The following is a 115,343-nucleotide window of genomic DNA, read 5'->3' on the forward strand; positions in this document are numbered from 1 at the left end:
GTTTTCAATAAAGTCCTCACAACCCAAAACCGACAATAACTTTTTAGCACTATAAAAAGCGCTTATTTCTTTATTATTTTCAAATTCAACAAACTGTTTATAAGCAGCATATTTACGCTTTTTGCCTTGCAGCGAAAATATAAAATCTCGAACGAGCCATTTGGGCGTCGCTACCCTTTTAATGAAAGCTGAATAGCTAGACCATTTATACTTAGCAAGGTCTTTTACCAACGGTGTGTTCGTTTCAATTGGGTTACGGTGAATGTACCGACTAACATGCAATAAGTAGTTATCTGCATCCACAAGCACCGCTTTGTAGCGCCCTCTAAACAGCGCACCATCTGTGTTATGTGTTCGATTAAAGTATTGAGTATAAAGGCCATTAATATGCTTCATGGCTCGGCCTAAATTTGCATCTGGGGTTTTGATTAGCAGGTGGTAATGATTGGTCATTAAACAATATGAATGCACTTCAATATTAAAGCGAAGGCTTGCTTGCTCAATGCAATGTAAAAAATACTCAAAGTCGTTATCACTTAAAAAGGTATTTTCGCACCCTCTTCCACGATTCATTACATGATAAAACGCATTTTCATACTCTATTCGCAGCGGTCTAGACATAGTAATTCACTCAATGAGTAGTAAACTATAAATCTAGTCCTTTGATGTCTGAAGTCAAGATTTGACCCCTTTAACCCTCTTAAATCTAGACCTTCGATGTCTGAAGTCAAGATTTGACCCCTTTAACCCTCCTCAATGAGTAGTAAACTATAAATCTAGTCCTTTGATGTCTGAAGTCAAGATTTGACCCCTTTAACCCTCTTAAATCTAGACCTTCGATGTCTGAAGTCAAGATTTGACCCCTTTAACCCTCTTGTGACATTATTCTTCAACTAATGGGTCAATTAACCTTAGCTTTGGATAATAAATAGGCTACCCCAAACCTCAGGTTACTTACACTCTACAGTCTATAATTTAGCCAAATAAATTGAAAAAATAGCGTATTTGTTCTAGAGTGTAAACTTAATGGTAAAAAACCAAAATAAACTCATATAACATTGATTTATATTGTTTTTTACTCACCCAATTGACTAAGGATAGCCAATGACTTTTTTTCAATCACTTTTATTGCCGACAAATCTCATCCAATTAAATCTTATTCGATTTAAACAATTCATCTCTATATTTATTACTTTATTTCTTGTTGCGTGTGGTGGCGGCAGCTCTGACTCTTCTTCGATTAAACAGCCGCCAATTGAAGAACAGCTAAACCCTGTTACTGAAGTGCCAACGAATCCAATATTACATGCGTTTTTTCGTGATCACGATAGTTCTATTGGCAAACTATCTGGCATCGTAACAATTGTCGCCCCTGAAGTTATTGATAGTGACCCCGCTAAAGTTGAGTCTGTGTGGGTTTATTGGGTAGATGAGCAAGGAAATAAACAGGGCGATGCTTGGTTAAAAACTATGAACAAAGCGGTTTATCACCTTGATATTCCAAAGGATACAAGTATACCTGCAAATACTAATGCGCTATTGCTTTTGCCGGTAAACACCATTGGACAGGCCACGAAAGGTACCCTTATTCCCTTTCATGATTTCATAGGTAATGCTGAATTATCGGGGCCTGGGGGGAATAAAATTCACACTTGGGATTATGGCGTAGGTCGCAAGAAAATTTCAATTCAGCGCACAGAAGAGCAAGGTGGATTATGTATCTTTGATAATGGTTTAGTCAGCATTACTCATATGAATAATACTAAGGATGAAGCTGGGGAGAGTAATAATAGCAATAAGTTCCCTAACGACGTTAATGAGAATGCTTTCCCTCCTTATTCATTTTTATGTGATACGCAGCCGACACATTCCGAAGATATGATTTCTGATGAGACTGGGGTCTGGACATATTCAACGCTTAATGACGCCATGTTTTACGGCACATTCGTTTACAATAGCTTTGTTAAATACCTTGGGGAGCCGCCACTGGAAGACAAAATTAGAATCCGTGTTCACTATGGTCAACAATATGAACAAGGCGCCTTTTGGGATGGTGCATATGCCAACTTTGGTGATGCGTATCCGTTATTTTACTCTATGGCTTCACTTGACATCATTGCGCACGAAGTGGGGCATGGGGTTTTAAATAGAGTGTCTGATTTAAATCAATTCGATCATGAAATTAGTACTGATGCTCGTACCTTGCACGAAGCCTTTGGCGATATATCAGGTGTAATGGCAAAATACGAGTTTACGGGACATTCAGATAATTGGATTCACGGCCAAGAGAATGGCGGTTTTATTCGTCATCTCGATCAGATAAAAACTGAAAATGGCGCCATTGATAGTTTTCTTGATTATGAAGAGGCTGGTGATAATGTCTATTTACGCATTGGTATGATCACCTATCCATTTTATTTACTATCAAATAAATGGGGGATAGAGCCTACCTATAAAGTATATTTAAATTCAGCCAAGGTCTGTTGGAGTGCGTTGACCACACTAACTGAAGCTGCAGAATGTATTAAACAACAAGCTGGTGTTGCTGGCTTATCTGAAGAAGACGTCGTTGAAGCTTTTAAGGTGGTAAAAATAAAACTTTATGACCAAGGAGTGCTCAGCCATTTTAATGCAGATAAAATTAAATTAAGCACTCAGTTTACCGATGATAGCCGCTCAACGAGTCAAGTTGTTCAATGGTTATGGGATTTTGGCGATGGTCAAACTTCAACAGAAGCCAGCCCTAAGCATATTTTCGCAGAATCAGGAAGTTACCTAGTTAAGTTGACAGTAACTGATCAATCCGATGATCAGGATACCTTTGAACGGCTTATTCAGGTAACAAATCAGTATTGCTCAATAAACTCAGCTAGCGTCGATAAGCACATCACTCATGTTTCTATTGGTGGCAACGACATTAATTATAACTCAACAGCATGGGACTATACCCAAATGCCGATAGAGCTGATAAATCCCAGTAATACTATCATCAACATTCAAGGAGATACTGAAGTAACAGAGCAATCTACCTCATGGAAAGTCTGGATTGATCTCAACGATAATGGAATTTATGGCGATGAGGTTAATGAGCTTGTCGTCGATAAATTTGTCGAAAAGGGGCAACCTTATGGCCTTAATACTACACTCGATTTATCAACGCTGCCAAATAGTAGTCAGGCTAAATTTATGAGAATTATTGGTGACTATGCCGTTTTTGGCCCTTGTTCTTCGAGTATAGGGGAAGCGCTAGATTTAAGTGTGAGTTGGCAGTAAATTCGGTTAATACATCTTATTGAAGAGAGCTATTTATACTAGAGCGTGCTGAACTTTGCGGTATAAAAAACAAACAGCAAAAAATACGGTGTAATTGAATTCGCTAAAAAACGTTACACCGAATCCTTACGCCAAGATAAATGTTAACAAAGGCGACATGGAATATCTTATCAAAAGTAATGTGCTTAAGTGGTCGAATTTATAATAAGACTGAGCATAGAAGAACGCTCAAAGGCATACTGTATAAGTATGCGCACAGGTATCCCATGGCTAGATCTGCTTTCTTATCTTGGTACATGGAGTACTATCTATAGGCGGTTTAACTTATGGTCCAAAAAAGATATTTTGAGTAAGGTCAATGGGGAAAATCCTAAGGGATCCTCTTGGCTTGCCTTAGTTACTAGGTGCGTAGTCATATTTAAAGTGAATTTAAAAACACTTGGTTTTTTGAATAAAAAGAGAAAGAAAACACAGCTGCCTGCTTAACCGGAACTTTCTAATGGGTGACCCCTTTAGTTTTCTTTATCCAAACCAAGATGCATATTCACATAAATCGACGTCATTACTGGATGCATAGCCATATTTAAATTGAATTTAAAAAGTAATAGCAGTTGGTCTTTTGAATAAAAAGATCAAGAAAACACACCTGCCTGCTTGACCTGAACTTTCTAATGGGTGACACCTTCTTTTCTGAAGAACAATTTTCATGCGAGGAAGGTCTGCCAACTGATTAAATTAATGACTTTGTTTCATTGAATAGATATTCAACTTTATTTGGTACATACAGCCCATTAACCGTCGAAGTCATTCTATAGCCAAAAAATTTGAAAATCCGTTCAAACTCAGCAAATTTACATTCACTAACAGTTAGGTGTGGCTTGTCAGTTTCAAGCCATGACATAGCTTCTATGAAGATCTTCACTCCTAACCCTCTCCCTGAGTATTCAGGAGCAACACGCACAGTACATACCTTTTTCTCATCTCGAGTCTTCTTGGCGATACCGACAGCAACCACTTTACCTTCTCTACGGTGTATAAATAATTTTCTGGTTCCAGACGTCAAACCTGGAACAACACGGTCTTCGTACCAACTTTGGAGATCTGGATAGCTATTAGATATAGGTAATAAAAACTCTAAAGCATCTATTTCATCAGGGCTATATTTAAAAAACTCTTTTTTATTTAACATGTGACTTTCCAGTTTTTACAAAGTAGGTTTTACCCAAGCCGTCCGACCATATTTGGAACTATTCCAAAAAAATCTAACTATTTTCGATATACTAACATTAATATGAGAAACTCAAAAGGATTCTCACTTTTAATCAAGACTCACCGCCAAAGAATGAGTAAACCAAACTTGCCAATAGACTACCAACTCCACCAAGTACAATAACCCACAAAAAATAAAATGCAATTTTCTTGCTTTGGCTTAATCTGATGCGTAGCTTCACAAAAGCTAAAAAATCTTCTATTGGCTTATCTAATTTGGCAACACTTTTCCAATGATATACAACCATTCCAGTTTCAATCGTTTTTCTTATATCTTCGGGACCGTTTTCTAAATATTTTTTCCAAGGGTTAGGCTCTAAATAACGAGATTTGTGAAAACTAGTTCCTGAAATTTTTATATCTGCTCCTGGTGTTGTAGCAAGAAGAAAATCAATTCGATTAACAGGAATGATGTCACGGCCTTGTAAATGTTCAATCTCTTCTTGGACGCTTTGTGGTAATAAACGAGTCTCGTTAATTCTAAAATCTATATACTCTGTAACCTCAAAGCCGCTAACAAAATACTTATCTTTTGGTAAGTCTTTTCTAATAAAGATATCTTTTTTGTCTTTAGAATCGAGAATTACTCTGAGCCTAAAGTAAGCTTTCCCATCGCCATTTTTATCAGGTAGCGCTTTTTCTATAGCTTCTGATTTTATAGATATAATAACACCATCATCTCCAGCAGCACTTCGAAAACCAAACTCTTCTCCATTATTAATATCATTTTTTAGGAAACTACGGAGTGAACAGAAGTACTTATCTCCTTTTAATAACTTATAATGATCTTTAGTTCCATACTGCTGTGAACTTAGGTTTTCATTAAATATTGCTGTTGAGATTTCATTATGCTTTAACAAGCTAGTAATATCTAAAATTTCGTTTTCTTTTAACTTAATTGGTAAATAGAGGCACAACTCCTCTACCGCCTCAATTTTTGGGAGCATTAAACCAATATCGAGTACATCTGATTTTTCAGAATCAACTGAAAAATGCCAATAATTAATATGAAGCGAAATCCCTTTTGTTGCTTCATTCAACGCACTTCTGCTGGGATGTTTTGCTCTTTCTACAGCTTTGTCTTTGAGTTTACATTGATATTCTTCACCAAGAGATTTACCTACTGAATAGTTAAGTATTTTCTGTATATGCTTGCCTAATATGTCACTCTCTAAGTCGATATTTTTTAAGTCTAAACTGTTACTAGCGGCATAGTCTGCAACCTCAAAAAGTTTTTCACTTATTATTTCTTTCGTTGATTGTGCTATTTGAGCTTTATTTGGCTCTATTACATCCTTCCCCCCTCTAACCTTACACCAAAGTGCTATGCTTTTAGCTTCGATTTCCTTTACTTTTTTTCGTCTAAGATTGAGCAATTTAATATACCATCCTGTAAAATACCTTTAACTATAACGATCTAAAAAGTAAGCTTCATTTAATTTAATAAAGAGATAAACTGACTAAACTCCAGCACTGTATCTTGTTTGGAAGGCTGAAGAATAACTAAAGGTAAATCCAGCTCCTTTGAAATATAATTGCAATACTCTAACTGTTCTTCAAGTGACTTAATTACTTGACTCTGAGTTTCAACATTGCGTTTTCTCAACTCATCAATTTCTCTTCTATGTATAATGGTATTTGCTTCTTCATAAATAAATACTATCGCACGTAAGTGCAATTTACGTATAGCAGCAATTGGAACTTTTTTATTTTTAATAAACAGGTGACCATCAATAAGAAAGATTTCATAAGTTGATTCTGCCACTATTTTATTTATTTCTTCAATCAGATTTAATTGATTACTATTAAAATCGGTTTCATTACATCTTTTTTGAACGCTGCTAGCAACTATATGTAAGGTTCTAGAGTTACTAGAACTAACTTTCTTACAAAATGTAGTTTTGCCAACCCCTGATAGACCAGCAACTAGAATTATCATACTCAAAATAAATAACCTTTTAAAAATTCGTACTCAACTTGTTTAAGGTACCGCCATGAAACGGGTGGAAAGAAATTACAGTTCTTCCTCAAGTCACATAAGCTTATGTGCTCAGAGCTTTTTGGATCACTAATACTAAGTGCAACTCCAAACTTTTTATGATTAAAATAATCAAAAAACTCTAACTTTGTCGCGCCAGTCCGAACTCCAAGCCTACTCCACAAACTTTCAACTTCCCCTACTTCTACTGACTTAATTTTTAATGTGCCAATAATAGCAGAGACCGGAGATGATGCGTAAATAACAGCTGTAAAATTTGTTTGTAACTCTTTAGAAAAACTTTTCCTCAACTCTATATCTTTTTTCCCTGAAAGTATTTCTTTAACCCATTTAGGTTTGATACTTATAACGATTATATTGCTTTTATTCATTAACTACACCCGAATTTTCACAAACACTAATTCAACTCACTAGCATTCTTTAATTATTCTTATACAACGAATAATCCCGCTCCAAGGAGCGAGGTAACGATTAATCACTCGAATATCATAAGCTGATTAGAATCATGTAGTTTCATATATTTGGCATCACTACCCTGATTCTTAAAATAATTTCTAATTACTGATTCGTCACCATCTGTAGTGCAATTTTTTCGAGCTAAAGCCAAACCTACAATCACACGCGCCTACAATTATACCTTTTATTCCTGTGTTAAACCATTCGTGGCTGAAGCCATCTCCTACAACAATATTTAACCTCTGTGCAGCGAAGCGCCTCTGTGATCTCTGTGGTGAAGTTCTTTTTCTCGCTTTTTTCTCCCTAAAGAGCGACCTACAAACAATACATATTTATGTACTTTGGAGCTGGTAATGATATTGGAGAATCGTTAGGTGTCGTTGCACTCAACCCAACGTTCATATAATTTATGGCTTATCACCACGCACAAAAAAGCCGCTACATTGCTGCAACGGCTTTTAAAATTTTATAAATTCCCAATCTTTAATTGGAAATTTTAAAAATCATTAATCGCGGTATGTCTCTACCGCTGGGCATGAACACACTAGGTTACGGTCGCCGTATACGTCATCGATGCGCGTTACTGTAGGCCAGAATTTGTTTTTAGCCACTGCTGGTACTGGGAACGCAGCGTAGAAGCGGTCGTATGCTCTGTCCCACTCGTTACCAAGTACGTCGCCTTGTGTATGCGGTGCAAACACAAGCGGGTTGTTTTCGATAGACCATTCGCCAGAGATCACTTTGTCGATTTCGCCTTTGATTGACACCATAGCTTCGATGAAGCGGTCGATCTCAACTTTAGACTCAGACTCAGTAGGCTCAATCATCAAGGTGCCCGCTACAGGGAACGACATAGTTGGTGAATGGAAGCCGTAATCTTGTAAGCGCTTAGCCACGTCCATTTCAGTGATGCCTGAAAGCTCTTTAAGTGGGCGTAAGTCAACAATACATTCGTGAGCAACACGGTTGTTGCGACCACGGTATAAAATTGGGAAGTGCGCGCTTAACTCGTGAGTTAGGTAATTTGCACTTACAATTGCCATTTCAGTGGCTTGTTTAAGGCCTTCGCTACCCATCATGGTGATGTAAGCCCATGAGATAGGTAAAATAGCTGCTGAGCCGTATGGCGCTGCTGATACTGCTCCGTTGCCGATACTCGTACCAGGTACGTTAATTACGCTGTGGTTAGGCATAAATGGCGCTAGGTGTGATTTAACACCGATTGGGCCAACACCTGGGCCACCGCCGCCATGTGGGATACAGAACGTTTTATGCAAGTTTAAGTGCGATACGTCTGAACCGATAAAGCCTGGGCTTGTTACACCTACTTGTGCATTCATGTTCGCGCCGTCCATGTAAACTTGGCCGCCGTGTTGATGAATGATGTCACAAATTTCACGAATTGTTTCTTCGTATACACCGTGCGTAGACGGGTATGTGATCATGATACACGATAGGTTTTCTGCGACTTCTTCAGCTTTCGCTTTAAGGTCTGCCATATCTACATTACCGTTTTTGTCACAATCAACAACTACAATTTTCATGCTCGCCATTTGTGCAGACGCTGGGTTAGTACCGTGCGCTGAACTTGGGATCAAACAAATATTACGGTGCGCATCGCCACGAGACTCGTGGTATTTACGAATCGCGATTAAGCCTGCGTATTCACCTTGTGCGCCAGAGTTTGGCTGTAATGAAACGGCGTCGTAACCGGTGATGTTAACTAACCAATCATGTAGTTCGCCCATCATGATTTGGTAACCTTCTGCTTGGTCTAGCGGGCAGAATGGGTGAAGATTAGCAAACTCAGGCCAAGTGATTGGGATCATCTCTGCGGTCGCGTTTAGTTTCATAGTACATGAACCTAACGAGATCATTGAGTGGTTAAGTGCTAAATCTTTGTTTTCAAGACGTTTGATATAACGCAGCATTTCAGTTTCGCTGTGATACGAATTGAAGTTAGGGTGCGTTAAGATTTCATCATCGCGTTCAAGGTTTGCAGGGATTGAATCGCTACCGTTTGCTTCGATGTCTGCTGCGATTGCATCAACACTTAAGCCGTGGTCTTCGCCAAGAATGATATCGAACAACTGTGCTACGTCTGCGCGCGTTGTGGTCTCAGATACTGAGATTGAGTATTCGCCATCATGGTTAGTAGCAAAGTTTACGCCGTTTGCTACAGCACGTGCTGTTACGTCTTCTTTGTTATCGCTAACAACTGTTAGGGTATCAAACCAGGTGCTGTGCTTAAGGTTTACACCTTTAGCTTTAAGGCCTGCGGCTAAAATATCAGCAAAGCGATGAATACGCTGTGCAATAGTTTTTAAGCCTTGTGGGCCATGGTACACCGCATAAAACGCAGCCATGTTAGCTAGCAATACTTGCGCTGTACAAATGTTTGAGTTGGCTTTGTCGCGGCGAATGTGTTGCTCGCGGGTTTGCATTGCCATACGTAGTGCATCGTTACCCAAACGGTCTTTAGACACACCAATGATACGACCTGGTAATGAACGTTTGTATGCATCACGTGTTGCGAAAAATGCAGCGTGAGGACCGCCGTAACCCATTGGTACACCAAAACGCTGGGCAGAACCAAGTACTACGTCTGCGCCAAGTTTACCTGGTGCTTTTAATAATAATAAGCTCATGATGTCAGCAGCAACACAGGCAATCGCTTTTTTGCTTTGTACGCCAGCGATTAAATCTGTGATATCGACTACTTCACCTGATGTTGATGGGTATTGAAATAACGCACCAAAAATTTCGTGATTTACAGCGTCAGCAGCAGGACCTACAACAACTTCAAAACCAAATTGGTCGGCACGGGTTGCCACAACGTCAATAGTTTGTGTGTGTACGTCATCAGCGATGAAGAAGATGTTGGCTTTTTTAGCTTTAGATACACGCTTTGCAAGGCCCATGGCCTCGGCAGCCGCAGTTGATTCATCAAGTAATGATGCACTTGCTAAATCAAGACCGGTAAGGTCTAAGGTCATAGTTTGGAAATTAAGTAATGACTCTAAACGCCCCTGAGCAATCTCTGGTTGGTATGGAGTGTACGCTGTATACCAGCCTGGGTTCTCAAGCACGTTACGTAAAATCACGTGTGGTACATGAGTTGGGTGGTAGCCTTGACCGATGTAAGATTTAAACACTTTATTTTTGCTTGCTACTGATTTTAAGTAGCTTAGTGTTTCAACTTCAGTGCGGCTTTCGCCCACTGTTAGGCCTTGCTCTAAGCGGATGCTTGCAGGTACAGTTTGACCGATCAGCTCTTCAACACTCGATACTCCAAGAGCACTTAGCATATCGCTTACTTGTGCTGGGCTTGGCCCAATATGGCGGCGAATAAAATCTTGCGTTTGCTCTAATTGTTCAAGAGATTTGGCGTTTGACATTTGTCCAGATTCCTATGATCCAAAAAATAAATGGTTATTACTAATGGGTGACCAGTAATAACTTAAAAGCTTTTGATTTAATAACTTACAGTGTATGGAAAGTAAGCAGTAAAATCATAAAAGCCCCAATTATGTTAGGTATAATGGGGCTTTTAGTACGGCGATAAACTAATTGTTAGTCTTCGTCGATGGTGTTTGCATAGCCTTCAGCGTCAAGCAAGTTTTCTAGCTCAGACTCGTCAGATGCTTTAATGCGGAATAACCAACCGTCGCCGTAAGCGTCGTTGTTAACTGTTTCAGGTGCATCTTCAAGGTCTTCGTTGATTGCAACGATTTCACCGCTGATTGGTGCATAGATGTCTGATGCCGCTTTTACTGACTCTGCTACTGCACAGTCTTCGCCTGCATCTACTTCATCGCCTACTTCTGGTAATTCAACAAATACCATGTCGCCAAGTAGTTCTTGTGCGTGCTCAGAAATACCTACAGTGAAAGTACCGTCACCTTCGTTGCGAACCCACTCGTGTGAAGAGGCATACTTTAACTCGCTAGGGATATTGCTCATTTTATTCATCCTTTGGTTTATATTGGGTGATAACACCAAATCTTTTAATTGATACTTAAAGTACAGACTTACCGTTACGTACAAAGCTTGGTTTAACTACTTTTACGTTAACTAATTTTTTACGCATTTCTACTTGAGCAGTTTCGCCAGTTGAACGTGGTACACGTGCAAGGGCAACACTAAAACCAAGTGTAGGTGAGAAAGTACCAGAGGTAATGACCCCTTCGCCACCATCAACAATTACTTTAGAACCACTACGCAATACGCCTTTTTCTTCCAGTACTAGGCCAACAAGTTTATCAGTGCTTTTGTCAGCGCGTTGCTGTACTAGTACGTCACGACCGATAAAGTCACGATCTTCAGGTTCCCATGCAATGGTCCACGCCATGTTAGCAGCAAGTGGTGATACGCTCTCGTCCATATCTAGGCCGTAAAGGTTCATACCCGCTTCTAAACGTAGTGTGTCACGTGCGCCAAGGCCCGCAGGCGCAACACCAGCATCTAGCAGTTGTTGCCAAAGATCCGCAGCTTGCTCGTTCGGTACAACAATTTCGTAACCGTCTTCGCCAGTATAGCCTGTTGTAGCAATAAATAAATCACCAGTTTGCACACCAAAAAACGGCTTCATATCTGCAACAGCTGCTTGTTGATCAGCCGTTAAGATAGTAGCAGTTTTTGCTTTAGCATTAGGGCCTTGTACTGCAATCATGGCAAACTCTGGGCGCTCTGTTACTGCAACGGCAAAATCAGCTGAAACTTTAGCCATGTGCGCTAAATCTTTTTCACGAGTTGCAGAATTAACCACTAAGCGATAATCAGTATTTGAGAAGAAGTAAATGATAAGGTCATCAATTACGCCACCTTGCTCATTCAGCATGCCAGTGTAAAGCGCTTTACCAGGAACGGTTAATTTAGCAACATCGTTAGCGACTAGTTTACGAAGGAATGCTTGTGCTTGCTCGCCTTTGACATCAACAATAGTCATGTGTGAAACGTCAAACATGCCTGCATCGGTGCGCACTGCGTTGTGCTCTTCGATTTGCGAACCATAGTTGATTGGCATTTCCCAGCCATGAAAATCAACCATTTTTGCTTTTGATTCTAGGTGCTTTGCATGTAAAACTGTTTTAGAAGTCATAATATTCCTTCACTTTATAATTAACCCAAGATTGGGCGTGGCCTCAATTTAATGAGGGGGAATAACATGGGCGGCGATTATACATAAGTTGTAATGCACCTAACACCCAAATTGCGATTTGTTCTTACAAATAAATTACAAAAAGCTGGCAACTAAAAAATACGCTAGCCAGCTTATCTATTTATGTTCAAGCAACGTCTGGTAGTGACATATCAAAACCGCGTTGCTGTAAATATGTTTGCCATTTAGTCAGCTCTGGCGCTTTGGCCACCAGCTGAAAATACTGTATTGATTGTTTATCAATAGCGGTAATAAATACCTCACCACTTTGCGTACCATAACAGCTGTTGGTGTCTGACAAGCGTAGTCCAGGGGTGAGTTTAAATGCTTCGACTAAGGCGTCAAATGCTTGCTCACCAGATAAAGTTAAGGTCGCTAAATCAGTGCGTGTAACAAACTCAATATCGTAGCGCAGTTGCTGTTCACTGATCAGTGCTTGTAATTGAGCCGCTGCATCTGTGAGCAACACGAATCTAAACGCTGTTGCACTAAAGTAATATAACGCAAAGCTATAATTGCTATTTAGGTCGCCATCTAAGGTGCCTTTCACACCTAAACCACTGGCGGTTAGTTTGTTTAAATCTAACCCTAATATAGTGGTTAAAAACGGGATTGCTTCAGTACCGCTAAAATCGATCACTACGATGTTTGTATTGACCTGTAGCGTATTGCTATCAGCTGCTTCAATCTGGCTATGACGAGCAAACATTATCGGACTAAAAGTCATTATCGACACCTATCAATCTTTAATGGCAAAAGTATATTGTGCAAGTCTAGCAACAACAAATTGTAATTATTAATCAATTGATAAATAATACTTATCAATCTACCCCCATAAATTGTAATTTTTAATATGAAAAATATCTCAACAGACAGCTTACGCACGTTAGTTACTGTGGTTGAAGTAGCAGGTTTTGCTAAAGCAGGTGATTTACTTGGCTTATCGCAACCCGCTGTAAGTTTACAAATAAAGCGGTTAGAAGAAATGCTCGGCCATAAGCTATTTAAAAAACAAGGTCAGCGCCAAGTGCTCAATCAATACGGTGAACTGCTGCTGCCGATGGCAAAGCAAATGCTGCTGCAAAACGACACCATTTTGCAATTATTTACTAAAGAGAATGTGACTGGTAAGGTGCGTTTGGGAATACCCAGCGAATTTGCAGCTCGGATCTTACCCGCTATTATCGGTGACTTTGTGGCACTTTACCCTGAAGTGTCGTTAGAGGTTAAATCGCGTTTAAGTAAGCATTTATTGTCGGTTTCACGAGAAGACCAGTTTGATTTAGTACTGGCGTTAAATGAAGATTTAAACTCTGAAAAATTCCCTGTTTTTATGCAAGACCAACTGGTCTGGGTTGGTGATTTATCAATAGCACAAAATGACGTTGTTACGCTTGTGACTGCACCGGAAGGTTGTATTTATCGACGCCGCGCCATCGAGGCATTGCAACTTGCGGGTATTAAGTACCGCATAAGTTATAGTAACGCTGATTTAACAGGCCTTACTGCGGCTTTAAAAGAAGGATTAGGAATCACCGTTTTGGCTAGAAGCACAGTACCTAATGAACTTAATTATGAGTTAAACACCGCTATTTTACCGAGCCTAGGTAAAATAGGTATTAGCTTAACAAAGCATGCAGAACAAGCCGAGCATGCGGTAGATAAACTTGCCGAGTTTATTGCATTACGCTTGACCTAATAGCTAACATAAATCCGCCTTTAGTTACCTTTTGATAATTTAAATTAACGCAATTAATATAGTAATACAATATTAATAAAGGTGGATTTTCATTTTTGTATTCAAAAATTTACTTAACGATCGAGATTGTTACAAATAGGATTGATTCGTATTATTTTACATGTTTAAATTGCGCCAGTTTAAATTAGACATATACAGGATCAACAATGACCCCTAAGTTTATTGTTTCAACACTTTCGATGGCTGTTGCTTTATCACTAAGCGCTAATGCTGTTGCAAAGGATGCAACAAATAAAGAAAAGAACTTTGAGCAAATTACCGTAATTGGCTCGCAAGCTGCTATTAACGATATTCCGGGCTCTGCTACATTTATCTCAGACGAACAATTACAAAAATTCGAATTTACCGATATTTCTCGTGTTTTAGCATCTGTACCAGGTGTTTACGTGCAAGAAGAAGATGGTTATGGCCTGCGCCCTAACATTGGTATGCGCGGAACAGGCACTGGCCGTAACGATAAAATATCTGTAATGGAAGATGGCGTTCTCGTAGCACCCGCTCCTTACTCAGCGCCATCGGCTTACTACTTCCCTACTATGGGCCGTATGGAGTCTATTGAAGTATTAAAAGGCGCAGCCTCTGTTAAGTATGGCCCACGCACTACCGGTGGTGTTTTAAACTTACTTTCGCGCAGCTTACCGACCGAAGGTTCAACGGGTTTAGTAAACGCCGAACTCGGTAGCGATGGTTTTTATAAGGGCCATGCTTACTTCGGTAAAGAAAAAAACAACGCAGCCGGCCTTATTGAAGTTTTCAGCTATGGCGCAGATGGCTTTAAAGAATTACCTGTAGGTAGCGACAACACAGGCTTTGAAAAGAACGACGTTCTACTTAAATTTGGTTATAAGTTTGGTGAAAACAACGCGCATAACCTAGAGATGAAAATTAAGTACTCTGATGAACAATCTGATGAAACTTACATGGGTTTAACAGAAGAAGATTATAAAGCGTCACCAAACCGTCGTTATGCCGCATCACAAAAAGACCAAATGAACACGCAACATAATGCATACCAATTAAATTATGCTTATCGTTTTGGTGATGGTTATGAGTTATTAGCGACAGCTTACCTCAATGATTTTCATCGTAATTGGTACAAAGCGAGCAAAGTAAGTGAAAGCTATTTAGCACAGTACAGTGAATTTGAAGCGGCACCAACAGCTGAAGGTATTGAAGGCATTGGTATTAAAGCAAATAACCGCGACTACCAAGCCAAAGGAGTGCAATCAGAGTTGCACATTCCTGCGGGCGATCACTATGTGACTGTTGGCGTGCGCTACCACGAAGACGAAATGGATCGTTTTCAGTGGGAAGACAAATACACACTTAATCAAGATTTAAGTATGACCTTAACGTCTCAGGGCGTTCCGGGTTCTGACAGCAATCGTGTAGATAGTGCAAAAGCAACAACGTTATTCATTCAAGACCAGTGGTCAATCGATGCATTAGTGATTAATGCAGGCCTTCGTTATGAAGACATCACAATTACCCGCGTAGAGTGGTCAAAGTCTGATCCTAAACGTGAAAATGGCTTAACTAAAGACGTTTCAAACGATACACAAATCTTTGTGCCATCACTGGGGGCAACTTACACTGTGAGCGACAGCCTAACGCTACTTGCAGGTATTCAGCAAGGTTACGCACCTGCTGCACCAGGTAATGCTGACCAAGAAGAAGAGGAAAGCGTAAACATTGAGTTTGGTGGCCGCTATAACGTTGCTGGTTTTAATGGTGAAATCATTGCATTCTTCTCTGATTACAGCAATATGCATGGAAATTGTACTGCATCTGTAGGCTGTAGTGATGAGAACATTGGCGACCAATACAACTACGGCGAAGTAGAAGTATCGGGCTTTGAGTTCTCTGCAGGTCGTATTTTCGAAACTAATAGCGCAACATTCCCTGTACGCTTAACTTACACTTATACGGATTCACAGTTTAAAAATGATTTTGCATCAGATATCTGGGGGCAAGTAAATAAAGGTGATGCAATGCCTTACGTTCCAGAGAATCAAATCGCTCTTTCATTTGGTGCCGTGCTTTCAAGCTTTGCATTTGATACGCAGGTGCGTTATGTATCTGACGCACATGCTGATTTAAGTGCTGACGGCCTGAATGCAATCGACAGCCGTGTTGTGTGGGATTTAGCCGCTAAATATTTAATTGATGACAATCAAAAAGTATATCTAACGGTTGATAACTTGTTTGATAACACTTACATCGCTAACCGCGCAAACGGTGGTATTCAACCAGGTAAACCACGCACAATCCAAATGGGTTACAGCTACGCGTTTTAGGCTAAAGGCTAAAGGCTAAAGGCTAAAGGCTAAAATTATAAAAGTCGTGTTTGTTAAATCAAGCACGGCTTTTTGCTTTGTATTCATTACAGTTCAATTAATACTAGTATTCACACATCAATTTAATTTCAAAATCTAATAGCAAACAACTACCAACTACCAGAAATGGGACGATAAATGGCAGCCTGGTAGGCATGCAATTAAAATAAAAGAAAATAAAAAACGTGCTAATGAATACAGAAAAGCTTATGAAAAGGCTGTAAAGCACAGAGAAGTAAAAAATAAATATCAAAACCAAAGAGAAAAAGAAAAGTCGCAATGTAAAGGTTCTGGTAGAGGAATTGCAAAAGTAATAACAGGCATCGTCTGTAGAATAAAATAACTATATTTTCATGAGCTGCATATTGCAGCTCATTTTCTAGGAGTAGATTTGATGGAAACTGAATTAGACCTTGAGGCTTTATGGGATGAATGCATCACCATGCCCGACGCTTCACCTGACGTAAAGTATGCCAAACAAGACTTTTTTAATCGTACGGAGCAACAGATATTCGTAACGTTTGATATGAGTGTTATTGAGAGCGCCAGTGAGCTAAGGAAAATCACTCCACCACTTTTTAATCTTTATTTTCCACACTTTCAAAATTATATTTTAAAATGTAAACACAATGCTATGGAGGCGAATGATATAGCAAGCTGTTACATTCGTCTTTTAGTAGAGAAGCTGCAGCAAGGAATAGTGAGTAATAAAGAGATTATTGAGAAAGCAGTGCTTGTTAATAAACACTTTAGAGAAAACCTCTGCTTTTACAACGACTGTCCAGAAGTATATGGCGACTTGAAGCTTAAATTAGATGAAGTCGATAAGTTGTTGGCTCAGTATGAAATTAAATAAACACTGATTAAAAAAGAAAAAGCGCGATGTGTTATAAATCGCACTTTTGCTCACTTACAAACTTTCTTAACGAGCTAACTTTACTCTCGCCAACTTTAATCTACTTCCAACTTCTCATTTTATGGCCTTTAAGCGCATAGAATAAGATGAATAAGTAACTTGGGATCATCAAGGCGTAAGCACCTTGCGCACCTAAGCCTGCTACGTTACCTAAACCAATCAGTAATGGGCCTAATGCACCACCTGCAATACCCATAATAAGTAAACCGGATGCAGTGCCAGTTAAACGACCTAAGCCAGTTAATGCTAACGGCCATATTGCCGGCCACACCATGGCATTGGCAAAACCAAGTAGGGCAATACATAACAATGGATCTGGCAGCTCAGGGCCACCAAATGGTACTAATAATATGTTAGCAAGAATAAATGAGTCGTTACTTCCCATTATTACTGCAAGTACAGTTACAATACCTGCAAGCCCAGACATAACGAGCGCATTTTGCTGCGACATAAAACGGGGAATAAGTGCAATACCAATGGCATAACCAACCAACATGCACGCCATGGTGTATGAGGTCATCACTGAGTAATCGGCAATCCCAATCTGTAATGCGTAAGAGCCAATGGTATCTGCGGCAATCACTTCAACAGCAACATATAAGGCAATACCAATTACACCCAGCACTAGGTGAGGATGTTTTAGTGCTTCTTTTACTTCGCCTTTACCATTACCTTCAGACTCTTCAAAAACCAAATCAGGTAGCGATGAAAATTTAGCAAATGCTGCAAACGCAAAGATCAAACCTGCAATTGCCATATAAGGTAAAATAAGACTATTCGCCATCGCATCTTTTTGCTGTTGTGATAATTGCTCACCATCAGCGACTACACCGCTGACAACAACGGCAGCAAAAATAACAGGCACGATAACCCCAGCAAATTTATTCAGTAAGCCCATAATACATACACGAACTGCCGCTGATTTTTCAGATCCCATTTTAACAACATACGGATTTACCGCTGTTTGTAGGATTGTTTGCCCAACACCTATCATTAGCTGTGCGAATAAAAATATTTCAATCATCTGCATTTTAGCGGCAGGAATATACATCAAGGCTGACGCGGCCATTACTGCACAGCCAATTGCCATACCATTTTTGTAACCTACACGCTTAATAAGCATTGCAGATGGGATGCCAGCGACTGTTACGGCAATATAAAATGAGGAAATAATAAACGAGGCTTGCAGTGGCGATAACACCAACATTTGCTGTAAAAACGGTGTAATAGCGCCATTTAGCCAAGTTATACAACCTAGAATGAAAAACATTGAGCCTGCCAATGTCATTGGTAGCCAAATACTATGTTTAGTGTTTGCTTCACACTCGACAGTTGCTTCCATAAATTTATCTCAACAGTTTATTTTAATTAATTATTTTAGCATTACGCCGTGAAAGCTCTATAAACCAAGGCGCTGCAATCCTAAAATCATTTTTATTACATTAAATTAATCATACACCAACAAAAATGACAGCGCTATCATTTTTAAAAAGCAAAAAATCGACCCTGTTTGTTATAAGGCTTTATAATAAGCAACGCTTAAAAGGCTTTTATTTCACCGCCAATGATCGCCCTTTACGGATACCTCTTTGAGAAAGCGTACGAACTTGCTTTACATTAGTGGCTTTATTTTCATCATCATAAATGAGCCAATTGCCAAGACTATTTTGATATTCGATGACAATCCCCGGATACAAAGTAAATGCATCTAAGCCTTCACTTTGTTGTTGTGCAGCTACGCTAGGTAAACGATAAAAGCGCCCTGCTTGCTCTAGCTTTGCAAATTCTTTAAAGCCAACTAACGCCGCAAAACGCTGCCAATCAGCTGCTTTTTGTTGCTTAAGCGTTGTATTAAAATGGCCTGTATTTTGATCATACTTAGCGCCTTGCCCGTTATAATCTAATTCCCATGGCGCTTTATGCCAAGCTCGCTCTGCAAGCGCTAATAACCGCGGATATAACATGTACTCAGCTTGCCTGTCACTGCGAATGAGCTCTGACCATAAATGCCCTTGCAAACCAATAAAAGGTTTTGTGCGCATCGTTTTACGATCATCAGCACTGTAATGATGATTGTTTACCGAACGCCAAATTTCAGCATGCGCAGGCAAATTATCCGGCATAAACTCAAACACTTTTTTACTGTCAATCGCGCGACTCGCCCAGTGATTCCCCGGCTCTTGCGGATGCGACTGATATGGGAAGTCAAAATAAGTTACATCCGGGCTTGATAACACCACATCCCAGCCTTGGTTAGCATGACGATGCGCAACCTTATGCCCACCATCGCTCAGCGTTGCCCACGCATTTGACTGCACATTTGCTGGCATGCTCTTTAGCGTAACGTCGTTCATACCGTCGCTCCATCCGGCCACTTTAAAGCCTTTTTTAGCGACCATGGCACTGACTTTTTCAATAAAATAGCCATTAAATGAATGCAGCGCCGGTTGTTGGTTTTGCAAACGCCGACAGCTTGGAGAGTCAACCCACGCACCAGCCGTCTCATCGGCGCCAATATGGTAAGTTTTAAGAGGCACACCGGCTTGCACATGTAATGCGTTTACTTCATCGAGCACTTTATCGATAAATTGATAAGTCGATTCTAAACAAACATTTAAGGTGTTATCTTGATAATGCTGGATTGAACTGTACTGAGTTTTATCAGCGGGTTCGACTAAACGATACTGAAGCGCCTGTTCGCTTTTGCCTTGGCCTATTAAACGGTTAAACCTTGCCTCCATTGCAACAATTGCCGCGCGCGAATGCCCTGGCATATCAAGTGATGGGATCACTTCAATAAAGTGCGCTTGAGCATATTTTAATATTTCAATATAGTCATTCTGGCTGTAGTAACCATTTACCGCTGATTGACTATCAAGTCCTGCGCCTAGCTGTGGTAACAAACAACGCTGTTCGGTTAAATCTAAGCAACGCTTGGCACCGACTTCCGTAAGCTCTGGTAAGTCGTTAATAGCCAATCGCCAGCCTTCATCATCCGCTAAATGTAAGTGTAATTTATTAAGCTTATAGGCGGCCATTTGCTCTATGGTATTTAAAATAAATGTTTTTGAACGAAAATTGCGTGCTACATCAATGTGCATGCCTCTAAATTCATAACGCGGCGCATCAGTAATATTAAGTGCTGGGATAGTTAAATTATCAAGGCTGACTAACCCTGCGATGCTCTGCAACGCATAAAATACCCCTGCAGAACTCGTTGCGCTAATCGTTATTTGCTCATGTTGAATTTTTAACGTGTAAGCCTCTGGGTTATCAGCTGCTAAATCTAAATTGAGCGTGGTTTTAATCCCTTGGCTATGCTGCTTAATACCAAAACGTGCTAAGCGTGCTATTGCCGCTGTAAGTTGTACTTGATCAATATCATTCGCTAGCTGTAGATTTAGGCCTTGGCTTAAATCTACAGCCTCACCTGATAATAAAGTTAAAGCGACCGGCTTTGGGATCAAACTCAGCGGTGGCGTATTTAATATAGGCCGAGACTCACTTTCATATAAATACTCCGCATCCATCCATGGTGTCGCATCGTCGTTACTCGTTTGTAGTTGTTCATAGGTTAAAAATGGTGCTAAATATGGTTGTAACTCTAGCTTAGTGTCAGGATCAATCGCGGTTTTAGTACTGTTAATAACCCGGCTTGTTAAACCCGCACTTGCCAATATGTAATTAGGCATAAACTCAGCGCGAGTAATTTGCGATTCTTGACTATAAAACTCTATACTTATCGGCGTATTTTCTTTAAATCCGGCAAATGCCGAGGTGGGCTTTATTTGGTGTAAATCGCCATTGATATGCTTAATGGTAAACTGCGACGAGTCAGTGCTATAAATTGGCATTAGCTGACTAAAATAAATTGACCACTGTTGACTGTTTGCATCAAAAGGTGTGCTGAACGTCAAACGCGATAAGTAACACTGCTTTTGATGAGGTGCAGGGCAAGTATCGGGCTTTGCCGAAAGTAACTCATATTTTACCGATAACTGCTGCGCGAGGGTATCTAACTCAGTCTGCGATGGTGCTTTAGCAAAAACTGCAGCCGAACATATGGCAAGCACCAATAATATAATTCTACGCATAGCTAGCTCCCAACGATTGCTCATAAGCCATGTCGTTTATAAATAACGCATGGCTGCCAAATAATGGAGCATCGTCGCCAAGCTCACTAATACGAATATCTAACGACTGCAAAATAACTGGGTTAACTAACTTAGCTAACTGAATATGCAAACTAGGTAAAAAGCACGCTGATGATTGTGCAACAGAGCCACCTAGTACAATAACGTCAGGGTCAAACGCGAGTATCACATGGTTTATTGCATGAGCGAGATGCTTGCCAAACTCATCAAATAAACGTTGTGCGTGTGCGTCATTTGCCAATGCCTCTTGGTAAGCTTGCTTGCCCGTTGTACCTTGATTAATAAAAAACTGCCCAGAGGTAAAGTGCTCAATAATCCCTTGTAAATAACTAAAACTGCCAAACTCTCCTGCGGCTGAGTGCTTACCCGTATATAATCGACCATTAAGCACCAGCCCGGCGCCAAGTCCAGTGCCTAGGCAAATGCCAATTAAATTCGTATCTGATTTAAAATTACCTTGAGTAAATTCTCCCATAGCAAAACAATTTGCATCATTATGCACCCGTACGGGCAGTTTAAAATGTGTGCTTAATAGCTGCTTTAACTGCACATTTTTCCAATTGGGGATATTAACCGTTTCGATCACTTCGCCAGTTTCCATCAGCACCATGCTAGGTACACCTACGACGATACCAATGCAAGTATTATCAACCACTTGCTTGATGATTCGACATAAAAAGTCGTTTGTTTGCTGCTTACTTGCTGAGCCGTCCACATCAAAATAGCGTTTTTCTATTACACCTGTTGCGGTTACTTTTGCGACCAGCGCTTTGGTGCCACCAAGGTCAACACATAATAAAGTTTGTGACATTACAACCTCTTTTGTCATTAGTTACTTTCAGCAAGCTTTGCTGTCTGTGGATTACTTTTAAGCGTGTGATTAGCAACCAGTGGGTTAGCCCAAATACCGACACTAAAAATATAACCAAGCGGCATTAACAGCAGTAATAGTGATATTTGTAAGCTACCTGTAAGCTCACTCACCGCACCAATAATAGGCGAGGCAAATGCACCGCCGACAATCCCTGTGCATAAAATACCAGATACAGTGCCATGCCCTTTTGCAACTGAGTTTAATGCCAACGAAAATATCACCGACCACATAATTGATAAGAAAAACCCAACCGCAGGAAACGCCCATAATGCCAGCTCAGTATGTGCAAATAATGCGGTAAATAGACTGACCACCGCACCAACACTAAAAGTAAGTAACACATGTTTAGCATCAAAGAGTTTTAACAACACGATGCCCAATAAGCAGCCTAATGTCAGTGATAGCCAAAACTGACTCACTATCTGTGCTCCGCCTGTATTTGGGTCAAGTTGGTGATAGGTTTGTAAAAATACTGAAATTGAATTAGCCACTCCTTGCTCAAGCGCCACATAAGCCACGATGGCAAAAAAGAACTTGATCACGGTGGGGTCTTTAAATAATTGTAAGCTTTGTTTGATACTGCCTTGTTGCGGATTTTCTGCTTGGGTGTTGTGTTTTATCGGTAAAAAGCTAATAACCACCAACATCACTGTGCATAACAGTGCAAATAATAAGTACATACTTAGCCAAGTCATATCGGCGGGTACTAATTGCAATAACCAGTTTTGGCTCTGTGCTTGTGAATCTGCTTTAACAAGCGCGCTATATACCAGCGGTGATAAGGTCGCTGCACCACCAAACATTAACTGGGCTGCGACCGAAAAAACCGCAAAATGTTTAGAGCCACCACTGGCTCTAAGTAACGGATTAATTGCCACTTGCAATAGAGCCATGGCGGTCCCGATCAAAAATAATGCTGACATTGCAACAGCAAAAATCGGCAAGCTAACAAATAACACACTGCCAAATAATGCCAGTGAGAATGCTATAAGCATGACCTTTTTTTCACCTAAGCTTTGCACCAACAACCCTGCAGGGATCGACATAACTCCATACGCGATAAAAAATGCAAATGGGAAAAAACCAGCAAGGGTTAAGCCTATATTATAGCTTTGGATCAGAGCCGGAAATATCGGCGCTAATAAGTTCGTTATAAATGAAATAACAAAAAAGGTAACTAGTACTAGTAGCACTATCAAATAATTTCTTTTCATAATTGTTCTACCTGAAAGTCTCATTCTAAAAATAAATAGAGTGGTGATAGCCATCTGTTCGTGGGCATACAAACAAAATGATTCAAGGGAATAATTAATCACCACTCTTAATTAGCTAAGTCTGCCATCATAAAATGAGTTATGCGGCACTACTCTACGGCTTGTTGATACTTTTCAACTCACTTTATGCAGTCTTCATTGCACGTAGTTGCTCTGCATGTGGTTTACAGTGCTTATTACACAGTTCATGCAAATACATTTTTGCGCCATTACAAATTGCAGCGCAAGCGGGTTCAAATGACTGCTGGCACCGCGAGCTTTGGTAGTCCATGCCACCAAGTAAGCAATACCAACTAGGTCTAAAATAAACTTGCTGTTGGGTAAGCTTTGACAAATACGCATCAAAATCATCGCCATTAAGCCATGCTTTTAGTAAAGACTTTAAAGCACTAGAGCTGTGATTCAGTTGCTTGGCTGTAAGCCAGTATTCACTGTCGGTGCGTAAGCTAGTTGCATAATGCGCAACCACATAATCTTTAATGCCATACACTAATTGATGGAGTTGTTGATTGACGTGTTCTGCTACTTTTAATGACTGCTCGTTGTTTTTTAGCTTTGTTAAGGCTTGGCTAAATAACTTAATACTATGTTGAGTAACCATCAAAGATGTCGCTTCGATGGGCTCAATAAAGCTCTGCGCCAACCCTATAGCCATGACATTGCTTTGCCATGCAGACTGCATACAGCCGACTTTCATTTTTAAATGCCGAAACGCGCTATTTTGTGGATTTATGTTTAATTGCAGGGCAAGCTCATACTGGGCTTGCTCATCAGTGATATGTTTTGAGCTATATACATAGCCATTACCGATACGGCTAGTGAGCGGAATTTGCCAACACCAACCGGCACTTAACGCCGTAGATTGAGTGGCACATGGCATCACAGCATCGCTAGAAATTGGCGTCGCCACGGCTACAGCACGGTCGTTAAGTAGTTCATCAGCAAATGAATTAAAAGGTGTACCCAGTGTTTGCTCAATTAACAGTGCATTAAAACCACTGGCATCGATAAACATGTCGCCGTTAATTTGTCGTCCATCAACCAGCGTAATATCAGCTATATTGCCATTGTTGTTTATATGCGCGTGGCTAAACTCACCATCAATGTGTTCAACCCCATTCTCTTGTGCATAGGCTTTTAGCACACCCGCTAATTTTATGGCATCAAAATGATAACCATAAGTTTGCTCTTTGAGCATAGGTGTATGCACTTTTGGACTTAAATTTTGTTTTGCGATATGGCCTGTTAAAAAATACTCATCTGGGGCTTGCCAATCGCCATTACCGCGCCTTCGGGCATTAGCGTTTACAAAATAAACTTCGGCAGTTTTTTCATCCATGTCGCTATAAAATGGATGGAAATAACAACGTTCATCGCCATTCCAATTATTAAAGTAAATGCCTGCTTTGTAGCTTGCATCGCACTTGGGCATCCATTGTTGTTCACTAATACCGAGTGAATCCATAAAGTTTTTTAAGTGTGGTGTTGAACCTTCACCAACGCCAATACTGCCAATTTTACTCGATTCAATAACACTAATAGCTAATTCAGGATGCTGCTTTGATAAATACGCAGCGCACATCCAACCCGCACTACCACCGCCTAAAATTACTAATTTATTTATGATAGCCATAACTAAAAAAGGCCGCCAAGTGGCGGCCTATCTCCATTAGAATTTATAACTTACACCAAGGTAATAACGTGAACCAAACTCGATAGTATTTTGCGTTAAAGCAAAGTTAGTATCGTACGATTGCACCACTTCGTTGGTTAAGTTAACGCCTTCAAGGCTAACATCTAAGTTTTCCATGGCATGCCAGATGATTGACGCATCAATTTGTTGATAGTTATCGTTTTTAACTGCTTGGGCTGCACCAACACCAATCCATTCACTGCGCCAGTTATATGCTAAACGAGTGCTGATAATATCGTTCTCAAAGAACACTGATGCATTAAAACTGTTTTCAGAAACACCTGGTACCATTTCTTTTGAGCCATCTGGCGTGGTTGTTTCACTGTCTACGTACGTATAGTTAGTCACCACCCCAAAACCGTTAGCAAAGCTATGCTGTAGTTGCAGTTCAATACCATTTACAGAGCCTTCGCCGTTACTACGAGGACGAGTAACACGGCATTGCTCATATAGATCTGGACTGGCGCCACAGCCATCTACAAATTCAACCGCTTCAGTCGAAAAAACAACGTTATCAATTTGTTTGCTGAAAAATCCTGCTGATGCCATAGAAGCGCTTGTAAAGTAATACTCTATAGCAATATCGCCCTGGTTAGCTTCATAGGGTTTTAGATCAGGATTTCCCCCTGTGGCGCTACCAAAATTGGCATTAATTGCTAAGCCGGGTTTTAAATCACTGTAGTTTGCGCGAGACATAACTTGTGATGCTGCCGCGCGAATAATAATGTCATCCGATAAATCATAAGCAAAGTTTACGCTAGGGAGTAAGTTATTATAATCGACCGTCTCTTTGAAAACCGCGCCGTCGGCGTAGCCGCTCGATGTTTGCTCAGTCTCAACGTAACGTAAACCAATATTACCTCGGTAGTTTTCGCCACTAAAATCAGCCTTCGCGTAAATGGCGATCATATCTTCATCCACTGAAAAAGTATTACCTAAGTTAGCGACTTCGGTCAGTTCGCCAGCTGCATATTTACCGCTAATGAAATCCCACCATTTGTCTGTATCAAGTGAGGCATATGCATCAAGCGTATGACCGGAGCTTTGTGAATGCAGCCCAGTTAATACGCCATCACTCCAATTTGATAAATTACCATCGGGAACAAAACCAAGTACTTCGTCTGGATTACGGTTAAATGCAATGCGCGAAAATTCGCTACTATTAAATTTAATGCCGGTCTTGATTGCAGTAAAGAAATTACCATCTAACTCAAATTTAACATCAGCTTGAGCATAACTCACATCATGCTCTTGCACTGTGGTATCAAAATTTGCTTCTTGGGCATGTTTAAATTGCGTTGCATCGGTAGCATCTAGCGAAGTTAGCCAAACTTGATAAGGACCAGTAGCATCATAAGTAAAACCACCATCAGTGCTGTTTTGTCCATTAGGAAATGCAGGATCACCTATTTTACCTCCTTCATCTGAGGCTGGGATCCACCATGAAGATGCGCCAAATTGCGTGCCGCCATCTGATGTTGATTTTCCAATTACACCACTGAGTTCAAAGCCATCACCTTGAAACTTACCAGTTAGGTTTAGTACATCAGCTTTCATATTAACGGCATTACGCACTACTGGATTATAAATAATAGAAGCATATGCAGGTAATATAGTTGCTTGCTCGGTACCGCCTAATGCATTGTTGGTTACATTAGTAGAACCCGCACCACGGGCGCCAACCGTCAGAAAGTTATGGTTTACATGCGGGTTATCAAATTCAAAACGAAAATAATCAAGCACAAACTCCATATTATCGGTTGGTGCAAACTGCGCGGTTAATTGCGCGCTGGTCCGCTCACGCTCAGACTTAAATGCTTGCGAACCTAAACTCCATGCACCGACTGTCGATTCTTGTCCTGTTGCTTGGTTTTCTGCAAAGTACTCATAGTAGCCGCCAATAGACTCAAGTACATGGCGCCCTGAAGTTAATTGTTCATAAGAGTACGCAGCTAAAATACCAAATTTTTCATCTTCATTTTTCCAACTAGCAAGAATTGATGCACCAGGATCAGTCTCATCATACAATGAACTTTGTGCCAACTCTGCAGAGAGCAGTAACGTATTTGCATCTAACTCCAGAGGTTTACGAGTCGTTAAGTTAACGGTTCCTCCCAGTGCTCCTTCTTCGATATCTGCTTCCGGTGTTTTATACACTTGCACACCCGACACTTGCTCTGCTGATAACAATTCCATATTAAAAGTACGTGTCGCTGGGCCTAAATCGTACCATGAGGTGCTTGCTACTGTTTGACCATTGAGTAATATTCTTGATTGCTCTGGTGCAGTACCACGAATAGTTACGCCATTTACCTCACCATATTGGCGGTCAACCGTCACTCCTGAAATACGTTGTAGTGCATCACCAATGTTTTTATCCGGAAATTTACCAATATCTTCTGCGGTAATGGCATCTACCACTCCATCTGCAAAACGCTTAGTGTTCATTGACGCTTCTAAAGAGCGACGAATGCCACGCACTTCAATGGTTTCTATATCACTGTCAGCTTGAGTTTGAGCTGCAGCTAATGCCATTGGACTGACGTATAGTGCTGAGATACATATCGCCAATGTCGATAGTTTAAGCGATGCTTTGTTGATGTTTTTCATTCCTAGTCCCCTATTTATTGTTATTGAAAGCGTTACTAGGGTATCGCGCCGCATTCGTGTTAAGCAGTACAATTGACACTTTATCCGGTACTTTCCTATCAAAGGAATGTTAATTTTGATGGCAAAATGTTCAATGTCCTGTTAGCAAAGAATCGCGTGCAATAGATTAATACTAAAAGTGAATTGAAAAGTATTACTTAGACTGCTAAAAATTGTTCAATATAGGGACTAAAATAAATAAGGAGGTCGTCATGCGGGCAATGTGTGAAAAAGTGATTCCTAATACCAATTCATCGTGGCGCTATTGTAAATATACGCTTGATTACATTCCATTTAATTGGCATTACCATCCAGACTTTGAGATTTGCCTTACTTTAAACAGTCAAGGGGTATGCCATATTGGCGATTACATTGCTCCTTATGGCGAACTTGATCTAGTGATCCTTGGTGCTGATTTGCCCCATACTTGGCAATCGTCACCGAATATAGATAACAGTGTACAAGTTGTTCACGTTGCACAAATTCCAAAAAAATGGCTTAGTCAGCAAATTACTAGTCACCCTGAATTTGCCATACTTGAAGAGTTATTAATCGCTGCGCGACAAGGCCTTAAATTCTCGACTAAAACAGCGATGATAGCGAAATCATATTTTGAAAAAATCGAGGTCAGTAACCCTTTTGAGCAATATTTAGGTTTATTTAAATTACTGTATTTAATGAGCCAAGAAGCAGTCCCTCAGCAGCTTTCTAGCGCGAGTTTTTGCTACACTAATGAAACTGATCCCGCAAAAGATAAATTTGATAAAGTGATTGATTATATTTATCGCCATTACACCGAGGGCTTAAGCGCAGAACAATTAGCTAACATGGCGCATATGAGCACTAACCACTTTCACCGCTTTTTTAAAAAGCGTATGGAACGCACTTTAACAGAATTTATTAACCAGTTAAGAATTGGTCAAGCTTGTAAGCTATTGATCAATACTAACCGCGCTATTACGGCTATCAGCGATCAATGTGGGTTTAAAAATACCTCTAACTTTAATCGCCGCTTTTTAACACTAAAAGGGACAACACCAAGCCAATTTAGAAAGCGCTTAAAACAAAAATCATTAGTGTGAAAGAGTAAAAAGGTAGGGCTACCTACCTTTTATAAATACCGTTATTTTTCAAGTAACCACAATGCAGGCGTGTTGGAAGGCTGCCAATTACTTTGGGAATAATGTGCTTGTAACACAGAATAAATTTTATCTTGATAACTTACAAAATTAGTAGCTTCGTATTGCCTATTTTGTTGCCATTGAGGCGCATAATTATCAAGTGTATCAAATCGATAACCTTCTGCTCTTGCGTGCTCAACAAAGCTTTTAATTTTGGGCAAGTTAATCGTCGCACCTAGCCCGCGCGGACCATCTTCAAACAAAAAGTCATGGGTGAGTATCACTACTTTATTCGCTGCTAATCCATCGCTGCAATCTAAGTTTTGCGTGCGGCTATTGACAGGATCCATTGTTTTGCCAGGGCAAGTATTGACGATTTGATTAATGCTTTCGACCATTTGAATACCATCTGCCATTGTTTCTGCAGGGTAATCAACGCCCCAGTTCACTGGGCCCCAATCAAAATCCCAACCATAAACCTTATAGTCTTCGCTTGCTAATTTATCAGATATTTTTACTGCGACTTGTGAGCTATTGGTAGAAACCTGTGGATCACAAGAAAAAGCTGGATCCCAAGGTGGTAAATTATCAGATGTTGCGCATAAACCATCACCTTTAAAAGTTTTCGTAACACGCCACGCATTGGTATACGGCAAGCGTGCCATTGTTCTCATTTTAAAGTTTGGGAAGCTTTCTGCATTAGGTAATAACGCCAAGACCTTTTGAGTATTAAGCTCAAAGTAATCATAATCGATACTTACATCTTGGTAGGATTTAACTGGCCATAAACCAACTTCGTTACAATAAACAGCACCAGAGCGCTCTCCATCCGTGCAATTATGCAACATATGGTCATAACTATGGTTAGCTAAAAGGTGACCGCTATTTAAAAGCTTAGCTAATGCTAATTGTGAGTGTTGTTCATTTTCATCGCCTTCACCATACATGTGAAAAGCATTGATAAAAAATGTCGCTTTTATTTGTGCCTCATCTAAAGCATCAATTAGCCCTGAGGTGGCATTAATCGGGCCATCATCAAACGTTAAATAGATAACCTTGTCGTCATCTGCAAAGCTGTAAGTTGAGCATAAACTTGCACACAATAGCGTTACTGCCGTTTTATTTTTCATTTTGTTCTCCATTAATTAACACCTAATTAATATTGCATGCTATTTAGCCATCGACTGATACGAAGCAATGCAATTTAGGTATTAATCAAACAAAATGAATCTCTGCTACTTCCCTATCGCTTGCTTGGCAAACAGGTGCTTAATTGGGCCTAAGTTATCAACCAAGCTTAAACCCACACCACGTACCAGTTTTTTAAGTGGGTTAGCGCCTGCAAATAATTCTTTTAAGCCTTGCATCATGGCAATATGCTTTTGTGCATCAAGCTTGCGGGTACGCTCGTAATCACGCAATAGTCGATTACTGGCAAACTCTTTATTGTCAGCAGTTAACAGCTCAATAAGGTAAGCGGCATCTTTAAGGCCTAAGTTCATACCAAGTCCTGCTAACGGATGAATGGTATGTGCGGCATCGCCCATTAATACCACTTTACCTGTCACCCATTGCTGCGCGTAACGCATTTTCAAAGGGAACGCTGTGCGCGCACTTTGTACCTCACATAAACCGCATTGGCCATCAAGGGCTGCCATAACTGCTTTATTAAAATCGCTATCATCCATGGCTAGTAACGTTTGGCAATGCGCAGGACTGGTTGACCATACAATTGAGTGCGTATTGGCATCTGGCAGCGGTAAAAACGCCAGTGGTCCAGTAGGTAAAAATACTTGGCGCGCAGTATTATTATGTGGCTCAGTGGTTCTTACCGTCGCAACGATGGCGTTATGATCATAATATTTAAACGTAATGGGCAAATTAAACTGTTTCCGAATCGCTGAATTTGCGCCATCGGCTGCCACTAATAACTTGGCTATAACTGGCTCACCAGAGTCTAAGGTTATAAAGACGTCATTGTCACTTTGGTGTATTTGTTGATAGCGTGTATCAAACATAAGTGTTGCTTGGCTGTGTTGTTCTAATTCATTGATCAGTGCATAACGAATGATGTCGTTTTCAACAATATGACCTAAATGAGGAAGGTCCAGTTCATCGCTGTTAAAAGCAATTTTGCCAAAGCTATCTTGGTCGCGCACATCCATATGGGTATAGGCGCATGCTCTTTGAGCAATGATCTCAGGCCACACTTGCAAAGATTCAAACAAGTGTTGGCTGGCAAGGCTCAGTGCACTTACGCGTAAAGCGTATTCATCGCCCGGCAATACTTGTTTTGCTGCAGCATCAATTACTACTACACTGATATTGGCTTTAACAAGCCCCAGCGCGAGAGTTAAGCCAACACAGCCGCCCCCCACAACACATACTTGTGTCTGTTTCATAGTCGTTTACCTTGTTTAACCTGACCCATTAATTGCTTAGCTAAAGGTGTTTTTAAAGAAGCACACAAATCCATGGAGAATAGACCACAGCTGCGACCAAATGCGAGTATTCGTGATGAGTTTGAAAATAACCGCACTAAAGAATCTGTTAACGTCATTACAGTGGTTATATCTTGGTTACGTTGTTTGGCATATTCACGGGTAAATAGGTAACTGCCAATTGCCAATTCGCTATTTACTAATTCACATAGAAGTTGCACATCGCGCAGGCCTAAATTAAAGCCCTGCCCTGCAATAGGATGAATCGCATGCCCTGCATTGCCAATTAGTACCGTACGGTGAGCACTTAATGACTCTGCACGACCATACACCAGTGGATAGTTTGCACGCATGCCGACTTTAGTAAATTGCCCGCCACGATAACCAAATGCAGTTTGCAAAGCACTTACAAAAGCGCTGTCGTCAAGCTGCATATGCGCGTCAATATCGGCTTTATCCATACACCATACTAACGAGTAACGGTTATTACTCATCGGGAGTAATGCCATTGGTCCATGCTCAGTAAAGCGCTCAAAAGCATGGTTATGATGACCACCTGCCACTTCAATATTGGCAATGATCGCCCCTTGTGAATAAGGCTCAGGAGTAAAATTGATCTTTGCCAGCTGGCGAGTAGCCGATTGCGCACCGTCGGCAATCACCACTAATTGGCCATTAAGTTGAGCACCAGACTGCAAAGTAATACTTGCAAAGTCATGATGATAGGTAATATCTGCAACACTGTCAGGGCAATACATGACCACTTGGGTAGCTGCAAGTTGTTGATGTAAAGCACGACCAAACGGATTTACCTCAACAACATAACCTAGAGCTGACTGTGAAAACTGCGCACAATCGATCTGCGTTTTACCAAAGTGACCGCGATCCGACACGGTCACTTTTTTAATTGCCGCAGCAAATGAGGCATCAATATCAAAGGCATTAATGGTCTGTAAAAATTGCACCGATTGTTGTGCTAAGGCGATACTTCGGTCGTCAAAACTAGGATGGTGTTCAGTGCTTGGTTGATTTGCTTCAACCACCGCAATCGTTAATTGCGGCGCATGTTTCGCAAGACTCAGCGCACAACTGGCACCCGCTAAGCCACCACCGATAATAACAACATCAAACTGCTCTGCCACGTTATGCTCCTAGCGGTTAATTGCTTGCTTTTGCATTAACGCTTCAATCTCGCTGATACTTTTTGGCACACTCAAGGTAAGATTTTCGTGGCCTTGCTCGGTAACTAACAGGTTATCTTCAATACGAATACCAATGCCCTTATATTGCTCAGGTGCTTGCGCATCTAGGCTAACATACAAGCCAGGTTCAATAGTGAGTACCATACCAGCTTCAAATGGGCGTTCTTTTTCGTCTTTTTTATAGTCGCCTACATCATGCACATCAAGGCCAAGCCAATGACCAAGGCCGTGCATATAAAATGCTTTACATGCTTGGTTATCAAGTAACTCTTGTAACTCACCTTGCAAAATACCTAAATCAACTAAGCCTTGGGTGAGCACTGTCATCGCTAATTTATTAGCCTTTGATAAGCTACCACCGGGCTTTACTTCAGTAAACGCTGCTGCTTGCGCCGCTAGAACAATGTTATAAAGCTCAGCTTGAGGTTGACTAAATTGCCCATTAATAGGGAAAGTACGCGTAATATCTGCCGCGTAACCTTGCAGTTCAGCGCCAGAATCAATCAGCACTAAATCACCGTCGGTCAGCACATCACTGTTAGCAGTGTAATGCAATATATTGGCGTTATCGCCACCGCCGACAATGGTGCCATAGGCGGGATGACGCGCACCATGCATAGCGTAATGATGATGAAGCTCGGCTTCTAGCTGATATTCGGTAGCGCCTGGCTTTGCAAACTGCATAGCACGAATATGTCCTTGGGCACTTATTTCACACGCTTGGCGCATAATATTCACCTCAGCAGGTGATTTAAATAAACGCATTTCGTGCACTAAACCACGAATATCTTTAATCGTATGTGGCGCTTTATAACCTTTTTTAGGCGCGCCACGCAGCGTATTTAATAACGCCCACACTTTATCGTCAAACTGTGGATAAGTACCTTGTGCATAAAATAAAATCTGCTGGCCGTTCACCAAATTCAATAATTGTTCAGTTAGTTCACTCAGTGCACATGTTTGGTCGAATAAATAATCTTTTTTAGCTTTTTCAAAACCAATACGACGACCATGCCAAATTTCCGCCAGCTTATCTTTGTTCAAACAAAACAGCGTACTCGGTGTATCGCTGCTTGGGCAAAGCACTAACACTGCATCGGGTTCATTAAAGCCAGTTAGGTAGAAGAAGTCGCTATCTTGGCGAAACGCATATTCAGTATCACGGCTGCGGGTTACTTCACTTGCCGCTGGAATGATAGCCACACTGTTTGGTTCCATCATGGCAAGTAAACGATCTCTGCGTGCTTTAAACTCTGCTTTTTCTATTTTAACTGTTGGCATTATAAACCCTGTTTATACTGTTAATTTTAACTTAGTGAAGTGTTTTTTTAGTGCTTTTTGGCGCTTGCTCTTGACCAAGTTCAGCAAAACACAACAGCGCAGAAACTCGCACATATTCAATTACTTCGTGCAATGCTTGGCTGTCTTCTTCGGTTTCATCAAACATGGTATCTAAACGCGTAATTTCACTAAAATCACTGATCACTTCTTTTACATCAGCTGATAACTTGCCATAGTCTTTTTGCTTTAAGCCAAAACCAAGCATAAATCCAGCGACCCATGACACTAAACCATTCGCTTGATCTACTAAGGTTTCGTCATCACTTGGTAAAAATAAATCAAATTGAAACTCTTCGTTGTTAAAACTTTCTACAACTTGCTTATAAATAATTGCAAAAAATTCTTTCAGATCATGGCTAAATGCTTGGCCATCATTAAACACATCGCTTAATAAGCCTAAGTATTCTTTGGCTTCAATACTCAAGCCGCAGGCTAATAATCCACTGATCACGCCGTGTGCTTCTGAAGGAGTGACAAATATTTCGTTTTTTTCCAATAGTAATTGGGCTTGTTGGTAATCTGGTAATTCGTTCATGCTGAGATCTTCGCTTGGCTAATTAAGTCAATGCTACCACTCGATAAATAGCAACTCCAATGAAAAGTATGATTGAGGTCAAAAAGCAATCCAAAAAGTAAATAGCCAGTTACCAGTGCTGGAAAATTACCCGAACAGTATAATTATTTTGAATTTGGGGTGTAAGGATTGGCTTATGTCTTATATACTGAATTTGTTCCCTAGGGTGTTGGAGCTTGGTTAAGTCCCTGAGCCGATAAATTTTATGTTAGGGTTTCTGTTCGTCTGCTATTGTGCAAGCTCGGCATGTACCGAGAAGCCTACGGCAAACCGCAGATTCCCGCCCTGAGACCTTATGGTTTCAGGACTGACACCGAGTGCCGCATACTTGGGGAACACCTTTCTTACCTTCCTTTATACTATCTGCTGTTGTGCTTTAAACCATTGATAATAATATGAGCCAAATGTATTTAATAGCGTCGCAAATGTTAGTAGTTCTTCAAGTTAGATCATCTATCTTAAAAGAATCAGTTACTGTTAATTTTTAACTCTCAGCGCACCCAATACAATACAGACAACACCACCGACCATTCCAGCCCATGCCTCGATGGGTGTATCACCACTAAAAGTTCGCGTAATTTGCGCACTTGCAGAGTCATAAACGTCATAACCCCAAAAAGCCAGTGCAGCTCCAATACAGATCAGCACAATACCAATTACTTTATTCATTTTAATTCCTATTAAAGCTAAGAGAGGTAATCTCTAAAAATACGCTAAGATATTGATTTAAGCAAAAACTAAAAATAATCTTCACACCGCTATTTAAAAATTACTCATGGTATTTACGGATCACCGCAATCTTACCGTTTTCAATTTCCAGAACATCCATCAACGTTTGGGTGTATTCAATCAGTTGCTTGTTTTGCGGGTGCACACCTTTCGCGTGTTGCGTGTAACGAATCGCAATCGCGGTATTATTAAATATGAAAGTATCAAGTAACTTTGCTTCATATTCAGTGTGGGCACCTAGATAAAAAGTCATACCTTTGCGCATCATGGCCTTACCGTCAGGTGAACGAGAATCATCGCTTTGATAAGGTAGGTGTTGATTAGCAACATCGTCAGTGAGTAACGCTAAAAAAGCTTCTAGTTCTTTACTGCTAGCTTTAGGCGCCTGAGTTGCCGTCATGGTTGAAAAATATTGCTGGGCGAGTCCTTCTAGTTCGTTATTTACGTCTTTTGCATGTAAGTTAAAAGTTGCGATAACAACTAACAATAAAAAAGTAACGTATTTCATTATGCTCTCTTGCATTGTGTTTAATTATCACTCTATCAAAACAGCAACAAACTAAAATGTATAGTCTTTTTATAATAAATCACGCTTCGCCGGATGGTTTTATAAATACTCTTGAACTATAAATACCATCTAAAAGGTTGGCTTGTTCTGGACAATCTCAGTAAGCATGTAGCAAATCTTCTACAACTTAAGACCCATACCTTTTTAATTAAAGCATAATAAAATTAACACACTCAATAACTTATTTAAATAAAAAGTCATTAGACTAACAACCAGCCTATAATTTACTTTAAAATAAATATAAAACTTAATGACCATTTAATATAAAAAAGTGATTGATTTAGGGAGAGGATAAATAATAGGGGTATTACGACTGCTAAGCAGCCGTAATAGAAATGCGTTGAAATAGATAGTAACGAGTTATAGGTGTGAAGAACTACCTGCTGATTCATTGAATGATAAACCTGATACAATGCCTTTAGCATTAAAACGGATTGTTACATTCTTTGTCTCATTTTGAGAACCACCGACATGGCCTGCGTATGGAATAAAGCCTACACCACCGCCTTGACCTTCGCTGTAGCTGTATGTCCATACAACTTCGTCATTACCTATATCATTAACGCCCATAGGGTCGCCAATCGCTTCTTTGACTTGCTCTTGAGTTGTTTCGCCTTTTTTGAAGCCTTTTACAACTTCCATATCAAAATCACGGCCTTGTGAGGTGCTATTACATGCGGCCAAAACAAACGCCATTGCAATTGTTAATAATATCTTTTTCATGTCATTCCTTAATAATTATCTTTTAAATTCCATTTCAACGCGATTAAGCGCGTTAATTATGAACAAAAAAAATAAAATATCAACCCCAAATGGAAACATATTAAAGATAAAAAATTAATCAGTAAAAATGTATAATAAAATAAAAAACAAATACTATAATTATAAATATTTCAATCCCACTTATGATTAGATATTACTTTCCAACCCACTATAGCAACCATTTTATACCATGATTTCATTTGGATAACTTACTCACTAGTAGAGCACAACAATCCACAACTAAAGTAAATTAATGCAACATCAGCAACAATAAATGTCATTATCATTATTTTATTTTTGTAAACTCCAATTTTTAATAATTATTTTATATTTTTTATTTCGTTAAAAAATACAGCTGTAGTAATAATAGGTTAATTCACTGGATAAAATAACCAATCACTTGCCATTGCTCAGCAGATTTTTTTAATGTCACGGTTTCAATCGACTGTGCTTTATTTTCAAAATCAGTTTGAAACTCTAAAATCACATAATCACCGTCGGGCAGTTGCGGTATTGAGGTTAACACTTGACGACTGATACCTTCGCGAGATGTAACAGCACCTAGCGGCGTACGAACTTGCTCTAACTTAGATACCCAAAGCGCTTGCGGTACATTTTTTTGAAAAAACGCCCCAGCCTGCTGCCAACTGTTTGCGTATTTACCACTATCAACAACTTCTAACCAGCTAGTCGCAGGGGCGATTTCTGTTGATACATCAACAACCCTTAGCGTCTGAGACCACGTTAATGTGCTTATAAATAAACATAAAACAACAATTATATTTTTCATGGTGAGTCCTTTTTTCTATCAAGTTATTTTGCCTCAAGCACAAAATCACTGTTCAACTTTGCCATAAATGATTTTCAAAAAACAATCTGCACTGTCGAAGCATCGCTCACTATGTTCTGCTTAAAGCTGGCTTTTATTACAATATGTTGCCTTTTCAAAGTCACTGACATTCATTGCAATATTGTCGATATGTGGGAACATCTGAGTAAGTTTAGTCACTATCGCTTTTGATAATTCAGCTTTTTGCTCAGTCGTTCGCCCCTCCATTATATATCCAAAAACATGAATAAATTCGTGCTGTTTATTACCCACTAAATAACGATTATACGGGTTTACTCTGACTTTAATTTCATGCTCAGCGAACAAATCCGATGCGTTTGCAGTGTGATGAATTTGTTCATTAATGGTATCTTCATCATGATGAGTCAAGATACTCTGCGAGCAATCTATAATAAAGTGTGGCATTAAATAACTCCTTATTTATGCAGTCAATAAGTATTTAACTTACCTTTTTTTAAACTATAAAACACTGCTTAATAGTCAATTTTACTCTTGCTAACTTTGTCCTTGCTAACTCCTTCACATCTTACTTTTAACTTTACTCGTAGCCGCACTGGTGGCGGGGTTATCAGGCCAAAAGTGTTTTGGATAACGACCTTTCATTTCTTTTTGCACCTCCCGATAGCTGGTTTGCCAAAAGCCAGCAAGATCTTGTGTTAGTTGTAAAGGTCGTCTTGCTGGTGAGAGTAGTTCCATTAATAAGGGTAACTTGCCTTGCGCTAATATTGGCGTACTGGTCATGCCGTACACTTCTTGCATACGAACACTGAGTTTTGCAGGGCCGTCGAGTTGATATTCAATACGAATATTTGAGCCACTTGGAACTGACACTCTCAGCGGGAATAAATCATTTAACGCATTTTGTTGTTGCCAATTAAAACAACTTTGCAAGGCATTAAAGTAGTTAAACTTTTTCAACTGTTCGAGGGTTTTTATATCTTCCAGAAAAGCACCTAACCAAAGCTGTGCGTCATCGATTAAGCTTTGTTTAGTGATGACAGGAAATTGCTCCGGCACTAAATTACTGGCTAAACACATACGAATAAGTAACTGCTCACTGTCGCTTTGCTCATTAAATAATTCAAAGCCTTGTTTTTGAAATAAAGTTAACCACGCTTTCGCCCGCTCACTTTTATCAAGCGGATGTTTACTCGGTTGGCTAGTAACTGTAATTGCCCCTAGTTTGACTTCATCTTGATGAATAAAGCGCCCTGTTTTTTCGTCAAATTCACAGCGCGTTTGTGCAGTAAATAAATGTGTCAGTTCATCCTCAATCTCTGCAGGAGTAAACGCAACAGCTGCAAAAATACGACTGCCTTTTTGGCCTCCCATTGAAGCAATTGCAAGGTAGTCCTCGTTATGCCAATGCTCGTTGTTTAGCTCAGCACCTGCGCCATTGGCAAGCAAGTAACCATTGCCACGCTTTTTAGCTAATCGATCAGGAAAAGCAAACGCCACCAGCAAAGCCAAATAAGTGGTTTGTAGTTCGCGTACTTCAGTTAGCTTTAATCGCTTTAACCAAAATTTCAGTTGCTGTTTAAATACCGGATGTGGCCGAGCATGTTGGCTGTGTAATGCTAAGCTTAAATCTGCGGCATGGCTAATCCGACTCTCTAATAACGCAATTAAATACGCCGCTAATGTATAAATACCTGGCATCTGAGGTTCGAGTTGCTGCGCTTTAATTAGCATGTGCGCTAGGCGAATATCCGCGCCAAAACTTAGCATACGTGTACCGAGGGGGGTCAATTTATTGTTATTATCGAGCGCCTCTAACATTTGCAGTAATTTTGTTGCTTGCTGTATTTGTTGTGCTGTTGGACTATCTAACAAGCTTAGATCAGTTAACTCCGCGCCCCAGAATTTTGCCTCCAATAATAATTGGCTAATATCAGCACTTAAAATTTCTGGCGCATCATGCCTATTACGCCGCTCAAAGGTTTGTTTTGAACCAAGCCTATAAACTACACCGGGCTCAATACGCCCAGCCCGCCCAGCTCGTTGAATTGCCGATGAGCGAGAAATACTTTGTGTGGTGAGTTCAGTAACGCCAGTTTTTAAATTAAAACTAGCAGCGCGGCGCTTGCCACTATCAACCACAATACGAATACCTTCAATGGTTAAGCTAGTTTCGGCAACATTGGTGGTCAGCACCACTTTACGAGTACCTTTGGCCGCAGGGGCAATTGCAGCTTGTTGAGATGCTTTATCTTGTTCACCAAACAGAGTAACTACATGGCAATTTGCAGGCAAATCTGACAGCGCTTGTTGTACGCGGTTGATCTCATATTGACCGGGCAAAAAAACTAACGCACTGCCTGTTTGTTCAACTAAAGCTTGTTTGATAATACTGGCCATAGCGTCAAGCCAGCGGCTTTCATCTTTAATGGGTATGTAAATTTCATCGATGGGAAAGCTACGCCCGTGGGAACTAATAATTGAACAATCAAAAAACTGCTGATAGCGTTCGCTATCAAGGGTTGCCGACATCAATAAAATCGTTAAATCATCACGCAGTGCAGCTTGAGATTCTAATGCAAACGCTAATGCGGTATCGGCCGCAATAGAGCGCTCATGAAATTCATCAAATATCAGTAGGTCAACGCCACTGAGCTCTGGGTCGTTTTGTAGCATACGCGTGAGCATGCCCTCAGTAACAATTTCAAGGCGGGTATTAACACTGACTTTGGTTTCCTGCCTGATACGTAAACCAACGCTTTGCCCTACGGTTTCGTTTTGGCACTGTGCTAAATAGTTGGCAATATTACGTGCAGCTAAGCGACGCGGCTCAAGCATGACAATGTGCTTAAAGTGCCCGTCGCGCATCAACTGCAATGGTAACCATGTTGACTTACCCGCACCCGGTGGCGCTTGTAGTAAGGTAATCGGATCACTTTGTAATGTAGTAACGAGTTGTTGATATATGTCTTGAACCGGCAGCACAGCTATTTATCCTAAATTGCTTTGTTAGCATTGTAACAAAAAACAATTGTGTGGCAGCGATTGATACTATTAATATTTAATACACATCGGCGTTTTGTGTTATCAAATTAAATATTATTGAAACAGTAAACCGACTGAGCGCAACTACCTTTATTTATGAAAGACTTAAAAAACTTACAACAACATTTCAAAAAATAGAGCCGCGAGCTCATGCCTGCCAGTTACATCAGCCTTTTTATAAATAGCAGACGATTGATTACTAATGGTTTTTTCTGATTTATTTCGAATGCTAGCAATCTCTGATGTTGATAATCCCTTTACTAAAAATAGTGCAATCTCTTTTTCAGCAGCCGTTAATCCCCACTTTTGGAACTGCCCTTCAATTTCATTAAAAAATGCGACTTTAGAGTCTTCTAATTGCTGATTAAGAAGCCTTATATTTTCTTTCGAGACCTTTAACTGCGCCAAGTTTAACTTTTCATTAATAGTGCGCTTATGAATATCAATCACTAAATAAACGAACAATGCTAACGATAAAGCAATTAGCGTGATTTCTTGCCAAATATGCTTAGGTTCTATATTGCTTGAAATATCAGTTGATAAATCAATCAACTTAAAAATAACGATCATAATCAATGTGAATGAAATTAACTTATCTTTATGCATCATTTTTACCTAGCCATAAAAAAAGCCACAATAATGTGGCTTTATTTATTGTAATACGTTTCTTTACTTTAGCTCAGCTTCAGAAACAAGGATATATTTATTTTCCACCCATTGACCTTCAACTTCAATGGTACGACCCACGGCTAATGCCTCCATAAAAGTTATCAAATTTACATCTCGATCATTTAGCTCTAATTCTGCATTTTCCGATAACTGCACTTCGTAACCATTTAGCATAAAGCTCTTATTTGTTAAAAGCTGAGTAATGGTTCCTTCTAATTCAACATAGCCGACATGCTTATCATCGTTGCCATTGTCATCATCACCATCGTCACCTCGGTCTGCATCGCCTCCATCATCGTCGCTGCCATCATTATCATTGCGGCCAAGTTCAACCTTACCAAGAATAAATAAGTTATTAGTGTCGTATTGCCCTTCGACTTCAACACGATCTCCAACAATTAGTTGACTTAAAAACGTTGTAAAAGAAACTAATGCATCATCTATGATGTATTTTGCATCAGTAACTAACACTATTTCAGCACCGTTAACCGTAATTATATTGTTTGAAATTGCAGTTACTTGCCCTTTCATTTCCCATTCTTGTTGATATTCGTGTTGATCTTCTTTTTCAATTTTTAAAACACTAGGCAGTGGTGATGTTTGCAGGTAGGCAATTTCAACATAATCATTAATATTTAAAGTGGCAAAACTAAAGTACTGCTCATCATCATCTTCAAAACGGCTAAATTCATTAATTACATATACCACAGCATTAACGGTGATAGTTTTGTTTTCACGGTCTATATCTTCTATAACGCCTTTTACTTTACCGTCTGATGAATAAGAAGACTGTTTAAATTCGATAGAAGTGACTAAATTGTTATTAACATAAACCTCAACAAACATACCCACAGTTAAATCATTCAGTGCAGCCCCTTCAATCTCAACATCATTTGCATAGTCAAATATTTGCCCATTAACCCCAATAGATGTTGCGCTTACTTGGGTAATTAACCCCTCTATTTGGTAACGTAATACGCTATCATCATCAATATCAAGTGACTCTTTAACGGTTCTAGCATCAACCTTATTGGCAACCATTACCCCGTCAACTAAATTGCCTTCAACTTTAACATAGGTATTGTTTGCTAATACGCCATCAATTACAGCCGAGCTATAATCAATAACAACGCCATTAATAGTAAACTGTAATGTTGCCTCGTCTAAATTAGATACAATCCCAGCGGTATATTCATGCCCATCATTACTTTCATCGGTGTCGGCTTTAATGTATGACGCTAAAAAAGTACCGTCTGCTTGCGGGTAGCCGCTTATCTCGACCCTTTGCCCAACACCAATCAATGTCTCTGAAGTATCAATAAAGTGCGTTAAATCATTATAAAAAACAACTGTATTCGCAATCCGTATTTGACTATTGTTACGATCAATACTTTGAATTACACCTTCAACTTCAGTGTCGTATGCCACGTCTTGCGCAACCCATTCGTCTAAGTCATTTTGTTGCGCTGAAAAACTAATTTTCATACCAACACTAAGCGCGCTTAATTGAGTGTTTAAGCCATTTTTCCTAATATTACTCGTATCAGTATTATATTTAATACCATCAACATAAATACTCCCAAAGCCAGTGATCGTACCTTGTGTTACAACAAGCTTAGGAGAAATTGAAACGGGAGGGGTTATCGGATTAACAACTATAGAGTCTGGTTGTTCACTTTGATTAGAGCCACCGCAAGCGGTCAATATGGTAAGTGCGCTTAAAGTGAATATATGTTTACTCATTTTTTTCATACTAATAATCCTAGGGTTAATTGTATTTACTGAATACATACTTCAACAACACTATTGACCTAGCTATTGCTTTAGTAAATAGGTAATTTTACCTACGTTTTTAACATGCTGTTTTTTATAAAAGAAAAAGCAAGCTAGGGGTATTAGGATTAAGGTAACCACAATAATGAATAAAAACATCTGCTGTTATGTAATTAACAAAAAACTGAAAACATCGAGTTATGCATAGCCACTATTTAGAAAAAGGGAAGCAAAACTCAAAGTTCGAATAGGTTACTAATTATTCTCAGGCAACTTACATAAGTAATAATATGTAATAGACAACAATATTTGCCACCGGTAGCATTGATATGTAGAATCAACTCAACGTTAACAAAATTGGTAGAGTCAAATGAAAATCGCATTAATGAACGAATTCAGTCAAGCGGCAAAAAACCCTACAGTACTTGAACAGCTTAACACTGTGGCTAATGCCCAAAATCACCAAGTATTTAATGTAGGTATGGATGGCGATAACGATCATCGATTAACCTATATTCACCTTGGGATCATTGCAAGCCTACTGCTCAACTCAAAAGCGGTAGACTTTGTAGTTACCGGTTGTGGTACTGGCCAAGGCGCGTTAATGGCGAGCAATGCATTTCCTGGTGTAACATGTGGCTACTGCATTGACCCATCTGATGCCTACCTGTTTGCGCAAATAAACAATGGCAATGCACTCGCTTTACCCTATGCCAAAGGCTTTGGCTGGGGCGCTGAGCTTAATATTAGATACATATTCGAAAAAGCATTTACCGGCGAAAAAGGCCAAGGGTATCCTGCAGAGCGTAAAGAATCTCAAGTAACAAATGCAGGTATTTTAAATCAACTAAAAGCAGATGTAGCTAAAGATTACTTAAGCGCACTTGAAGCCATTGATCCTGAGCTGATTAAACAAGCCATTGGCGGCCCACGTTTTCAAGAGTGTTTTTTCACACATTGCCAAGACGACGCAATTGCTGCATTTGTTAAAGCGCGTATTTAAATATATCCGGTATTCGTACTGACTCTAATTAATACGCACACGCCAATGTAATATATAAATTTCATTGGCTTTTTTATATGAAATAGTTAAAGGAAAATTCTAAAAAGTGAATTACCCACACAAATATTAATAATCAATCCCTACTTTTCAAGGTCGTAATAATTACACACATTAACGTAATAATTAAGCACACAATCTAAGAGCTACCGAGAGAATAGATCGTAAAGCAATGATTTAAAATGAAATAAAATAAATATCTAGCATGGTATAGAGTTTGCTCTTTAATAACTGAACACGACAAGAAAATCACTTATCTATACAAGGAGTAAATTATGAATAGCGATCGTATTGAAGGTAATTGGAAAGAACTTAAAGGTAAAGCGCAACGTAAATGGGGCGACCTTACCAACGATGATTTAGATAAAATTGAAGGTAGTCGTAAGGAGCTTGTTGGTAAAATTCAACAAGCATACGGTAAATCGAAAGAGGAAGCTGAGCGCGAAGTTGATGAGTTTGAGAAAGGCCATTAACCTAAAGCATAGCAACTGCTTTTATGAAAAAACCGCCACTTGGCGGTTTTTTATCTATAGTAAGTTATTTTCTATAAATTTGTCGACGTCTACCAAGAAGAGAAAACGATAGCAATGCAATTAGATAATAGATGCCACCACCTGAGCTTGAACTAGACTCAGATGAAGGCGCACCTTGCTTACCTTCAACATTCACGGTGACAGTTTGAGTCGCAGAGCTAGCAAACTTATCTTTAGCGATATAGCTAAAAGTAATCGTATGACTTTCTTCTTCAGTTGGAGTTAATTTAAACAACCCAGTATCAGCTTCAAAGCTAAAACTCCCTGAATTAGGCTCAGTTACTAGCTCATATTCAATCGTATCATCGTCATTATCTAGTGCTGAAAAACGGCCATTTACTTCGCTATTATAAGACGTTTTATAGGTTAAATTTTGAGCTTGTGGAGTCGTGTTTTTAAACTCGATAACTACATTATGTATTTGGGTTTCTATTAAAGAATCTCTGACTGTATAGCTTACTGACACTGGCTCAAGTGACTCCCCACTTGGCGAAAATGTAACACTCCCAGATGCAGCATCGATTAACTGAATCTGTCCATGCGCAGGCGTATTTTTAATATCAAATACCAGATTTTCTTCATCTTCATCTAGCCCCTCAAGGTTAAAATTAAGTGGCGTATTCCAATGTGTTTGCAGTGTCATGTTATTTGCAACCGGAGCCGTATTTGTCAAATCTAATGTTAAACTTGCTACAGCCGAACGCGCACGCCCTTTAACGGTGTAGTAGTTAAGCACATCAGTACCGGTTGTAACTCCAGAAGGAACATAAGTCAACAACCCCGCTTTCCTATCACTGAACTCTACTTTGCCTAAGGCTGGTCTTTGATCCAATACAACATAGTCAATATCATCAGCAACAGGTAAATCTATTTGAATACTTGATAACACGTGACCTGAATAGCTAATATTATCTGGTTTAGCTAAAGGTACAGCCGTTTGGTTAGAAAACACTTCTAATGACTTACCTGACAACAGTGTATAGTCAATATTATTGAACGTCGTACTTGCTAACCAACTAGCTTCGTTAGCTCTGTCGATCCTATATGAAATCGTATTATTATCTAAATCGTACTCACCAAATTGATCTGAACACGAATATTGCACAAATCCCGCTCTTACTGATACCAAGTTATTTAAAGTGCCTTGGCACACTTCAGCGATTAATGTTTCTTGACCGTTTAAAGCTACCTTATACAGCGACCCACTAGAGCTAGACGCTACTAAAGATTGTTCTCCGTTAGCAATAACATTAACTAAACCGTTAAAGCTTTGGCTTAGGGTAACCTTCATAATGGTATTGTTAGAATAATCATAACCAACTAGAGAACCATCCACTAAACTAACAATGTCGATATTGTCATTGTTAATAAAGCTTCCAGTTACTATTGAGCTCATTCCACGCCAAGAAAAACCCAAACTAGGCGATATTTTTAACACTTCCCCTGTTTGTCCATTTAAGACCTTGAAAAAATTCCCTTCACTGCCGGTATGTTCAGCACCATTGCCTACAATTATTTCTAGCTTGCCATCATTGTTGATATCAAACGCAGTTAACGCACTGACATAATCACCGCTACCAAGCTTTGTTTGAAATATCTCCTCACCACTATCAGGAGAAAAAACCTGAACATTTGCATCATATATTGCAGAACTACCAGAAATTATATAATTTTTACCGTCATTGAATAAATCAGCGGTAGTAATCAAAGTATTACTATCCCAGTCATTTTTCAGCTCAATATTTGTAAGAATTCTAGTTTTTGTTTTTGTATCAACAACATATAGAGAATTACTATCAGTTAGTGTGTAAAGTACATCTAAACTTCCATTATTATTGATATCAGCAAGCGCTAAAGATTTATTAGAATATTGCTTAATTTTTTTAGACCATTGCTTAGTTTTATCATCCACATTATGGATCTGAAACTCATCTTCACCTGAAGATGAATAACCCGCTCCCCAAGCAATATCCTGTTTGCCGTCACCGTTAAAATCGTCAACGACAATACCTGACACACCATGTCCAGGATTTTTTATACTCCAAAACTCAATACCAGTTGTAAGTGAAAGCGCGTACAACTGACCCCACTGGCCGTCACCGTAAACTAAATCATCGATGCCGTCTTTATTGATGTCTGCAACAATAACTTTATCAATATCTTGGCCACTCTGAGCTGTCCACAAAACTTTTTCTGTACTTGGGCTCAACATCTCTATGCTTTTCCAACTCTGCCCATTAATTACTTCGTCTAAGCCATCGTTATTTATATCCACTGCTATCAGGTGTTCGCCACTAGCATTTAAATTAAGTTGTTTATGCAGCACAAACGTATCATTTTCAAACCGAAAAACCGCACCATCACTAAATAGGATTTCTTTAACGTTAGCTTGAGTAAATGATCCCAGAACAAATTTTTGCTGTGCATTTTTAAGTGCTGCTAACTCAGACAGATCAAGAGCATTGAGCACTAACAGCTCATTGTTTCTATAAACAATAATCTCATCTTTGCCATCATTATTTATATCAAAAGCATCGACTGAATCAGCATTATAATAATCAAAAGTTAGCTCCGTGCTTAGTTCAACCTTTTGAGTGACTAAATTAACCTTTTTTAAAAATTTGCCTTCTAATACATATAAATAATAGGTATCAGTCACATTATCTTTTAACAGTGCTGTATCTTGAATACTGCTGTCAAAATCATAACGAGCTGTTACCTGATACTCATCCTTCGTATATTCAATGATATTAAAGCTGCTCTGTTGGGCAGATATAATATGCATACTATTCAACCCTGTTAGCGCTGTAACATATAAGCCTTTTTGACCCATAGAGTTGTCTAATGAGAAATCACGAAATACACTTGTAAGTTCAATATTTTGGTTGTTAGTAGCAGTTTGAAAAGATGTATTATTTTTTGAAGGTGTAGATAATTTAGCTTTTGTAGTTAAGCTATCGAAGTGTGACTTATCAAAATTTATTTTTTGACCGTTAACTAAAACAGCATCACCATAGGTATTTTCTTGAGTATTTTGTAAGTGTTCTGCATCAGTAGCATTTACTGAATAAGCACTCATCATGAGTAAAGTAAAGCAAGATAATTTAATCAATTCCCTAATCCTTTGTATTTTATTTTTAATTATAATGATCCATTAGCACCAGCATTATATAACCAAACATTTAAAAATAAAGAACCTATTAACAAAATCCAACAAAGGTTAACAAAGGTTAACAAAGTTAAAGAGTGGCTAGCACCGAGTAATGCATAACCATAACTTCGCAAATTTAAAACCAAACTCAATGGCCAATAGGTAACGAACTATTCATATGTATCTTAAATCAACTAAAAGCAGATGTAGCTAAAGATTACTTAAGCGCACTTGAAGCCATTGACCCTGAGCTGATTAAACAAGCCATTGGCGGTGCTCGTTTTCAAGAGTGTTTTTTCACACATTGCCAAGACGATGCAATTGCGGCATTTGTTAAAGCGCGTATTTAATAAAATAGCGCCCTATATTTAAGGGAAGCACACTCCCCTTTTTTGCATCTAAGATAATTAACTTTTAACTTCCAGTGTTTATAATATCCTGAGACAAAATACGCTTATCGTCTTTGTATACTTCAAGCCAACCTGATGGCGAGGTATCACAGCCGATCACTGTAACTTGTAATACATAGCTGTAACGGCCATTGTTAAATGTGTAGCTATGGTTACCACCGCTACCGTCAAACTTTATATCGCCATTAACTAAAACAATATCTGGTTTATCACTGAGTTTTTTATCAATACTCCACGATACATAGCGGAAGTTTCCATCCCCTAAGTCATCGATACGAATACGGAATTTAGCCGTTTGCCAATCTAAAATAGGCTCTGCAAAAGTATTAACACTTGGGTGCAGCGCTTGTTTATCAGCTGCTATTAAACGTTTCGCTAGCAACTGCTCTTTGGCTGTTTGGTAATTTATACCGATAATTTTACCGTTGCTATCAACCCAAACGATGCCACTATTTAGCATAATGCCGCGCCAGCCCACCTTATCCCAGTCAGTATCGATATTTGAATTGGCAATCTGTGCAGTCAGCTGCGGATCAAATACCTGCTCGAAACGTTCGACTAACTCAGCTTGATTATTAATAGCAGGCACTGGATAGCTGCGCTTTAACGGATAACTAACCAGCGCAGCAACCGCCGCTTTATCATCATCTTTAAACACGGCAATAATAGATGAAATATTTTGATGATACTGCTGCTCAAGCGCAAACGTATTTGATGCGAAAAGTAGAGATAAGCACAGTAAAGTGAGATTTAGAAACTTCATGTGTAGCCCTTTAGTTAAAATATTGATTAATAAGGAGACGTAAAGAAACTAGGCGTTAGGTAAAAGTCAAAGACAAGAAACAATCCCCTTATATCTACAGTTATAATTACAGTTTTTAAGTCGTTGCGAATCATTATAAGTTTACGCCTAGATAAATTCATAATGCTATTTTAGTGACTTATCCCCTACCAACATGACTTAAATTGCATCATTGAATAACTCCACCAAACAAAGGTAATAAATCACCAGCTTATACAATTATTATTCATAAAAAAACGAGCCTAATTTGACTCGTTTTTACTTATCACTTACCGCTTAAAGCTGCCCTATTCCGGCTCATACCCCAAATTAGGCGACAGCCACCTTTCGGCCTCTTCCAGCGTCATGTTGGTACGTTTAGCGTAGTCTTCAACCTGATCCTTTTGTACTGCCGCTACGGCGTAGTATTTAGCCTCAGGGTGAGAGAAGTACCAGCCTGATACCGCTGCGCCGGGCCACATGGCGTATGAGCTGGTGAGCTGCATGCCAATGCGCTTTTCAGTGTCGAGTAGTTGCCAGATTTTCTTCTTCTCAGTGTGCTCTGGACACGCTGGGTAACCGGGTGCAGGGCGAATACCTTGATAGTTTTCACGAATAAGATCTTCATTCGCAAGGTTTTCGTCTGGGGCAAAACCCCAATATTCTTTACGCACTTGTTCGTGTAAGTACTCAGCAAAGGCTTCGGCGAGTCTATCTGCCACCGCTTTTACCATTATTTTGTTGTAGTCATCTTGCTGTGCATCGAACGCATCAGCTAAGTCGTCTTCTTCAAGACCGCCTGTTACAGCAAATGCACCAAAGTAATCAGGCGTGCCTTTCGGGGCGATATAATCAGCTAAGCAGTAGTTAGCAAAGTCGGTTTTTTCTGTTTGCTGACGTAAATGGCACGATGTGGTTAATAGTTCAGCGCGAGTTTCGTCTGTGTATATTTCAATATCGTCACCCACGCGATTAGCTGGGAATAAACCAATTACGCCAAGCGGTTGCAAACTGCCTGACTTTTCAAGATCGTCTAACATGTCGTTGGCGTCTTTAAATAAGCTTTGCGCCTGCTCGCCAACCACTTCATCAGTCATGATACGTGGGTATTTACCGGCGATTGACCAGGTCATAAAGTACGGCGTCCAGTCTATGTATTGTCGTAAAGTGGCTATCGAGACATTTTTAAACTCTGTCACGCCCAGCTTTTTCGGCACCGGTGGAGTGTAATTATCCCAATCAAGCTTGGCGGCGTTGTCGCGGGCACGTTGAATAGTAACCGGTTTTGAACGTGGTTTTTTGCGTGCTTGCTGCTCGCGTACTTTGACATATTCAGCGCTGGTTTTTGCTAAAAATTCAGCTTTATGCTCTTTCGACAATAAGTTAGAAACCACGCCTACAGCGCGACTGGCGTTATTTACATAAACCACGCCTTTGTCATATTGTGGCTCGATTTTAACGGCAGTATGCGCTTTTGAGGTAGTCGCGCCACCAATCAATAGCGGTAGTTCAAAACCACGGCGCTTCATTTCTTTGGCAACATGTACCATTTCATCAAGCGATGGTGTAATCAGTCCTGATAAACCAATAATATCGGCTTTTTCATCAATCGCGGTTTGCAGTATTTTATCGGCAGGCACCATTACGCCTAAGTCGATAACTTCATAGTTATTACATTGCAGTACTACGCCAACAATATTTTTACCAATATCATGTACGTCACCTTTAACGGTGGCCATCACGATTTTACCGTTAGTAGCCCCTTCTTCTTTTTCAGCTTCAATGTAAGGGTCTAGGTAGGCCACAGCGCGCTTCATCACTCGCGCTGATTTAACGACTTGCGGTAAGAACATTTTACCTGCGCCAAATAAATCGCCTACCACATTCATGCCGTCCATTAACGGCCCTTCAATCACATGAATAGGTTTATCGGCAGCAGCACGGCATTCTTCGGTGTCTTCATCTATAAAGGTAGTAATGCCTTTAACAAGAGCATGTTCAAGGCGCTTTTCGACCGGCCAAGTACGCCATTCTAAATCCTCTACGCGTTCGGCTTGTGCCATGCCTGAGTATTTAGGTGCCAACTCAACTAAACGTTCACCTGCACCTGGATCGGTATTTAAAATAACGTCTTCAACGGCTTTTCGCAGCTCCGCTGGAATATCATCATACACAGCGAGTTGCCCTGCATTAACAATTCCCATATCCATACCCGCTTGAATTGCGTGATATAAAAATACTGAGTGAATAGCCTCTCGCACGGGGTTATTCCCACGAAACGAGAACGATACATTCGACACCCCACCCGACACTTTACAGTGTGGCAAGTTTTGCTTAATGCGACGTGTACCTTCAATAAATTCAACTGCGTAGTTGTCGTGCTCTTCAATACCGGTTGCTACCGCAAAGATGTTGGGATCGAAAATAATATCTTCTGGCGCAAAGCCAATTTCATCCACCAAAATGCGGTAACTACGCTGACAAATTTCAAACTTGCGATCGGCTGTATCTGCTTGGCCGTCGGTATCAAACGCCATAACCACTGCAGCGGCGCCAAAACGTTTAATAATTTTAGCTTGGCGAATAAATGGCTCTTCACCTTCTTTTAGCGAGATTGAGTTTACAATTGCCTTGCCTTGAATACACTTTAAGCCCGCTTCAATGACTTCCCACTTAGAAGAGTCGACCATAATTGGCACGCGAGAAATATCAGGCTCGGAGGCAATCAAATTTAAAAATTTCACCATGGCGGCTTTTGAGTCCAGCATGGCTTCATCCATGTTGATATCAATAACCTGTGCGCCGTTTTCTACTTGCTCGCGGGCAACATTAAGCGCGGTCTCGTAATCTTCTTCCATGATCAAACGTTTGAACATGGCTGAGCCGGTCACATTGGTACGTTCGCCAACGTTGGTAAATACTGCTATTTTTTGTGTCATCTCGGCTACCTTAGTTTAAATTACACGCTTCAAGGCCTGATAAGCGCATACGCACTTCAAGCTCTGGCAATAGGCGAGGTTTAACACCTTCAAGCCCTTTCGCAAATGCCCTGATGTGTGCAGGTGTGGTACCACAACAACCGCCAACAATATTGATAAAGCCAGACTTGCCCCAATCGATAATTTCTTGAGCCATTTCAGGTGCTTCTAAATCATATTCCCCAAACTCGTTCGGTAAACCAGCATTGGGGTGAACAGAGACAAAGGTTTCGCAAACACGCGATAGTTCTTCTACATATTGGCGCAATAAATCTGGACCTAGCGCGCAGTTCAAGCCAATTGAAATTGGCTTTATATGACGAATAGAATTATAAAATGCTTCGGTGGTTTGCCCTGACAGCGTACGGCCCGAGGCATCGGTTATGGTGCCAGAGATCATCACAGGCAACTTGCGCCCTGCTTGTTCAAACGCTTCTTCAACCGCGAATGAAGCCGCTTTTGCATTAAGCGTATCAAAAATTGTTTCTATCAAAATTAAATCAACACCACCTTCCATTAAAGCAAGGGTTGATTCAACATACGCGGTGACTAACTTATCAAACGTGACATTGCGATAACCGGGGTCGTTCACATCCGGTGAGATTGAACAGGTTTTTGAGGTTGGCCCTAAAACACCCGCAACATAGCGTGGTTTTGCTGGATTTTTAGCAGTAAACTCATCACAAATACTGCGTGCTAATTTAGCTGACTCTAAGTTTACTTCACGGCTGATGCTGGCCATATCGTAATCTTCCATCGAAATTGTAGTCGAATTAAAGGTGTTGGTTTCGATAATATCGGCACCTGCACTTAAAAAGCCACGATGAATATCAGCAATAATTTTTGGTTGTGTAATGCTTAATAAATCATTATTACCTTTAATTAGCACATGCCAGTCTTTAAAGCGCTCGCCACGGTAATCGTGTTCTTCTAATTTGTGTTCTTGGATCATGGTACCCATAGCACCATCAAGAATTAAAATACGCTGTTTTAACGCTTCAATTAACTCGGCGCTTTTGTTTTCTAAATTATTCGGCATAGTTGTTAGTCCTTACGGCTTGGCTAACTAAATTAATATCATAGGGTGTGGTTTGGTACACATAATAATTTAACCAATTCGAAAACAGTAAAAAGGCATGGCTTTGCCAAGTTTTCGACGGTTCGTTATCTGGGTTGTTCTCTGGAAAGTAATTTTCAGGCAATGGCGCATCAGGGCCTTTTTCTAAATCGCGCTGATATTCGCCTTTTAAAGTGTCTGCATCATACTCAGGATGCCCGGTAATATACACTTGGCTGCCGGATTTATTTTTTATTAAGTAAGCGCCTACTTGCTCTGAACCTGCCAGCACAACTAAGTCATCACAAGCGTTAATTTTTTCAATATCAATATGACCATAACGCGAGTGCGGCACTACAAAGGTATCGTCAAAACCACGCGTTAAGGCTCCATGTTCAAAGTAACACTTATGGGTAAACACGCCACAGAGCTTATTTTCTTTTAGTTCACGCTTTAGATTATAATGATGAAATAAACCCGCGTGAGCCGCCCAACACGAAAATAATGTTGAGGTTACATGCTGCTCCGCCCAATCTAAAATTACTTTTAGTTCATCCCAGTAGGCTACATCGTCATATTCTAAATGTGCCAATGGTGCGCCGGTAATGAGTAATGCATCGTAATTGTTGTCTTTCACTTCAGAGAAATAACGGTAAAAAGTGTCTAAATGCTGCTCTGAATTGCTACTGCTGCGATGAGTGTCTAAACGTAGAAGCTCTACATTCACTTGTAAGGGTGAATTAGCGAGCAAACGAATAAATTGCACCTCGGTTTCTACCTTATTAGGCATTAAGTTTAAAATCGCCAAGCGCATCGGACGGATCTCTTGGGTTTTAGCGCGGCTTTTTGGCATTACGAATACGTTTTCTTGACGTAACTTCGCAATTGCGGGCAATTCATCTTTAACGGTAATAGGCATACTCATCTCCAAGGCATAATTAACCAATGGCTAATTATGAACGGATAGCTGGAAATTTCAACCTCTAGATGTTTAGATGTCCAAATGAGTTTATTTTAACTATTCTTTTGCATTCTAAAAACCGCTCGCCATAATGCGCCTGTTGATTTTATTTTAAGGTGGTAAACGTGATTGATTGGCTAGGCTTAGGAGAACTTTTTGCTATATTAGCAGCTATTGTTTGGGCGCTTTCGACCATTTTATATAAAGGTTTTAGCCATCACTTAACGCCTATGCAGCTAAACATCAGTAAAGGCGTGTTAGCAAGTGCCATGATGTTAGTGACTATTGCGATTACTCAAGACGCTGCACTACCACATCATCTGACAAGCTGGCTTTGGCTAATTGCTGGCGGGGTTATTGGGATTGCGATTGGCGATAGCGCCTATTTTACTGCGCTGCGAAATATTGGCCCTGCTCGCACGTTAGTTATTGAGTCCCTTGCTCCAGCCCTTGTGGGGGTTTTTAATATCCTGCTATTAAATCATTATTTATCGCCATTTGCATGGTGCGGTATTGTACTTACAACCATTGGCGTAGTAATAGCAATCAAGCCTGAAAAAACATTGCCACAGGTTGATCATCAACATTATCGCAAAGGTGTTTTATGTGCCCTTGCAGCTGCTATCTGCCAAGCGCTCGGTATGGTGATGTCTAAAGGCGCACTCAATAATGAGCATATGAGTAGCTTATGGGCGGCATTAATTAGATTAGCAGCAGGTACGATGACTGTGGCCTTAGTTGTTGCAGTGTTTAAAAGCAGTGAATTTAAACAAGCACTAACTCTAAGGGGAATTAGCGGCAAACAATGGTTTTTTGCGGCTGTGTTTTTAGGCACTTTCCTTGGTTTATGGCTTCAACTTGGCGCAGTTAAATATACCGATCCAGCCATTGCACAAACGATTTTCGCAACCGCGCCATTAATTGTAATGAGCATTGGTTTTATAAAGCGCGAGCCCGTTACCAATAAAATGTTAATAGGCGGCTTGCTTGCTTTAATCGGTGTAGGAGTATTGCTCGCGAATTAGCACATTGTTATTTGGTTGATTCGTTGACTGTTTCACCTGTGAGCCACTACAATACAACATTGAAATTTTTATTATTATTTGAAGGCTCCTTCCATGGTTTTACCTGATAAGTTTATTTTCTCGATGAGTCGAGTATCTAAGGTTGTGCCACCTAAGCGCACTATCTTAAAAGATATTTCTTTGCATTTTTTCCCGGGCGCAAAAATTGGTGTACTTGGTTTAAACGGTTCTGGTAAATCAACGTTGCTACGTATTATGGCCGGCCTTGATCAAGAGTTTGAAGGTGAGGCATATCCTCAACCGGGCACTAAAATTGGTTACTTACCGCAAGAGCCTATTCTAGATGAAAGCAAAACGGTTCGTGAAACTGTGGAAGAAGCAGTCAGCGAAGTTAAAAACGCGCTTAACCGTCTTGATGAAGTATATAACGAATACGCGATGGAAGATGCTGACTTTGACGCACTAGCCAAAGAGCAAGGTGAGCTTGAAGCAATTATTCAAGCCCACGATGGTCATAACATCGACAACGTATTAGAGCGCGCCGCAGATGCCCTGCGCTTACCTGAGTGGGATGCTAAAATTGAATTCTTGTCAGGTGGTGAGCGTCGCCGAGTGGCTATCTGCCGCTTATTGCTTGAAAAACCAGATATGCTTATCCTCGATGAGCCGACTAACCACTTAGATGCAGAATCTGTAGCATGGCTTGAGCGCTTCTTGCATGATTACGAAGGCACTGTTGTGGCGGTAACCCATGACCGTTACTTCCTCGATAATGTAGCTGGCTGGATATTAGAGCTTGACCGTGGTGAAGGTATTCCATGGGAAGGTAATTATTCTTCTTGGCTTGAGCAAAAAGATGCGCGCCTGCAGCAAGAGCAAAAGTCTGAAAAAGCCCGTCAAAAATCAATTGCACAAGAACTTGAGTGGGTACGTTCAAACCAAAAAGGTCGTCAAGCTAAGTCAAAAGCGCGTATGTCGCAATTTACTGAAATGCAGCAGTCTGATTACCAAAAACGTAATGAAACCAACGAGCTATTTATTCCACCTGGACCACGTTTAGGTGATCAAGTTATTGAAGTTAAAAACTTGAAGAAAAGCTTTGGCGATCGCGTGTTAATTGATGATCTAAGCTTTACTGTGCCTAAAGGCGCAATTGTTGGCATTATCGGTGCCAATGGCGCAGGTAAATCAACGCTGTTTAAAATGCTCAGCGGTGAAGACAAACAAGACAGCGGTGAAATTAACCTAGGTGAAACGGTTGAACTGGCAACCGTTGATCAGTTCCGTGGCAATATGGATGACAGCAATACTGTTTTCCAAGAAATTTCAAACGGCCAAGACGTACTAAAAATTGGTAACTTTGAATTCCAAAGCCGTGCCTATGTTAGTCGCTTTAACTTCAAAGGTAACGATCAGCAAAAATTTGTTAAGGACTTGTCAGGTGGTGAACGCAACCGCTTACACTTAGCTAAGTTATTAAAAGCCGGTGGCAACGTTATCCTGCTGGATGAGCCAACCAATGATTTGGACGTTGAAACATTACGTGCCCTTGAGAACGCTATTTTAGAATTCCCAGGCTGCGTTATGTGTATCTCGCATGACCGTTGGTTCTTAGACCGTATTGCAACACATATTCTTGATTACCGTGACGAAGGCCAAATTAACTTCTTCGATGGTAACTACACTGAATATGAAGAATGGCTTAAAAAGACCTTAGGCACTGCGGCTACGCAACCTAAGCGTATTAAGTACAAAAAGATAGGTTAAGTTCTAGGTTCTAAACATTTTTTAAGCCCCATATTTATGTGGGGCTTTTTTTATTAACCTGGAATATAGATCAGAGATTCACGATCCAGAGTTCAGCTTATACCAATCGTGTTAAGTTACTGACCATTTATAGCGACAGATAAATGGAGTGATAACAAGACATAAATTTTGACATGTAGTTGTTCTACATGAAAAATTTATAACGCAGTTAGCGCTTTATTTAGCTCGCTAGAATGGTTAAATATTTAAGTCGATTGGTATTAATTACACATGCTGACTAAAAAACAGGCTACACTTAATCCTAATACTCCTAAAAGGAATAATGATGGAAAACCGCCGACATTACACGCGCATTTTATTTTCAACTCCCGCGCATTTAACCAATAATACCCATAGTTACCCCTGCCAGTTGCTCGATATATCATTAAATGGCGCTCTAGTTAGTCGCAATAATGACTTTAACTTTACAAAAAACAGTAGTGCTATTCTTGCCTTTAAACTCCCGCAAAGTGAAGTAATCATCGCGATGACTGTCACTATTTGCCATATCGAACAACAACATATAGGTTTAAAATGTACCCATATTGATATAGATAGTATTACCCATTTAAAGCGTTTAATTGAGTTAAACCTCGCTGACGATACACTACTGCACCGTGAACTTGAGAGTTTGATCCACAGTGCGTAAAGCAAGTAACTGGATTGAAATTGCCCTGTAGGTTACCCTAGAGAAAATTCGCAACGCAATCTGACTATGGCTCTTAATCAACACTTACCGCTGGTTTATCACCCTAACTATTCGTTTAACTTTGATCCTAACCATCGTTTTGTAATGAGTAAATTTGCCCATTTATACCAACAAGTAAAAGCACTTGGTTTGGCGAATAGCAACCTAATCACACCTGAACTTGGCAGCCCTGAGGCGCTTGAATTGGTACATTGTGATAATTACATTCAAGATTTATGGCATAACCGCTTAGATGATAAAGCGATGCGTCGTATTGGGCTACCTTGGTCAGAACAATTAATGGCACGAACTTTTACCGCACCTCAAGGCACGTTGCAAACTGCGCGCTTAGCTCTTGAGCACGGCATTGCATGCCATTTAGCCGGCGGTACACACCACGCTCACAGCGATTTTGGCTCTGGCTATTGTATGGTCAACGACTTAGCCTTTACTGCACAAACGCTGATTCAATCAGCTGAAGTGACCAATGTATTGATTTTTGACTTAGATGTACACCAAGGCGATGGCACCGCAGCCATATTACAACACCAACCTTATGCATATACCTGCTCGATTCATTGTGAAAAGAATTTTCCATTTCGCAAATCCGCCAGCGATCTCGACATTGGTTTAGCTAATAATATGCAAGATGATGAATATTTAGGGGTTGTTGATGATACCTTGCGCTTTTTACTCAGAGAACTTAACCCTGATTTAGTGCTGTATGATGCCGGAGTTGATATTTGGCAACAAGATGGCTTAGGTAAGCTTGATGTTAGCTGGCAAGGCATTGAAAAACGTGATCACTTAGTGTTTAAGCGCTGTATTGAGCACAATACGCCAGTGGCAAGCGTGATTGGCGGAGGTTATGACAGAGATCACTTGCGCCTTGCAAAACGCCACGCAATTGTTATAGAGCAAGCTGCGCTGTTTTAAAAGCAGAGTATAAAACTGCTAAAACAGTATTTTTGACTACACTTTAAATTCATACCTTTATTGAGATCATTATGCGACTGTTGTTTATTTTGTTACTTGCATTTATGTCGAGTATTGCCAACGCCGAAGAAGAAGCTGTAAAAGAAGAGCTTCCGCCGATTAACCCAGCTTACAATGCAGAGCATGCTATGGTGCTCGTTAATCAAGGCTCGCGTATTTTTGCAGTTAGCCTACCGACTTATAAATTACCTCACGATGTGCAAGTTGTTTATCAAATTGAAAACCCAGATGTCGCTTTTTTAAGCCTGGTACGTGATGCAGAGCTTATTACTATCAAACCACAACCATTTAATATTCAACGGCTAATGCGTGGCGAAGAACTAACAATTACGGCAGATGTGTATGCCGGACACTACCAGCGCGATGGCAGTTTGGTTTATCAACATAGACCTATTGTAATGAGTAAATTACTTTATGCGCGGGAATTAACTGATTTGAACGAATCATCGCAGTGGCAAGAATACGACATGATCACCCTCAAAAATAATGAGCGAATTTATATCCATAAAATAACCCAAGCACCGAGTTTTAATCACCTTATTTTTGCAGATTTAACTAATGCCTGTCTGCAAAAATTTCGCACATCAAAACGCGTCCCAAATGCTAGCGAATTAACCTATAAATTTGCCAACTGTGGCACCTTAAAGCCGCTCTATTTTGATGTTGAAGGTTTGCAGTCAAAGTGACTAAAAACTCAACGAGATATGTGAAATGTTGTTAATAACATTGAAAAACATGTTTGCTTGTTCATCAGGCATCACTTGCTCTCCCCAGTAGTAAACATAAGAGCGTCCATCACTGCCATGAAATTGTATCCAATGGTTATCCCGTTGAAGGTTTTGCATTATCTACTTCAACACCTTCACAACGCCAATAATCATCAGTCCATTTCATTGCTGCTGAACTAGCAGCGCTGAAAAACACATAATTAGAAAATACTAATTTTAAACATATTAAACTCTCAACAAAGTTATTTTAAATTTTTAATATAAAGCTTTAGTCGCAATAAAATAAAAAGGCAAAAATAAAGACCTGGCACTATTTATTTTTCTCTCCTTTTTTATTCTTCAAAAAAAAATAAAATTAAATTCCATACAGCTATCAACAATTTTATTTTCAGCGACTATACCTTTTATTATTTTTACTGATTCCCTGCTGTAGGGGTGCTTCAAATCACTATACTTATCAATAAGCTCTATTTCCCCTTTCGAATTTATAAAAACAAATAAATTCAACTTCGCTGCTTTAAAATCATTATGAGAGAATACACTTGAGTTAAGGGCCGTTACTTTTATAGAATCAAACAGTTCACTACCACAAAAGTTATAATCAACTCTAATAGAGCAGCCTTTAAAAGAGAGAGCACAATTAGGATCTGTAGCATATACCTCAAACATAAATATTAAGCTAAACATATAAAAAATAAGGCGTTTAATTTTCATACTTCACTCTCAGGGTAACTTTTTCCAACTTCGATAAATATCTTCACCGTTTGTAACAGTCCAATTTTCATTTGGCGATGGGGCGTTTGCAAAATTTGATAAAAAACGGTTGTATGGCCAATTTCATGAGCTAAAAGGGTATCAATAGACTGCATCATTGTAATTTTTCTTGCATTAAAGATATCAACATCTCCGTAATACACATAATTATCACTTGCCTGAAAAGCGGATTCTTCAGGGTCAAAGGGTCAGGTCTTGCATCTTGCATCTTGCATCTTGCCTTTTATTATAAAAGTCAAAAAGAAAGACCTGACCCTATTTATTCTTTTTCACACTCAACTCAAAAATTAGGTTTTCATTTCCTTCTATTAAGTAAGAAATTTTAACAACTCGTCCCTCTTGGATTGTATCTGAATCATGCTTTCTATTCGCAAAAAAGATGCTTTCTGTTCCGTAATCATTATACTTAAAGCGTACTCCACCAACTGTAAAAGTCTCTTCTCTACTATTTCTTTCAACAATTTGAATATCTTCAATAATTCCTTCAACTGTAGAATAACTTCCAGAGTCTATGTCATTAGATTTTGATACTAGGCCATAAAATGAAAGTGACTGCATTACAAAAAAGCCAAATACAAATAAGAAACCAAGCCAGAAGTTAACTTTCTTTTTAAATTGTAGTTTCTTCTCGTACCAGTATTTTATTTTCGGGCAGCACAATAATAGTAGAACAGAACAAACAAGTGTTAAGTAAAAACTAAATTTGGTGCCCATAAAATCGGACTGATAATAGATTTCAAACATAAACTAAATCTCCTCCGATTAATCTATTGGCGCGTCGTTGTCATATGTACCATATTAGCTCCGCTTCCCCAGCCAATATCAAAACCGAAAGACGTATTAGATACCACACCCGGCCCATAAGTTATAGCAACATCCAACCCAAAGGGACTAAATGTGAGCAGTCAAAGGGTCAGGTCTTACATCTTGCCTTTTATTATAAAAGTCAAAAAGAAAGACCTGACCCTACTAATTCTATATTAAACTCTCAACAACGTTATTTTAACTATTACTACAAAACTGTAATCGCAAATAAAATACAAAGGAAAATAGAAAGACCTGACCCCACCATTTCTAATTTATGAGTTTCAGTAACCTACACAGAATGCACTAACAAATCCATCATCTGCATTCAAATCAACTATTTCATCTTCTTTAAAGGGAATAACTAAAATACCATAACCAAATATTCCATCATCAATTTCACCATTACTCTTAAAAGCAAAAATATACTTTTCTACATTTTGATAATGGATTAAAAAGGTCTTACAATTACTTTTATATTCTGACTTACCAACCAGACTAACTTCCACACCTTCTTCAAAAACAGTACTAAATAAAGGAAGTGTAAAATAATTAAGAGAACCCAAATATTTATTAAAAGAAGCTAATTTGTCACTAAATGATTTTTTTGGCTCATTTACAGTGTTAATAAACTGTTCTAAAATAAAGTTGATTTTACTATAAGTAACATTTGTTCTTACATTATTGTAAAAAAGCACATCTTGGACTTCAAAACCAAAAGCGTTACAAGTTTCAAAACTTAAAACCTCAACACCATTAACATTTTGCTTACCATTAAATTTACAAAAATCACTAAAAAGCTCTTGAGAAAAGCTTTTATTGGTAATAAATAATAAAGATAACAAAAAATAATATTTCATAATTTAATCTCCAGCAGAATTCGATGCTCTTTTTCCTAAAGTATAAAAAGCAAGCTGAACTGCATTCTCATTCGCGCGTTATTGTAACTAACCAAAAACTGAGTAGATTGGGAGCCACTGCTCGATATAGACATTAGTGTAGCAAGAGTTTGAAATGCGCCAACTACCTCACCAGCAACACCACCTATCATATTGATATTCAGGCTTGAGTACATATCAAGTGTCCCTCGGTAGATTATATTGATTCCCCCTGACGACATATTACTCCCGATCTTAGTAGCTCCTAATTGAACTTGCCTCTTAGTTAAACCCATTGACTTTGAAAGCTCTTTCCCAGAATACTCCCTGCCCTCAATGATTTCTTCTAAAGTTGCCAACCTTAATCTCGCTTCATCTCTTGTTGATGCGCTTCTATTTAAATACCTTATATTTTGTAACTCATCATTTATCGTATCAACAGTGCCATAATTATTCTTTGCAAATTCAGCGGCCCCTTCCGCATTATACCACCATTGCATTGCTGAGGTGACGGCGCCATTGGCAAACTTTCCACCCGTAAGTTTAGACACTGTGCCACCAACTAAGCCTGCAATCGCTGTTCTTCTAACTGCATCTGCATAAGTTCCGGTTTTCGGATTCATAAATCCTTTCATACTGGCGGTGACTAAGGAGCTGACAAAGCCATGACCAAATTTACCACCTTGCAAGACTGCAGAAACGCCTCCTACCATCGCATGCGATGCCACATTTTGAACAGCAGTCCACCCACCAACATCAAAATCTAAGTTAGCACCAATGTGTTGAGAAATATCTATTGTAACCGACGAAATTACGTAAGCCTTTAAAGCTGCACCAAAACTACCGGTAACCGCATAGGTTTTTAAGCCTTGATATAACGGTAATGCATAAGGTGCCCAAATCCCTATTGCTATACTTACAGCCGCATCGAGTATCGGAATACTGGCAATGGCTTTGAGTATTGATGTAAGCCCCGTTATTTTCATTAGCTTTTTCAAGAAATAACCGCTGGGGTCGTTATAGGTCAGCGGGTTATTTAACACGTAACTATAGCGGTTATGACTTTGCGTTAAATTAGGGAACTGGACAAAGGGATCCGCTTGTAAAAAACGACCAATGTTGGCATCGTAGATGCGGCCATTCATGTGGATGACTTCCAGCTCATCCATTTGTTCGTGGCCAGTGAAGCTGCGCATTTGCGACAATAACATCGCATTGCTGGTGAGCGCTTGGCTTGTATAAACCTGTTGCTGCTTGCCCCACGGATCATAAATGTATTGGCCAATGCCTTTACCTTGGTGATCTGTAATTAGCACTGTAGAGCCAAGCATGTCTTTATGGGCTACTTGTACTTTTTGTGCTTGCCCTTCAATTTGGCTTAGTTCAGAAGAAAAGGGACAGCCATATATTTTTGATTTCCCATAATAGCTATCTGTCGTTAAAGTTACACTCCCACCCGATTAAGCTACTCACTTAACCAAACCATCCAGCTTGTCTCAAATTATCATTTAAAGCGTTATTATAAACCGAGCTAAATAATATAATTACCATTTTAAATTAATATGAAAATCTAATTTCCCCCACTCCAATTCTTAACTAACTTCTCAAACGGAATATCTACCGAAAGCACGCACACTTCTCCATTACCACTTTCATTTGAACGATATTCAAAATTAGCTATTAATTCAGAATATAAATTAGAATCAAACCAAATTGCAGAGACAACGAATTTATTATTTTCTTTATACTCTTCAATTTTAGAGTATAAAGATAATCGACTATCTTTTTTATTAAGTAAAAAAATTACACTTTCAATCTTCAAGCCTGAAAATTATTTAGGATAAAAAACATACAGCTGCGTTGCATCGTTGAAAATAGTTTCTGACTTATAAACATGTTCAATCAAATTTTCTTTTTTTGGACAACCATTCAGCGCTTTATTAATAAAGACTTCATTTGAGGTAATTGCTGCCATCATTACAAAAATTACATTAATCATTTTTTACACTCGACCTATACTCTTTGAAATTACAGATTCAGGTTTATTGCTTCATAACACTACTTATATGCCAGCATCGAAAAACCGTCACTGAGGAATTATGACAAGCTATTATGAAGCAAGTGAGCTGAACCCTATTTGTTCGTGGTTTTTGTGCAGTCAATTTCTTCTTCGTAAAGTTTGTCGCTGTAATACGTGGTGTCATTGGCGTTCACTTACATAAAACGCTGATGTTGCGGGCCACAAGTAAAGTTGAGGGTTTGCACATCTTTTAATATTTACGTGGGTTTACCCATAGCGTTATAGCTCGCGCTGGTGAAGCCGTCACCTCACGTCATGTTTCCACGGAAGTTTTAGCTAAAGGTGCGCCAACTACCGCTACGTACAGGTATTTACTCTAATTCAAGTTCAAATAAGTTGACAGGCAAAAAGAAAGACCTGACACGATTTATTTTTCTTCTAATCAACAATTTCTAAAAAAATTAAAATTCTAAATGCAATTGCAAATACTAAAAGTGATAAACCTAAATAAAAAGCAATTCTAAGTGGCAAAAATACGTCATCTTCATACTTACGTTTTCTATAAAAAAATAAAAAAAGTGTATTTATAATGAAAAGTAGAAGATAAATATAAAAATGACTCTTTAGCGTCATCAATAAAACCACTAATTGGATTATAAGAAAAAACCACGTTAAAGCTATTATAATCATCCCCCCTTAATTTTTTATTCCCGATAAAGCAGGTTTATTTATTAGTTTATTCGAATTGGTTTAAATCCACTGAAGTAATTGATGTTGCTAAGATGAACTGGTTCCTTAAAATAGCATCAAGCAAGTACTCAATTTGAACACTAAATCTCATTGTAAATTTAAGTCCCCCCAATTCAATTTATGCAACTCAACTGTAAGCTGTCTTACTTGTTGTCCATAGCCCCTACTCCCACCACATGTTAGCTCAGTTTTTAATCACATTCTTATATGATTAACCGACTGATTAATAAAATATTTAAAGTTATATATAGATCCAGATTATGAAAAATTAATAACTAAAGCCATAACAAAAGTAATAGCAATAAAGTTATCTATGATTAACTTTCTACTATATTATTTTCGTACACTGGCATACAACTCCTGCATTACAAGCTGTAAACCTTGCTGCATGTTCTCACTCGATTGTCCTGCAAAACCAAGCCGAGCATAGCTATAGTTTATGGGTTTTAAGCTACGTACTGAGTTGGTAAAGTAAAACTCGGCTTGGGTTTGTAAATATATACCTTGCTTTGCTAACTGCGCTTTTAAGTGCTGAGTGTCTTTATTAAAGTTGACCCACATCGCCATGCCGCCGTCGGGCTTTTTATATTCTATAGGATGCCCAAGTGCTTGTAGCTCTATTAAATAGGCATCCATCGCTTCATAGCGCTGTTTATACAGTTTGGTCATACGCTTTAAATGGCGTTCAAAGCCACCTTCTTTCATCCAGTGCGCCACAGCTAATTGCATGATCACATCGTTCTTATGGTTCATCAGCTGCTTCCACGCAATTAATTGCGCTAATACTTCAGGCGCTGCGCAGATATAACCGATACGTGCAGCTGAAAACATAATCTTTGAAAACGTCGATAGGTAAATAACGATGCCCGCGGGGTCATCGGCGGCCATGGGTTGTAATGGCTGACAGCGATAATGAAATTCATGGTCGTAGTCATCTTCGATGATCATAACGTTATGGGCATAACACAGTTGATAAATTTGCAAGCGCCGCGTTGGCGATAAGGTCACGGTAGTTGGATATTGGTGCAGCGGCGTTAAGTACAGCATTTTAATTGGATAACATTCCAGCTGGGCTTTTAAATCATCAACACATAAGCCTTCATCGTCTTGTTTTATATCAACCAATTGCGCGCCACAAGCTGCAAATGCTTGCCTTGCTGGCGGATAACCTAACGTTTCTACTGCGACAAAATCATCTTTTTTTATAAACGCTTTTGCGATTAAAAACAGTGCTTCTTGCGAGCCATTGCAGATCAATACATCGCTTACGTTTAAATTACGCGCTTTGTATAAGTAATCACAAATATGAGCTTTTAATTGCTCGTTACCACTGACCTGCCCATAATGCAGTTGATTGATATCTAAGTGATTACACACATGGCTGACGGAGCGTTTAAATTCTTTTTGTGGGAAACTGGCAAGATCAGGCAAGCCACCAGCAAAGTTATATCTATACGCAGTTAAATCCATTCCAGCAGCAGGCACAGCCAATGTTTTAGCAAATTGATAAGGTTTTGCTTTCAGTATTGGAGTACTTGAGGTACTAACACTACTTTGAATGGGCAATGACTTGGTGATCCGATAACCTGAGCGCTGCTGAGATTCAAGCCAGCCTTCCGCTACTAATAATTGCAATGCATTCATCACTGTATGGCGATTGAGCTGATAAGTGTTTGCCATGACACGCGCCGAGCTGAGTTTTACCCCTGGCGCAAGCTTGCCTTGCATTATGGCATTGCGTATCGCGCTGGCCAGTTGCAAATATTTGGCAGGCTCTGACTCATCAAATTCAATAACTAACGGCTGCATTACGACTCCAAAAACACTCTAAACTGGTCTAGTTAAAAAGCTAAAACTGGTTGTTTATTACTGACCAAAGTAGCGTACCTTTGTTATTCATAAATAGCAAAATATGGGGCTTATCATGTTTACAAAACACATTCATCAAACCAGTAAGCTGGCTTTAGAGCCACTGACACAAAACCACCTCGAGGGGCTATATCAAGCAGGCCAAGATCCACAAATATGGCGTTGGGTTTTAATAAATTACACCCAAACCCGTGCAATTCTCGATGATTGGTTTATCAATACAGCGCAGTTTAATGCCGAACAACAAATAGTCTACGCCATAGTTGATAAAGTAAGTAAGCAGGTGCTTGGTACTACACGTTTATTTAGGTTAGATAAACAAAATCGCAGCGCCGAGATTGGCCACACATTTATTGCTAAAAAGTGGCAACGTAGTTTTGTAAATACCCACGCTAAATACTTGCTACTGCAATATGCGTTCGAAGAATTAGGCTTAGTGCGTATTGCTTTTAATACCCATGAACAAAACCAAAAATCGCGTAATGCTATAGCACGCCTTGGCGCGCGCTTTGAAGGCATTAGTTATAAAGACAGGTTACTTGCTGATGGCTCATACCGAAACACCGCTCAGTTCAGTATTATAGACGAGCAATGGCCGACAATAAAATCTCAGTTAGAAGGAAAACTATAATGTACCCAGCGGCCCATTTTCAACAACATGATAGCAAGCAATTACAACAGTTAGTAAATAGCTATCCACTGGCGACCATTTTAATGCCTAATACACAAAACCAACTCAATGATATATGCCGCGTGCCATTATTATATGACCCAGCTCGCGAGGTTTTTATCGGCCATGTGGCCAAATATAATCCCCTGTCATCATTTGATGGTCAATCAGTGAAGCTATTGTTTAGTGGCGATGATTGCTATTTATCGCCCGCTTACGCACACAATAAAACCCTACCTAGTTGGCTTTATTCGAGTGTTTATGTGACAGCTAAAGTGCGTATTGTTAAAGACCAACAGCACAAAGAACAGATCATGCAACGACTAACCGATCATCTTGAGCAACACTTTACTGAGCATGCTACAGATAAATGGCAAATTAATGAGGTACCCGTACAGCATCGCCATGTAATGTACCAACAATTAAGCTTTATTGAATTTATTCCTAGTCACTGGTGTGGCAATTTTAAACTTAGTCAAAACAAGCCTGCTGAAATACGTGCAGCCATAAAACAAAGCTTAATGTTAGCGGGGAAACTCAGTATTGCTGAGTTAATCAATTAGCGGTGCTATAAAAATGAAAAAAGGCTCCTCGGAGATCTTAGAGCCTTTGGTTAACTTTGAAATAAACTCGGTTTAGTAATTAGTTAAAAGCAAACAGATGCGGGGCAATATTTTGGTAATCAACTGCCATGGCGATACTCAGTGCAGTGATATTCACAATTGAAAACGCAAATACTTGGCGTGCCCAACCACTAATATCAATATTACGACGATAACCTCGCAGCGCCATTAATAACCACCAAAAACTAGTAGTGCAAGCAACAGCTAAAAAAGCCATACCGGTATAACCGCCAATGGTTAATAACATTACCACTAACGCATATACCGCGATATACAACACAATATGATGTTTAGCTTTATCAATACCTTGCGCTACCGGTAATACCGGAATACACGCAGCTTGGTAGTCTTTATAGCGAAAAATAGCAATCGCATAAGAGTGCGGCATTTGCCACAAACTGAACATTACTAATAAGATCAACGCGCCAACATCAAACTGTGCTGAAACAGCGCAGTACCCTACCACTGGTGGTACTGCTCCTGATAAACTACCGATAAACGTGCCATACACTGAGCGACGCTTCATATATAAACTGTAAACACCCACGTATATGACATAACCAAACACAGCAAAAAATACCGCAATCCAGTTAGTAAAAACCATTAGTAAAGCAAAGCCTAGTAAGCCAAGTACTGTGCCATGCAGCAAAGCCGTGGTTGCAGACATTTCACCGGTAACGGTTACCCGTGTTCGCGTGCGCGCCATGCGAATATCAATATCACGGTCGATCACATTATTGATCACGCAACCTGAGGCTACCACCAGCGATAAGCCAACTAATGTAGCAAGCATTAGCCAGCCATCAATATCACCACGCGAGGCGAGTAAAAACCCACCCGCAACCGAGATCAAATTGCCCATGATAATGCCGGGCTTAGTGACCTTTAAATAACGACGAAACATCTGCAGTTCCCCTATTCTTTGCTTTACGAAAACGTACTAGCTGGGGCTAGTACATCATCATGGCGTTCGATTCGTAGATGATCCATACAGACAGGCCAACCACCATAACGATGATCAGCGCACTGAAGATGAACGATAACGAACTGGCTTTACCGTCTTCGGTGGTAAAGTTCAGGTGCAAGAAGTATTTTAAATGCACCCAAATTTGCACAATGGCCATTACGACAACACAGGCAAATGTGGTTGGTTTTGACAATGTACCGCTCATCACCGCCCAAAATGGAATGGCCGTTAGAATGATTGATAAAACAAAACCTATTAAATAGTCTTTAACACTGCCATGTGAAGCATCACTATGGCTTTGTGTATGTAGCTCATTAAATACATGTGATTCACTGTGGCTCATTACATCACTCCCATTAAGTAAACAACGGTAAATACGCAGATCCATACCACATCTAAAAAGTGCCAAAACAAACTTAAGCAACTTAAACGTGTAACGGTTGCTGGGTTTAAACCACGACGTGACACTTCGAACATCATCGTCGCCATCCAAATCAGACCAGCGGTTACGTGCATACCGTGTAAGCCTACTAGAGAGAAGAACGAGGTTAAAAATGCGCTGCGCTGCGGGCCATTACCATGGGCAATTAAATGATGAAATTCATAAATTTCCATACCAATAAACACAGCACCAAAAGCAAAAGTAATTGCCAGCCACGTTAATGTAGCGGCCTTCTTTTGCGCATGAGCTGAGATCATCGCAAAACCAAAAGTGATACTACTTAGTAGCAATGCAGCAGTTTCAACCGCTACAAAGTCCAGTTCAAAAATATCTTTGCCAGATACGCCACCCGCTGTATTCATATAAAGCACAGCGTAGGTTGCAAAAAATGAGGCAAACAATAAGCAGTCGGTCATTAAGTAAAGCCAAAAACCAAATACCGTATCGCCACCAGTATCATGATGCTCGTGAGCATGGGCATCATGATTGATGATATTTATATCTGCAGAGGTAGCACTCATGCGCTGAACTCCTTACCTTGGTTAAATGTTGTTGCACTTTTATTATGTGCACTTTCAATTTCAAGAATTTCTTCTGGTTGCACGTAGTAATCAACATCACTGGTGTAACAGCGCTTAAAGAATACCGTGATGCCAGCAATAACACCGACAATTGCCAACCACCAAATATGCCAAATCATGGCAAAACAGAATGTGGTAAAACACGCACTCATCATCACCCCTGCCGAAGTATTTTTTGGCATATGAATAGGCGCATAGCTTGCTTGTTGTTGATACGCTTGGCCTTTTTCTTTCATATCAGTCCAAGTATCGATATCGTGTACATGCGGTATAGTAGCGAAGTTATAGTATTGTGGTGGTGACGATGTTGACCACTCAAGTGTGTGTCCATTCCACGGATCGCCGGTTGTATCTTTTAATGCTTCGCGATTTTTAAAGCTCACAATAAGCTGTACAACTTGGAACAAAATACCAAACATAATGATCACCGCACCGACAAAGGCAATGTACAACCAGATATTCCAATCTGGGTTATTGGTGTGGTTTAAGCGACGTGTCATACCTAAGAAACCAAGTACGTATAACGGCATAAATGCAACAAAGAAACCAATTAACCAACACCAGAAAGACGCCTTGCCCCAACCTTCGTGAAGTTTAAAGCCCATTGCTTTCGGGAACCAAAATGCGAAACCAGCCAAGTATCCAAATACCGCACCGCCGATGATGGTGTTATGAAAATGTGCAATCAGGAATAGGCTGTTGTGTAATACATAATCAGCACCTGGGATTGCTAGTAGTACCCCTGTCATCCCGCCGATGGTAAAGGTCACCATAAAGCCAAGTGTCCAAAGTACAGGAACTGTGATGCGTAAACGACCACGATAAATAGTAAATAACCAGTTAAACAGTTTCACTCCGGTGGGCACCGCAATGACCATGGTCATTACGCCAAAGAAGGCATTAACATTAGCACTGGACCCCATAGTGAAGAAATGGTGTAACCAAACAATAAAACCTAAGATAGAAATTGCACCGCTGGCATAAACCATAGATTTATAACCAAATAAACGTTTACCAGTAAAGGTCGAGATAACTTCAGAGAAAATACCAAACGCAGGTAAAATCAAGATATACACTTCAGGATGACCCCAAGCCCAGAACAGGTTGATGTACATCATGGCGTTACCGCCAGCTTCATTAGTAAAGAAGTGGAAATCTAAATAACGGTCTAGCGTTAACATAGTCAACACCGCAGTTAAGATTGGGAATGACGCAGCAATTAAGATATTTGCCCATGTACATGTCCAGGTAAAAATTGGCATTTGCATTAAACGCATACCAGGGGCACGCATTTTAAACACTGTTACTAAAAAGTTTACTGCCGTTAATAGTGTACCAATACCTGATATTTGCAGTGCCCAAATATAATAATCGACCCCGACTCCAGGGCTAAAAGACATCTCCGATAGCGGCGGATAAGCCACCCAACCTGTTTTTGCAAATTCACCACAGAACAATGAAATATTAATTAATATTGCACCACCGGCAGTAAGCCAAAAACTTAGATTATTTAAAAACGGAAATGCTACATCGCGCGCACCAATTTGCAGTGGCAATACAATGTTCATTAGACCAATCATAAATGGCATCGCCATAAAGATGATCATGATCACCCCATGCGCGGTGAAGATTTGGTCATAATGCTCTGGCGGCAAATAACCCGTTGCGCCTCCTGTAGCAAGCGCCAATTGTGCCCGCATCATAATGGCATCTGAGAAACCACGAAACAGCATGATCAAGGCAAGGATAATGTACATCACACCTAAGCGTTTATGATCGATTGAGGTGATCCAGTCGTGCCATAGCACCCCCCATTTTTTATATTTTGTGACTAAAGCTGCAATCAATGCCCCTGCAATCACTACTACCGCCATTGTCACCATCAAAATAGGTTCATGAAACGGAATGGCATCTAACGATAATTTTCCAAATAACGACATAATTATTCCTCGCCCTCGCTGTGCATTGTGTGATTTTCATGACCGCTGTGCTCAGGCATTGCACTGTGCATTTTGTTCATATCACCATGTGCTTGCATATATTTCATAATGATGGTGTGGAACAAGCCATCATCAACATCAGCAAAATAAGTCACCGGGTTGTTTTCACTCGGTAATGCCAGTGCATCATAATTCGCTTTAGTGAGCGTATTAGCTTGGCTTTTCACCTTGTTTACCCACGTATCAAAGTCAGCTTGCGTTGGCGTAGCTATGGCATTAAATTTCATACCAGTAAAACCTGCACCGCTGTAGTTAGCAGAAAAGCCTTTAAACGTACCCGGTTCATTAGCAATTAAATGCAACTTAGTTTCCATGCCCGCCATCGAGTAGATTTGGCTACCTAGTTGTGGGATGAAAAATGAGTTCATGGTACTTTCTGAGGTGATTTTATATTCCACCGGTACATTGGCTGGAAATACCAATTCATTAACCGTAGCAATACCTTGCTCAGGATAAATAAACAGCCATTTCCAATTCAGTGATACCACTTCAACTGTTAAGTGTTTGCCTTTACCTTCAAGCGGTTTATAAGGGTCAAGCTGTTGCGTTGATTGCCAAGTAATGACACCCAGTACAATCACTATCACAATAGGAATGGCCCAGACTGCGGCTTCAATTTTTCCTGAGTGTGCCCATTTTGGCGCATAAATTTGCTGCTCTTGGCCATCACGATATTTCCACGCAAAGTACAAGGTCATCACAATCACAGGAATAACCACAATTAACATCAGCACAGTGGCAATGATGATCAGATTTTTTTCATCTATCCCAACTTGCCCTTTTGGATCAAGCACCCCGCCTTTACAGCCAGTCAGTGCGAGCACAGTTGTGCCCAGAGCAATATTACAGAGGTTTCGAATTAACAAAGGACTATCCTACAACCTAAAATTTGATATGTGCTGCCCCTACAACTCTAAATAAAAGCGTAAAAACAACGGTTTGAATATTCCTCAGGTAACTTTTTAGCGCCATAAAAAATACTAAGCATCAAAAAAGCAATAAAGGAATTTGAGGGTGTTGGTTGAATCGCAGGTACACTGCGGCTAAGCGTTATTACAGCGGACAGAATCAGCAGATTAGTTAAAAAGCCAAACTATCTATAACGAGTAGCGTTCAACCATTAACAAGAGGTGGAGCACGACAACCATGAGCGCTGTGTACTACTAAAGATGTTTTTGTTTGACGAAAAGCAAAGGCTGCTTTGCGTAAAATAACCCCAGCACGACGCGCTGGGAAAAAGTGAAAAATCAACCAACATAAACCAATGAGTAACTGGCACGACACAACTGGATATGCCAAAAAGCCCAATACATTAATTAAAGATGACTCATATACAGCCCCTTCAGTTAATAAGCTTTTTAGCTCTGTCGCATCTTCAATACTACCATTTACCAGCATGGCTGAATTAATTAATAAAATAACTAATACAGAAAATAGCTCTCGTCCGGCAAAAAGTGCACGCGCACGCAACTGCCATCTACTAAGCGTAGAGTGCGTTTTTGCTGGCGGACAATTTTGCGAATTCAAACGTATATGGCCTTATTGGTTATATATTACGAAGTAAAGAGATTGGCTTTACGCTATTTTCCACTTCGTTGTTATGATCTTCATCAATAAAGTTTCAGTAATTACTGAAATTTCGGGATGATTATAACAAAGTCAACACAAGCTACAAGTATAAAACAACATAGCGGGCTAACTTTTTATTAATATATTGAATTACAGCTATAAAAAAAGCGCCATACTGGCGCTTTAAAAATAACTTAAATGATAATTGGCGGCTTTTATAAAATAAAAAGCAACTCAAGCTAAGTTATCCCCTAACTTGAGTCGTCTTTTTGACAACATCTTCACACACAATTATAAAGATTCGTTTAATAGCGTATTCGCTATTGAATTTGGTATTGGCTGCTTCGCCATCTAACTGCGTATCGGTTAAAATAAAAAGCAACTCAAGCCAAGTTATCCCCTAACTTGAGTCGTCTTTTTGACAACATCTTCACACACAATTATAAAGATTCGTTTAATAGCGTATTCGCTATTGAATTTGGTATTGGCTGCTTCGCCATCTAACTGCATGTCGGTTAAAATAAAAAGCAACTCAAGCCAAGTTATCCCCTAACTTGAGTCGTCTTTTTGACAACATCTTCACACACAATTATAAAGATTCGGTTCTAATATTTTTCAATACGTATTGTAGATTCACTGATGAACAATAAGTTCATTTAATCGCGTGGCAGTAAATAAAAGCAGTTCAAGCTCAGGTTAACTAAACTTGAACTGTCTTTTTGACAACATCTTCACACACAATTATAAAGATTCAGTTTTAGCGTTGTTCAATAAACACTGTAATTCAGTGACAAACTTTCAGTTCGTCCAATCATGTGGCAGTAAAATAAAAACAGTTCAAGCCCAGTTTGTACTAAACTTGAACCGCCTTTGACAACATCTTCACACACAATTATAAAGATTCTTTGTAAGCGGCTTGTTCATTTCGCTTCCTTGAAACTAAATTTAGTGTAATAGCTCAAAGCTTACAACTGATAAAAATAAATCTGATAGATGAAAAAAATTAACTCATAGACTTTAGTCTAAATTTTAGCCCTAAAATCAACTTAAATGTTCACAAAAAACTTTATCAAAAGATATTATTTTATAATAAACAATCAATTGAAAATAAAGCCCGCTAAGCATCATATATATGGAAAATGATTTCACTTAAAGTGAAGATAATTTTGGACCGATCCAGCTTAATATTATATTCTCAACAAATTGCAGAATAAGAATAACAGGATATTAATATGATTCGCAAAACCATACTAGTTGGCTTACTTAGTTACTCATTTAGCTTAACTGCCGCACCAATCGCAATGCACCAAATTAAAGGATTAAACAAAGCAGCGATTACACACGCTGATCTTGATCCTTTACTAGATACGCTAGCTACTCACCCCAGCATAGAGCGAAAAAATTTAGGTAAATCAATTGATGCATTTTATATTGGCTCGGGGCCAATCAAAGTTATGATGTGGAGCCAAATGCATGGTGATGAAAATACGGCAAGTGCCGCATTAACGGATTTTTTAAGCTATGCAATCGAAACAAAAAATGATGCATAGCGAGAAAATTGGCAAAACAAACTATCACTGATGATCATTCCTATGGTCAATCCCGATGGCGCACAGCTGCAAACCCGTTTTAATGCGCAAGGAATAGATTTAAACCGCGATGCTAAAGCGTGGAGCTAAAGCACACTTTTTACTACGCAACGATAAACACATCGAATACGCCGTATTAGGTAGTCAACTTATAAAACTTTAAATTTAAGTACGTTAGCCCTGTTCTCAGGGCTTGTTATTTTTTGCGATCTTTTTTGGCTGTATTTTTACGTAGATAATAACGATACCAACCTAGCCAAGCCAACCCTAAACTTGCCAACGAGGCGATGATCCATAGCACTTTAAGGCTTAGCCCACCTACACTGCCATTATGCAGTGGATGTAGCCAGTTTTTGATTTGGTTACTTGTTCCTTGCTGCCTAAGATCGAAGACCTTCACTACCTCACCTGAGCGCGGATTAATATCAATATAACTGTTTGGAAAACGTGTCGATTTATCATCACTTACCTGCATGCGCAGTCGATAATAGCCTTGGTTTACGCTGGGAGTTTCTATCCATGCAAGTCGCGCTTTAGGCAGTTGTGTTTGTGCTATTTTCACAGCCTGAGTAACACTAATTTGCGGGTTTGAAAAAGTTAACTGTGGTGCTGGTCTTGCAGCACTTTCGACTTTACCCAGTGCCCAGCCAAGCAAGCCATTGGTCTCTTTGGGCAAGGCTAGCATCGCACCGGTACTAGTAAGAATAAGCAAGGGTAACAACACCACTAAACCGATTGTTTTATGCCAATCGTACATGCGTCCTAATAAAGCAGCGCGGCGCTTAAAACGCAATTGCCTCAACCAAAAACCTGACTTAGGCCACCACGCAACTAAACCTGTGAGTAATAAGAGCGCGCTGCCAATTCCAAGGTAACCGACAATAATTGTCCCTGTACTGCCAAGTAGTAAAGTAAAGTGCAAGTTATACAGCCAAGTTACTAGGTAATCGCCCCAAAATGACTGTCTGAGCAAGGTGCTGCCATCAGCTGACAACCACACCATCATAGGTGCAAAATCCTGCCCTTGAGTCTCTTGAGGGTTATAATAGCGCGCCGGAATGAATTGTTGTTCAGGGGTCACTTCAAACCGCCACGGTCCCAGCTTATCTGGATACTGCATGCGTAATGTTTTTAATGCAGTGTTGTAATCACACGGTTGCTGCGCTGCATTCGCTAATTCCGGATGCAACCAGGTATCTATTTGCGGATAATAAACAAGTGCAGCTCCTGACAAGCAAAGGATTACAAAAAACATGCCAAGGCTTAACCCCAACCATAGATGGAGTCGCCTTGCCAACTTGCGCCACGCGAGTAACTGCTTACTCATTAATACTTAAACTTAATTGCAACAGATATAGCACGACCTTGTGCTGGGCTATGCAGAGTTTACGAGTCATCCCACTATACATATTCATAATACTCATCAGTTAAATTATCAACTTGCGTGCTTAACATCAGTGCCGAATTAACGTCATAAGTTGCTTTAAGCCTAAGTAGTGTAAAGTCACCATATCGTCCTTGGCTATTACTTAGTGCTAATTCGTAATCAAAAAGCGCACGCAGTTTCGCAGCCAAGTTTAATTGCGTTGTTAATTAAGTTGTTAATTGATAATCAATGCCTGCAGTGAATAAACGATTAGAAATACATCATATTATACAGTCCATACGAGCTTCACTGGGTGTGACATATTGTCGCAGTGGTCGATTACTTGACACATTTTAGCCGTAAGTGGGCATTAAAAAAGCGCCTGTTATTAAAGAGGCGCTTTTTAATGTATATTTGCTAGCTATCACGAGCTTATAATATTTGGTTTTCTTTCCAAACTTGCTCTTTTGCCATACGCTTTTTGCGTTTGTCGCATGGGTCATCACAATCACAGGCTTTATCAATGCCTACAGAGCCTAAACCACCACAGCTGCTGGCCATAGATTTCTTTTGCACTATCATGCCCACAGCCATCGCTGCGACAATTAAAAGCAGTAAACCAAACGTAAGAAGAAAAAGTGACATTGCTTAGCCCCTATTGATCAGCAATAAAATAATGCTTGATGATAATCACCAAGCTGTTGCTATTATAAACTGATTTAAACCGCGCTACAAATAGGGTTTAAATGCAGGGCTCGAATAAGTCACTAAGCCATCTTTTGATTTGCCGATCAGATAAACCGGTAAATCATTTTTTTCAGCATAGGCTTTGGCTTTATCCATCCCCATCACAGTCAGTGCTGTTGCAAGGCCGTCAGCTGTCATCGCTGATGGATGCAATACAGTAACCGATACTAGATCATGGCGACTTGGCATACCGGTTGCCGGATCAATTAAATGGCTATAGGTAATACCATCCATCTCATAGTAAATGCGATAATCACCCGATGTCGCAATGCCGTTATTACCCGGCGCTAATACACGGTGCACTTTACGCACACCAGGCTCAGCATCCGGTTGCTCAATAGCGATACGCCAATCTTGATCATTCGGTTTTTTACCTGATACACGTAACTCACCACCAATCTCAACCATATAATCAGTTAAGTCATGGCTTTCTAATAATTCAGCTACTTTATCTATCCCATAACCCTTTGCAGTAGAAGAAAATGATAATTCTAACCCCGCTACTGTTTTCGCCAGGCCTTGCTCAGTCAGTATTAGTTTATCAACCCCAATTTGTGCAACCATGGCTGCGAGTTCTTCATCTGTTGGACGTTTTGTTGGTTTTTTATCAGGACCAAAACCCCATAAATCAATCAGTGGCCCCATAGTCACATCAAGAGTCTTAGTAGACTCTCCTAAGCGGATGGACTCGCTTACAACTGCTCTAAAATCACGGCTAATAGGCATAACTTGACCAGCGGGAAGACGATTAAAAGTGTTGATTTCAGAATCATCAATATAAGTCGACATTGATTGATTTATATCTTTGAGCAACAGAGTTACTTCTGGTAATAAATTTAATGAATCCAGCTTTTGTTGCTTGGCGAAGACCTTAATATGGTAAGTAGTACCCATAGTTTTACCTTCAAGGTATAACTCTTGGGGCTCATCATTTTGGCCACAGCCACTAATGAGTAAAGTGAGGGTAAGAAAAAAGATGGCAATCATGCCTTGTCGGTGAAAAACTCTATTCATAGCAGCCTACTTAAGTAATGGAAATAAAAAAGCCCCGTAACATATATTGCTACGAGGCTGATATTCTAACCAAAACTAAACTGTTTTGATACGGGTGTTAGCCACCGAAATCATCTAGTAAGATATTTTCGTCTTCAACACCTAAGTCTTTCAACATAGTGATAACAGCGGCGTTCATCATTGGAGGACCACACATGTAGAACTCACAATCTTCTGGCGCTTCGTGATCTTTAAGATAGTTCTCAAATAACACGTTATGGATAAAGCCAGTATAGCCTTCCCAGTTATCTTCTGGTTGTGGATCTGAAAGCGCGGTATGCCATACGAAGTTATCATTTTCAGCCGCTAGGCCGTCAAAATCTTCAACATAGAACATTTCACGCTTAGAACGTGCACCATACCAGAAACTCATCTTACGCTTAGAGTTCAAACGCTTAAGTTGGTCAAAGATGTGTGAACGCATAGGTGCCATACCAGCACCACCACCTACAAATACCATTTCAGCATCAGTATCTTTTGCAAAGAACTCACCAAATGGACCAGAGATAGTTACTTTATCACCTTCTTTAAGTGACCAAATGTACGATGACATTTTACCACAAGGTAAGCTTAAATCTCTTGGCGGCGGCGCAGCGATACGCACGTTAAGCATGATGATGCCTTCTTCTTCTGGGTAGTTAGCCATTGAGTAAGCACGAATTGTTTCTTCGTCTACTTTTGACTCCAGCTTGAAGAAACCAAAATGGTTCCAATCGCCACGATACTCTTCTGGTACATCGAAATCAGCATATTTAACGTGATGCGCAGGGGCTTCAATCTGAATATAACCACCGGCACGAAACGGTACTGACTCGCCATCAGGGATCTGTAGTTTAAGCTCTTTAATGAAAGTTGCTTTGTTATCGTTAGAAATAACTTCACAATCCCATTTTTTAACACCGAAAATTGACTCTTCAAGTTCAATTTCCATGTCATTTTTAACATTTACCTGACACGCTAAACGACAGCCTTCACGGGCTTCACCTTTAGAGATGTGATCTAGTTCAGTTGGTAAGATATCGCCGCCACCAGAATGAATGTGTACACGACACTGACCACAAGACCCACCGCCACCACATGCAGATGATACGAAAATACCTGACTCAGATAACGCGCCTAAAAGCTTGGTACCTGCAGATGTTGTAATGGCTTTGTCTGGATCGCCATTTACGCCAATGATGATGTCACCGCTTGCAACTAACTGAGATTTAGCACCAATGATGACTAAAACTAGCAGTACAACGATAGCGATGAAAACACCAACGCCTAAGAAAATCTCATAACTCATGATTTATCCTCGCTACCTATTAAAGTGAAATGCCAGAGAATGACATAAAGCCAAGACCCATCAAGCCAACAGTGATAAAGGTAATACCTAAACCACGTAAGCCGTCTGGCACGTCTGAATATTTCATTTTCTCACGGATACCAGCAAGCAAAGTAATTGCTAGCGCCCAACCCACACCAGAACCGATACCATAAACCACTGATTCAGTGAAGTTATAGTTACGTTCAACCATGAAAGATACCGCACCAAAGATTGCACAGTTAACTGTGATCAATGGTAGGAAGATACCTAACGCGTTATAAAGTGCTGGGAAGAACTTATCTAATGCCATTTCAAGAATTTGTACAAGTGCTGCAATAACACCGATAAACGTCAAGAAACGTAAAAAGCTAAGATCCGCGTCAGGATAACCAAGCCACTCAAGTGCACCAGGTGCAAGAACCGCATGATAAACCAAGTTGTTAACTGGTACTGAGATACCCAATACCACGATAACTGCCACACCTAGACCGATAGACGTTGTAACTTTCTTTGATACTGCAAGGAAAGTACACATACCTAGGAAGAAGGCCAAAGCTAAGTTTTCAATGAAAACTGCTTTTACGAATAAACTAATATAATGTTCCACAGTCTGCCCCTTACCCTTTCGCTTCTACTTGGTCTTTCTTATAAGTACGAAGTACCCAAATGAATAAACCAATGATGAAGAATGCACTAGGCGGTAAAATCAATAGACCCATAGGTTGATACCAACCACCATCTTGTACAAGAGGGATGATTTCAACACCAAATAATGACCCTTTACCAAATAGTTCACGAATAAAGCCAACAGTCAGTAACACTACTGAGTAACCTAAGCCATTACCGATACCATCAAGGAACGACATTACTGGCGGCGACTTCATTGCGTATGCTTCTGCACGACCCATCACGATACAGTTAGTAATGATTAGACCAACGAATACAGACAACTCTTTCGCCGTAGCATAAGAGAAGGCTTGTAATACTTGGTCAACAACGATTACCAATGATGCAATAATGGTCATTTGCACGATAATACGTACAGATGACGGGATCTGGTTACGAATAATTGAGATAAAGAAGCTTGAGAACGCTGTTACCAAGGTCAATGCGATTGACATGATTAAAGCATTTTTTAAGCTCGACGTTACCGCAAGCGCAGAACAAATACCAAGTACTTGTAATGCGATTGGGTTATTTGCCAGTACCGGACCAAATAGGACCGACTTCATTTCTTTAGTATCAGCCATTATTTCAACGCTCCTTCACGTACTCTCGCAAGGAAAGGACCAAAGCCGTTTTCGCCAGTCCAAAAGTCAACTGTGTGATCAACACCATTTGAAGTTAAAGTTGCACCAGATAAACCATCAATTTGATGATCATTTTTAGCGCCGCTTTTTACTACATCAATAGGTAGCTCTTTGCCACCCCATTTAGCAGTCCATTGTGGATTTTGAATTTCCCCACCTAGACCTGGTGTTTCACCGTGCTTATAAAAGTTAATATCTTTAATTGTCTCGCCATCGCTTTCAAGCGCTAAGAAACCATACATAATACCCCAAAGGCCATAACCTTGGATTGGTAAAATGATAGCATCTGTAGAACCGTCTGCTTTTTTCGAGATATATGCAGGAGACTCATGAGTCATACGCTGAATACCAGCGATATCCTTAATGCCCTCTGCTTTTAATGCAAAGCTAATTTTTTGATCAAACTTGCTTTTTTCAAAATCGAAAGCGTCGATTTTAGCCTGAACTGCTTCGCCAGTTTGAGACTCACCTGTTTCCATATTAACTAGGCGAGTTTCGATCTTAGCTTTAAAAGTTTCTGATACAGAACCAGACACATCAATGCCCGCAGCTGCCAAGATATTTTTTTGAATATCTTGCGTTTTGTTAGCTTGCTGTAAAGGGCGAAGCTGAACTGAAGCAAACGATACGATGATTGCACACACTAAACATAGTGCTACAACAACGCTTAGCGTTTTGCCGATTGATTCGTTATTACTAGACATTACGTGCCAACCTCCGCTTGATATTAGCTTGCACTACGAAGTGATCGAACAATGGTGCAAATAAGTTAGCAAATAAGATTGCTAGCATCATACCCTCAGGGAATGCAGGGTTAATTACACGGATCATTACTACCATCACACCAATTAGTGCGCCATATGCGAACTTTGCTTTGTCAGTAAATGCTGCAGACACAGGGTCTGTCGCCATAAAGAACATACCAAAAGCAAAACCACCAAGTACAAAGTGCCAATGCCAAGGCATTGCAAATACTGGGTTAGTATCAGAACCAACAGCGTTTAATAAGAATGCTGTTGCCACCATACCCAAGAACACACCTAGCACGATGCGCCATGAAGCAATACGTACGTAAATGAGGAATAAGCCACCAACTAGCAATGCAAGTGTAGATGTCTCACCTACTGAACCTTGAATGAAACCATAAAACGCATCCCACCAAAGAGCCATGTTGCTGTAATCAAGTGAACCAACAAACGCTTGACCTAGCATAGTTGCACCAGAGAATGAATCTACTGCTGTCCATACTGTGTCACCTGAAATTTGTGCAGGGTATGCGAAGAATAAAAACGCACGACCCGCTAATGCAGGGTTTAAGAAGTTACGACCAGTACCACCAAAGATTTCTTTAGCGATTACTACACCGAATGTAATACCTAGTGCAACTTGCCATAAAGGAATGGTTGCAGGTAGGATAAGCGCGAATAACACAGACGTTACGAAGAAACCTTCGTTAATTTCATGCTTACGCACTGAAGCAAATATAACTTCCCAGAAACCACCTACAGCAAATGTAACTGCGTAAATAGGTAGGAAGAAACATGCGCCATAAAACATTTTAGCGCCCCAGCCGGATTCAGCAGTTAATTCACCACCAAATATCTGGAACAGGCCAACTTGCCAAGAATTTGCTAGTTCAAAACCTTGTGCTAATGCACCAGCGGCCTGATGACCGATATTGAACATACCAAAAAACATTGCAGGGAACGTCGCCATCCACACTAAAATCATCATGCGTTTTAGGTCGATGTTATCACGAACGTGTGTCGCGCCTTTATTTACGTGACCAGGGGTATAAAAAATAGTTGCAGCTGCTTCATACAGCGCATAAAACTTTTCATGTTTACCACCGGCTTCAAAATGCGGCTCGATATCTTCTAGAAATTTCTTTAAACCCATCTCTCTAGCCTTCCTTCTCGATCGTAGTCAAGCAATCGCGTAGGATTGAACCATACTCGTATTTGCCTGGACAAACGAAGGTACATAACGCTAAATCTTCTTCATCAAGTTCAAGCGCCCCTAATGAAATTGCACTATCCAAATCACGGGCAATTAAGTCACGTAATAAAGGCGTTGGCAAAATATCTAAAGGCATAACACGCTCATAGCTACCAAGTGGTACCATGGCACGTTTTGAACCACCTGTTGACGTTGTCATTTTAAATAAACGACTCGGTGTTAGGTGTGATAAGAAAGTACGTGTTACAGAGAATTTATCTGTGCCTGGAGCAATCCAACCAAACAACTCTTTTTCGCGACCTTCAAGTAATACCGATACTTGAATGTGGTAACGACCTAAGAATGCTTGAGGACCTTGTGAAGTAGCGCCCGCTAAAACAGAGCCAGAGATAACACGGTTATCGCCGTCTTCTAATTCGCCTGCAACTAAATCATCTAAAGCAGCACCCAGTTGAGTTTTCACTAAACGTGGGTTTTTAACACGCGGACCAGCAAGAGAAATCACACGGTCTGTGCTAATTTCACCAGTTAGGAATAAGTGACCAAAGGCAATAACGTCTTGGTAACCGATATGCCAAACTTGCTTGCTTACCGATACTGGATCTAAGTGATGGATATGTGTGCCAACAAGGCCAGCCGGATGTACGCCACCAAACTCATGTACTTCTACTTGAGGAATTGATGAGCTAGGTACTTGGCTACCTGCTTGTTTACAAACAAATACCTTACCATCGGTCAGACGTGATACTACAGCTAAACCTGCTTCAAATGCTTGTACATTTTCAGCAATAATCACTGCAGGATCTGCAGCAAGAGGGTTAGTGTCGATAGCCGTCACAAAGATCGAACTAGGATTTGCATCCACAGCCGCTACTTTGCTGAATGGGCGAGCACGTAATGCTGTCCATTGACCTGACTGGATTAGTACTTCTTTGGCTTTTTCACGATCGAGACTCGAAAGTTGCTCAGTCGAGAAAGCGTCAAAGGTGATTTGCTCACTGCCGTTTATTTCAATAACGACAGATTGCAGCACACGTTTTGCACCACGATTAATTTCTTTTACTGTACCAGCAGCTGGAGCAGTAAATAATACACCTGGGTTCTTTTTGTCTTCAAAAAGTACCTGGCCTTTTTTAACTTGGTCATCCACACGAACATGCATGGTTGGACGCATACCAATAAACTCTTCACCTAGCACAGCTACACGTTTGACGGTAGAACCATCATGAATAACTTGCTGAGGCGCGCCCTCTATGGGTAAGTCCAGACCTTTTTTTATGTTGATCATACGCACTTGCACTACATTAACGGAAAGAAACTGAAAAATCGTACCGACCACGTCGCTTTTCTTGATAACCCTAAGCCAAATTCAAGATAACGAAGAACCGCCTGTTTAAATTACAAAACAAGCAACGCAGTAAAATTCCTCACATATATTGCCCGAATTTTAACATCAATCAGGGTCACTATGCGAGTGTAATTATGAAATTTATACGACAGGAGCAGTTATTTAACCTATTAGCCGCATTTGAATAAAATTCAATATAGACCAAAGTGCTATTGCTTGCGAGGTGGGATGGAAATTAATCCGCTAAATAACGATAAAGTAAAATTTATCAATAAAAAAAGTCGCCATAGCGACTTTTCAAATAAACATGGCTGAATTAATCAATCATGTTAGCTATAGCGGCAACTGGATCGACATCTTGTTCATAATCAACAGCATCAATACCAAACCCAAATAAACGTAAAAACTCATTGTGGTAACCCACGTAATCAGTTAATTCGTCTATTGTTTCTGTGGTTACGCTGTCCCACACAGTTTGAATACGCGCTTGTACATCATCTTCCAGCTCTTTGTAGTTTTGGAATAAATGACCGCCGTCATCAAAGCGTGGTGAGTCTCCATAAAGGTTCTCAGTAAATAACGCGTGAATTTGCTCGATTGTGCCTTCATAGGTCCCATCCGCTTTCATTACTTTAAATAGCGCTGAAATATAAAGCGGCATAATAGGAATTGCAGAACTTGCTTGGGTGACCACTGCATTTAATGATGATACATAAGCTTCACCGTTTAATGCTTTAGTTGATTCTTTGATTGCTACGGTTGCGCGATCTAAATCTTCTTTCGCTTTACCAATAGTCGCGTGACCGTAAATTGGCCATGTTAGTTCTTTACCGATATAAGTATAAGCACTGGTTTTAAAGTTATCAGCTAGTACATCAGCCTCTTTTAATGCATCAATCCACATTTCCCAGTCTTCGCCGCCCATCACTTTAATAGTGTTATCAATATCATCTTGGTTTGCAGCTTCTACAGTAATAGCATCAATTTCACGTTTTGAGGTGTTTAAGTTTTTAGTCGTAACTGAGTTACCAATTGGCTTAAGCGTTGATGAGTAAACTTCGCCGGTATTTGGATCAGTTCGACGCGGCGATGCAAGGCTGTATATAACTAGGTCTACTTTGCCTAAATCCGCTTTAATTGTATCAATCGCTTTTTGTTTGATTTCGTTAGAGAACGCATCGCCATTAATATTTTTTGACCATAAACCTTCAGCGTCTGCGGCCGCTTGAAATGCAGCAGTATTATACCAACCTGCAGAACCGGTTTTACGCTCAGTACCTTCTTTTTCGAAAAAAATACCTAAAGTTTTAGCACCGCCACCAAATGCAGCAGTAATACGAGATGCAAGGCCATAGCCAGTTGAAGCACCGATAACTAATACATTTTTAGGGGCATTTTTTAATGCGCCTTGTTGTTTTACATAGTTAATTTGTTCTTGTACGTGCTCTGCACAACCTACTGGGTGGGCGTTAGTACAAATGAAACCGCGAATTTTAGGCTTAATGACCATTGATCATCCTATATTTATCTCAATAAAAATTAGCGCTAGTTTAAAGGCTAATTGTAAAAATACAGGTCTGATGAGTTTTGTGTACTCTCAGACCTTGCCGCTAATCTAATTTAGAGCCACCTAAACAAGTCGGTGAGTCAGCAACCTGACCACTTTGCTCTGTAAATTCATCAGGCGTAAAAGTATGGATAGCCAATGCATGAATATGATTCGCTAACTCATCTTTTAGCACTTCATTAATTTGACGATGGCGTTGCAATAAACGTTTACCGCTAAACTCTTCACTTACTACAATTACTTTAAAGTGTGAATCGCTACCACGACTATGCATATGGCTTTCGTTCACCACATTAAGGTGCTTACACGCAATCGCATCAGCTAACTTGCTTTCAATCTGTTGTTGCATTGACATAAAACACTCATATTTTACTGGTTATTTATGTGCTTACTATATCAAGGCCACTACTATAAAGGCCAACAAATATTCATTTTTGAAAAATTGTTCGAAAAGTTAAGTTGATTCGAGGGTGTGCCAAACGTGTTTGTTTAGGAAGCGCATGTAGATATTGTTGCTGGCTAAGTCCATTCATAACCAAGCAACTCCCGCTGTGTAACGTAAGCGAAGTGACTTCCTTGGTTACTTTATGTTTTATTTTAAATACTCGTTCAGCCCCTAATGAAATCGATACAATAATAGGCTCATGGCCAAGTTCTGCTTCATCATCGGCGTGCCAGCCCATGCAATCATTCCCATCACGGTATAAGTTAACTAATAAGGCATTAAATCCAACATCAAATTGTTTATTTAATCGCTGTCGCATGGCATCTAATACATCAGGCCATGGTTCAACATTTAATGTCGAACCAGAATAACCGTAACGTACACCAGCATCAGCAATAAAACATTGCATACGTGGAATGGGGTTCGTTTTCCCAAACACGGTCGTTTTTGGTTGCTGCCAAGTCAGTGAGTCGCGTAAATAGTAGAATAAATCGAGACTTTTTTGCGCACTTAACGCTTTTGCTTGGTAGTAAAAGCCATTTGGTAACATATGGGGGTTGGCCTTTTGCCGTTGCATGTTAGAATTTACCTATCATTTGATTACTGATCACTAACTATTATGACCACGCAAGCACAGTTCGGCGATAAAACATTTACTCTTGAACGTTTTCCTTTGGATCAAAAAAACCGTAGCTTACAAGCTTGGGATTCAGCAGACGAGTACCTAATTGACTATGTTACTGAACATTATCCTGATTGTCGCTCTTTGCTGATTTTAAATGATAGTTTTGGAGCCTTGTCTTGTTATTTTAGTAAACAACAATTAACGGTTTGTTCAGTAAACGATTCTTATATTAGCCACCAAGCGGCGGCTTACAACTTAGCAGAAAATAAAATACCAACCACCGCATTTAGCCAGCTAGATAGCTTATCGGCTTTGCCTGAACACGTTGATTTAGTTATTTTAAAAGTGCCACGCACATTGGGCTTCTTGCAATATCAATTATCTGAGCTCAGCGAAGTACTCGCACCTGGCACTCCGGTTATTGGCGCAGCAAAAACCAAAGATGTTCATAATTCAACAATTAAAGCTTTCGAGCAATTTATTGGTGAAACTAAAACTAGTTTAGCAGTGAAAAAATCTCGCCTAATTATTAGCCAAGCGGAAGGTGGTTATAAAGCTGCTGATTTTCCTGTTAATTGGCCTCTTGAAGGCACTGATTTTACCATTAGTAATCACGCCAATGTGTTCTCGCGGGATTCTCTGGACATTGGTGCACGGTTCTTTTTTGACTTTTTACCACAAACCAATAAAGCAAAAAGTATTATTGATCTAGGTTGCGGTAATGGTGTGGTGGGTTTGATGACACTCGCACGCTGCCCTAACGCTGAAGTTACCTTTGTGGACGAATCATATATGGCGGTTGAATCAGCACGATTAACTGTAGAGCTCAATATGGAAGATAAGTTTGAGCAATGCCGCTTTATTGAAAATGATTGCTTAACGGGCTTTGAACGTGAAAGTGTCGATGTAGTGTTATGTAATCCGCCTTTTCACCAAGCACAAGCCGTGACAGATCACATTGCATGGCAAATGTTTAAACAAGCCAAAGACACATTAAAAAATGGCGGAGAATTACGTATTATTGGTAACCGCCACCTGGACTACCATGACAAACTAAAACGTATGTTTGGCAATTGTGAATTACTTGGTTCAAATAAAAAGTTTGTAGTATTAAGTGCCACTAAAAATAATGGAATGCTATAGCTATGATGAAATATGTTTTACCTTGTTGTGCTTTATTATCACTGTCGGCTTGCAGTAGTCAGCCTAATCAATTGATCTTAAATCCGCTCTATCAAGGTGGCAAATTAAGCTCAATTAATCAAAGTTTAAGTACCAGTGTTATTGATCTTAGAGGTGACCCAGCAACATTAAAATTAATAACCTCAGACAAAACCCAAACAATTGCCAGCCAAGGCCTTACTGAATCAATTAAAAGTGCCCTTGATAGCGCTCTTAGCCGAAACGGTGCAAGCATTTCAAATCTTGCGACTACTCGTTTTGAAGTTGATATTCATACACTGCAAGCCGTAGTTACTGAAAAAATGATGTCGCATACCAGCAATGCAAAGATTGAATTAGGTGTGCGTGTTATTCGCAGCGATAGTAACTTCAGTAAAATTTACCGTGGTAATGCAAGCCTTGAAGGACCACTAGGTCACGATAGAGCAAAAATTGAAGGACAACTCAATAAGTTGACTGAGCAGTTAATTACCCGCATGGTATCAGACCCTGAATTACTCGCATTTTTAGAAGGTTAACCATGAAACGTCTATTTTTATTATTTATATTAGTGCAACTTAGCCAAACCGCAATGGCAGCGACCGAAGGACGCTTTGTGCAAAAAAACAATATGTTCCCACGAGTTGAAATAACTACCACAATGGGGAAAATCATAGTCGAGATGGATCGCTCAAAAGCCCCTATCACCGTCAATAATTTTTTAACTTATGTGATGGATGGCAGCTATAAAGGCACCGTATTTCATCGTGTTGAACGTGATGTAGAAAACGACCGAGACTTTGTCATTCAAGGCGGTGGCTACGATAAAGAATATGACGGGGTTTATGAAGGCGAACCTATCTTTAATGAAAGCGGTAACGGTTCAAAAAACGATATGTACAGTATCGCCATGGCCTATCAAGATCGTCAACCTCATTCTGGTACTCGTCAGTTTTTCTTTAACATGGACAATAACGACCACCTAAACCCAGGTAAAGACTGGGGCTTTGCCGTGTTCGGTATGGTAATGGAAGGCTACGAAACGCTTGATAAAATCATGCAAGTTGAAACGGGATTTAATGAAAAAATTGGTTATGACTTTGTACCAAAAACCCCGGTTGTTATTTTAAATATAACTGTATTAGAGCCAACCCCACTATAACAATAAAAATAGCGGCCAAACCGCTATTGCCAATGAAGGCGTTATGACTAAAAGCTTGTCGGTATCAGAATATTTTTCGTACTTTAAAGATAAACGACTTATAAATGTGTTTATTTTTGGTATGAGCAGCGGTTTTCCTTGGGTCCTCATAGGCTCCGTGATGTCTGCGTGGCTAAAAGATGAAGGCCTCAGTCGCAGCATGATTGGCTTATTTGGCATTGTATTTGGTGCTTACAGCATTAATTTTTTATGGTCCCCCTTAGTCGATAGAATAAAACTGCCGTTGCTATATAACTGGCTAGGCCAGCGCCGTAGTTGGATACTATTTTGCCAATGCTTTATTTTGCTAGGAGTTATTTTACTGGCAGGATTAGATATCACCGCGCATTTAGCCATCGCAGCTGCGTTGTGCTTATTAATTGCTATCGCCTCAGCGACTCAAGATATTGCTATTGATGCTTTTCGTATCGATACCCTCAGTGAAAACGAAAGCCATAAAGCAACCGCAGCAGCAGCAATGGCTACTTCTGGTTGGTGGAGCGGTTATGCTCTGCTAGGTGCTATTCCGTTTTATATGGCAGATATGCCAAGCATTGACTGGCCACAAGTGTATTACTTTTTAGCTATTGTGATGTTATTACTTATGAGTTGTGTATTTTGGGCAAAAGAACCTGAATCTAACCGCGAAGTTGTACATGCAGAGCTAGAACGTATTTATCGGCAAAAGCTGGCGCTTGGTAAGCAAACACAATTAACTAAAGTTGCAGCATGGTTGGCTGTTACTGTACTTGATCCTTTTAAAACATTCTTCGCGCGTAATGGCGTGAAGACTGCACTTGCGCTGCTCGCTTTTATCTTTTTATTTAAAATTGGTGAAGCATTTCTGGCCCGTATGTCGATTGTGTTTTATAAAGAAGTCGGCTTTTCAAACACTCAAATAGCAAACTATTCAAAGCTCGGCACGGGGCTTATCACCATTGTGTTCGCATTTTTAGGCAGTATTTTTAATCACAAGTACGGCATCGTTAAAGGTTTGTTTATTAGCGGTGTGGCAATGGCTGCTTCTAACTTAATGTTTTCTTGGATCGCTCTCGCAGGCCCGCAAGAACACTTATACGCAATGGCAATTGTCGTCGATGGCTTTACTCAAGCATGGTCATTAGTTGCTATGGTAGCATTTATATCTATGCTATGTGATCGCGCTTTTAGCGCAACACATTATGCTTTATTAGCGTCATTGGGAAATTTAGGACGAACCTTACTTTCAAGTTATAGCGGTGTGGTGATTGATGATTGGTTAGGTGGAAATTGGTCGTTATTTTTTATTTTGACTGCCCTGATGGTAATACCATCACTAATATTCTTATATCTTATTCGGCATAAATTGTATGAATTAGAAAATAGTTATCACGGTAGGAATTAATAAGGGAAAGAAATCATTTCACATCAATGAGAGCGCTTCCCTGCGCTTACAAAAAGAAACTAAATATTAGTCTTCTTTTAATAAGCCTAAACCTTCATACGGGTCGACTTCTAATGCATCACAATAACGTAAAAATTCGATTACGTCTAAACGGCGCTCTTGGTTTTCAATTTTGCCAATAAATGAATGTGGTGTACCAAGTACTTGAGCAAGGCTTCGCATTGTGTGACCTTTCTCGTGACGCTTAGTTTTAAGCCACTTGGTTAGTTTTGAGTTTTCTTCAGAAGAAACTGTTTTACCCATCATAAAAAACATCTCCTACTAGATGATTTAAAGTTAATTAATTAAGAGTGAAATTTGCCCGTCTCACTCTTGGATACATTATATACTATTCAGACTCATGTGAAATAACTAATTTCAGCTGAGTCCCCATTTAAGGAATCAGCTATTATAGATGAGCAGCTTTATTGTCAAAGTCACAACAAAACGCGCGTTCTATAATTAGTTCCTTTTTAATGTAACAAATAATTAATTTAAATAAACCTTTTTTATGATTAATTATTTTTGACTTATAAATTAAATAGTTACATTATTAACTGTCCCTTTATTGTTAGGAGCAAGCGTTTATGTTCAGATTATTGTTTTTACTACCCATTATCCTCTGCTTAGTTTGGTATTTTTTTCTTAAAGCAAATGGCGTTCCGATCAAACAAGGTAAGAAAGGCTTTATATATATTTTAGCGTTTTCTGCAATAGTGTTAGGTTTTTTTATTCTAATGCTCCAAGTCACTCACCCTACATAAATGAGTGACTTAGCCTAAAGCAAGCCAATTTGACGTTCAATTAGCATCTATAAACAAGAAATAACGGCTAAAGCCACATAAGGTACAAAGCTCAGGCCACCAGCAACAGCATCTATTAATGACAATAATCTAGAAGTATTAACTCTGAATAATTGTATGAACTCACGTAAGTATTTTAATCTTGCTACGCGGATCTAGACCTTGTTTTTAAGGAGGATTATTGAGTGGGGAATACTTCAGTAAGCTGTTCAGCTACTTTTTGCCCGCGTTAAAAATCATTACGAAATCGGTTTCATTTAATGAAATAATAGCTACGCAGTAATTTTAGATAATAAGATGTCTTAGGTAATAAAAAAGCCGCTAGCTGCGGCTTTAATCAATTGCTTTAAACGCTGAAACTAGCGCCACACCCGCAGGTGGTAGTTGCATTGGGATTGGAAACAAAAAAGCGTGCGCCTTCAAGTCCTTCGGTGTAATCCACCTCACCATCAACTAAATATTGAATACTCATTGGGTCAACCACTAAGGTTACGCCATTTTTTACAATTTCTAAATCGCCTGGGTTTGCTTTTTCATCAAAAGTAAAACCATATTGGAAACCTGAACAACCTCCGCCTGTTACATAAACACGCAGTTTTAGATCTGGATTTTCTTCTTCGTCGATTAACTGTTTAACGCGAACAGCAGCTGCATCGCTGAACTTAATGGGTAATTCTTCTGACATACCATAACCCTCTATACCTACATTGTTTTGATTATCTAATACCCGAGTGTTTTAATCAAGTATAGCGTTTACTTACTAAGCTTTGACGCTATATGCACATTTAAAATCTCATACCAATTAAGCCTGACAACAGAATAATGGCAACGAGCACAATCAGCAGAAAAAGCGCGGTTTTAATTTACTACTTTAATACTTTTTTGGTATCAAAATGGGTAGCTATAGATGGCATAGCCCCATACGGTAGTAAATATACTTAACGATATAAATACTGCTGCTGAGCCAAGGTCTTTCGCTCGACCAATGAGTATATTGTGATCTAGCGTAACTGCATCAGCAAGCGCTTCAACAGCCGAGTTGATTATTTCGGCAAATAAAATGAACACTAAGCTACTGATCAATAAAAATAAATGACTTATCGAAGATGACAAGATGATAGCAAATGGTAGTAATATTATAGCCATTACAAACTCCTGCCTAAATGCTGATTCATATTGCCATGCAGCTATAAACCCCTTATAAGAGCAATGTGTGGCTTTAATAATTCGATTGATCCCTTTACCATTAGGCTTATTTACACTACTGATTACGTTTTTCATCGTTATTCCTAATTATAGTTAAAATGAATTTAAAGACTTTGTTTTACTTGCACCCGCCACTGCCAACTATCAACATTAGGGCCCATCGTAAGAGGTTTAATAATATCCATATGAACAACATTGCCTTCACTTGAATGAGATGAAAACAACCTTGCACCAATACCGATACTCTGTAAGGTTGTATCAGTACTATTAATTGCTGGTGTTTGCCCCCACGCCTTACCGCTATCGACAAATGCTGCCCATGCAACATTAACCAACTGATATAACTCCCAATGGGGGTTATAACGCAGCTCGGCGCTTGCTGACCATAAATACTCACCATGTTGATATTGCTCTGCATAACCACGAACTCCGGTGTCTCCACCTAAAGCAAGCGGTATATCAAGATATTGATTTTTTTCTGCTTGCCATTGCGCTTTAAAGTAACCGGCCCAACGAGGTGTTAGGTATTGATACAATTCAAACTCTGCTGCTACTTGTTGGTGATCAGGTTGCTCCCTCTGCCAATAAGCTTTGTAATTTGTAGAAAACAGCATTAGCGTGTTTTGCCATTGCATACCTTTGGATAAAATATTTTCAAGGTGAACACCTTGGCTTTCATCAGTATTTAATGAGCTAATATCTACACCTATTTTGCTTATTAACTGCCAGCCTAAATTAATATCCTCACGATGATCGATAAAGCGAATGTTAGAGAAAATCTGATAATCTGCTTGGCTATATTCCAAACCTATCCAAGGGAAGGTGAACCTTCTATCTGAAGGTAATTCGGCTAATATCGCGCTATCCAAACTTGTAAAACGATGTAACTCTTTGTTAATCCCTAAATGCATTCGCACCGCTCCTAATCGATGCTGAGTTATTAAATGCCCGAAAGCTAAAGTAGACTGCTCAACTTCATGAGAGAATTGCCATGCAAGCTCACCATTTTGATAAATACTGTCACGACGATTTTCTTTGAGTATTGACGCCAAATGTTGCTGCTTAGATGATTGCTGATAAAAGGGCTTTGAATAAGCAAGGTAGGTTTTTTGTCCATCATCATTATCAGCAAATTCAAGTTCAACAGTTGATTGTTTAGGAAAACTAAGCGGCATACTAAAAGCAACTTGATAGCCTGATCGCAGGTGGTCTTTTTTATATTGCACACCTGCATGAACCCCTAAGCCTAAGAAATTATCTTCTTTAAAACCAAAAGCATATTTATTATTGCCGGCACGACGACCAAAACTAATATAAGGTACTAGTGACCAAGTATCCCACGTTTCAACTTTAAGCTCATTTTCTTGCTGACTCTCGCAATCCTCAATCAAGCTAACTCGACTTTTACGCAAAAACGAATACTGATTAAGTATGCGCTCAGTCTCAGCAAACTGCGATCTAGAAATAACGTCAGCCTGAGCAAAAGGAAGTAGCTTTTCCACAACATGCTGTTGGGTATTAATATGTAACCAGTTAGCTAAACTGTGCAGATATAAGCTGTCTGGTTGACTCTCATCAAATACAGGATGGCTAATAAGTGTGAGCTTATCTATCGTAACAAACTCTTCACTATCAGCTTTTGACGCGCACTCAACTTCCTGACCACTTACAGTAAAGCTATTAATAAAAAACGCTATAAAGCTGGCTTTAATTCCTTGATTGATTAGCTTTTTAAATCGAGAGCTTAGCTCACTACCTATATTAAACTCACTATGGTGCAACTGTTGAGACAATTTTATAGTGTTCATTTATCGTCCCCCTTCGGCTTTAGATAAAAAAGAGGCGGGGTTACTTTAAACTCATCAGCAATGTTGGTATTAACTTCAAAAAAGGTCAGTAGAGTATTCGCAATGGTGTCATGTGAATAAGCGTCATCCTGATGTGCTTTAGTTTTTTCAATATCAATATAAGGAGCTGAAAAACAAGAAATAATAGGGACATGTGTTTGTGCATCGGGCGCAAAAGCATAAGGCATACCATGTAAATAAAGCCCGTTTTCACCAAGTGACTCACCATGATCACTGACATACAGCATAGCGGTGTTATATTGCACAGAATTGGCTTGCAGAAGCTTGATCACTTCAGCTAAAAAATAATCTGTATAACGGATTGCATTGTCATATGCATTAATTATTTCGTGCTGACTGCACTCTGATAACTCTGCTGATTGGCAAGCAGGTGTAAAAAACTCAAACTCGTTCGGGTAACGTTTAAAATAAGCAGGCCCGTGATTACCCATTTGGTGTAAAACAATAACGGTGTCTTGGGTGTGTTGATCAACGTATTGCTGTAAATTAACCAACATGCCAACGTCACGGCATTCCACATCACATACTGTATTAACCTCTGAACTGCGATAGCTTTGATACATCAGCCTATCGGCAACACCCTTTGAGCTAGAGTTGTTGTCACGCCAGCTTACTCTCACTGAACTTGCAGCGAGTACATCAAGAACGTTTTGAGTATACTTAGCTTTGCTCACAGTAAAATCATCACGACCAAAAAATGAAAACATACAAGGCACAGACACTGCTGTTGACGTACCGCAGGAACTCACTTGGCTAAAATTAATGAGTCCCGCTTGCTTTGACATATTTGGCGTAGTGTCGCGTGAATAACCATTTAAACTGAGGTGGTCAGCCCTTACTGCTTCACCGACCACTAAAATCATTAATTTAGGTTTTCGCGTGCTGCTACTTTTAGTTATCTGTGTCGTGAGGCTGATAAACTGTTTCGAGTTTAGTGATGCGGTTTGTTCTGCTAAATAATCGAATACCGAGTAAATTGGATATAAAGGATTAGTGTAATAACGAAGCTCTTTATGTAGACGAAAAAAACTGGTGTATTGCGCACTAAACGGCGCGATAAGTATGGGGATCAACACCATAATCATGGTAATACTGATAGCCTGTTGACGCAGTCGTTGTAACCAAGTGATATTTTTCACTTGTATAAATAACAATAAAGCCGCGGGTAAAATAGCCATAAATATAACTCGACTGAACAATCCTAAATTAATTATTTCTTGTGCTTCAGCGAGGTTGGTTTCAGCAACATTTTGGATCATCGTTTTGTCAACCAACACCCCTAATACAACGCCATAATAATCAACCATTGCAGCAATCAATAGCATCACAAACACCACGACTTTGGTGGGTAGTAAAATATTAAGAACAAACATCACGAAAAGAATAAGACTCAAAAGCAACAGACTTAACGAGATAATAAAACTCAAGTTTTCTTGCCAAGAATATAAAGCGTTTAGTTTGTCAAAGAACACTGTATTTGCCATTAAAACGATAAATACTGAGCAGCTGAGTAATAAAGTAAAAGGAGAGATAATACGTTGTTCTTTAGCTTTCCCCATGGTTTCATTTAGTGAATAAAACTTTGATAATAAATAAGTAAATGTAATTTTTTGCATCTTGTTTTTAGCCCATTCCATTGTTAGGAAATAGCTTAACCTGATGAAAAAATCAGAGCTGTATGAAGATGTTGTGACGTGTACGGATGTGCGTTCAAAACTTTTAGAATGTAGCTTTATGTACAAATTTGTTGCGGTAATTTATGAGGAATAATTAACTTTGATTACGACACTCTGATACAACATCTTCTTTGCAAAGTATGCCAAAATGATGAAACTTTAAGAAAGGAAACGCCATATGTGAATTAAATAACCTGAACTTTGGTTAAGATACTTGCTAATAAATTGATTTAAAATGAATATTTTTATTCTTCAGCCGGAAGTTCTCAGGGAGAACAAGGCGAATTTACGCGTAAATAGCTCGCCTATTGTAAGTAAATTCAACGCAGTTAGCGTTGAAAATAGCTGCTGATGATAGATTTATTATCCGAAGCTCAGGTTCAGTACTTAGCAGCGATGAGTTTTTAAGTCTAATCAGTGTGATGCTCGCTTAAAAACCACCTTAAACTTAGCTCCACCTAACACTTCTGATTGACTAATAGACACTTTGCCACCATGCCATGCGGCAACTCTAACAACAATAGCTAACCCCATTCCATAACCTTGTTGAACGGTGTCGCTTTCACCTCTGGTAAACGGTTTAAATACGTGTTCGCGCATTTCTTTTGAAATGCCTGGGCCATCGTCTTCAATACACATGCTCACACTATTACATGTTTGCTGTGTTGTTATCCGCACGTGCTTAGCTGCATATTGCTGTGCATTTGAAAGTAGATTATTAATTAACATTGCTAAATAATTCTCATCACCATCAATGATTATATTTTCCTTGGCTAATTTGGCTATATCCATTGCAACCGAACAAGCATCACTTGAAGTAAGGTTACGCACAGCTGATTTTATCAAAGCATTTAAGTTTAGAGGCATGCGTTTAACTTTAATCATTTTCTGCTCTAAACTGGCGTAATTAAGTAAAACGGCAACGAGATTTTCCATTTCTTGAATATCTCGACTCAAATGACGGACATACTTTTCTTTGTTTTTTGGGTTATTCGTCTCGCCAAGGGCTTCAATACCAAAGCGCAATCGAGCTAATGGAGTTCGTAAATCATGTGACACCGCGTTACTTAATAATTTGTTATCCTTAATTAGAGTATTTATCTGCTCCGCCATAAAATTAAACTCATTTTCAATATCAATTATATAAGACGAATTTGAAATATTAATACGAGCAGAGAAATCACCTTCACCAAAGCGTTTTGCCGTATTTCTTAGTAGCTGTAATCGTTTAATTAAAGGGCCAAGCCAAATAAAGGCACACAGTAAAACCCCCAAATAAAATATGGTTGTTAAAATAATTTGTAGCGCGAGATTATCTTGTTGCTTGCCTTGCTGTGGGATACTGAGCGTCAATACTTGTTGCTGAGTTTGTAATAGCTTATTTACGGTGATCAACTCAGCAGATTCAAGAACCAGAGGATGGCCCTGACTGAAACTATCTCGCAAACTAATAGGTAAAGGAAATTCAGATATGGGCGTTAGTGTTAGTTGTTGCTGGTTTTGCTGTTGCCAGGCGCTTACAAATTGTGCAAGATTACCCGTTTCTTCAAGCGTATTTGCTAATGAGTTAATTATTTGCCTATAAGGGCTAAATTCATCCGTGTTTTTTTTATGCTGATACTCGTTAAAAAAACTATCTAAACCCCAGCCTAAAAATATAATTGCAGAGAGTATTACGACGACTAATGAGACGATCAGCTTCTTCACATTAGGACCAAGCGTCTGCTACAAATAAATACCCTTTACCCCACACAGTTTTGATCCTGCATGGGTTATTAGCATCATCACCAAGCTTTTTTCTTAATCTAGATACAATAATATCAACACGGCGATCAAACCCGTCATAATCAATACCACTGAGTTGATTAAACAACTCCGCACGGCTAACAACTTGACCTGCAGATTGCGCTAGATACCAAAGTAAATCAAATTCGTTAGATGAAATTGCAACAGGCTGATCGTGTAGCCTAGTAGCACGAGAATTAGCATCAATACTCAACTTACCAATTTGTATATGATTTTCGGTTAGATTTGCAGTGTTATGATGGGTTTTTAAGCGTCGTAACAAAGCTTTAATTCGAGATAGCAATACCCGTGGTTTCACCGGTTTTGTTACATAATCATCAGCCCCTAATTCTAACCCCAAAACTTCGTCCATTTCATCATCACGGGCAGTCATCATTAAAATAGGCCCATGATAAAAGTTACGTACTTCTTTGCATACATCAAAACCATCTTTTACAGGCAACATAATATCTAACACAACAAGTTCTGGAATATCGCTTTTGATTAATTCAACCGCCATATCCCCCCGATTAACTAAAGTAACCAAATAACCATGTTCAGTTAAGTAATCACTAAACCATTCGGCCAAAGACATATCGTCTTCAACTAACATTATATGCTGAGGATTTATCTGTTCGATCAAAATAACTTCCACCTTGATTTAGGCCGTTTAGAGGATTCAAATACCCATGACACTGTAATAATAACCGTAGCGATATTGTTATTCTGTTTACTTTTTCGAAGCGCGTAGTGACGAGTTGAATCTGATTGAAAATCAAAACTGAATTCAGCATTGTTGACTTGCGTCCAACATTCTACGTTACGCAACTCAGACAGCTCGACTAAGCAATAATCGCCAAGCTCTTCTTGATGCCATTTAAAAGTAACCTGCTGATAACACGTTTGCCCTTTTCGCAGTGCAACACAACGCTTAGGTGTAACAAGTAATTCGTTTTCTTTGCGCGAATGGTTCGCTGCGTATGCACTACTCATTGCCAACTGAAACAGAAAAAATAAGCCCAAGTAAATAATAAGTTTACTCTGTAAGCTTGTTTGATTAGTTAGCGTCATTGTTTATCCACTTAAAATACATAACTAATGCTTGAACTTATACCAGTATAAAAGTCTTGTTGCTTACTAAATAGCGGGCTTTCGTTGTAACCGAATTCCGAACCAAAGAAAACTTCTGCACGCAGCAATACGTTTTCTGAAATAGGATAAGTTAAGCCTATTGATGAATCAAAATTGAGGGAGGATTTGCCGTCATATGCTGCAAAATTAGTCCTTGCAGCTTCTTCTTCTGAAACGCCATAATAATAGTCATTAAGCTTGGCTTGGCGAAACGACAGCGCGAAAATGCTATGAAAGTTCAAATTTCTTATTTGCCAGTTGCGACCAATGAGAGCAGAGGCTACAGCACCGCCATTTCTGCTCGTTAAACCTTGTTTAAGAGTCAATTGCACAACATTTTCACCAATGTAGCCCGTTAATCGACCTCCGATCATAATGTTCACATCCCGCTCTTCTATACCTTCAAAATTAACTTGGTTTTCTTTTTTTCTTAACCCTGAGCCTGGTCCTGTTAAAATAACATCGAATGACCAGTTTTCTCTATTGTATGCGGTGTAGCCAAAAACAAGTGAATCAGGCGCTTGGTTGGCAAAATCGACAAAAAAGTTATGCCAATTATAACTTCCGATGAGTGTGATACCGATATCAAGATCTTCTTTATCATCAACATTAATAATTGAACGATTAAAAGCATTTAGTCCTAAACCGACTTCAAAAAAATTTTCAGGCTCACTGCTTTTATCGATATTTAAACCAATCTCTCTTGTTAAGTCTGCGGCATAACTAAAAGACGAAAAACAAAATAATAAAATAACGACTAGTAGGTGTTTGAGCGGTGAATACATTTACGCCGACTTCCTTATTGATTAATCACCCATCCATTATATTCTTTGATACCTAAAAAAACGTATCAAGATGCTGAGTATGTAACAAAATGTAGACTCTAAGATTACATTAGCTAAAATAAAAGTACCTAAATAATAAACAACCTAGTTAATCTAATCAATTTAAAAAATTGCTTAAGTACAATTGATAAACCTAAATTAAGCTAATAAGAAGTTTTGCTAGGAAGATGGCGGTGCAGCTATAACTGATCGATAGAGCTGCGACCTAACTTTTACTTTTAATATGACCTGTAAAATATTTTCTTTCATTACTAATATCGGGCCTCTAGTCATCACTCGGCCCACTAATTTAACCAAGAGTAAATCCTTGGTTATGTGTAGATAATTCTAAAATCAAAAGGACTTACTGTCACACTTTTGATAAACTGCCCGCTGAAATAGGTGGCGAGGAAATATGCATGTGGCTTGAAACGCTTAGGCGTCGCTTGGCAAAGCCAAAAACATCGGTGCAATTGTGCTTACTCGGCGTAAGTGCTGGACTCATTGCGGCGTTTTTGATCATTCTATTTCGCTTAACTATTCTATTTTTCCAAGGTTTGTTCCTTGAAAATCCTGACGATTTTACTACCTTACCGCCTCTTGAGCGGGTTTTAATGCCTATTATTGCTGCCTTTTTAATTGCGCTATTTGCTGCTTTGACTGGTTTTAAACATTATCGATTAGGTATTCCCTTTGTTATTCACCGTATTAAACGCCATTACGGGCAAATGCCGTTATACAACACGGTAAATCAATTTGTCGGTGGTGCACTGGCATTGATCAGTGGTTTCTCGGTTGGCCGTGAAGGGCCATCTGTACATATGGGCGCAACCGGTGCAAGTTTGCTGGCCGATAAATTACATTTGCCTCATAACGCCATGCGGACACTCAGCGGTTGCGGGGTTGCAGCTGGTATTGCCGCATCATTTAATACACCACTTGCAGCTGTTATTTTTGTGATGGAAGTGGTGCTTAGGGAATACAAAGTACATATATTTGTGCCAATAATGCTCGCTGCAGTCACTGGTGCACTGGCGACGCAGTTTGTATTTGGTGACGCATCAGAATTAGCACTGATCACAGTGACGGCATTAAGTGGCTGGCACTATCCATTTTTAATCCTGTTTGGTATGGCTTTGGGCGCGGTTGCTTATGCTTTTAACCAAAATCTAATGTTGATCATTCGTACCTTCAAACCTTTGAGTATGTTTCCACGTTTATTGCTGGCAGGTCTGATTGCTGGCGGCATTGCTTATATGGTGCCACAAGCGATGGGTTCTGGTATGAGTGCAATAACTTTGGCCGTAGAAAGCCCTGATGATGTGCAACTATTAACCACTATTTTAATTGCTAAATTACTGGCGACATTATTTGCCATTGGCTTGGGTATTCCCGGCGGGATCATTGGCCCAGTGATTGGTTTAGGCGTACTGATGGGCACTTTAATGGCCTTTTTTGCACAATTTATTAGTCCCGGCGTTGATATCTCTGGTACTTATAGCGTCTTAGGCATGGCAGGCTTATTAGCTGCCACCTTACATGCTCCACTGGCTGCTTTAACTACGGTAATGGAGTTAACCTCAAGTCCTGAAATAATCGTGCCGGCCATGTTAGTTATCTCAGCGGCATACGTCACCGCATTACAAGTATTTGGCAATCGGTCGATATTTTTACAGCAGCTCGACTTTCAAGGTTTAGCCTATCATGTCTCCCCTGCCACCGAAGCACTGCAAAAAGTCGGGGTAATGGACGAGATGGATGAAAACTTCAAACTACTCTATTCAGATGATAAAGAACAAATAGAAAGCACCTTAAATGCTGTTGATAGCCAAACCCCGTTAATTGTTTATGATCCTGAAAATGGTTATCGCCTTGCAGAATATGATTTAAGTTTAATGTCAGATCAAAATATTTCGATCAACTACATCAGCTTGCAAGGGATCAGCAGTCAAGCTACTTTGGCCGATGTGTTTGATGTATTAAAAGATAAGCGCAGCGGAGCTGTGTATATTTATAACTTACTCGATAATCAACAAATTATGGGAATAATGCGCTGGGATCAGATCCGCCACATTCTTACCATACGTAATAGCTTACTGTAACTAACAATAAGAGAACATTATGAGCGCGCTACTGATCTATAAAGCCTTACATGTATTTTTTATGATTGCCTGGTTTGCTGGCATATTTTACTTACCCCGCCTCTTTGTTTATCACGCTATGAGCGAAGAAAAGTCCTGTAACTCTATGCTCAAAGTGATGGAGCGACGGTTACTGTATTTTGTGACGCCATTTGCAGTACTAACGGCGGTGTTTGGCGTGCTGACAATTGTTGAATATGGCCGCGACTGGTTTAAATACAGCATGTGGATGCACTACAAATTAGTATTAGTGATCGTGCTATACATTTACCATGGCTATTGTTTTAAATTACTGGCGGATTTTAAACACGACCGTAATACTCGCAGCCACCGCTTTTATCGTATTTTTAACGAACTACCGGTATTAGTGCTATTAGTCATCGTATTTTTAGCTATAACTAAACCCAGCTTGTAAAATTTGCTATATACCCAAACCACTTCAAGATGCAGAAACTCGCTTCTTGAGGTGGTTTGGGTATAATATTGCGCGATTGCGTGCCCATCGAAGATGGTTAATCGCGCCCCTTTTGAATGTGATAGGAACAGCCCCCATGTTAAGTTTCCAAGGTGAAAATATTCTTTCTGTCAATCAGCTCGATCGCGACTGTATTGAACGTATTTTTGCAGTAGCCAAAAAAATGGAGCCGTATGCTAAAAAGCAAAAACGCACCAATGTATTAGAAGGCGCAATCTTAGCAAACTTATTCTTTGAGCCAAGTACCCGTACCCGCGTAAGCTTTGGTACAGCCTTTAATTTATTAGGTGGTTTGGTTCGTGAAACAACGGGGATGCAAAGCTCTGCATTAGCCAAAGGCGAGTCTTTATACGATACCGCGCGCGTTATTTCAGCTTACGCCGATGCGGTCGCTATGCGCCATCCTGATGCAGGCTCAGTTGCTGAATTTGCTACTGGCTGCTCAGTGCCGGTGATCAATGGTGGCGATGGCCCTAACGAGCACCCAACTCAAGCATTACTTGATTTATTGACAATTGAGCGTGAACTACATCGCTTCGATCAAAAAATAGATGGTATGCATATCGCCCTTGTTGGTGATTTAAAATACGGTCGTACCGTGCATTCATTATCAAAATTATTATGTCATTATAAAGATATAAAATTTTCGATGGTGGCACCTGATGGCTTACAAATGCCTAGCTATATTCTTGATGCCGTCGATAATGCGGGCCATAAAATTGAAATCGTCGATAAAATGGAAGGTAACTTAGCCGCCGATATCGTCTATCAAACCCGTATCCAAGAAGAACGCTTCCCATCGCAAGAAGAAGCCAATAAATACCGTGGTGGTTTTAGAATTAGCCAATCAATTTATAACACCCACTGCAAACCAAACTCCGTGTTAATGCACCCATTACCACGCGATAGTCGTATAGAAGCCAATGAGCTTGATAACGATTTAAACCTTAATGACAATTTAGCTATTTTCCGCCAAGTACAAAATGGCGTGTTAATTCGCATGGCGCTGTTTGCATTGACACTCGATGTTGCCGATAAAGTAGAGCAATACGAAGTTGCTGTGCCTTGGTTTAGCCGTAAACGCGATAGTTAATTTTAACGTGACAACTAATAGGATTTTTTATGACAATTAGCCAAGATTTATTTGCCCGCGCACAACAATCGATTCCCGGTGGCGTTAACTCTCCAGTACGTGCATTTAATGGCGTTGGCGGCACACCGCTATTTATTACCAAAGCCCAAGGCCCATTTACATTTGATGCTGACGGCAACCGTTATATTGATTATGTTGGCTCATGGGGCCCGATGATCATGGGTCATAATCACCCAGCTATCAAACAAGCAGTGCTTGATGCGGTAGAAAATGGCCTAAGTTACGGTGCGCCAACAGAAGCTGAAATTCTAATGGCTGAAAAAGTAAAAGAGCTAGTACCATCAATCGAAAAAGTTCGTATGGTAAGTTCTGGCACAGAAGCGACCATGAGTGCAATTCGCCTTGCTCGCGGCTTTACTGGCCGCGATAAAATTTTAAAGTTTGAAGGCTGTTACCACGGACATGCTGATTCATTATTAGTGAAAGCGGGTTCTGGCGCATTGACTATGGGCGTACCAAACTCGCCAGGTATCCCTGAAGATTTTGCCAAGCATACATTAACTGTTTCGTTTAATAACCTTGATGAAGTAAAAGCTATTTTTGCCAAATACGCTGACGAAATCGCCTGTATTATCGTAGAGCCAGTTGCTGGTAACATGAACTGTATTCCACCAGTACCAGGCTTTTTAGAAGGCCTGCGTGCAGTATGTGATGAATATAAATCAGTGCTTATTTTTGATGAAGTAATGACCGGCTTTCGCGTAGCCCTAGGTGGTGCACAAGCCTATTACAACATCATTCCAGACTTAACCTGTTTAGGTAAAGTGATTGGCGGCGGCATGCCAGTAGGCGCGTTCGGCGGTAAAACTGAGATCATGGATTACATCGCTCCTGTTGGCCCAGTTTACCAAGCAGGCACTTTATCAGGTAACCCAATTGCTATGGCTGCAGGTCTAAAATCGCTAGAGTTACTGTGCGTTGAAGGACTACATGCTGATCTTGAAGCAAAAAGTAAAGCAATCTGTGAAGGTTTTGAAGCCGCAGCAAAAGCTGCAGGCATCGCCCTAACAACTAACTATGCCGGTGGTATGTATGGCTTCTTCTTTACTGAACAAGAGAAAGTAACCACTTACCAACAAGCAACTCAGTGCGATTTAGAACGCTTTAAAAAGTTCTTTCACTTGATGCTTGAAGAAGGCGTGTATTTAGCACCATCAGCATTTGAAGCTGGTTTTGTTTGCTCTGAACACTCTGAGCAAGAAATTGCCGATACAATTGCAGCAGCAAAAAGAGCTTTTGCTAAGCTTTAAACTATTAAACATAAAAAAGCCCGCAAGGGCTTTTTTTATGTCTAAAATAAATACCTGCTCCAGTAATTACTTTACTGACAGCTAGGCCTTGGCTCAAATTCACTGGCTCTAAGTGGCAGTTGAATTACTTTACCGCAGCCCGGTGGCGCTTGCTTACCCGTTAATTCATTAATAAAAGCCCAGCGAATTGAAGGCGGACGAGTATCTGCTATTGCCTCAGGGTTGAGCGGCTTAAGATAACGAATATACGTTTCTAATGCACCAACACTGCCCGTTAAGCCTGTACTTTTATTATCATCACGACCAAGCCAAGCAACGGTTACTGTATTTTGATCAAACCCTGCATACCAACTATCACGTAGATCATTACTGGTGCCCGTTTTACCAGCCAGCTGAATTGATGGGAAATGGGCATTTAAACGTTTAGCAGTGCCATCTTTGGTGACTCGCTTCATCGCGTATTTAGTCATATAAACAGCGGCTTTATCAAAACGCGGTTCAGAACTAACTTGATGCTGATAAAGCACACGCCCAACAGAGTCGGTTAATGCCGAAATAGATGTTAATTGACGGTATTCGCCATCAGCCGCCAACGTGGTATAAAGCTGTGCGACTTCAAAGCTCGACATTTCAACGGCACCAAGCAGTAATGATGGATAATGTGATATTTGCTCTTTAGCGCCGAGTTTATTGAGTGTGTTCGCTACTTTATCAACCCCGACATCAAGTCCCAAGTTTACCGCAGGAATATTGATACTTTGACTAAACGCTTTATATAGTGGCAGCATACCGCGATATTGATGATCAAAATTCTCTGGTTGCCATACTTTGCCTTGCTCATTAGTCACTTGTACTGGCGAGTCATCTAACAAAGTAGCTAAGTTATAGTGCGGTAAACACAAAGCTGTTAAATACACAGCCGGTTTAACTAACGAGCCTATGTTGCGCTTAGTATCAAGTACGCGGTTAAAACCTAAAAAGCGCGGATCGCGTCCCGCAACTAAAGCAGATATACCGCCTTTCTCTACATTCACTGAGATCATCGCCGCTTCAAGCTGCTCTGTCGTGGCGCGTTTTTCAAGGTAAGGTAGGCTTTTTTCAATTGCCTCTTCCATTGCCGCTTGTTTTTGGAGATCAAAATAAGTGAATACACGCACGCCCGCATCGAGTACTTCTTGGTCCGGTAGTAATTTTTTCAGCTCACGATCCACCAGCTCTAAATAACCAGGATACGATTTAGGCAAGCTGTCTTTCATAGGTGCAATATCAATTGGCCGCTTTAATGCAGCACGGTATTCGCGGGTATCAATTAATTTATTATCAACCATCAAACGTAGCACTAAATCACGACGTTCCATAGTGCGTTCAGGATAACGGCGTGGATTATAATATGAAGGGCCTTTCACCATCGCAACGAGTAGTGCAATTTGATCGAATTCAAGCTCATCAACAGGCTTAGAGAAGTAAAACTCAGAAGCTAAGCCCATGCCATGCACACCTTGGTTATACGATTGACCAAGGTATACTTCGTTTAGATAAGCTTCTAAAATTTGATCTTTTGAATAGCGATAATCTAAAATTAACGCGATCAACGCTTCGTTAAATTTACGGACCAGCGTACGATCACGGGTTAAATAAATATTTTTTGCCAGCTGCTGGGTTAACGTACTACCGCCTTGAACTGTACGCCCTGCTTTAATATTGCTGTATAAAGCCCGCATAATCGAAAACACGGATACACCGTGGTGCTGATAAAAGTTCTGATCTTCAACCACTAATAATGTATCTGTAAGCATCGGCGGGAATTTATCCAACGGCACAAACTCTCGATCTTGTTTTGAATCATTGCCTATGCGCGCAATTTGTACTGGCTCTAATCGAGCATTGTTTAAACGCCTGCCAAACTTATCTTTAATACTCGCGAGTTTTTGTCCTGCAAAGCGTAACTCAATAACCTGTGCTTGCTCTAAGCCATCATAAAATTCAAATTCACGACGGAAGATTTTAATACTATCGCCCGCTTTTACATACTGACCAGTTCGACTTAACTGATTGACCGATGAATAGTTTAGCCTATCAAGCTCCCACACCACTTCTTGGCTAGATAAGAATTGTCCTGGGTAAAAACCCATTGCTCGTGCATAAACTTGTGCTGGTAATTGCCATTTATTACCTTCAAATTGACGCGTAATTTTGGCATCTAGATAAATTAAATATAAGCCCATCGCAACAATACCAGCTAAGCTTAGTTTCCAAAAAATAGACCAGACTTTGCGACCAATTCCACGTTTTTTTATATTCGCTGCAGACGTATTTTTAGTCGAAGTTTTTTTCACCGACTTAGACGCTGTGCTTGGTGCTTTCTTTGCCGGGCGTTTTGATGGAGTTTTAGTGGAGCGGGAGTCTTTTTTATCAGCCATTGACGTTGCTATTTATTTCCAGAGTTAAATTTACAGGTGCGAGCTTAGCATATAGCCTAACACCTGCAAAATTAACCTTGACTGAAACTACTTGCCCCGAACTTTGGGCATTAAATCTTTTAACCTCAGTTGCGGTGGCTTAATTTTAGCGTGTACACAACCACAATGAGTGGATCATTGCCGGTATAAAAAATATAAAGCACAAGACAATATTAATAATCAAATCTTTACCCACACCCGCTTTCAAAAACACAGCAACAGGTGGTAAGAATATAGACAAAATAATCAGTAATAGTTTGTTATCCATGCTTAACCTTATTTGTAGTTGGACTAATTTTAAGCATAGTTACTTATTGTGATTTTTGCTGTTTTAATAAACTTTAATTAAAAAAATTTAGCCTCTGCGTAAGTACAAAAAAAGCCCTAATCTAAATTAGGGCTTTGTATTGAACACACAATGATTTTAAAACTTTTTACTTTTAATTAGTTACTACGTACCGAAACAAACTCAGGGTAAGCATCAATGCCACAATCGTGTTGATCCATACCGTTTAGTTCTTCTTCCTCTGTTACCCGGATACCCATGGTTTTCTTAAGTATTGTCCACACAATAAGTGAAGCAATAAATACAAAACCTAAGATACATACTAAGCCAATTAACTGGTTCACTAGGGTTGCATCAGTATTTGATACTGGCACTAAGAGAATACCCAAGATACCGCACACACCGTGCACTGAAATAGCACCTACAGGGTCATCAATTTTAACTTTGTCTAGTGCTACAATGCTAAACACCACTAATGAACCACCTAAAATACCCAGTAAGCAAGCAAGTAAAGGTGACGGTGATAATGGATCAGCAGTGATAACAACCAAGCCAGCAAGCGCACCATTAAGTACCATAGTTAAATCTGCTTTACCCCACAACACTTTACAAACAAACAGTGAAGCAATGGCACCGGTTGCCGCAGCAGCGTTAGTATTTAACAATATTTTACCTACTGCAGTCGCGTTTTCAGCATCAGAGATAAGTAATTGTGAACCACCATTAAAGCCGAACCAACCCATCCATAAAATAAATGTACCTAATGTAGCCAATGGTAAGTTAGAGCCTGGAATTGGATAAATTTCACCATTTTTACCATATTTACCTTTGCGAGCGCCGAGCATTAATACACCGGCAAGTGCTGCAGCAGCGCCTGTGCCGTGAACAATGGCAGAGCCTGCAAAATCAACAAAACCCATTTCAGATAAGAAACCGCCGCCCCATGTCCAGTAACCTTCAACTGGGTAGATAAAACCAGTTAACACTACGGCAAAGGCTAGAAAAGCCCACAACTTCATGCGTTCAGCAACCGCACCCGATACAATCGACATAGCGGTTGCAACAAATACGACTTGAAAGAAAAAGTCAGATTCTAAAGAATGATTAGCATCAGCGGCTTGGGTGCCAATAAGCCCCCCTAGAGATGGAATTAAGCCACCTTCAGCGTTGTCTACATACATAATGTTGTAGCCAACTAGTAAGAACATGGTACATGCGATGGCATAGAGCGCCACGTTCTTAGTTAAAATTTCAGTGGTATTTTTTGAACGCACTAAGCCCGCTTCGAGCATGGCAAAACCTGCTGCCATCCACATTACTAAAATACCCGACATTAAAAAATAAAATGTATCTAACGAAAACTTGAGTTCTACGATCGTGTTTTCCATAAAGCCCCCTTAAATTGCTTCTTCATCTAATTCACCCGTACGGATACGGACAATTTGATCTAAGTCGTAAACGAAAATTTTGCCGTCGCCAATTTTGCCTGTTGATGCAATTTTGGTAATGGTCTCAACGACCCGTTGACAATTTTCGGTACGAGTAGCAATTTCCAGTTTAATTTTAGGAATAAAATCAACCTGGTATTCAGCTCCGCGATACAACTCTGTATGACCTCGTTGACGACCAAAACCTTTGACGTCAACAACTGTCATCCCCTCAATGCCTAAATCAGCTAGCGCTTCTCGCACATCATCTAATTTAAATGGCTTTATTATTGCACTAATCATTTTCATAGTGGCCCCCTTCGGACGCTTATTGTTATCCTGTTTGCTAAGACAATCCAACCTTTGTGCCACTATTTTTAACGTTTTAAAAACAACAAATTACATAATAAAAACAAATTAACCGCATAAAAAATGCACCATACAGGTGCATTTTTTTAACATATTAGCTGAACTGGTGCAGCAGCCTAGCTTTGTCTGACGACACAGTCTCTACTTTGTTCTTTAGCTTGATACAAAGCCTTATCAGCTAGGCGCATGGCACTTGTTAACGTAACATTTTGAAATTTTGTTAAACCTATACTTACCGTAATTGCAAATACATCACCATTGATCACAAAATCATACTCAGACAACCGCACTCTAAACGCTTCAAGTAAAGAGTACGATTGTTCCAAATCTAAATTAGTTAATACAACCGCAAACTCTTCACCACCGACACGGGCAACGGTAAAATCTTTAAACGAACTGCGTAATAAAGACGCTACTTGCTTTAAAGCCTGATCCCCAGCTTCATGGCCAAATTTATCATTGATCGCTTTGAAAAAATCAATATCGAGTAATGCTAAACTATTGTTAGACGATGTTTCTTTTAGCAGTTTTTCGGCAAATTGATAAAAATAACGGCGATTATAAAGATTAGTTAAATCATCGCGAAAGGCACTTTCTTTAATATCTGCTATCAGTGACAGCTGCTCCATAGTCTGTAATACACGACAATGGAACTCTTCATTCATAAAGGGTTTGGTTAAAAAATCATTCGCGCCAAATTTAATAAACCGTGCAGATAAACCATGCTTACCCGCACCTGACAAACCAATAATAGCTAAATCATCACGACCACGAAAATTTCGCACCGCCTTAACAAGCTCAAAGCCATCCATTGTCGGCATCGCATAATCAGTTAGTAACAATTTAATCTCGGGATCATTTTTCAGTATTTTTAGAGCTTGCTCACCATCATGCGCATCTTGCACATCAAACAGCTGCTTTTCGAGCATTTGCTTCATTAATGAACGACTTAAAACTGAATCATCGGCGATTAAGGCTTTGCAACCTTGATTACGTAATAGCTGCGCCACTAATTTAACCGCATAATGATATGAATCACGATTATCTTTAATTACATAATCAACGACCCCAAGCTCTAATATTTGCTGGCGCTTATATTCATCGATGGTAGATGTTAGTACCACTGTAGGGATAGCTTGCGCCAAGGTATATTTAACAACTTCGCCATTCATCGCATCAGGCAGGGTTAAATCGACCAAAGCAAGTGTGTACTGATGCTTCGCAATGAATTCTTTGGTCTCGGCAAGTGACCAGGCAAAATCGACAGCAACATCAAGATAATGAGCTGATAAGTGTCGCAACACCTGCTGGACCACTTTACTATCTTCAACAACTAAAACTCTTTGCATATATCTTCTCTACACTTCAGGTGGACATTGCGAGGGTAAACTTTTTACGAATAAAAAAACTAAAAGTCATAACAGGCGGTAATATACTTTATTATTAGCTTGAGCAAAATATATTGCTGAAAATATACGCATAAAAGCATAGCCTTTGCATTACTGATAATATTTATGTCTAGTGCTCACCGATTAATATCGTCGTCTAGTCTCATTCCCTTTGTTATTTGCTTAAAAATTATCTTTAATAGGTTAACTATTGTTTAAAGGATCCACCATGAAGCTTATTAGTATCATTAGTGTCTCTGTGGCCATACTTACTTTGAGTGTAAGCACAGTCAGTTATGCAGAAAATCAACGTCGTATCGATGTCGATAGTAAAGTTGTCACTGAACATAAAGCGCGCATCAATGGCGAGCGTTTTTCATATACCGCAACCACAGGCACACAACCGGTATGGGATGACAAAGGCGATGCCGTTGCTACATTGCAATACACTTATTATGAACGCGACAAAGTTGACGATCGCACTAAACGCCCATTATTAATTTCATTTAATGGCGGACCTGGTTCTGCATCAGTATGGATGCACTTAGCCTATACTGGACCACGGGTATTAAAAATTGATGACGAAGGCTACCCTATTCAACCGTATGGCGTGAAAGATAACCCATACTCAGTGCTTGATGTTGCTGATATCGTTTACGTTAACCCAGTAAACACTGGCTACTCGCGTATTCTTGAAAACGATAAAGGTGAATTACCAAGTAAAGAGGCGCAAAAAAGCATGTTTTTTGGTGTCAATGCCGACATTAAATACCTAGCAGAATGGTTAAACACCTTTGTAAATCGCACAGAGCGCTGGCGCTCACCTAAATTTTTAATTGGTGAGAGCTACGGCACAACCCGCGTATCAGGCCTTGCCCATGAATTACAAAACAGTCAATGGATGTATATCAATGGTGTTGTGCTGGTTTCACCAACAGACATTGGTATTAAACGCGACGGTCCGATAAAAGCAGCTAACCGTCTACCTTACTTTGCTGCAACGGCGTGGTATCACAAAGCTTTAAGCCCAGCATTGCAAGCTAAAGATTTAGATGAATTACTACCAGAAGTTGAAGACTTTACCGTTAACAAGCTAATTCCTGCACTTGCTAAAGGTGGCTTTATTAATGATGAAGAAAAACGCGCTATCATTAAACAAATGGCACTGTATGCCGGTGTATCTGAAAAGTTTGTTGCGCAAAACAACCTTGATATTCCTACCAACTTCTTTTGGAAAGAACTACTACGTGAGCGCGGTCAAACGTTAGGCCGTCTAGATTCGCGTTATTTAGGCATGGACAAGCGTGACGCTGGCGAATCTCCAGACTACTGGGCTGAGCTAACATCATGGTTGCATTCATTTACACCAGCCATCAATCACTACTTACGTGAAGAGCTTAACTATAAAACTGACGTAAAATATAACCTGTTTGGTAATGTACACCCGTGGGATCGCAGCAATAATAACACTGGTGAAAATCTGCGTTTAGCAATGGCGCAAAACCCATACCTCAATGTGATGATCCAATCAGGCTACTATGATGGTGCCACTAACTACTTTGATGCTAAATACACTTTATGGCAACTAGATCCAAGTAGTAAAATGCGTGATCGCCTAAGCTTTAAAGGCTACCGCAGTGGCCACATGATGTATTTACGCCATGCAGATTTAGAAACATCAAATAACGATTTACGTGATTTTATTTTACAGTCACTACCAAAAGAAGGTGAAGCTGCGAAGTATTAAACAGCGCTTAAAACCACTGGATTAAAAAAGCCCGTTTTTACGGGCTTTTGTTTATCGATAATTCGGATATACTCAAACTATTGATTTTACGTTTTTGGAAAACACAGATGACTGAAAACTTCCGTGTTATGTATGCAGGTCTAGCTCAAGATATTGAGCAATCGAATGCAATTAAACAACTGGCTGTAAAGCTCAAAGCCCCTGAAAGTAAAGTAGCTGCATTTTTTGAAAACAAACCCCTATTTGCGCCTTGTGAAAAAGAAAAAGCACTCAAGCAAGCAAAGCTACTTGCCAGCGTAGGCATCAAAAGTAAACTGCAACCAATAACCAACAACACACCAGCGGTAAGTAGCAGCGATACAACCAACCAGCGAGATGAGCGTATTTTTAACGCCCTTGATTACATCACCAGTAGTTTAATTCGCATCGAAGAAAAACTCGACGACCTAGAGCAACGCTTACCAGCCACAACCCAACAACCAGATCCTGATGAAGGCGACGAGTGGCAAACTGACGACCTATTGCTAGATGAAGAGCTGACAACGCCGATCAAAAAACGCAGTAACATGCTGCTGTATTCACTTATAGCTATGGTTGTTGTCTTGCTTGTAGTACTAGGATTGTCGTTTGCATTCCCTGATTTATTCAGTTTTATGGATAATTAACAGATAAAGCAAAAATAAATATGAGCGAAAAAAGAGCACTGATCCGCCAACAAATCCGTAAAGCACGTAACTCACTGTCAAAATTCGAGCAAAAAATTGCCGCAGAATCGCTTAAAGTGAATTTTACTCAACACTTAAAACAGCAAAAAACTATTGAAAATGCCCATATTGGCATTTATTTTAGCAATGACGCAGAACTAGATACCTCATTGTTAATAAAAGATCTTTGGACTAAAAACCACGCCCTTTACCTACCTGTAATCCACCCATTTAACGGCACTACTTTATACTTCCAGCGCTATGAAGAAAATTCACCCATGAGGGCAAATCGCTATGGTATCTTGGAGCCTAAGTTAAATTGTAGTCAGATATGCCCACTAGCGGAGCTTGATTATCTGCTAATGCCATTAGTTGCATTTGATGATAACGGTAACCGGTTAGGGATGGGGGGTGGCTTTTATGATAAAACTTTGGCGCGCTACGAAAAAGAAAACTGGCAAAAACCACAACTGATTGGCCTTGCACATCAATGCCAACATGTTCCAAGTTTACCGGTTGAATCGTGGGATGTACCATTAAATTACATAATCACACCACAGAAAATCTACCATTGGTAAGCAATTTATTTATATACTAATGGCAATCCCTCTCACCTATTGAGCACATAATCATGACACAAGATGAATTAAAAAAAGCAGCTGCTTGGGCTGCACTCGAATTTGTAAAAAAAGACACCATTGTGGGTGTTGGCACAGGCTCAACTGTAAACCATTTTATTGATGCATTAGGCTCAGTAAAAGACACCATACGCGGTGTGGTATCAAGTTCTGACGCTTCAACCGAAAAACTAAAAGCACTCGGTCTTGAAGTATTTGAACTCAATGATGTTGATGCCCTTGACGTGTACGTTGATGGCGCAGATGAAATAAATGCGCTGAACGAAATGATCAAAGGCGGTGGCGCAGCACTAACCCGCGAAAAAATAGTCGCAGCTGTAGCAAAACAATTTGTATGTATTGTTGATGAAACAAAAATAGTGGACACCTTGGGTGAATTTCCACTGCCGGTAGAAGTTATTCCAATGGCACGCAGTTATGTTGCTCGTGAATTGCTTAAACTAGGCGGCGATCCAGTTTATCGCCATGGCGTGGTAACAGATAATGGTAACGTTATTTTAGACGTACATAACTTGTCGATCAGCCAAGCAAAAGATTTAGAGCTGACAATTAATCAAATTGTTGGCGTAGTAACCAACGGCTTATTTGCCCACCGTGGCGCAGATAAAGTGATTATCGGTACCAAAAATGGGCCGCAAATTAGATAAATAGGATGAGGATATGAGTAAGGTATCGTTAGCAAAAGACAAAATTAAAATTCTTTTGCTTGAAGGTGTACATCAAAGCGCTGTAGAAACGCTAAAACGTAACGGCTACAGCAATATTGATTATGTAAAAACCTCATTGCCTGAGGACGAACTAATTGAGCGCATTAAAGATGTGCATTTTGTAGGCCTTCGTTCTCGTACTCATATTTCTGAAGCTGTACTTGAAGCGGCAGAAAAACTGGTTGCCGTTGGTTGTTTTTGTATCGGCACTAACCAGGTTGATTTAAGTGCCGCACGCAAGCGCGGTATTGCAGTATTCAACGCACCGTTTTCTAATACCCGCTCTGTTGCTGAGTTAGTACTTGGTGAAATTTTACTATTGTTCCGTGGTATTCCAGAGCGTAATGCCATTGCCCACCGTGGCGGCTGGTTAAAAACCGCCAATGGCTCATTTGAAGCCCGTGGTAAAACTCTAGGTATTATTGGTTATGGCCACATTGGTACGCAGCTAGGTATCATGGCTGAAAATATCGGTATGAACGTTGAATTTTACGATATTGAAGACAAGCTAACCCTAGGTAATGCCACACAAGTACATAACCTAACGCAGCTACTGCAACGCGCTGATGTTATTAGCTTACACGTACCTGAAACACCGCAGACTAAAAACCTGATTGGTAGCGCGGAAATTTCAGTGATGAAGCAAGGTTCAATTTTGATCAACGCCTCACGCGGCACTGTAGTTGATATTGACGCCCTAGCAGAAGCACTTCGTGATAAAAAAATCAGCGGCGCTGCCATCGACGTATTCCCAGTTGAGCCAAAATCAAACGATGAAGAATTTGTATCGCCACTACGCGAATTCGACAACGTAATTTTAACACCACACATTGGTGGTTCAACTCAAGAAGCGCAAGAAAACATTGGTATTGAAGTAGCGGGTAAACTAGCAAAATACTCAGATAACGGCTCAACTATTACTGCTGTTAATTTCCCTGAAGTATCACTGCCAGAGCTTGCTAACCGTAGCCGTTTATTACACGTACACCACAACCGCCCAGGTGTGTTAACCCAAATTAACCAAGCGTTTGCCCAGCACGGCATCAACATCGCCGCGCAATACTTGCAAACAGACGAAGCGATTGGTTACGTAGTAATAGACGTAGATACCGACCACTCTGAAATTGCACTAAAAGAACTAAGTGCAGTAGAAGGCACGATCAGAGCACGTATTCTTCACTAACAGCTGTCAGCTGGTCAAAAAATAAAAGCCGTGCTTGTTAAATCAAGCACGGC

At 39.9% G+C, this 115,343-nt stretch carries 103 protein-coding genes and 1 other RNA gene; 31 read left to right on the plus strand and 73 right to left on the minus strand.

All coding sequences use genetic code 11. The features are described 5' to 3' along the window. Nucleotides 1-621: transposase (locus H5163_RS05730; protein WP_182734640.1), on the minus strand; the 621-nt coding region annotated here is incomplete at its 3' end. 483 nt (nucleotides 622-1,104) lie between these two features. Between H5163_RS05730 and H5163_RS05735 the strand changes: the two genes are divergently transcribed. Both H5163_RS05735 and H5163_RS21500 read left to right on the plus strand, forming a co-directional pair. After that, nucleotides 1,105-3,273 (plus strand): PKD domain-containing protein, encoded by a 2,169-nt coding sequence (locus H5163_RS05735; RefSeq protein WP_182734641.1) that lies wholly within the window; start codon nucleotides 1,105-1,107, stop codon nucleotides 3,271-3,273. Between the two features lie 249 nt (nucleotides 3,274-3,522). Beyond that, nucleotides 3,523-3,759, plus strand: a complete 237-nt coding sequence (locus H5163_RS21500; protein WP_404936307.1) for a transposase — start codon at nucleotides 3,523-3,525, stop codon at nucleotides 3,757-3,759. 244 nt (nucleotides 3,760-4,003) lie between these two features. On the opposite strand, the gene H5163_RS05745 is transcribed toward H5163_RS21500, so the two are convergent. The 8 genes from H5163_RS05745 to H5163_RS05780 form a co-directional block, all read right to left on the minus strand. Continuing rightward, entirely contained in the window at nucleotides 4,004-4,462 is a 459-nt protein-coding gene (locus H5163_RS05745) for a GNAT family N-acetyltransferase (RefSeq protein WP_182734643.1), read from the minus strand. Nucleotides 4,463-4,595: 133 nt separating this feature from the next. After that, entirely contained in the window at nucleotides 4,596-5,918 is a 1,323-nt protein-coding gene (locus H5163_RS05750) for a hypothetical protein (RefSeq protein ID WP_182734644.1), read from the minus strand. Nucleotides 5,919-5,977: 59 nt separating this feature from the next. Then, nucleotides 5,978-6,481, minus strand: coding sequence for an ATP-binding protein (locus H5163_RS05755; RefSeq protein WP_259399788.1), 504 nt, complete (start codon nucleotides 6,479-6,481; stop codon nucleotides 5,978-5,980). Nucleotides 6,482-6,483: 2 nt separating this feature from the next. Beyond that, on the minus strand, nucleotides 6,484-6,912 hold the full coding sequence (locus H5163_RS05760) for an ASCH domain-containing protein (protein ID WP_182734646.1): 429 nt from the start codon (nucleotides 6,910-6,912) through the stop codon (nucleotides 6,484-6,486). 591 nt (nucleotides 6,913-7,503) lie between these two features. Continuing rightward, the gene (gcvP, locus tag H5163_RS05765; protein ID WP_182734647.1) at nucleotides 7,504-10,395 is read right to left on the minus strand and encodes an aminomethyl-transferring glycine dehydrogenase; all 2,892 of its coding nucleotides are present in this window, start codon (nucleotides 10,393-10,395) and stop codon (nucleotides 7,504-7,506) included. Nucleotides 10,396-10,570: 175 nt separating this feature from the next. Then, complete coding sequence (gene gcvH, locus H5163_RS05770) at nucleotides 10,571-10,960, minus strand: glycine cleavage system protein GcvH (protein WP_145241859.1); 390 nt, start codon at nucleotides 10,958-10,960, stop codon at nucleotides 10,571-10,573. 55 nt (nucleotides 10,961-11,015) lie between these two features. Next, complete coding sequence (gcvT, locus tag H5163_RS05775; protein ID WP_145241861.1) at nucleotides 11,016-12,098, minus strand: glycine cleavage system aminomethyltransferase GcvT; 1,083 nt, start codon at nucleotides 12,096-12,098, stop codon at nucleotides 11,016-11,018. A 187-nt stretch (nucleotides 12,099-12,285) separates the two neighbouring features. After that, complete coding sequence (locus H5163_RS05780) at nucleotides 12,286-12,885, minus strand: hypothetical protein (protein ID WP_182734648.1); 600 nt, start codon at nucleotides 12,883-12,885, stop codon at nucleotides 12,286-12,288. A 126-nt stretch (nucleotides 12,886-13,011) separates the two neighbouring features. Between H5163_RS05780 and H5163_RS05785 the strand changes: the two genes are divergently transcribed. The 3 genes from H5163_RS05785 to H5163_RS05795 all read left to right on the plus strand — a co-directional run bounded on the left by H5163_RS05785 (nucleotide 13,012) and on the right by H5163_RS05795 (nucleotide 17,109). After that, nucleotides 13,012-13,857, plus strand: a complete 846-nt coding sequence (locus H5163_RS05785; RefSeq protein ID WP_145241866.1) for a LysR family transcriptional regulator — start codon at nucleotides 13,012-13,014, stop codon at nucleotides 13,855-13,857. A gap of 206 nt (nucleotides 13,858-14,063) precedes the next feature. Continuing rightward, nucleotides 14,064-16,214: a TonB-dependent receptor domain-containing protein gene (locus tag H5163_RS05790; protein ID WP_182734649.1), complete on the plus strand. Its 2,151-nt coding sequence runs from the start codon at nucleotides 14,064-14,066 to the stop codon at nucleotides 16,212-16,214. 433 nt (nucleotides 16,215-16,647) lie between these two features. Continuing rightward, nucleotides 16,648-17,109 (plus strand): hypothetical protein, encoded by a 462-nt coding sequence (locus H5163_RS05795; RefSeq protein WP_182731452.1) that lies wholly within the window; start codon nucleotides 16,648-16,650, stop codon nucleotides 17,107-17,109. Between the two features lie 100 nt (nucleotides 17,110-17,209). On the opposite strand, the gene nagP is transcribed toward H5163_RS05795, so the two are convergent. The 6 genes from nagP to H5163_RS05825 form a co-directional block, all read right to left on the minus strand. Beyond that, complete coding sequence (nagP, locus tag H5163_RS05800) at nucleotides 17,210-18,511, minus strand: N-acetylglucosamine MFS transporter NagP (protein WP_145241873.1); 1,302 nt, start codon at nucleotides 18,509-18,511, stop codon at nucleotides 17,210-17,212. Between the two features lie 208 nt (nucleotides 18,512-18,719). Next, nucleotides 18,720-21,263, minus strand: a complete 2,544-nt coding sequence (locus H5163_RS05805; RefSeq protein ID WP_182734650.1) for a family 20 glycosylhydrolase — start codon at nucleotides 21,261-21,263, stop codon at nucleotides 18,720-18,722. After that, a complete protein-coding gene (locus H5163_RS05810; RefSeq protein WP_145241877.1) occupies nucleotides 21,256-22,134 on the minus strand; it encodes an ROK family protein in 879 nt (292 codons plus the stop codon). The genes H5163_RS05805 and H5163_RS05810 overlap by 8 nt, the downstream gene beginning before the upstream one ends. A 17-nt stretch (nucleotides 22,135-22,151) precedes the next feature. After that, nucleotides 22,152-23,411: an MFS transporter gene (locus tag H5163_RS05815; protein ID WP_182734651.1), complete on the minus strand. Its 1,260-nt coding sequence runs from the start codon at nucleotides 23,409-23,411 to the stop codon at nucleotides 22,152-22,154. A 184-nt stretch (nucleotides 23,412-23,595) separates the two neighbouring features. After that, the gene (locus tag H5163_RS05820) at nucleotides 23,596-25,104 is read right to left on the minus strand and encodes a tryptophan halogenase family protein (protein ID WP_145241881.1); all 1,509 of its coding nucleotides are present in this window, start codon (nucleotides 25,102-25,104) and stop codon (nucleotides 23,596-23,598) included. Between the two features lie 36 nt (nucleotides 25,105-25,140). Beyond that, nucleotides 25,141-27,774: a TonB-dependent receptor gene (locus tag H5163_RS05825; RefSeq protein ID WP_220494549.1), complete on the minus strand. Its 2,634-nt coding sequence runs from the start codon at nucleotides 27,772-27,774 to the stop codon at nucleotides 25,141-25,143. A 251-nt stretch (nucleotides 27,775-28,025) separates the two neighbouring features. Here H5163_RS05825 and H5163_RS05830 point away from each other — a divergent pair, with 251 nt between their 5' ends. Beyond that, entirely contained in the window at nucleotides 28,026-28,895 is an 870-nt protein-coding gene (locus H5163_RS05830) for an AraC family transcriptional regulator (protein ID WP_149983220.1), read from the plus strand. A gap of 41 nt (nucleotides 28,896-28,936) precedes the next feature. Here H5163_RS05830 and H5163_RS05835 read toward each other — a convergent pair whose 3' ends face one another. The 5 genes from H5163_RS05835 to H5163_RS05855 all read right to left on the minus strand — a co-directional run bounded on the left by H5163_RS05835 (nucleotide 28,937) and on the right by H5163_RS05855 (nucleotide 34,453). Further along, complete coding sequence (locus H5163_RS05835; protein ID WP_259398232.1) at nucleotides 28,937-30,064, minus strand: polysaccharide deacetylase family protein; 1,128 nt, start codon at nucleotides 30,062-30,064, stop codon at nucleotides 28,937-28,939. 105 nt (nucleotides 30,065-30,169) lie between these two features. Then, nucleotides 30,170-31,336, minus strand: coding sequence for an FAD-dependent monooxygenase (locus H5163_RS05840; protein WP_182734653.1), 1,167 nt, complete (start codon nucleotides 31,334-31,336; stop codon nucleotides 30,170-30,172). Next, nucleotides 31,333-32,517 carry a 2-octaprenyl-6-methoxyphenyl hydroxylase gene (gene ubiH, locus H5163_RS05845; RefSeq protein ID WP_182734655.1) on the minus strand — a complete coding sequence of 395 codons (1,185 nt, stop codon included), beginning with the start codon at nucleotides 32,515-32,517 and terminating at the stop codon, nucleotides 31,333-31,335. The genes H5163_RS05840 and ubiH overlap by 4 nt, the downstream gene beginning before the upstream one ends. Before the next feature lie 9 nt (nucleotides 32,518-32,526). After that, on the minus strand, nucleotides 32,527-33,858 hold the full coding sequence (gene pepP / locus H5163_RS05850; RefSeq protein ID WP_145241892.1) for a Xaa-Pro aminopeptidase: 1,332 nt from the start codon (nucleotides 33,856-33,858) through the stop codon (nucleotides 32,527-32,529). A gap of 31 nt (nucleotides 33,859-33,889) precedes the next feature. Beyond that, nucleotides 33,890-34,453 (minus strand): UPF0149 family protein, encoded by a 564-nt coding sequence (locus H5163_RS05855; protein ID WP_145241895.1) that lies wholly within the window; start codon nucleotides 34,451-34,453, stop codon nucleotides 33,890-33,892. 194 nt (nucleotides 34,454-34,647) lie between these two features. Between H5163_RS05855 and ssrS the strand changes: the two genes are divergently transcribed. After that, a non-coding RNA gene (gene ssrS / locus H5163_RS05860) (6S RNA) lies at nucleotides 34,648-34,831 on the plus strand. A 138-nt stretch (nucleotides 34,832-34,969) separates the two neighbouring features. Here the strand turns inward: ssrS and H5163_RS05865 are convergent. The 8 genes from H5163_RS05865 to H5163_RS05900 all read right to left on the minus strand — a co-directional run bounded on the left by H5163_RS05865 (nucleotide 34,970) and on the right by H5163_RS05900 (nucleotide 42,825). After that, a complete protein-coding gene (locus H5163_RS05865) occupies nucleotides 34,970-35,161 on the minus strand; it encodes a DUF3185 family protein (RefSeq protein WP_182734656.1) in 192 nt (63 codons plus the stop codon). A 100-nt stretch (nucleotides 35,162-35,261) separates the two neighbouring features. Continuing rightward, complete coding sequence (locus H5163_RS05870; protein ID WP_182734657.1) at nucleotides 35,262-35,729, minus strand: nuclear transport factor 2 family protein; 468 nt, start codon at nucleotides 35,727-35,729, stop codon at nucleotides 35,262-35,264. Nucleotides 35,730-36,149: 420 nt separating this feature from the next. Beyond that, nucleotides 36,150-36,512, minus strand: coding sequence for an outer membrane protein assembly factor BamE (gene bamE / locus H5163_RS05875; protein ID WP_145241390.1), 363 nt, complete (start codon nucleotides 36,510-36,512; stop codon nucleotides 36,150-36,152). A 415-nt stretch (nucleotides 36,513-36,927) separates the two neighbouring features. Continuing rightward, nucleotides 36,928-37,341: a DUF4019 domain-containing protein gene (locus H5163_RS05880; RefSeq protein ID WP_145241388.1), complete on the minus strand. Its 414-nt coding sequence runs from the start codon at nucleotides 37,339-37,341 to the stop codon at nucleotides 36,928-36,930. Nucleotides 37,342-37,461: 120 nt separating this feature from the next. Continuing rightward, entirely contained in the window at nucleotides 37,462-37,806 is a 345-nt protein-coding gene (locus tag H5163_RS05885; protein WP_182731460.1) for a 5-carboxymethyl-2-hydroxymuconate Delta-isomerase, read from the minus strand. A 114-nt stretch (nucleotides 37,807-37,920) separates the two neighbouring features. After that, nucleotides 37,921-40,344, minus strand: a complete 2,424-nt coding sequence (hrpB, locus tag H5163_RS05890) for an ATP-dependent helicase HrpB (protein ID WP_182734658.1) — start codon at nucleotides 40,342-40,344, stop codon at nucleotides 37,921-37,923. A gap of 174 nt (nucleotides 40,345-40,518) precedes the next feature. Beyond that, nucleotides 40,519-41,013: a LuxR C-terminal-related transcriptional regulator gene (locus H5163_RS05895; protein ID WP_257324018.1), complete on the minus strand. Its 495-nt coding sequence runs from the start codon at nucleotides 41,011-41,013 to the stop codon at nucleotides 40,519-40,521. A 60-nt stretch (nucleotides 41,014-41,073) separates the two neighbouring features. Beyond that, nucleotides 41,074-42,825 carry a DUF5666 domain-containing protein gene (locus H5163_RS05900; protein WP_182734659.1) on the minus strand — a complete coding sequence of 584 codons (1,752 nt, stop codon included), beginning with the start codon at nucleotides 42,823-42,825 and terminating at the stop codon, nucleotides 41,074-41,076. Nucleotides 42,826-43,216: 391 nt separating this feature from the next. Between H5163_RS05900 and H5163_RS05905 the strand changes: the two genes are divergently transcribed. Both H5163_RS05905 and H5163_RS05910 read left to right on the plus strand, forming a co-directional pair. Further along, nucleotides 43,217-43,849 (plus strand): RpiB/LacA/LacB family sugar-phosphate isomerase, encoded by a 633-nt coding sequence (locus H5163_RS05905; protein ID WP_145241380.1) that lies wholly within the window; start codon nucleotides 43,217-43,219, stop codon nucleotides 43,847-43,849. A 332-nt stretch (nucleotides 43,850-44,181) separates the two neighbouring features. Continuing rightward, nucleotides 44,182-44,379 carry a CsbD family protein gene (locus H5163_RS05910; protein ID WP_145241378.1) on the plus strand — a complete coding sequence of 66 codons (198 nt, stop codon included), beginning with the start codon at nucleotides 44,182-44,184 and terminating at the stop codon, nucleotides 44,377-44,379. A 64-nt stretch (nucleotides 44,380-44,443) separates the two neighbouring features. On the opposite strand, the gene H5163_RS05915 is transcribed toward H5163_RS05910, so the two are convergent. Then, nucleotides 44,444-47,551, minus strand: a complete 3,108-nt coding sequence (locus H5163_RS05915) for a VCBS repeat-containing protein (protein WP_182734660.1) — start codon at nucleotides 47,549-47,551, stop codon at nucleotides 44,444-44,446. A gap of 221 nt (nucleotides 47,552-47,772) precedes the next feature. Here H5163_RS05915 and H5163_RS05920 point away from each other — a divergent pair, with 221 nt between their 5' ends. Beyond that, nucleotides 47,773-47,940, plus strand: coding sequence for a hypothetical protein (locus H5163_RS05920; RefSeq protein WP_310736440.1), 168 nt, complete (start codon nucleotides 47,773-47,775; stop codon nucleotides 47,938-47,940). Nucleotides 47,941-48,004: 64 nt separating this feature from the next. Here H5163_RS05920 and H5163_RS05925 read toward each other — a convergent pair whose 3' ends face one another. The 4 genes from H5163_RS05925 to metA form a co-directional block, all read right to left on the minus strand. Beyond that, nucleotides 48,005-48,763, minus strand: a complete 759-nt coding sequence (locus H5163_RS05925; RefSeq protein ID WP_182734661.1) for a hypothetical protein — start codon at nucleotides 48,761-48,763, stop codon at nucleotides 48,005-48,007. 326 nt (nucleotides 48,764-49,089) lie between these two features. Continuing rightward, nucleotides 49,090-51,720: a methionine synthase gene (metH, locus tag H5163_RS05930; protein WP_182734662.1), complete on the minus strand. Its 2,631-nt coding sequence runs from the start codon at nucleotides 51,718-51,720 to the stop codon at nucleotides 49,090-49,092. A 10-nt stretch (nucleotides 51,721-51,730) separates the two neighbouring features. Continuing rightward, complete coding sequence (locus H5163_RS05935) at nucleotides 51,731-52,798, minus strand: homocysteine S-methyltransferase family protein (RefSeq protein ID WP_182734663.1); 1,068 nt, start codon at nucleotides 52,796-52,798, stop codon at nucleotides 51,731-51,733. Beyond that, nucleotides 52,788-53,735, minus strand: a complete 948-nt coding sequence (gene metA / locus H5163_RS05940) for a homoserine O-succinyltransferase (protein ID WP_149982020.1) — start codon at nucleotides 53,733-53,735, stop codon at nucleotides 52,788-52,790. Before metA ends, H5163_RS05935 begins: the two co-directional genes overlap by 11 nt. Nucleotides 53,736-53,902: 167 nt before the next feature. Here metA and H5163_RS21455 point away from each other — a divergent pair, with 167 nt between their 5' ends. From H5163_RS21455 to H5163_RS05965, 5 genes are all read left to right on the plus strand, one after another. Continuing rightward, on the plus strand, nucleotides 53,903-54,802 hold the full coding sequence (locus tag H5163_RS21455; RefSeq protein ID WP_182734664.1) for a DMT family transporter: 900 nt from the start codon (nucleotides 53,903-53,905) through the stop codon (nucleotides 54,800-54,802). A gap of 93 nt (nucleotides 54,803-54,895) precedes the next feature. Further along, on the plus strand, nucleotides 54,896-56,569 hold the full coding sequence (ettA, locus tag H5163_RS05950; RefSeq protein ID WP_145241364.1) for an energy-dependent translational throttle protein EttA: 1,674 nt from the start codon (nucleotides 54,896-54,898) through the stop codon (nucleotides 56,567-56,569). A 325-nt stretch (nucleotides 56,570-56,894) separates the two neighbouring features. Continuing rightward, a complete protein-coding gene (locus H5163_RS05955) occupies nucleotides 56,895-57,257 on the plus strand; it encodes a PilZ domain-containing protein (protein WP_182734665.1) in 363 nt (120 codons plus the stop codon). A 66-nt stretch (nucleotides 57,258-57,323) separates the two neighbouring features. After that, entirely contained in the window at nucleotides 57,324-58,232 is a 909-nt protein-coding gene (locus H5163_RS05960) for a histone deacetylase (protein WP_182734667.1), read from the plus strand. A 71-nt stretch (nucleotides 58,233-58,303) separates the two neighbouring features. Further along, a complete protein-coding gene (locus H5163_RS05965; RefSeq protein WP_182734668.1) occupies nucleotides 58,304-58,978 on the plus strand; it encodes a hypothetical protein in 675 nt (224 codons plus the stop codon). On the opposite strand, the gene H5163_RS05970 is transcribed toward H5163_RS05965, so the two are convergent. The 7 genes from H5163_RS05970 to H5163_RS06000 form a co-directional block, all read right to left on the minus strand. Further along, nucleotides 58,979-59,137: a hypothetical protein gene (locus H5163_RS05970; RefSeq protein WP_182731471.1), complete on the minus strand. Its 159-nt coding sequence runs from the start codon at nucleotides 59,135-59,137 to the stop codon at nucleotides 58,979-58,981. A gap of 222 nt (nucleotides 59,138-59,359) precedes the next feature. Further along, on the minus strand, nucleotides 59,360-59,734 hold the full coding sequence (locus tag H5163_RS05975; RefSeq protein ID WP_182734669.1) for a hypothetical protein: 375 nt from the start codon (nucleotides 59,732-59,734) through the stop codon (nucleotides 59,360-59,362). Nucleotides 59,735-60,049: 315 nt separating this feature from the next. Further along, nucleotides 60,050-60,538, minus strand: a complete 489-nt coding sequence (locus H5163_RS05980; protein WP_182731475.1) for a hypothetical protein — start codon at nucleotides 60,536-60,538, stop codon at nucleotides 60,050-60,052. Between the two features lie 344 nt (nucleotides 60,539-60,882). Next, nucleotides 60,883-61,458: a hypothetical protein gene (locus H5163_RS05985; protein WP_149982030.1), complete on the minus strand. Its 576-nt coding sequence runs from the start codon at nucleotides 61,456-61,458 to the stop codon at nucleotides 60,883-60,885. Between the two features lie 35 nt (nucleotides 61,459-61,493). Beyond that, nucleotides 61,494-62,807, minus strand: a complete 1,314-nt coding sequence (locus tag H5163_RS05990; RefSeq protein WP_182734670.1) for an RHS repeat domain-containing protein — start codon at nucleotides 62,805-62,807, stop codon at nucleotides 61,494-61,496. Between the two features lie 239 nt (nucleotides 62,808-63,046). Further along, complete coding sequence (locus tag H5163_RS05995) at nucleotides 63,047-63,298, minus strand: hypothetical protein (protein ID WP_182734671.1); 252 nt, start codon at nucleotides 63,296-63,298, stop codon at nucleotides 63,047-63,049. Nucleotides 63,299-64,579: 1,281 nt separating this feature from the next. Next, entirely contained in the window at nucleotides 64,580-66,055 is a 1,476-nt protein-coding gene (locus H5163_RS06000) for a PLP-dependent aminotransferase family protein (RefSeq protein ID WP_182734672.1), read from the minus strand. Nucleotides 66,056-66,170: 115 nt separating this feature from the next. Between H5163_RS06000 and H5163_RS06005 the strand changes: the two genes are divergently transcribed. Next, nucleotides 66,171-66,746 (plus strand): GNAT family N-acetyltransferase, encoded by a 576-nt coding sequence (locus H5163_RS06005; protein WP_182734673.1) that lies wholly within the window; start codon nucleotides 66,171-66,173, stop codon nucleotides 66,744-66,746. After that, entirely contained in the window at nucleotides 66,746-67,348 is a 603-nt protein-coding gene (locus H5163_RS06010) for an FMN-binding negative transcriptional regulator (protein ID WP_182734674.1), read from the plus strand. The genes H5163_RS06005 and H5163_RS06010 overlap by 1 nt, the downstream gene beginning before the upstream one ends. A 79-nt stretch (nucleotides 67,349-67,427) precedes the next feature. On the opposite strand, the gene cyoE is transcribed toward H5163_RS06010, so the two are convergent. From cyoE to H5163_RS06040, 6 genes are all read right to left on the minus strand, one after another. Next, nucleotides 67,428-68,312, minus strand: coding sequence for a heme o synthase (gene cyoE / locus H5163_RS06015; RefSeq protein WP_182734675.1), 885 nt, complete (start codon nucleotides 68,310-68,312; stop codon nucleotides 67,428-67,430). Nucleotides 68,313-68,358: 46 nt separating this feature from the next. Beyond that, the gene (gene cyoD / locus H5163_RS06020) at nucleotides 68,359-68,718 is read right to left on the minus strand and encodes a cytochrome o ubiquinol oxidase subunit IV (protein ID WP_145241350.1); all 360 of its coding nucleotides are present in this window, start codon (nucleotides 68,716-68,718) and stop codon (nucleotides 68,359-68,361) included. Continuing rightward, nucleotides 68,718-69,338: a cytochrome o ubiquinol oxidase subunit III gene (cyoC, locus tag H5163_RS06025; RefSeq protein WP_145241348.1), complete on the minus strand. Its 621-nt coding sequence runs from the start codon at nucleotides 69,336-69,338 to the stop codon at nucleotides 68,718-68,720. The genes cyoD and cyoC overlap by 1 nt, the downstream gene beginning before the upstream one ends. After that, on the minus strand, nucleotides 69,335-71,338 hold the full coding sequence (gene cyoB, locus H5163_RS06030; protein ID WP_145241346.1) for a cytochrome o ubiquinol oxidase subunit I: 2,004 nt from the start codon (nucleotides 71,336-71,338) through the stop codon (nucleotides 69,335-69,337). Before cyoB ends, cyoC begins: the two co-directional genes overlap by 4 nt. 2 nt (nucleotides 71,339-71,340) lie before the next feature. Beyond that, a complete protein-coding gene (gene cyoA / locus H5163_RS06035; protein WP_145241343.1) occupies nucleotides 71,341-72,264 on the minus strand; it encodes a ubiquinol oxidase subunit II in 924 nt (307 codons plus the stop codon). A gap of 247 nt (nucleotides 72,265-72,511) precedes the next feature. After that, nucleotides 72,512-72,925 carry a hypothetical protein gene (locus H5163_RS06040; protein ID WP_145241341.1) on the minus strand — a complete coding sequence of 138 codons (414 nt, stop codon included), beginning with the start codon at nucleotides 72,923-72,925 and terminating at the stop codon, nucleotides 72,512-72,514. A gap of 1,274 nt (nucleotides 72,926-74,199) precedes the next feature. On the opposite strand from H5163_RS06040, the gene H5163_RS06045 reads away from it, so the two are divergent. Beyond that, nucleotides 74,200-74,517 (plus strand): hypothetical protein, encoded by a 318-nt coding sequence (locus H5163_RS06045; protein WP_182734676.1) that lies wholly within the window; start codon nucleotides 74,200-74,202, stop codon nucleotides 74,515-74,517. Nucleotides 74,518-74,752: 235 nt separating this feature from the next. Here H5163_RS06045 and H5163_RS06055 read toward each other — a convergent pair whose 3' ends face one another. The 13 genes from H5163_RS06055 to H5163_RS06115 all read right to left on the minus strand — a co-directional run bounded on the left by H5163_RS06055 (nucleotide 74,753) and on the right by H5163_RS06115 (nucleotide 86,237). Continuing rightward, nucleotides 74,753-75,883 (minus strand): PepSY domain-containing protein, encoded by a 1,131-nt coding sequence (locus tag H5163_RS06055; RefSeq protein ID WP_182734679.1) that lies wholly within the window; start codon nucleotides 75,881-75,883, stop codon nucleotides 74,753-74,755. Nucleotides 75,884-75,957: 74 nt separating this feature from the next. Next, the gene (locus tag H5163_RS06060; RefSeq protein ID WP_182734680.1) at nucleotides 75,958-76,131 is read right to left on the minus strand and encodes a TonB-dependent receptor; all 174 of its coding nucleotides are present in this window, start codon (nucleotides 76,129-76,131) and stop codon (nucleotides 75,958-75,960) included. A gap of 223 nt (nucleotides 76,132-76,354) precedes the next feature. Further along, entirely contained in the window at nucleotides 76,355-76,567 is a 213-nt protein-coding gene (gene nqrM / locus H5163_RS06065; RefSeq protein ID WP_149982042.1) for a (Na+)-NQR maturation NqrM, read from the minus strand. An 84-nt stretch (nucleotides 76,568-76,651) separates the two neighbouring features. Next, complete coding sequence (locus tag H5163_RS06070; RefSeq protein WP_149982043.1) at nucleotides 76,652-77,683, minus strand: FAD:protein FMN transferase; 1,032 nt, start codon at nucleotides 77,681-77,683, stop codon at nucleotides 76,652-76,654. Between the two features lie 97 nt (nucleotides 77,684-77,780). Continuing rightward, a complete protein-coding gene (gene nqrF / locus H5163_RS06075) occupies nucleotides 77,781-79,010 on the minus strand; it encodes an NADH:ubiquinone reductase (Na(+)-transporting) subunit F (RefSeq protein WP_145241329.1) in 1,230 nt (409 codons plus the stop codon). Between the two features lie 19 nt (nucleotides 79,011-79,029). Further along, nucleotides 79,030-79,638: an NADH:ubiquinone reductase (Na(+)-transporting) subunit E gene (gene nqrE, locus H5163_RS06080; protein WP_145241327.1), complete on the minus strand. Its 609-nt coding sequence runs from the start codon at nucleotides 79,636-79,638 to the stop codon at nucleotides 79,030-79,032. A 10-nt stretch (nucleotides 79,639-79,648) separates the two neighbouring features. Next, entirely contained in the window at nucleotides 79,649-80,281 is a 633-nt protein-coding gene (locus tag H5163_RS06085) for an NADH:ubiquinone reductase (Na(+)-transporting) subunit D (protein ID WP_145241325.1), read from the minus strand. Further along, nucleotides 80,281-81,045 carry a Na(+)-translocating NADH-quinone reductase subunit C gene (locus H5163_RS06090; RefSeq protein ID WP_145241323.1) on the minus strand — a complete coding sequence of 255 codons (765 nt, stop codon included), beginning with the start codon at nucleotides 81,043-81,045 and terminating at the stop codon, nucleotides 80,281-80,283. Before H5163_RS06090 ends, H5163_RS06085 begins: the two co-directional genes overlap by 1 nt. Then, nucleotides 81,038-82,240 (minus strand): NADH:ubiquinone reductase (Na(+)-transporting) subunit B, encoded by a 1,203-nt coding sequence (locus tag H5163_RS06095; protein ID WP_145241321.1) that lies wholly within the window; start codon nucleotides 82,238-82,240, stop codon nucleotides 81,038-81,040. The genes H5163_RS06090 and H5163_RS06095 overlap by 8 nt, the downstream gene beginning before the upstream one ends. A gap of 4 nt (nucleotides 82,241-82,244) precedes the next feature. Then, complete coding sequence (locus tag H5163_RS06100) at nucleotides 82,245-83,588, minus strand: Na(+)-translocating NADH-quinone reductase subunit A (RefSeq protein WP_145241319.1); 1,344 nt, start codon at nucleotides 83,586-83,588, stop codon at nucleotides 82,245-82,247. A gap of 376 nt (nucleotides 83,589-83,964) precedes the next feature. Further along, complete coding sequence (gene fabV / locus H5163_RS06105; RefSeq protein ID WP_145241317.1) at nucleotides 83,965-85,158, minus strand: enoyl-ACP reductase FabV; 1,194 nt, start codon at nucleotides 85,156-85,158, stop codon at nucleotides 83,965-83,967. Between the two features lie 100 nt (nucleotides 85,159-85,258). After that, nucleotides 85,259-85,570 carry a BolA family transcriptional regulator gene (locus H5163_RS06110; protein WP_145241315.1) on the minus strand — a complete coding sequence of 104 codons (312 nt, stop codon included), beginning with the start codon at nucleotides 85,568-85,570 and terminating at the stop codon, nucleotides 85,259-85,261. 73 nt (nucleotides 85,571-85,643) lie between these two features. Then, entirely contained in the window at nucleotides 85,644-86,237 is a 594-nt protein-coding gene (locus H5163_RS06115) for an alpha-ketoglutarate-dependent dioxygenase AlkB (protein WP_182734682.1), read from the minus strand. A gap of 42 nt (nucleotides 86,238-86,279) precedes the next feature. Here H5163_RS06115 and H5163_RS06120 point away from each other — a divergent pair, with 42 nt between their 5' ends. From H5163_RS06120 to H5163_RS06135, 4 genes are read left to right on the plus strand one after another with little or no spacing between them, the layout of a single operon-like run. After that, nucleotides 86,280-87,428, plus strand: coding sequence for a methyltransferase (locus H5163_RS06120; RefSeq protein ID WP_145241311.1), 1,149 nt, complete (start codon nucleotides 86,280-86,282; stop codon nucleotides 87,426-87,428). A gap of 2 nt (nucleotides 87,429-87,430) precedes the next feature. Then, nucleotides 87,431-87,985, plus strand: coding sequence for a YajG family lipoprotein (locus H5163_RS06125; protein WP_182731490.1), 555 nt, complete (start codon nucleotides 87,431-87,433; stop codon nucleotides 87,983-87,985). Between the two features lie 2 nt (nucleotides 87,986-87,987). Continuing rightward, on the plus strand, nucleotides 87,988-88,608 hold the full coding sequence (locus H5163_RS06130) for a peptidylprolyl isomerase (RefSeq protein WP_145241308.1): 621 nt from the start codon (nucleotides 87,988-87,990) through the stop codon (nucleotides 88,606-88,608). Between the two features lie 43 nt (nucleotides 88,609-88,651). Beyond that, the gene (locus tag H5163_RS06135; protein ID WP_145241306.1) at nucleotides 88,652-90,031 is read left to right on the plus strand and encodes an AmpG family muropeptide MFS transporter; all 1,380 of its coding nucleotides are present in this window, start codon (nucleotides 88,652-88,654) and stop codon (nucleotides 90,029-90,031) included. A 66-nt stretch (nucleotides 90,032-90,097) separates the two neighbouring features. Here the strand turns inward: H5163_RS06135 and H5163_RS06140 are convergent, their stop codons facing one another. The 9 genes from H5163_RS06140 to H5163_RS06180 all read right to left on the minus strand — a co-directional run bounded on the left by H5163_RS06140 (nucleotide 90,098) and on the right by H5163_RS06180 (nucleotide 99,324). Continuing rightward, nucleotides 90,098-90,337, minus strand: coding sequence for a helix-turn-helix domain-containing protein (locus H5163_RS06140; RefSeq protein ID WP_016708680.1), 240 nt, complete (start codon nucleotides 90,335-90,337; stop codon nucleotides 90,098-90,100). Nucleotides 90,338-91,219: 882 nt separating this feature from the next. Then, nucleotides 91,220-91,558, minus strand: a complete 339-nt coding sequence (erpA, locus tag H5163_RS06145; RefSeq protein WP_058560150.1) for an iron-sulfur cluster insertion protein ErpA — start codon at nucleotides 91,556-91,558, stop codon at nucleotides 91,220-91,222. A gap of 203 nt (nucleotides 91,559-91,761) precedes the next feature. After that, nucleotides 91,762-92,154: a diacylglycerol kinase gene (locus tag H5163_RS06150; RefSeq protein WP_145241304.1), complete on the minus strand. Its 393-nt coding sequence runs from the start codon at nucleotides 92,152-92,154 to the stop codon at nucleotides 91,762-91,764. A 29-nt stretch (nucleotides 92,155-92,183) separates the two neighbouring features. After that, nucleotides 92,184-93,887 carry a ShlB/FhaC/HecB family hemolysin secretion/activation protein gene (locus H5163_RS06155; RefSeq protein WP_182734683.1) on the minus strand — a complete coding sequence of 568 codons (1,704 nt, stop codon included), beginning with the start codon at nucleotides 93,885-93,887 and terminating at the stop codon, nucleotides 92,184-92,186. Next, a complete protein-coding gene (locus tag H5163_RS06160; RefSeq protein ID WP_182734684.1) occupies nucleotides 93,884-95,563 on the minus strand; it encodes a phosphoethanolamine transferase in 1,680 nt (559 codons plus the stop codon). The genes H5163_RS06155 and H5163_RS06160 overlap by 4 nt, the downstream gene beginning before the upstream one ends. A 474-nt stretch (nucleotides 95,564-96,037) precedes the next feature. Further along, entirely contained in the window at nucleotides 96,038-97,330 is a 1,293-nt protein-coding gene (locus H5163_RS06165) for an ATP-binding protein (protein WP_145241298.1), read from the minus strand. 1 nt (nucleotide 97,331) lies between these two features. Further along, nucleotides 97,332-98,021, minus strand: a complete 690-nt coding sequence (locus H5163_RS06170) for a winged helix-turn-helix domain-containing protein (RefSeq protein WP_182734726.1) — start codon at nucleotides 98,019-98,021, stop codon at nucleotides 97,332-97,334. A gap of 26 nt (nucleotides 98,022-98,047) precedes the next feature. Next, nucleotides 98,048-98,479, minus strand: coding sequence for a DUF3019 domain-containing protein (locus H5163_RS06175; protein ID WP_259398234.1), 432 nt, complete (start codon nucleotides 98,477-98,479; stop codon nucleotides 98,048-98,050). A gap of 11 nt (nucleotides 98,480-98,490) precedes the next feature. Then, nucleotides 98,491-99,324: a MipA/OmpV family protein gene (locus H5163_RS06180; protein WP_182734685.1), complete on the minus strand. Its 834-nt coding sequence runs from the start codon at nucleotides 99,322-99,324 to the stop codon at nucleotides 98,491-98,493. Between the two features lie 458 nt (nucleotides 99,325-99,782). On the opposite strand from H5163_RS06180, the gene H5163_RS06185 reads away from it, so the two are divergent. From H5163_RS06185 to hemL, 4 genes are all read left to right on the plus strand, one after another. Next, the gene (locus H5163_RS06185) at nucleotides 99,783-101,465 is read left to right on the plus strand and encodes a chloride channel protein (RefSeq protein WP_145241292.1); all 1,683 of its coding nucleotides are present in this window, start codon (nucleotides 99,783-99,785) and stop codon (nucleotides 101,463-101,465) included. 19 nt (nucleotides 101,466-101,484) lie between these two features. Further along, nucleotides 101,485-101,919 (plus strand): CopD family protein, encoded by a 435-nt coding sequence (locus tag H5163_RS06190; protein ID WP_145241290.1) that lies wholly within the window; start codon nucleotides 101,485-101,487, stop codon nucleotides 101,917-101,919. A 136-nt stretch (nucleotides 101,920-102,055) separates the two neighbouring features. Continuing rightward, a complete protein-coding gene (locus tag H5163_RS06195; RefSeq protein WP_145241288.1) occupies nucleotides 102,056-103,072 on the plus strand; it encodes an aspartate carbamoyltransferase in 1,017 nt (338 codons plus the stop codon). A gap of 29 nt (nucleotides 103,073-103,101) precedes the next feature. Then, complete coding sequence (gene hemL, locus H5163_RS06200) at nucleotides 103,102-104,382, plus strand: glutamate-1-semialdehyde 2,1-aminomutase (RefSeq protein ID WP_149982051.1); 1,281 nt, start codon at nucleotides 103,102-103,104, stop codon at nucleotides 104,380-104,382. 71 nt (nucleotides 104,383-104,453) lie between these two features. On the opposite strand, the gene mrcB is transcribed toward hemL, so the two are convergent. The 5 genes from mrcB to H5163_RS06225 form a co-directional block, all read right to left on the minus strand. Further along, entirely contained in the window at nucleotides 104,454-106,802 is a 2,349-nt protein-coding gene (mrcB, locus tag H5163_RS06205) for a penicillin-binding protein 1B (RefSeq protein WP_182734686.1), read from the minus strand. A gap of 145 nt (nucleotides 106,803-106,947) precedes the next feature. Continuing rightward, nucleotides 106,948-107,109 (minus strand): YqaE/Pmp3 family membrane protein, encoded by a 162-nt coding sequence (locus H5163_RS06210; RefSeq protein WP_145241282.1) that lies wholly within the window; start codon nucleotides 107,107-107,109, stop codon nucleotides 106,948-106,950. Nucleotides 107,110-107,285: 176 nt separating this feature from the next. After that, the gene (locus tag H5163_RS06215; RefSeq protein WP_145241280.1) at nucleotides 107,286-108,515 is read right to left on the minus strand and encodes an ammonium transporter; all 1,230 of its coding nucleotides are present in this window, start codon (nucleotides 108,513-108,515) and stop codon (nucleotides 107,286-107,288) included. 9 nt (nucleotides 108,516-108,524) lie between these two features. Continuing rightward, a complete protein-coding gene (locus tag H5163_RS06220) occupies nucleotides 108,525-108,863 on the minus strand; it encodes a P-II family nitrogen regulator (RefSeq protein WP_016708666.1) in 339 nt (112 codons plus the stop codon). Between the two features lie 176 nt (nucleotides 108,864-109,039). Next, nucleotides 109,040-110,272 (minus strand): diguanylate cyclase, encoded by a 1,233-nt coding sequence (locus H5163_RS06225; protein WP_182734687.1) that lies wholly within the window; start codon nucleotides 110,270-110,272, stop codon nucleotides 109,040-109,042. A 268-nt stretch (nucleotides 110,273-110,540) separates the two neighbouring features. Between H5163_RS06225 and H5163_RS06230 the strand changes: the two genes are divergently transcribed. The 5 genes from H5163_RS06230 to serA all read left to right on the plus strand — a co-directional run bounded on the left by H5163_RS06230 (nucleotide 110,541) and on the right by serA (nucleotide 115,290). After that, nucleotides 110,541-112,058: a S10 family peptidase gene (locus H5163_RS06230; protein ID WP_145241276.1), complete on the plus strand. Its 1,518-nt coding sequence runs from the start codon at nucleotides 110,541-110,543 to the stop codon at nucleotides 112,056-112,058. 107 nt (nucleotides 112,059-112,165) lie between these two features. Beyond that, nucleotides 112,166-112,723, plus strand: coding sequence for a hypothetical protein (locus tag H5163_RS06235; protein ID WP_145241274.1), 558 nt, complete (start codon nucleotides 112,166-112,168; stop codon nucleotides 112,721-112,723). Between the two features lie 20 nt (nucleotides 112,724-112,743). Beyond that, nucleotides 112,744-113,340, plus strand: coding sequence for a 5-formyltetrahydrofolate cyclo-ligase (locus H5163_RS06240; protein WP_182734688.1), 597 nt, complete (start codon nucleotides 112,744-112,746; stop codon nucleotides 113,338-113,340). 53 nt (nucleotides 113,341-113,393) lie between these two features. After that, nucleotides 113,394-114,047 carry a ribose-5-phosphate isomerase RpiA gene (gene rpiA, locus H5163_RS06245; RefSeq protein WP_145241270.1) on the plus strand — a complete coding sequence of 218 codons (654 nt, stop codon included), beginning with the start codon at nucleotides 113,394-113,396 and terminating at the stop codon, nucleotides 114,045-114,047. Between the two features lie 13 nt (nucleotides 114,048-114,060). Beyond that, a complete protein-coding gene (gene serA, locus H5163_RS06250) occupies nucleotides 114,061-115,290 on the plus strand; it encodes a phosphoglycerate dehydrogenase (protein ID WP_145241268.1) in 1,230 nt (409 codons plus the stop codon). Nucleotides 115,291-115,343 lie beyond the last annotated feature (53 nt).

It is taken from the genome of Pseudoalteromonas sp. SG44-8 (assembly GCF_014164125.1).
Classification (GTDB): Bacteria; Pseudomonadota; Gammaproteobacteria; order Enterobacterales; family Alteromonadaceae; genus Pseudoalteromonas; species Pseudoalteromonas rhizosphaerae.

Bases quoted from the DNA above. Each gene is read 5' to 3' on its own strand.
- H5163_RS05735 (WP_182734641.1), top strand. From the start codon at position 1,105: ATGACTTTTTTTCAATCACTTTTATTGCCGACAAATCTCATCCAATTA.
- H5163_RS21500 (WP_404936307.1), top strand. From the start codon at position 3,523: ATGCGCACAGGTATCCCATGGCTAGATCTGCTTTCTTATCTTGGTACA.
- H5163_RS05745 (WP_182734643.1), bottom strand. From the start codon at position 4,462: ATGTTAAATAAAAAAGAGTTTTTTAAATATAGCCCTGATGAAATAGAT.
- H5163_RS05755 (WP_259399788.1), bottom strand. From the start codon at position 6,481: ATGATAATTCTAGTTGCTGGTCTATCAGGGGTTGGCAAAACTACATTT.
- H5163_RS05760 (WP_182734646.1), bottom strand. From the start codon at position 6,912: ATGAATAAAAGCAATATAATCGTTATAAGTATCAAACCTAAATGGGTT.
- gcvP (WP_182734647.1), bottom strand. From the start codon at position 10,395: ATGTCAAACGCCAAATCTCTTGAACAATTAGAGCAAACGCAAGATTTT.
- gcvH (WP_145241859.1), bottom strand. From the start codon at position 10,960: ATGAGCAATATCCCTAGCGAGTTAAAGTATGCCTCTTCACACGAGTGG.
- gcvT (WP_145241861.1), bottom strand. From the start codon at position 12,098: ATGACTTCTAAAACAGTTTTACATGCAAAGCACCTAGAATCAAAAGCA.
- H5163_RS05780 (WP_182734648.1), bottom strand. From the start codon at position 12,885: ATGACTTTTAGTCCGATAATGTTTGCTCGTCATAGCCAGATTGAAGCA.
- H5163_RS05785 (WP_145241866.1), top strand. From the start codon at position 13,012: ATGAAAAATATCTCAACAGACAGCTTACGCACGTTAGTTACTGTGGTT.
- H5163_RS05790 (WP_182734649.1), top strand. From the start codon at position 14,064: ATGACCCCTAAGTTTATTGTTTCAACACTTTCGATGGCTGTTGCTTTA.
- H5163_RS05795 (WP_182731452.1), top strand. From the start codon at position 16,648: ATGGAAACTGAATTAGACCTTGAGGCTTTATGGGATGAATGCATCACC.
- nagP (WP_145241873.1), bottom strand. From the start codon at position 18,511: ATGGAAGCAACTGTCGAGTGTGAAGCAAACACTAAACATAGTATTTGG.
- H5163_RS05805 (WP_182734650.1), bottom strand. From the start codon at position 21,263: ATGCGTAGAATTATATTATTGGTGCTTGCCATATGTTCGGCTGCAGTT.
- H5163_RS05810 (WP_145241877.1), bottom strand. From the start codon at position 22,134: ATGTCACAAACTTTATTATGTGTTGACCTTGGTGGCACCAAAGCGCTG.
- H5163_RS05815 (WP_182734651.1), bottom strand. From the start codon at position 23,411: ATGAAAAGAAATTATTTGATAGTGCTACTAGTACTAGTTACCTTTTTT.
- H5163_RS05820 (WP_145241881.1), bottom strand. From the start codon at position 25,104: ATGGCTATCATAAATAAATTAGTAATTTTAGGCGGTGGTAGTGCGGGT.
- H5163_RS05825 (WP_220494549.1), bottom strand. From the start codon at position 27,774: ATGAAAAACATCAACAAAGCATCGCTTAAACTATCGACATTGGCGATA.
- H5163_RS05830 (WP_149983220.1), top strand. From the start codon at position 28,026: ATGCGGGCAATGTGTGAAAAAGTGATTCCTAATACCAATTCATCGTGG.
- H5163_RS05835 (WP_259398232.1), bottom strand. From the start codon at position 30,064: ATGAAAAATAAAACGGCAGTAACGCTATTGTGTGCAAGTTTATGCTCA.
- H5163_RS05840 (WP_182734653.1), bottom strand. From the start codon at position 31,336: ATGAAACAGACACAAGTATGTGTTGTGGGGGGCGGCTGTGTTGGCTTA.
- pepP (WP_145241892.1), bottom strand. From the start codon at position 33,858: ATGCCAACAGTTAAAATAGAAAAAGCAGAGTTTAAAGCACGCAGAGAT.
- H5163_RS05855 (WP_145241895.1), bottom strand. From the start codon at position 34,453: ATGAACGAATTACCAGATTACCAACAAGCCCAATTACTATTGGAAAAA.
- H5163_RS05865 (WP_182734656.1), bottom strand. From the start codon at position 35,161: ATGAATAAAGTAATTGGTATTGTGCTGATCTGTATTGGAGCTGCACTG.
- H5163_RS05870 (WP_182734657.1), bottom strand. From the start codon at position 35,729: ATGAAATACGTTACTTTTTTATTGTTAGTTGTTATCGCAACTTTTAAC.
- bamE (WP_145241390.1), bottom strand. From the start codon at position 36,512: ATGAAAAAGATATTATTAACAATTGCAATGGCGTTTGTTTTGGCCGCA.
- H5163_RS05880 (WP_145241388.1), bottom strand. From the start codon at position 37,341: ATGAAAAATATAATTGTTGTTTTATGTTTATTTATAAGCACATTAACG.
- H5163_RS05885 (WP_182731460.1), bottom strand. From the start codon at position 37,806: ATGCCACACTTTATTATAGATTGCTCGCAGAGTATCTTGACTCATCAT.
- H5163_RS05895 (WP_257324018.1), bottom strand. From the start codon at position 41,013: ATGATGCATAAAGATAAGTTAATTTCATTCACATTGATTATGATCGTT.
- H5163_RS05900 (WP_182734659.1), bottom strand. From the start codon at position 42,825: ATGAAAAAAATGAGTAAACATATATTCACTTTAAGCGCACTTACCATA.
- H5163_RS05905 (WP_145241380.1), top strand. From the start codon at position 43,217: ATGAAAATCGCATTAATGAACGAATTCAGTCAAGCGGCAAAAAACCCT.
- H5163_RS05910 (WP_145241378.1), top strand. From the start codon at position 44,182: ATGAATAGCGATCGTATTGAAGGTAATTGGAAAGAACTTAAAGGTAAA.
- H5163_RS05925 (WP_182734661.1), bottom strand. From the start codon at position 48,763: ATGAAGTTTCTAAATCTCACTTTACTGTGCTTATCTCTACTTTTCGCA.
- metH (WP_182734662.1), bottom strand. From the start codon at position 51,720: ATGACACAAAAAATAGCAGTATTTACCAACGTTGGCGAACGTACCAAT.
- H5163_RS05935 (WP_182734663.1), bottom strand. From the start codon at position 52,798: ATGCCGAATAATTTAGAAAACAAAAGCGCCGAGTTAATTGAAGCGTTA.
- metA (WP_149982020.1), bottom strand. From the start codon at position 53,735: ATGCCTATTACCGTTAAAGATGAATTGCCCGCAATTGCGAAGTTACGT.
- ettA (WP_145241364.1), top strand. From the start codon at position 54,896: ATGGTTTTACCTGATAAGTTTATTTTCTCGATGAGTCGAGTATCTAAG.
- H5163_RS05955 (WP_182734665.1), top strand. From the start codon at position 56,895: ATGGAAAACCGCCGACATTACACGCGCATTTTATTTTCAACTCCCGCG.
- H5163_RS05960 (WP_182734667.1), top strand. From the start codon at position 57,324: ATGGCTCTTAATCAACACTTACCGCTGGTTTATCACCCTAACTATTCG.
- H5163_RS05965 (WP_182734668.1), top strand. From the start codon at position 58,304: ATGCGACTGTTGTTTATTTTGTTACTTGCATTTATGTCGAGTATTGCC.
- H5163_RS05970 (WP_182731471.1), bottom strand. From the start codon at position 59,137: ATGCAAAACCTTCAACGGGATAACCATTGGATACAATTTCATGGCAGT.
- H5163_RS05975 (WP_182734669.1), bottom strand. From the start codon at position 59,734: ATGAAAATTAAACGCCTTATTTTTTATATGTTTAGCTTAATATTTATG.
- H5163_RS05980 (WP_182731475.1), bottom strand. From the start codon at position 60,538: ATGTTTGAAATCTATTATCAGTCCGATTTTATGGGCACCAAATTTAGT.
- H5163_RS05985 (WP_149982030.1), bottom strand. From the start codon at position 61,458: ATGAAATATTATTTTTTGTTATCTTTATTATTTATTACCAATAAAAGC.
- H5163_RS05990 (WP_182734670.1), bottom strand. From the start codon at position 62,807: ATGCTTGGCTCTACAGTGCTAATTACAGATCACCAAGGTAAAGGCATT.
- H5163_RS06000 (WP_182734672.1), bottom strand. From the start codon at position 66,055: ATGCAGCCGTTAGTTATTGAATTTGATGAGTCAGAGCCTGCCAAATAT.
- H5163_RS06005 (WP_182734673.1), top strand. From the start codon at position 66,171: ATGTTTACAAAACACATTCATCAAACCAGTAAGCTGGCTTTAGAGCCA.
- H5163_RS06010 (WP_182734674.1), top strand. From the start codon at position 66,746: ATGTACCCAGCGGCCCATTTTCAACAACATGATAGCAAGCAATTACAA.
- cyoE (WP_182734675.1), bottom strand. From the start codon at position 68,312: ATGTTTCGTCGTTATTTAAAGGTCACTAAGCCCGGCATTATCATGGGC.
- cyoD (WP_145241350.1), bottom strand. From the start codon at position 68,718: ATGAGCCACAGTGAATCACATGTATTTAATGAGCTACATACACAAAGC.
- cyoC (WP_145241348.1), bottom strand. From the start codon at position 69,338: ATGAGTGCTACCTCTGCAGATATAAATATCATCAATCATGATGCCCAT.
- cyoB (WP_145241346.1), bottom strand. From the start codon at position 71,338: ATGTCGTTATTTGGAAAATTATCGTTAGATGCCATTCCGTTTCATGAA.
- H5163_RS06045 (WP_182734676.1), top strand. From the start codon at position 74,200: ATGATTCGCAAAACCATACTAGTTGGCTTACTTAGTTACTCATTTAGC.
- H5163_RS06055 (WP_182734679.1), bottom strand. From the start codon at position 75,883: ATGAGTAAGCAGTTACTCGCGTGGCGCAAGTTGGCAAGGCGACTCCAT.
- nqrM (WP_149982042.1), bottom strand. From the start codon at position 76,567: ATGTCACTTTTTCTTCTTACGTTTGGTTTACTGCTTTTAATTGTCGCA.
- H5163_RS06070 (WP_149982043.1), bottom strand. From the start codon at position 77,683: ATGAATAGAGTTTTTCACCGACAAGGCATGATTGCCATCTTTTTTCTT.
- nqrF (WP_145241329.1), bottom strand. From the start codon at position 79,010: ATGAGTTATGAGATTTTCTTAGGCGTTGGTGTTTTCATCGCTATCGTT.
- H5163_RS06085 (WP_145241325.1), bottom strand. From the start codon at position 80,281: ATGGCTGATACTAAAGAAATGAAGTCGGTCCTATTTGGTCCGGTACTG.
- H5163_RS06090 (WP_145241323.1), bottom strand. From the start codon at position 81,045: ATGTCTAGTAATAACGAATCAATCGGCAAAACGCTAAGCGTTGTTGTA.
- H5163_RS06095 (WP_145241321.1), bottom strand. From the start codon at position 82,240: ATGGGTTTAAAGAAATTTCTAGAAGATATCGAGCCGCATTTTGAAGCC.
- H5163_RS06100 (WP_145241319.1), bottom strand. From the start codon at position 83,588: ATGATCAACATAAAAAAAGGTCTGGACTTACCCATAGAGGGCGCGCCT.
- fabV (WP_145241317.1), bottom strand. From the start codon at position 85,158: ATGGTCATTAAGCCTAAAATTCGCGGTTTCATTTGTACTAACGCCCAC.
- H5163_RS06110 (WP_145241315.1), bottom strand. From the start codon at position 85,570: ATGTCAATGCAACAACAGATTGAAAGCAAGTTAGCTGATGCGATTGCG.
- H5163_RS06115 (WP_182734682.1), bottom strand. From the start codon at position 86,237: ATGCAACGGCAAAAGGCCAACCCCCATATGTTACCAAATGGCTTTTAC.
- H5163_RS06120 (WP_145241311.1), top strand. From the start codon at position 86,280: ATGACCACGCAAGCACAGTTCGGCGATAAAACATTTACTCTTGAACGT.
- H5163_RS06125 (WP_182731490.1), top strand. From the start codon at position 87,431: ATGATGAAATATGTTTTACCTTGTTGTGCTTTATTATCACTGTCGGCT.
- H5163_RS06130 (WP_145241308.1), top strand. From the start codon at position 87,988: ATGAAACGTCTATTTTTATTATTTATATTAGTGCAACTTAGCCAAACC.
- H5163_RS06135 (WP_145241306.1), top strand. From the start codon at position 88,652: ATGACTAAAAGCTTGTCGGTATCAGAATATTTTTCGTACTTTAAAGAT.
- H5163_RS06140 (WP_016708680.1), bottom strand. From the start codon at position 90,337: ATGATGGGTAAAACAGTTTCTTCTGAAGAAAACTCAAAACTAACCAAG.
- erpA (WP_058560150.1), bottom strand. From the start codon at position 91,558: ATGTCAGAAGAATTACCCATTAAGTTCAGCGATGCAGCTGCTGTTCGC.
- H5163_RS06150 (WP_145241304.1), bottom strand. From the start codon at position 92,154: ATGAAAAACGTAATCAGTAGTGTAAATAAGCCTAATGGTAAAGGGATC.
- H5163_RS06155 (WP_182734683.1), bottom strand. From the start codon at position 93,887: ATGAACACTATAAAATTGTCTCAACAGTTGCACCATAGTGAGTTTAAT.
- H5163_RS06160 (WP_182734684.1), bottom strand. From the start codon at position 95,563: ATGCAAAAAATTACATTTACTTATTTATTATCAAAGTTTTATTCACTA.
- H5163_RS06170 (WP_182734726.1), bottom strand. From the start codon at position 98,021: ATGTTAGTTGAAGACGATATGTCTTTGGCCGAATGGTTTAGTGATTAC.
- H5163_RS06175 (WP_259398234.1), bottom strand. From the start codon at position 98,479: ATGACGCTAACTAATCAAACAAGCTTACAGAGTAAACTTATTATTTAC.
- H5163_RS06180 (WP_182734685.1), bottom strand. From the start codon at position 99,324: ATGTATTCACCGCTCAAACACCTACTAGTCGTTATTTTATTATTTTGT.
- H5163_RS06185 (WP_145241292.1), top strand. From the start codon at position 99,783: ATGTGGCTTGAAACGCTTAGGCGTCGCTTGGCAAAGCCAAAAACATCG.
- H5163_RS06190 (WP_145241290.1), top strand. From the start codon at position 101,485: ATGAGCGCGCTACTGATCTATAAAGCCTTACATGTATTTTTTATGATT.
- H5163_RS06195 (WP_145241288.1), top strand. From the start codon at position 102,056: ATGTTAAGTTTCCAAGGTGAAAATATTCTTTCTGTCAATCAGCTCGAT.
- hemL (WP_149982051.1), top strand. From the start codon at position 103,102: ATGACAATTAGCCAAGATTTATTTGCCCGCGCACAACAATCGATTCCC.
- mrcB (WP_182734686.1), bottom strand. From the start codon at position 106,802: ATGGCTGATAAAAAAGACTCCCGCTCCACTAAAACTCCATCAAAACGC.
- H5163_RS06210 (WP_145241282.1), bottom strand. From the start codon at position 107,109: ATGGATAACAAACTATTACTGATTATTTTGTCTATATTCTTACCACCT.
- H5163_RS06215 (WP_145241280.1), bottom strand. From the start codon at position 108,515: ATGGAAAACACGATCGTAGAACTCAAGTTTTCGTTAGATACATTTTAT.
- H5163_RS06220 (WP_016708666.1), bottom strand. From the start codon at position 108,863: ATGAAAATGATTAGTGCAATAATAAAGCCATTTAAATTAGATGATGTG.
- H5163_RS06225 (WP_182734687.1), bottom strand. From the start codon at position 110,272: ATGCAAAGAGTTTTAGTTGTTGAAGATAGTAAAGTGGTCCAGCAGGTG.
- H5163_RS06230 (WP_145241276.1), top strand. From the start codon at position 110,541: ATGAAGCTTATTAGTATCATTAGTGTCTCTGTGGCCATACTTACTTTG.
- H5163_RS06235 (WP_145241274.1), top strand. From the start codon at position 112,166: ATGACTGAAAACTTCCGTGTTATGTATGCAGGTCTAGCTCAAGATATT.
- H5163_RS06240 (WP_182734688.1), top strand. From the start codon at position 112,744: ATGAGCGAAAAAAGAGCACTGATCCGCCAACAAATCCGTAAAGCACGT.
- rpiA (WP_145241270.1), top strand. From the start codon at position 113,394: ATGACACAAGATGAATTAAAAAAAGCAGCTGCTTGGGCTGCACTCGAA.
- serA (WP_145241268.1), top strand. From the start codon at position 114,061: ATGAGTAAGGTATCGTTAGCAAAAGACAAAATTAAAATTCTTTTGCTT.